Below are 98,675 nucleotides of genomic sequence, written 5' to 3' on the forward strand. Positions count from 1 at the left end.
CCCCGATTATCTCATGTCGATACTGCTTGGTTAAGTCCGACAGGCTGCTAGCAGAAGAAACCAAGTTGATCAGCCAACTTAGCGAACAGGTTTTGGATCAGGCTTGCCGGGATGTCGGCCAATGGATCCGATCAGGCCACCAGGATCTCCGCCTGGCCGTCAACCTCTCCCCTATTGAAGTAGAGCACCCCCGGTTTGTAGAAACCCTAATGGAGCGGGTTAACGCCAACCAGTTCCCTCCCGGCAACCTGGAAATCGAAATCACCGAAAATGTGATCATGAATGACCTGGAACAGATCAGCCAAAAGCTTCGGGAACTGGCCGATATGAACGTTCGTATCGCCATTGATGACTTTGGCACGGGTTACTCGTCACTCAACTACTTGCACAGACTCCCCATTCACACTCTGAAAGTAGATCAATCTTTTGTTCAAGCCATTCGCGGTGGTGTCGATGATGCCTGCATTGTTAACGCCATTGTGGCCATGGCTCATGGCCTAAAACTGAAAATCGTCGCCGAGGGCGTGGAAACAGAGAACCAGCTGCAGTACTTACGCACCCTTGGCTGCCAGCAGGTACAAGGCTTCTTCTATGGCCCAGCACAACCCGCCTCAAACATCAACAAACTACTAACCCAAACAACCATTCGTACCGCCCTATCTGGCTGATTTCTTCTTCTCGCTCTCAATATATTGTCCTACACTCCTATTGAAAACCTTGACCCTGTTTGCAAAGCATTGCTTTGCGTTAACTTGTGTATCTGGAAATGCGCATTACTGCACATAATTTCCCTGCGCCGTTCACTAAGCTCGAACTCACAAGACATTGGCCACCGAAACGCCCGCCGCATGTCGTCAGGGCAAAAAGATAATAACGGCGGCAATATCCCAGCGAACAAGAACAGGCAGCAGTCATCATGCGCGACAAGTACCGTTACATCGGCCCCGTATACGATTTCCTCAGCAATCTCTACAGCGGCAAGAACATTCATCGCTGTAAAACCGCCATGCTGGATGTGGAGACTGTAAAACCCGGGGACCGCATTCTCTTTGCCGGTGTAGGCCATGGCCGTGATGCCATACGCGCAGCGGAACTGGGCGCCGACGTGACCGTTGTTGATCTGTCGGAAACCATGTTACGGAAATTTGGTGAAGCCCAAGAAAGCGACGCCCCTAACCTGACCATTGCCCGCATTCACAGTGACATCATGAAAGTAGCGGAGTTCGGCCAGTACGATATGGTTGTCGCCAACTTCTTCCTCAACGTATTTGACGAAACCATGATGGTGCGGGTTCTGGAGCACCTGATTCAACTTGGCAAAGCCGATGCCAACATTGTTGTAGGTGACTTCTGCTACCCAAGCGGCAATGTATTCTCGCGCCTGTTCAAAAAACTGTACTGGTACATGGCGGTATTCACATTCTGGCTGTTCGCCAACAATGCCTTCCACAAAATCTACAACTACCCAGAACACATGCAGCGCCTAGGGCTAGAGGTCACGGAGAAAAAGCACTTCAAACTGCTAAACATGGACTGCTACTGGTCCATTCTCGGCCGCAAACAGGTGTAACCGGCCGTCTGCAAAATAAAAACAACAGCGGAGAGTCATTATGTCGGAACAAACCCTTGTACTCGGCCAGGCCATAGGGCTTGAAAGCACTGCGTTTACATTCGCTGAGCGGGTAGGATACCTGAAGAAGTTTGGCGGCCACTCCCAATCCTTCTCCACGCTACAAGCGGGCATGCAATACTTCGATGTACCTGGCCTCGGCTACGTGGCCTACATGCGTAAGTGGGGCAGCACATTTGTTCTGTCCGACCCGGTGTGTGCCCCAGAAAATTTCGGTGATATTCTTGAGCAGTTCCACAAGCGTTACCCCAATGCCTCTTATGTTCAGGTTTCCAAGCCGGTGGTCGATTTCATGCATTTACGCTTCGGCTTGTATGGAACGCAATTTGGCAGTGAATCCCGCATTGATTTGGGCAAGTGGGCTCTCAGTGGCAAGAAAAAACAAATTTTGCGCACCGCACTGAACCAAGCAGAAAAGTGCGGAATAACGGTGCAAGAACGCTTCAGTGACGACCACACCCGCGAAATCTCGGAAGCATGGATTCGTACCCGAAAATGCAAAAGCAATGAGATTCGCTTTCTGATCCGACCTATGGAGATGGAGTATCGCGAGAACGAACGCCGTTTCTACGCTTACCAGGGCGGCAAGGCCGTGGGGTTTGTCTACTTCGACCCAATTTATCAAAACAACGAAATCATCAGCTACGTACCTAATATTTCCCGCGCCAACGCAAATTTCCGACAGGGTATTTTTTACACCCTGATGGCGCATGCGATGGAGGCGTTCAAAGCTGAGGGCATCCCTTACCTGGATCTGGGCCTTATCCCTCTGTCTCTTGATTCCGCGACAGAACATCAGGAAAGCCCGCTTCTGAAACGCATTCTGCACGGCCTCTACAACAGGGGGAACTTCCTCTACAATTTCAAAGGGTTGGAGTTTACAAAATCACGGTTCCGGGGCAACAACTTCAAAACCTACTGCTGCCATAAGCGTGGCATTCCCGTTCTGGAGTTTCTCGCCATGTTCAAACTGACCCAGGTGTTATGATTTCCCGAGCCAATTCCCAGTGATCGCATGCGGTTGCAGCGCCAGGCCAGTCATAAAACCGGCGATACCCTCCGGTGCGCTCCCTGAGAACAGAGCAGCGACCACTGGCGTGCAGGACATGTCGTGTTCGCCCACATTCACTGATAGGTGCACTTGCGCCAGAAGCCAAGCTACACGACGGGCAATGGCTTCGCCTGAATCCATCCAGAACTTTACGCCTGGTAGGCTCCGCTTTAGGTTGTCCAACAAAAGCGGGTAGTGAGTGCAGCCAAGAACCACAGTATCAACCCCGGCATCACGCAGCTCTACAACCGCAAGATCAAGTTCAGCTTGTGGCACAGGCACGCCGCGAACCAGACCTTCCGCCCACTGCACCAACCCTGGGTGGCCCACACGCTCTACCTGGCAATCGGCGGCAAATTCCCCGACCAGCTGATCTATATAAGGCCGACGCACGGTTGCCGGGGTGGCTAGAAGGCCTATGCAATGGTTTAAGGTTTGTGCAGCCGCCGGCTTCACCGCCGGCACGACACCAACCACAGGCACCTCTGTCATGGCGCGCAAGTGCGGCAGAGCGACGGTGCTGGCAGTATTGCAGGCAATGACAATAGCGTCACACGGGTATTGTTCAAGCGCCCGGGCAATCAGGGAGCAACAGCGCTCAATCACCACAGATTCAGGCTGGTCCCCGTAAGGGAAAGCCGCATTATCGGCTAGGTACACCATCGACACATGCGGCATGGCTTCATGAACACAGGCCGCCACACTCAGGCCGCCCACGCCAGAATCAAAAATCAGAATTCGGGAAGCCCCGGCTTCGCTCAAAACCCGATACCTCCGCCGGAAATTGCCCTCTCCATATCACGTATCAGGCGCCCAGAAATGGTTGTATCCGGCGGTACTGGAGGTCGGCTGCCGGGCAAAAACCAACCAGCATCCGCCAGTTCATCCTGTTGAAGAACCAACTCACCCCCGGCATAGTCTGCGAAGAACCCAGCCATCAACTGGTGCGGAAATGGCCAAGGCTGGGATGCCTGATACCGGATATTGGTCACATCCAGACCGGTTTCCTCTTTCACCTCGCGAACCACTGCTGCTTCCAAGCTCTCGCCTGGCTCAACAAACCCCGCGATCAGGCTATAAAAATGGCGTTTTGCGTGGGATGATTTTGCCAACAGGTAGCGACCCTCTTTTCGGATAACCACAATCACACAGGGCGCAAGCCGCGGGTACCACGGAATACTGCAGCGGCTGCACCATTTTGCTCTATCCCGTGGGTGAAATCCGGTTCCACCCCCGCATCGGCCACAATATTTATGGTCCTGAAACCACTGCCACACTTGGAAACCGGTACTGAGCATTGCCGCCGGTGCGTCGCTGATCATCATCAGCGCATCCCTCAGGGGGACAACGTCCTGGCCTGCAACCAAAGATTCTGGCATTTCCGTCACGAAAACCGGGCGACCATCGACACTTCCCAGGGAGACAAAACCGCCAGAGCCTGCATCGCCAAGGATGCTTTTCAGCGGCTGTAACCAGCTATTATCCGGTCTAAGAACACCAGAACCCGACAGCGCCAACACGAGATCGCTCTGCTCGGGTGCCTTGGTCGTCCAACCGGGGCTCCAATGAATCGTTGATGTCGCCATGTGCCATCGCACCTTAGTGATAAACGGACCAAACAGGAATGTAACATAGAGCGATGGCCATCAAGAACGCTGCCGTGGCTTCCCGGCTCCTACTCAACCAAGTAAACTTGGCGCCTGTTTTTCATCAGAGCGACATTTTATGCGTCTTTACCAGGGTATTCGGAGCCTGATTCTGACACTTTTCCGGAAAATTCTGTTTTTGTGGGTCAGGACAGACGTCAGCGGGAACAGCGTTGAGGTTCTGGGCCTGTCGCCCGACAAGCCGGTTTGTTACGTACTGCAGTACAGTTCGCTGTCTAGCCGCTTGGTACTTGAACAGGAAGTGATACGAGCACAATTACCCGGCGCCACGACATCGCTCCCGGTAAAAAACGGCCCTGCACACTCATTCTTTTTCCTTTATCGGCGTACCGGCGGTATGTTCCGCAGACGCCAAACGCCGGTTCCCACTTCTGAATTCCAGGCACTGGTGCATTACGGCCTAGAGTATCCCGAACAGGATGTCCAAATTGTTCCCGTTTCCCTGTTCTGGGGCCGTTCCCCAGATAAAGAAAAATCCTTAGTAAAACTACTTTTATCAGACACTTGGGCTGTCGCCGGCCGCCTTCAAAAGCTATTAATTATTCTAGTGCATGGCCGTAACACCTACGTGCAGTTCAACAAGCCTCTTTCTCTGAAGCACGTGATTGAAGAGTATCGCCACAATGAAGAGCGAGCCAACCGCAAGGTTGCACGTATTTTGCGCACCCACTTCCGCAAAGTCCGGCAGGCCGTGCTGGGCCCTGATCTGTCTCATCGCCGAACCCTGGTCTCAGGCCTGCTACGAACCCAAGCGGTAAAAGAGGCTATCCGGGAAACCGCAGCCAAGGAAGACATAGCGCCAGAGAAAGTGCGCGCCAGAGCCTATAAATACGCCGATGAAATTGCTGCCAGCATGTCTATTGTCGCCATCCGTATCTTTGAAGTGGCACTCGCCTGGCTGTGGAACCGCCTCTACAAAGGCATTGCCGTTAACAACATTCAGGTAGTAAAAGAGACGGCGCAGGACAACGCTGTGGTGTATGTACCCTGTCACCGCTCCCATGTTGACTACCTGCTGCTATCTTACGTGCTCTACAAAAACGGCCTGGTGCCCCCACACATCGCTGCTGGCATCAACCTGAACATGCCGATTCTAGGGCCTATCCTGCGCCGGGGCGGGGCTTTTTTCATGCGCCGTAGCTTCCGGGATAACCCGCTATATGCCACGGTTTTCAATGAATACATGCACGTTATGTTTTCTCGCGGCTATTCGGTGGAGTATTTTGTTGAGGGCGGCCGTAGCCGCACCGGGCGAATGCTACAGCCGCGCCCAGGCATGCTCGCTATGACGGTGCGCAGCTTCTTGCGAGATAGTCGCAAGCCGATCGTGTTTATCCCGGTGTATATCGGGTATGAAAAAGTCATGGAAGGACGCTCTTACCTCGGCGAGTTAAGAGGCAAGAAGAAGCAGAAAGAAAGCGTGTTCGGGCTTGCCAAAACCGCCCGTAAACTCAGCAGTTCCTTTGGCCGGGTGGCACTTAACTTTGGCGATGCCATACCTCTATCCGACGTACTAGACGATGTCCACGGCAGTTGGCGTGATGAGGCTTACAGTTCAGAGTATCGCCCCGCTTGGTTGAAGGAGGCGGTTTCCGAACTGTCACTGCGGGTCGCCTCGAATATCAACGCGTCTGTTGCCGTTAACCCCATTGGTATGATCGCAACGGTTCTGCTTGGCACCGAGAGGCTGGCCATGGATGAGGGTCAGCTTATCCGCCTTGCGGACCAATATGCAGATCTCCTGAGAGCATTTCCCTATGCAGAAACCGTGACCCTGCCCGAAGGCAATGGCACAGACTGGGTTACCTACTGCGAGTCCATGGGCCTGATCTCGCGCCAGCCCCAAAAGCTGGGAGATATTATCGGGTTGGAAGGCACCAATGCTACCCTGATGACCTACTACCGGAACAACATCCAGCATCTTTTCGCCCTGCCTGCACTGGTGGCTAGCCTATTCGAGAACAAGAGTTCCCTCGCCCGGGCAAGGATTGTTGATCTCGCAAGCGTAGCCTACCCCTATATTCAGTCGGAACTGTTTTTGAAGTATCAACCTGACGAAGCAAAAGCCGCCATCAACCATTGGATTGATGTGCTGATAGATCAAGGCCTGCTCATTGCCTTGGACAACGAGCGAATTGCCCGCCCGGAAGCAGGCACAGAAGCCATGCTTCGCCTGAGAGTGCTGTCACGGTTCATCATTCAAACCGTGGAGCGTTACCACATCACTTTGGGCATATTGCGCAAGTATGGCTCGGGCAAGATCACTGCTGCGGAACTGGAAGAGCAAAGCACACTATTAGCGGAGCGCATGTCGATATTGTTCGGCCTGAATGCTCCCGAATTTTTTGATAAAACGCTATTCCGAAACTTCATCGCCAACATGCAAAAAAACGGTGTTATCACTACCGATGACAAGGGCCTGCTCTGCTATGGCGAGGGTCTGGATGAGGTGGCCGACGATGCGCGATTGGTACTAAGTGTGGAGAAACGCCAAGCCATTCAGCAAGTGACTATGCTGGGCATCTAGACTCTCAGAAGGGTAGCGCCTTCGAGATAGCATCTAACGCGGCGGCAATGCGCGGATGGGGTAGATATCGTAGCGACTGCTTTTGCCCTCTATCCGCGTGCCTGGCTCTGGCCCGTGAATCGCAGGCGCTTTGCGGGGTCGTTTTACCGCGACCCGATACCTGGCTGCTGCTAAGGCAGCTGCAAGTAGCTCCTCCGAGTCGTCGTCATCCCCGACGATGGTTCTGAAAACCTGCATTTCTTTCTTTACCAATGCAGATTTGTCGCTGTGGGGGAACATAGGGTCGAGATACACCACGTCAGCGACGTGGCTCCCCTCCTGCGCATTAGCCAGCCAGTCGATACTGCTGCCTGCTTGCAGCGTCATACGAGCAACAACGGGGGCACAGTCCACATTCAACGCAGCCCGGGCCAACCCATCTGCAAGCAATGCATGAATCACAGGGTTACGCTCGAACAGACTTACTCGGCATCCAAGGCCGGCAAGTACAAAGGCGTCCTGTCCCAGCCCCGCGGTTGCATCTACCACATGCAAGCCGGCTTTGGTTTTCTGTAAACCTACAGCCCGTGCCACAAGCTGCCCCGTACCACCGCCATGCTCACGGCGGTACCCCATCTTACCGGTCACAAACTCCGCCCTTACCGGCCCCGGAGCGCCCTTTCCTGTTACTTGAACGCCTAGTCCATCCTCATCCAAAAACAACAACGCGCTGGCATGCCGTACATCTTTCGGGCGGACAATCCCCAAGTAAGGCAAGGAAAGATCTGAACTTAACGCCTGAGCCTGATGCTCATCACCAAACGGGCTTCTGGCAACGGCCAGTGGAATAAGTTCATTTGGGGAGGGAGTGTTCGAAGCTTTGGAGCGCGACATCAAATTAGCTACGACCGGGCAGTTTTTTCCAGGCAACTTCGTCCCGGATATATACCGGTTGCGCCTGTTCTGCGGGCACCGCAAGGTCATTACTGAACTTTACAGCGGCCAAGCGTGCGACCCAACTTGCTCGGGGAATGAGAGCTTCATCCACTGAGCTGATTTGGTTTGATACCTCATCAGGCATGTCGGCGCGAAAAACCCATCCCTGACCTGCGCCATCCCAATGTGTAACGCCAGCTTCTAAAACAACTCTGGAAGGCGGGCAAACCCGCTCTTCACCTAACAATTCGGGCAGGCCAGAACGATTTCGGAAGCAACCCCAATAGAGCTCGCTCATGCGGGCATCAAAGGCAACCGCAATGCCCTCATCCTCACTCACCTGTAGTGCGTCAATAGCCCCCAGAGCAACCGCTTCCAGAGAGGACACAGGCACAACTGGGAGGCCAAGGCCCCACGCTAGCCCCTGCACCACGCCCGTGGCAATGCGTACGCCGGTAAATGAGCCAGGGCCGCAGGCGAACGCCAGCGCATCAAGATCTTGTGGCTTGAGCCCTTGCTCCGCCAGCAATTCACGAACCATCGGCATTAGCAGGCGAGTGTGCCCCCGCGGGGCAAGCTCGAACTTCTCAATAACGTGACCGTCAGCAAAAAGGGCTGCAGAGCAGCCCTCAGAGGAGGTGTCCAGTGCCAAAAGTTTCACAGGCGTGAATGGCCTCGGTAGAACATCGATGAATTACTTGAGGCTAGCGCGAATCTGATCGCGAATGCTGTCAAGGCTGCCTACGCCTTCTACACGCACATATTCAGGGGCTACTTCCGGCTGTGTTTCAGCCAGGTCCTGATAATAACCAATCAAAGGCGCAGTCTGGTCGTGATAGATTCCCAGGCGCTTACGAACGGTTTCTTCCTTGTCGTCTTCACGCTGCATCAGCGGCTCGCCGGTTTCGTTGTCCTTGCCCTCAGCTTTGGGCGGATCATATTTTACGTGATATATGCGGCCACTGCCTTCATGCACACGACGACCCGAAAGACGGCTGACAATCTCTTCATCATCCACAGCAATCTCGACGACATAGTCGATAACAATACCCTGATCTTTCAGGGCTTCAGCTTGGGGAATGGTACGAGGGAAGCCATCCAGCAAATAGCCGTTTTTACAATCCGGCTGCTTAATCCGCTCTTCAATCAGCGCAATAATGATATCGTCAGACACCAAACCGCCCGTTGCCATCACTTCCTTAACCTGCTTTCCAAGCTCAGACTCGGCCTTCACGGCTGCCCGAAGCATGTCACCAGTGGAAATCTGGGGAATGCTAAAGCGCTCGGTAATGAACTGGGCTTGAGTACCCTTCCCCGCGCCTGGCGCGCCTAACATGATGATTCGCATAACGCTGTGCTCCCGTTTTCGTCATTATAGTTTAAAAAGTTGCGGCAAAAACCTATGTCTTTGCGACAACCTCTTCCCCCATGAAAAGGTGTCAGCCGAATTCGGCGATGGCGCATTATACGAAGTCAGGCACTTCAGAGAAAGTCGACCTCCGTATCATCTTCAGAAAACGGGTATGTCATCGAAACCAGAGGAACGAGCTCAGGTGACCAGTGACGATGCCAGAGCATCTAGCTCCGGTGCAACCTCATCAATCTCAGAGATCAATTCATTCGTAACTTTAGGCTCCAGTTCTAATCCATGCAGCAACGCCGGAATATCATCAGGATTGAACTCATCACCAATACCGCGCTCTTTAAGTAGCGCGTTGGCCAGTTGAACTATCATCACGTAGTTTTCATGCTCACCCTGATAACCCGCTTGCTGATGCACACCTGCTGCTTTGATGACAGGGCCAGGCAGCTCCCATAGCCGATGTAGAATTCCGCCAATGGCGCCATGCCCTACCGCAAGAATTTCTTGTTCTCCGCCCAGCCCAAATACCTGCTGTTCAAGAGACTGCATACTGGTTTCGGGATTGGCTTCCCGTAGCCTGTTTAGTTCTTTGAACTCAGTTGGGAACAGGTGACCCACCAGTAGCAGACCAAAGTTATGCAGCAAACCACACAGGTATGCCAAGCCTTTGTCAACCCCACAACGGGGCGCCAAGCGTTGGCACAGAAAAGCACAATACAGCGAGTGGCGCCAGAAGTTATCCATACCTAGTATGCCGGCTCTGGGCACATCGAACGCCCGAACCGCGGCAATACCGAGCGCAACATGAGCCACACGATCAAAGCCCAACACCCGGGTTACCGCCTCCTGAACAGAGTTGATTTGGCCGGGATAGTTGAACAAGGCCGAACGGGCATAACGCATAACCTGCGCAGTTAGGCTAGGATCAAACTCTATGAGCTCTCCCAGTTCACGGGCTGTAGCCTCGGTGTTGGAAGTCATTTTTAATATACGCAGAGCCAATGCCGGCATGGGCGGTAGCCGGTACAGCTTTTTCAGTTTACTGGCCACTTCCGACAGCGTGAGTGCGTCTCGTGCAACATCATTACCGGGGCCGCGGATCGTAAGATTCCCGTCCCGCGAACCGGACATGGCCATGCGCAAAGAGCGCCCATCCATTGCGACCAGGGAATTGTTTGTGCCGCTAGAAAACAAAACCCGCTCGAGCTGCACAATATCTTCGTCCAGCAACACCGACAAATCATAAGCATTGCCAACGGGGGGCGTAAATCCAGGATCACAGTCGCTGAACAACCGCATGGCTTGCTCCTCAGTGAGAGGCTGCAAGTGGCGGCTCGTCATTTGCCAAAGGGCTTCTGAGTTAAGGGTGCTGTCGTAGCTGTGAACGACCATCACAATGCCACTGATATCAATCAGAAGGGTTGCCTTGATCACATTGTCTCGGGCTTGCCCCAAATCAGACACAGCCGCATCTAGGCTGGAGGCCCGGGCGATCGGTTGCTCTTGGTAAGCTATGCCCTGTTGAATTAAAAACCTTTCCAGTCGAGCTGCGAGAGCCACGAGAATACTCCTGTTATCCATGGCGGGAGCAGCCCTATGCCTCCCCCTACTCCGTTCCCAGCCGCTTTAGCCGGTGTTACGCATGCCCGCGGAAATGCCCGCCATTGTAACTTTCAATGCGCGCTCTACCAGTTCCGGTACCTCGCCCTTGCCTTCGCTTTCACGGTCGCGCCTTAATAGCTCCGCCTGAAGATAATGCAAGGGATCTGTATAGGGATTGCGCACATGCATGGAGTGCGCAAATACGGGTTCACCCTCCAGCAACTCAGTTTGTTCCTTTAGCTCTAGAAGGCGCTGAACACAGCTCTCAAGACGCCTGCCCAAGCTGACTCCAAGCGCTTTGAGTTTATCATCGTCCAACAAGGTCTTTTCGTAATAACTCGCGATGCGCAGATCCGCTTTGGCCAGCACCATTTCAAGCATGTCTACGTAGGTACGAAAAAACGGCCACCCTTGCATCATCTCACGCAATTCGGGCAACCTACCTTCTTTAGCCGCATCTTCAAGCGCCACATCACTACCCAGCCAGCTGGGCAACATCAGACGCATTTGAGTCCAGGCAAAAATCCAGGGAATGGCGCGCAAACTCTCCACACCGCCACTGGCTTTACGCCGTGCAGGCCGGCTGCCCAATGCCAATTTCCCCAGAGCCTGCTCCGGAGTCACCTGGCGGAAATAGGGCACAAAATCCGAGTTCTCCCGAACCACTTCACGATAGGCGTCAAGGGAGCGTTCTGTTAACCAGTCCATGGTTTCACGCCAGCTATCTTCAGGCTCAGGCGGTGGCGCCAGGGTTGCCTCAATCACCGCCGAGGTGTACAGCGTTAGGCTTTGTACCGCCAGCCGGGGCAAGCCAAACTTGAACCGGATCATTTCGCCCTGCTCGGTAATACGGAAGCTGCCGTTCACCGAGCCGGGGGGCTGGGACAAGATCGCACGGTTTGCTGGGCCGCCACCGCGGCCAACAGTGCCGCCTCTGCCGTGAAACAGGGTCAGATGAACACCGTACTGGCTCGCCACCTGAGTAAGCTGTTCTTGTGCCTGATACTGAGCCCAAGCCGCCATAAGCTGGCCGGCATCTTTGGAGGAATCTGAGTAGCCAATCATGACTTCCTGCCGGCCTTGGCAATAGTCCCGGTACCAATCCACCTCGTACAACGCGGCCATACTGGCTGGCGCACCGCGCAGATCGTCCAGGGTTTCAAACAGCGGAACCACCCGCATGGGGAATTTCATGCCCGACTCGCGCAGCAGCAAGATAACGCTGAGCACGTCAGAGGGTTTACTGGCCATTGAAATAACGTACGAGCCCAGAGCTTCTGGCGTTTGCTGTGCGACCACTTCGCAGGTGTCTAGCACCTCACGTACTTGGGCGGAAGGCTCCCAATTTCGCGGTACCAGCGGGCGACGCCCTTGAAGCTCTTGCACCAGAAATGCCTGGCGCTCTTTTTCAGTCCAAGACAGATAATCGCCCAGACCAAGATACTCAACCATCTCGGCAACTGCCTCTGCGTGACGGGTCGCTTCTTGGCGGATGTCCAAACGAATCAACGGAAGGCCGAAGGTGTGGGCACGGCGAATTGTGTCCAGCAATGCACCTTTGGCAATGTGCTCAAGCCCACACTCAACCAACGAGCGATAGCACAGCTCCAGCGGAGCCGTCAGATCTTCGTTCTCGAAGAGGATGTCAGTGGCATTCGCCGTCTCGCCGTTCACGCGGGCCTCAGCCCAGTCCCGGGTATTAATTAACCGATCCCGCAGCTCCGCCAGTACCTGCCGGTATGGCTCCCGGGATTCGCCTGCAAAGCTGCGCAACTCATCATTGGCCTGCCACATAGATAGCTCTGCCCTGAGCGACTGGATATCACGGAGAAACAAGTCCGCGGCCATCCAGCGCCCCAGCAGGAACACCTTATGGGTTACCTTATGGGTGACATTCGGGTTGCCGTCACGGTCGCCGCCCATCCACGAAGCAATACGGACAGGTGATGCCTGTAAAGGCAGCCCTTTCCCTGTGGCGTTCTGAAGAGATGCATCAAGGTCATCAACAAACCGCGGCAGCGCCTGCCAAAGGCTGTTTTCGATGACCGCAAAGCCCCATTTAGCCTCATCCACCGCCGTGGGCCGTTCATGACGGATTTCATCCGTATGCCATGCCTCCTCAACGAGCCGAGATAGCCGCGCTGTAATCGCTTCCCTTTCATCAGGCAGCAGATCACTATGATCCAGGCTAGCAAGGCATTCAGACATTTCATCGTACTTCATGATCAGTGTGCGACGCGCCACTTCCGTAGGGTGCGCAGTCAGCACAAACTCTACACGCAAATCTGCCACACACTGGTGCAGCGCCTCGGCACTGACGCCGCTGTTTTTCAGGCGACCGAATACCTCAGCCAGCGGCTCCACCATAAGATCAGAGTGGTGATCACGCCTGCGGCGAATACCATGGTATTGCTCAGCCAAGTTCGCAAGGTTAAGAAACTGGTTAAACGCTCTGGTGACTGGCAATAGTTCGTCATCGCGCAGCTTGCCGAGAAGGTTGACCAAGCGCTGGCCTGAACCGCTCTCTTGCCGGCGGTCGGATTTGGCTGCAGCCCGGATTTCCTCAATAAGCTCAAAACAGTCCTGGCCTGGATGGCGCTGGATACTCTGGCCCAGCAATTCGCCCAGCATACGGACATTTTCACGGAGATCAGGGTGTAGCTCGGTCACATTGGCGCCCTTATAATTGACGGAGACAAAGTAAACTTACGATACTAAGGATTTACTGGAAAAGTCTATTGGCGTTTGGGGGATAAAGGCCTGTCAGCGCTTTTTTTCCACACCCTTAACGGATTGCCAAATCTCATCGAGCGCTTCGAGTGTTTCCGCATCAAACGAGCGGCCTTCTCGCTCCAGAACCTGCTCGATGGCCCTAAACCGCGCCTCAAACTTGTGGTTGGTGCGTCCAATCGCCTGCTCTGGGTTAACCTTCATGAAGCGCGCCAGGTTCACGCACACGAACAATAAGTCACCCAACTCATCTTCGACAGCGTCGTGATCACCCTGCCCAGATTCGGCAGCCTGCCAGGCCTCCTTCAATTCGTCGATTTCTTCATGGAGTTTGTCGAACACTGGGCCCACGTTGGGCCAATCGAACCCATGTCGTGAGGCTCGCTTCTGCAGTTTTTCCGCCCGAACCATCCCAGGCAGAGCCCGGGCGATACCATCAAGCCGACTGGGCAACGCTGCGGCTGCAGTATCTTCAGCTTGCTTTTTGGCCCGTTCCTCGGCTTTGATGCGCTCCCAACTCTCTTTGATCCAAGCTTCATCTGGCCGGTTATCGGGGTCAATGCGGCTTTCCAGCGTACCCTCGGGAAAAACATGCGGGTGCCGACGTACAAGCTTGCGCACCAGGTTGTCGACCACCGCATCAAAACTGAAACGTCCTTCCTCCGCCCCTATCTGGGAGTAGAAAATCACTTGAAACAGTAAGTCGCCCAATTCATCTTTCAGGTTGCCGTAATCCTCCCGCTCAATGGCATCCGCCACTTCGTGGGCCTCTTCCAGGGTGTGCGGAACAATGCTTCTGAACGTCTGTTTGGTATCCCAGGGGCAGCCAGTCTCTGGGTCTCGTAGCCTGGCCATTAGAACTTTAAGATCATCAATGGAATAGCTCATGCGCGCTTGCGCCTGACGTCGATAATATTAGGAAGGTTACGGATTTGAGCGAGCAACCGCGCCAACTGCTCCAAGCTATTGATTTCCACTGTAACGATCATGGTCGCGGTGTTGTCATCACGGTTTGATAGGGTATTGAGAGACAGAACATCACTTTTTGATGCCGACAGTACCTGTGTAATGTCCCGCAGCAAGCCGGATCTGTCATAGGCTTCAATCTCGATATCCACTGGGTATACAGAGGCCTGCTGGCCGCCCCAGCTCACCTCAATAATCCGGTGAGGCTCAACCTCCTGTAGATTGAGGAACGTAAGGCAGTCTTGGCGGTGAACGGTTACACCCCGGCCAACGGTGATATACCCACCAATGGCATCACCAGGCAACGGTTTGCAGCACTTAGCTACCTGGGTCTTTAGCTTACCTACACCCACAATCTGGATATCCGATTCTGTATCGTAAGGCTGGCGCCGCTGCGCTGTCAGCTTCAGATCCATCTGCTCGGATTTTGGCTCCAGCATCTGCTGGGCTACGTTAGCCACGTGTGCAGGGCGAAGATCACCCGCACCCACAGCGGCAAACATATCGTCGGCGCTGTGATAGTTCACTTTCAACGCCAGCTCACTCAGCCCCACATCGTGCAGTGACAAGCGCCTGAACTCATCTTCGATGATGGCGCGACCATCTGTTACGTTACGCTCGCGATTCTGCTGTTTAAACCAGTGGGTTACCTTAGCCCGAGCCCGGGACGTATGAATGTAACCAAGATTAGGATTCAGCCAATCCCGGCTGGGCGCGGGATTGGTCTTAGAAGTAAGAATGAATACCTGTTCTCCGGTTTTCAATGGGTATGTCAGCGGAACAATCCGGCTATCCACCCGCGCACCACGGCAAGCGTGGCCAATCTCAGTGTGAACCCGGTAGGCGAAATCAACTGGCGTAGCCCCCTGGGCCAAATCGACAACGTGCCCTTCGGGCGTGAAAACATAGACCCGGTCCGATACCACGTCGGATTTGAGGTGATCCGCCAATCCCGACAGATCGCCCAGCTCTTCCTGCCACTCCAGAACCTGCCGAAGCCAGTTGATTTTGGCATCATAGCCGGATGATTTATTGCCTTTGTCTGTACCCTTGTAAAGCCAGTGAGCGCACACACCAAGCTCAGCATCTTCGTGCATATTGTGGGTACGGATTTGGACTTCCATTACCTTGCCATCTGGCCCTATCACCGCCGTATGCAGGGACTGGTAGCCATTCTCTTTAGGGTTGGCAACGTAATCATCAAACTCGTTTGGAATATGGCGCCAGAGCGTATGCACAATTCCAAGAGCGGCATAGCAATCCCGCACTTCCGGAACCAGAACACGCACAGCTCTTATGTCGTATACTTGGGAGAAGTCGATGCCTTTTATACGCATCTTCCGCCAGATGCTGTAGATATGCTTGGCGCGGCCAGCAAGCGCAGCTTCAATTCCGGAGGCTTTCAACTCCCCCTGCAGGGTCGCAATCACACGGCGGATATAGCCTTCCCGGTCGAGGCGTTTTTCGTCCAGAAGTTTGGCGATTTTTTTGTACGCTGTTTCGTGCAGATAGCGGAACGAGAGATCTTCCAGCTCCCACTTGATGTGCCCAATACCCAGGCGATGAGCCAGCGGCGCGTAGATATCGAACACTTCTCGAGCCACTCGCATGCGCTTTTCTTCCGGCGCATTTTTAACCCCACGGATAGCGCAGGTTCGCTCGGCAAGCTTTATCAAGGCAACCCGGACATCATCAACCATGGTGACCAGCATTTTACGGACGTTGTCCAGTTGGCCTTCGCTCTGCCCGAGCACATTGCCTTTGAGAGGGTGATGTATAGAGGAAATGGCCGCCATCTGCTGCACACCATTTATCAGCCCGGCTATTTCATCACCAAATTCCTTGCGGATGACTTCAAGAGCAACCCGCTCCTCACGTACGGCGCGGTATAGGATCGCGGCAACGAGACTGGCCTGATCCAAGCGCAACTCTACCAGCACCTGTGCCATTTCAATGCCAATACGGAAACTGCTGGAGCCAGGTGCCCACAAACGGTCTTCCCGGAAGGCCTGCAAATCGATTTCAGCAGACTTTTCACAGGCCCGACGAAACTGTTCCACATCATCCAGGTGGGTTTGCGAGGCAATCTGCTGAACCCAACCCTCAATATCAAGCTGACCATCGCCGGTCATTGCGTAGTCTTCGCGAACTTTTACCATATCTGTCTTATTATTCCTGGTGATTCAACAGCAATCCCTTGCCGCATATAACATTCAGTGTGAGTCCAGCTCAAACAACGCAATAGACTCCACATGCGTGGTATGGGGGAACATGTCCATCACACCCGCACGTACCAAACGGTACCCGTTACGGGCCATCACGCCAGCGTCTCGGGCCAGAGTGGCAGGATTGCAAGATACGTACACGATGCTACGAGCGCCGAATGCAGTCAGGTATTTACAGATGTCCTCTGCACCGGAACGCGGCGGGTCGATAAGGATTTTATCAAAGCCCTCCTTCGCCCAGCTTTGGCCGGTAAAATCACCGTGCAAATCCGCACCGTGAAATGACACATTCTCAAGCCCGTTCAGTTCCGCATTCTCGCGGCCCCTGACGACCATGGCATCGTCGCCTTCTACACCAACCACTTGGCCGCCTTTGCGTGCAAGCGGCAGGGTAAAGTTGCCCAGCCCACAGAACAAATCCAGAACCCGCTCGCCTGGCTGCACATCCAGCCACTCCACAGCTCTGTTTACCATGGTCTTATTAATATCTGCATTGACTTGGGTAAAGTCCATGGGATGAAACTTCATGGTCAGATCGAACGCATCTAGCCGGTAACTCAGGCGCTCATCATCCCGGCCCGAAGATTCTGGCCAAATACGGTGAACGGTATCGGGGCCTTTGGGCTGCAGGTAGATGTGCAGGTCGTGGGCTTGGCCAAAACCAATAAGCTTTTCCCGATCGCTACTGCTCAGGTCCTCCATGTTTCGGAAAACCATCGCGGCAGTATCGTCGCCGCAGGCAACCTCCACTTGCGGGATACGGGCATAGGCATCCATGCTGTGGAGCAGTTCACGCAGTGGAACAATGCGTTCGCCAATACGTGGGTCCAGCACCACACAACGGTCGATGTCCGTAAGGAAGCTGTTCCGCTTCTCCCTAAAGCCCACCAACACAGATTCCCGCGCCCTAACGTAGCGCACGCCCATACGCGCCTTGCGCCGGTATCCCAATGTGTTATCCGGGCGCAACGGTGCAATCCACTCTTCCGGCTCAATGCCACCAAAGTGCGCAAACTGCTCACGCAAAGTGTTTTCCTTGAAACGAATCTGCGCATCACTGCTCATGTGTTGAAGGCTGCAACCGCCACACAGGTCGGCAAACTCGCAAGGAGGCGCTTGCCGATCGGGGGCCGATTCCAGCACCTCAAGCGTGCGCAACTCATCAAACTTGCTTCGGGTGGAGACCACCTTGGCCATAACTTTTTCACCCGGCAACGCACCATCCACAAATAGGACCTTGCCGTCCTGACGAGCTATGCCGCGGCCATCATGGCTAAGGGTTTCCACATCACAGCGCACGGGTTCCGTAGGAAGTACCTTCCTGCGTCGTCTGCTCATAGTCTGTTCTCTTGCTGTCGTCAGGTTTAGGCGCCGGGGAATACGCCGGTCGATAAATAGCGGTCGCCGCGATCACAAATAATGGCCACGATAATGGCGTTTTCAACCTGCTCTGACAGGCGAAGCGCGGCTGCAATAGAGCCGCCAGATGACACGCCGCAGAACAAACCTTCGCGTTCTGCCAGAGCGCGCATGGTGTCCTCTGCTTCTTGCTGACCAATGTCGACCACCTGATCCACACGAGCCGCATCGTATATGCTGGGCAGGTATGCCTCCGGCCAGCGGCGAATGCCTGGGATGGAGGCGCCCTCTGTGGGCTGTAAGCCTATGATGCTGATATCAGGATTACGTTCCTTTAGGTACCGCGACACACCCATAATGGTGCCGGTGGTACCCATGGAACTGACAAAATGGGTGACCCGCCCTTCGGTCTGCTCCCAGATCTCAGGGCCAGTGGTGCGATAGTGGGAAAGCGGGTTGTCTTGGTTACTGAACTGATCAAGCACCTTGCCCTTGCCATCAGCATCCATCTGCAGAGCCATATCCCGTGCCACTTCCATGCCCTCTTCGCCGCTCACGGTAATGATTTCTGCACCATAGGCTCTCATGGATGCTCTGCGCTCTTCGCTCATGTTGGCCGGCATAATGAGGATCATACGGTAGCCTTTGATAGCCGCGGCCATGGCCAATGCAATGCCGGTATTGCCACTGGTTGCCTCAATCAGCGTATCGCCCGGTTTGATTTCACCGCGACGTTCGGCTTCTTGAATCATCCCCATGGCCGGTCGATCTTTTACCGAGCCGGCGGGATTATTACCCTCAAGCTTGGCCAAAATCACATTGCTGGTATCGCCAGGAAGACGCTGCAACCGAACCAGAGGCGTATGCCCGACATAATCTTCAATGGTGGGAAAATGCATATGAGAACCCTGTGGTACACTTTTGGGTTGGCATGATACGCCTTATAGCCCCAGTCGCCCAATACGGCTTCTCGCTAAAACCATGACTGAAGGCTATATAAATAGTGTACTTCTCGGTTCAGCCGGCACTGATAGCAAACTATCTGTGCCCGGATGACCTACTATTACAAGGACGTAACCCGCATCGGCAAGCGGCGTTAAGTTATTTTTCGGGAATCTCGTATGCGACGTTGGGGCATTCGGAAAAAAGTGCTGGTGGTAACTCTGGTTCCCACTCTTCTCACAACTCTGATCCTGGGGCTGTTCTTCACCTACAGCTGGGTTACCAATATTGAGAGCCTGCTGAAGGATCGCGGCGAATCGCTTTCTCGCCAGCTTGCTGCCGGCTCAGAATACGGTTTATTCACGGCGAATCGCAGTTTGCTAAGCAGCCTCTCTACCGCCCTGCTGGAAGAACAGGATGTGCGCTCAATTACATTCTTCGATAGAGACCGCAGCCGCATGCTGCATACTGGCCCCGGCGGCTCCGACAACCTAGACAGCAAAAAGTTGGCTAGTGAACGTGCGAGCCGTATTGCCAGAACAACCAGCACCCGATTTGTCACCCCGGTTTTTCTTCAGGATCTGATGGTCCAATCCATGCTCGACCCGGACGCCAGGCAATCTGCGTTGCAGCACCGCGAGCCTTTAGGTTGGGTGGCTGTGGAGATGTCCCATACCCGCACCGAAAAAGAGACATACAAAGCACTGTTAATCTCTCTGCTGCTGGTACTTGGCGGGGTTGTTTTCAGCCTTCTGTTTGCGCTCCGGTTGAGCCGAGCCTTCACGGGGCCGGTGTTCGAGTTGAACGAAGCCGTGGCAAAACTCAAAGAAGGTAAGCTTGATACCCGCATCCATACAGGTGCAGGCCCAGAGTTCGAACAGCTTGAGTCCGGCCTCAACGCTATGGCCGAGGAACTGAGCAAGGCCCAGGCAGAAATGCAGCAAAATATTGATCAGGCAACCGAAGACTTGCGAGAGACGCTGGAGACCATCGAAATCCAGAACATCGAGCTGGATTTCGCGCGCAAAGAGGCCCTAGAGGCGAGCCGCATCAAATCTGAATTTCTGGCAAACATGTCCCACGAAATCCGAACACCGCTCAACGGCATCATCGGCTTTACCGAACTATTGCTCAAAAGCCCCCTGCCTCGGCAACAAAGGGATCACCTGAGCACCATTCGCAAGTCGTCGGAAATTCTGCTCACCATCATCAACGATATTCTGGATTTCTCGAAGATTGAAGCCGGCAAGTTGATCCTCGATCGAGTTCCGTTCCAGCTCAGAGAGATTGTGGAAGAAGTGATGGTTATGCTGGCCCCCGCCGCTCACAGCAAAAACCTGGACCTTGTACCTCTAGTGTACAACGACGTACCAGATAACATTATGGGCGATCCTCTGCGAGTTAAGCAGGTGATTACCAACCTAGTCAACAATGCCATCAAGTTTACCCAGACCGGCGAAGTGGTGCTTCGCGCAAGCCTTGAGGAGGAAGACAAAGAAAACAACCGCGTAACCCTACGCCTAAGCATTACCGATTCTGGCGTAGGACTGTCCCGCGCCCAACAACAGTCTCTCTTTAATGCGTTCAGCCAAGCCGATGCCTCAACAGCGCGGCAATATGGCGGCACAGGACTTGGCCTAGCCATTTCCAAGCGTCTGGTAGAAGAGATGGGGGGTAAAATTGGCTTGCAGAGTGAGCTAGGAAAAGGCTCTACGTTCTGGTTTACCCTAACCTCTGAGCTTTCCTCTAGCGGAGAGTCGATTGCACCCAGAGACGCCCTGCGGGGTGAACGAGTTATTTACTTGGAGCACCAGAAAACCTGCGGCCTTGCGATTGAACATGTTTTGCGTGATTGGGGCATGATCGTCGATCGCGCTACATCACCTGTCGCCATGCAGGAGAAAATTGAGGAGGCTCAGAAGAGCCAGTCGGGCTATGCCGCAGCCATTATCGGGATTACCCGGCACTTGCTTAACTCTAGCCAGTACTGCGGTTTGGTACGGACCCTGGAGATTGAACGTGACTGCCGCACACTGATACTTACCCCGACGCTGGAAATTCACGACACGCCCTTGTCGGGCTTGGCCAGCGGCCACCTCACCAAGCCGGTCTGTCGTGAGCCGCTCTATGACGAACTGCTGCTTCTGGTACACGGCATCAATACCTCCGGACAGGGCATTCAACGCCAGGATCATGGGGTGCGCCTGCCAGCTCCCGTAAACGCACCCAGGGTGCTGGCTGTGGACGATAACGACGCCAATCTGAAACTGGTCATGACCCTACTGCAGGACTACCAAATAGATGCCGAAGGCGCATCCAGTGGTTTCGAAGCCCTAAGCAAGGCTCGACAAAAATCTTTTGACCTTGTGTTCATGGATCTTCAAATGCCGGGCATGGACGGCGTGGAAACCACAGCCCGCCTTCGTGAAATGGACAACAGCAACCATAAAACAGCGATCATCGCGCTCACCGCACACGCCCTGGCCGATGAACAGGAACGCCTGGTTCGGCAAGGGTTTGATGGCTATTTGCCCAAGCCCATCAGTAGCGCGCAGCTGGCAGAAACTATACTCGAATGCACCGGCTACCAGTGCCAGCGAGCCGGCCAAACGGGCAGAATTTCTGTGCCAGAAGTTCGGGACACGAGACGTGCCTTGCGCCCTTCCACCCGAAAAATGCAGCGAGACTGTGTGAGCGTGAATGAGAGCATCCAGTTGGCTGCCGGCAAGGCGGATCTGGCTGAAGAATTGTTCAGCATGCTGCTTGAGCAACTTTCTACAGACTTCAGTACCATTGAACGGTTCTGGGACGGGGACGATCTGGAGAGCCTGCTGGAATGCGTGCACAAACTGCATGGAGCAACTCGTTACTGCGGGGTTCCGGAGCTGCGCTCTGCCGCACATCGCTTAGAAACGGCTCTCAAATGCTCATCACCGGACACGGAGCTACAGAAAAACCAGCTAATCTCAGCCATTGAGAGACTACAGATCTGGAGTGATCAGACCGACTGGCAGCAGATGTTCCGGCAGCACCATCAGCGAGCCAAAACCCACTGATGGCGAACTCTTACTAGAACAGATCAAGCCCGGCCGCGGGCCCTGTCAAGAATGGCGCCCATATCCCGGACTGCCTCTTTTAAGCCACAGAATACGGCTCGGGCAATAATAGCGTGGCCAATGTTGAGCTCATTGATACCAGGAATCGCCGCTATGCGCTCCGTGTTGTGGTAGTTCAGGCCATGGCCTGCATTCACAATCAGCCCTTTTTTACGGGCGTAATTCACCGCGTCAGCCAAGGCGTTAAACGCCACCTCTACAGCTTCGGCACCCACGGCCTCGGCATACTCTCCGGTATGCAGCTCGATAACCGGAGCACCGCAGCGCACAGCAGCATCAATCTGAGCGCGATCCGGATCAATAAAGAGAGAAACCTCCGCGCCTAACTTGGCAAGACGCTCACAAGCATTCGCCACACGCGCTTCCTGGCCTTCAACATCGAGACCGCCCTCGGTGGTTAGCTCTTCTCGCTTTTCAGGAACCAGGCACACACACTCAGGCTTAACCTTTTCGGCAAACTCCAACATGGCGTCCGTGACCGCCATCTCAAGATTCATTTTGGTCTGCAGCACTTCCTTGAGCAGCAACACATCACGATCCTGGATATGGCGCCGATCTTCTCTGGGGTGAATCGTAATGCCGTCCGCACCGGCTTCCTCCGCCACTATCGCTGCCTGTACCGGATCGGGATAACGGGTTCCCCGGGCCTCACGTAGAGTTGCAATATGATCAATATTGATGCCAAGCAATACTCTAGGATTCATGTCGTTCTCCCCTTTGGTGAGTGAAAAGATTTCGACTGTTCAATGGACGCCCCTGCAACAGGTAATCTGTGAGTACGCGCATAACCCGTTTAGCCACCCGGCGGCTTGCGATGGTTTCGAAATCGCCGCCGGCAAGGGCCAAAAGCGTATGTCCGGGCAGATTCCGCAACCGCACACCGACAGAAACCGCGGTGACAATTCCCTGTTCGGGGTCGTAGCAATAGGTCTGATTAGCACAGACAGGCTGATCGATATCCGTCGCCAAATCCCAAGCAAAATCGTAACCCAAGGCTGCCGCGAACGCCTGCTCAAACTTCCGTAGTACCGGTTCTACATCTGACGTTTTTGCAAGTAGAGCAAGGGTTTCAATATAAGCGGCAAACAGTGTGGGATGAGGATCTGCTTGGGGCAATACCCGCTGCACCAGCTCATTCAAATACAAGCCACTGTACAGGGACACAGTGCGACGCAGCGCAGGACCATCGCGCACATCTACCTGGGTCAGGGTTTTCAAGTCGCCGCGCCCCACCCAGTCCAACAGCAATGGCTGAAAAGGCTGAAGCTGCGCCTTCAGCGCGCTTTTACTACCGCTGGCACCGCGGGCCACCACAGATAGGCGACCGTGATTCAAGGTAAACAGATCCACCAAAAGACTGGTTTCCCGCCAAGGCCGGCGGTGAATCACATAAGCGGGCTCTTGTTCCTGCGCTCCTTTTCTCATAGTGCCTCAGGGGGCATAGCGGCCTCAGCGGTCGTGCATACCCAGACTTTTCAGAGCGCGCTCGCTATCTGCCCAGCCCCGCTTTACCTTCACCCATAGCCGCAACATGATCTTGCTGTCGAACAGGCGCTCCATATCGAGCCGGGCTTCCTGGCCAATGCGCCGCATCCGTTCGCCCTTATCACCGATCATGATCTTTTTCTGCCCTTCACGCTCCACCAAAATCAACGCAGAAATATGCAGTGTCTTGCCGTCGCGTTTAAACTCCTCAATTTCTACAGCCACGGAGTATGGCAACTCGTCACCAAGCTGACGGGTGATTTTCTCACGAACGATTTCCGAAGCCATGAAACGCTCGCTTCGGTCAGTTATCTGGTCATCCGGGTAGAAATGTATGCTCTCGGGCAAGAACCGCCCCACCGATTCTTCCAGCGGCTTCAGGTTGGTTTCCTGCAGCGCCGACATAGGAATCATTTCAGCAAAATCCCGTTTTCTGGAAAGCATGTCGAGGTGTGGCAGCAGCTTTTCCCGGCTCTCAATCCGGTCAACCTTATTTACCGCCAGAATAACCGGGCATTTAAGGCCACGCAGCTTTTCCAGAACCATTTCGTCCGCGGTGGTCCAAGCAAGTTGGTCCACCACAAATATCACCACATCCACGTCAATAAGCGCCGAAGTCGCCGCTTTGTTCATATACCGGTTCAGGGCCCTGGGCTCTTCTTCGTGCATACCCGGCGTATCCACATATATCGCCTGCACCAAATCCATGGTCTTGATGCCCAGTACCTGGTGGCGTGTGGTTTGCGGCTTACGGGAAGTAATGCTCAGTTTCTGCCCGAGAATATGGTTCAACAGGGTGGATTTGCCCACGTTTGGGCGGCCAACAATAGCTACAAAACCGCAGCGGCTATCTGGATTTTCTGGGCGAGTAATATCATTCATCAGGGTGTCTCCACGCCGAGTTGTTTCAGCGCGCTACGGGCAGCCTCCTGCTCCGCTACGCGACGGCTGCTGCCTACGCCACTGGTTTTTCGATCAAGCGATGGCAACACACAGGACACATGAAATGTCTGGTTATGCGCTTCTCCATCCACAGAAATAACATCATATCTGGGCAATGGGAACTGCCGCGATTGCAGATACTCCTGCAAACGGGTTTTGGGATCTTTTTGGGTATCCTGAAGGTCGAGCTGCTCTAACCGATGCTCGAACCAACGCAACACTTGCTCCCGACAGGTATAAAAATCACTGTCGAGATAGATAGCACCGATAACAGACTCTACCGCATCAGCAAGAATGGACTCGCGACGAAAACCACCGCTTTTTAGTTCGCCAGAACCCAGCCGCATATAGCTTCCCAGCTCAAATTCGCGACCAATCTCGGCCAGGGTTACACCCTTTACCATTCGGGCCCGCAAGCGGCTCAAGTGCCCTTCCCGAGCTTTATCGAAACTCAGAAACAGGGACTCGGCAATAACCATGTTAACGATGGAATCCCCGAGAAACTCCAACCGCTCATTGTTCTGGTTGCCATAACTGCGGTGGGTAAGCGCCAACATGAGGCGCTCGGGCGAATTGAATTGATAACCAATTCGCCGCTGTAACTGATCCAGGTCCGGTTGTGAACTCACTTGCCCTTCATCTCATATCGGTGCTGAAAGTGAACCACAGTATCCAAATTTCGGAAAAGGTTATTACGGACTTCGTAGTCCACATTGATCACTACAAGCTCACCGTCTTTCTCAACTGAAATATCCTTAGCATTAAACCCACGGATATTATTAACACTTAGGCTTTTGTTGATCAGTGTACGAACCCGCGCCGGCCCCATTTGCGACAAACCCTCTTTGCCATCCAGGCTCTCTAATGCCTCTTGAATGGTAAGGTCATCCATATAGGCTGGTCCTACTTTAATAACCAACGTTAGCAGGCTGCCAAAAAACAGCACCATGATTAGGATAACAAGCGCAGAGGCACCGCCCTGTCGATTCATGGCGGAGAGATTATTTTTCTTCATTACAACTGAACTCCAAAATAGTCAGAATTACTCAATACCGCCAACACGCTTGAAGGATGGCAAACTGGTGAAGGACGCCCAGTGCATCCAGATTGCAAATGCCTTGCCCACTATCAACTCATCGGGAACCGTGCCCCAATAACGGCTGTCGTTACTGTTGTCGCGGTTATCACCCATCATGAAGTACTCGCCTTCAGGGATTCTCCACTCGCCCTCGCCGGGGGCACCCGAGCGTCCCATGGTGTGGAAAATATCGTGCTCGGCCGTGCCCAAGTCTTCCCTACGCACTTCCACCGGCGGCAGACGTACAACAAACTCACTCTCAATCAACTGGTCGTTGATAAAAAGCTGCTTGTTGCGATAGCGCACAGTATCTCCGGGCAGGCCAACCACTCGTTTGATGTAATTGGTTTCGCGATCTACGGGATAACGAAATACCATCACATCGCCCCGTTCAGGATCGCCAACATCCAAAACCTTTGTTCCGACAACCGGTAGGCGCAGACCATAGGCATACTTGTTGACCAGAATAAAATCACCGACTTCTAACGTTGGCAGCATGGAGCCTGATGGAATCTGGAAAGGCTCCACCAAAAACGACCGGAGTATCAGCACAATCGCCAGAACCGGAAAAAATGACCGGCTGAGATCGACCAGATAAGGCTCTTTGGGCCCGTCTGCTTCATCCACAACGTCCACGGAGGACGCCGCAAGGCGACGCTTACGGAAAAATAGTATGTCTGCCAGCCAGATCAGTCCAGACGCGAAGGTCAGAACCACCAGAACCAGTGGAAAATCAATATCCATCAAGGTGCCTTTTAATTATCGACTTTCAATACGGCAAGGAACGCTTCTTGAGGCACCTCAACATTACCCAGTTGCTTCATGCGTTTTTTGCCTTCCTTCTGCTTCTGGAGCAGCTTTTTCTTCCGACTGACATCGCCGCCGTAACATTTTGCGGTGACGTTCTTGCGCAGTGCTTTTACACTAACCCTCGACACAATCTGGTTGCCAATGGCGGCCTGGATTGCGATATCAAACATTTGCCTGGGAATCAGCTCTTTCATTTTCTCAATAAGCTGACGCCCCTTGTAGTGGGACTGATCCTTGTGGACGATCAGCGCCAGGGCATCCACGCGCTCCCCGTTTATAAGCACATCCAAACGCACAAGGTTTGCCGGCTGAAAACGAACAAAGTGATAATCCAGTGAGGCGAACCCCCGGCTGGCAGACTTGATGCGATCAAAGAAATCCAACACCACTTCTGCCATCGGCAGCTCGTAAGTCAGCTGCACTTGGTTGGTCGTAAAGTGCATGTGTTTCTGAACCCCACGCTTCTCTTCACACAGGGCGATCACGTTACCCAGGTGCTCTTGGGGTACCAGAATGTTCGCTTCGACAATAGGCTCGCGCATTTCGTCAATCGAGCCAATATCAGGCAACTTTGAGGGGCTGTCTACCGACAGTGTCTCGCCCCGGTTATTCAGCACTTCGTATATAACCGTGGGCGCGGTGGTGATCAGATTAATATCGTATTCACGCTCCAGCCGCTCCTGAATGATCTCCATGTGCAGCATGCCCAAGAAACCACAGCGAAAACCAAAGCCGAGCGCATCGGAGCTTTCAGGTTCGTAAAACAGAGAGGCGTCGTTCAGGGTGAGCTTATCCAGTGCGTCTCGAAAATCGTTATAGTCGTCCGCACTTACCGGGAACAACCCGGCATAGACCTGCGGCTGAACCTTCTTGAACCCCGGCAACATAGGCGTATCTGCGGCAAACTTTTGATGCACAATGGTGTCACCCACAGGTGCGCCGTGTATGTCTTTGATACCCGCAACAACAAAACCTACGTCACCGGCTTCCAATATGTCGGTATCATGAGGTTTGGGGTTAAAAATCCCCACTTTGTCCGCATTCCACGCTTTGCCCGTAGATTTTATAACAATCTTTTCGCCTTTTTTCATAACACCCTGGGTAACTCGAACAAGGGAAACCACACCCAGATAGTTATCGAACCAGGAATCGATGATCAGCGCCTGCAGCGGGGCAGCTCGATCACCCTGGGGTGGCGGGATGTTCTGAATAAGGTCTTCCAGAACGTCCTCAACACCCATGCCGCTCTTGGCGGAGCAACGTACGGCGTTCGAGGCGTCGATGCCGATGATATCTTCTATTTCTGCGGCGACCCGCTCTGGCTCTGCCTGAGGCAAGTCCATCTTGTTCAGAACCGGAACAACTTCCAGACCCTGTTCAATGGCGGTGTAACAGTTAGCAACAGACTGGGCCTCCACGCCTTGGCCGGCATCTACAACCAGCAGCGCACCTTCACAGGCGTACAAAGAACGGGATACTTCATAGGAGAAATCCACGTGGCCTGGCGTGTCGATGAAGTTCAGTTTGTATTCATGGCCGTCCCGCGCGGTGTAATTCAACGTGACGCTCTGGGCCTTAATGGTGATGCCCCGCTCTCGCTCCAAATCCATGGAGTCCAACACCTGTTCGGCCATCTCCCGTTTGGTCAGACCTCCGCAAACCTGGATAAAACGGTCTGCAATGGTGGATTTGCCATGGTCAATGTGGGCGATTATGGAGAAATTACGGATTCGGCTCAGTTCAGTCACAGACAATGAATACTCATAAAAAAACGAAGGATTGAACCCGGAGAGGCCACTATCAGGACCCGGGGCCGGCGTGATTTTACCGGTTACCGGCCGCCATTGCTATGATCAGGAAATAAGCGGTCGCTCATACTGCCGGATCAGGAAACCAATCAGCGCGTCTTCATCCAGCGGGTAGCTGAACAGATTGCCCTGGCACTGGGTACACCCGGCCGATTTCAGGAAACTCAACTGCTGCGGTGTTTCTACACCTTCAGCCACAACCGTAAGGTGGAGCTTTTGCGCCAATGCAATAACCGCAGACGCCACATCCGTTGCACTGACATTGTACGGAATATCGCGAATAAAGCGGTGATCAATTTTTATTACATCTAGGGGAAGCTGCTGCAATGCAACAAGAGAACAGGAGCCAGCGCCAAAATCGTCCAGAATCAGGCAAACACCAAGATCATTGAGCGACACAAGAAGCTCGCGCAACATGCGAGGGTCTTCGTTCAACAACTCCACGGGCATTTCCAGTTCCAGCTTTTCAGGGGAGACACCGGTTTCGGTAATCACCTGCCGGACCATATCAAGAAAACGGGAATCTGTGACCTGCCGAACCGACAGATTTACCGCCATCTTTAGAGCTTCAAACCCTGCCCTCTCCAGCGCCTGCACCTGAATACAGGCTTGACGCAACGCCATTTCGCCCAAACGCACAATCAGCCCGGTTTCTTCCGCCAGACCAATGAACTGTTGCGCCGATACCAGACCCTTTTCCGGGTGATGCCAGCGCAGGAAAGCTTCCACGCCAATCACCCGCTCACTGATCAAATCTATCTTGGGCTGATAATGCAAAACGAAACGGTCACCTTCCAGAGCACTCGCCAACTCCTCTTGCTGCAGCAGCCGGCGCGCAGCTTTGATATTCATGGCGGGAGTAAAGAACTGATAAGTATTCCGGCCCATTTCTTTGGCCCGATACATAGCCAAATCTGCAAACTTCATCAGGGCGCCAGGATCTTCACTGTCGTGGGGAATCATGGTTATACCGATACTGACGGTAATGCCTACCTCATGGTCGCTCAAACGAACCCTCTGACAGAGCCTGCGCAGGATTGTTTCCGCAACCTTGGCGGCCGCACCTGTGCCACTGATTTGAGAGAGCAGCACAACAAACTCATCGCCGCCAAGCCTGGCCACAGAATCTTCTTCACGCACACAACCTTCAAGCCACTGCGCCACTTGGCGCAGAAGCTCGTCGCCGGCGTCATGGCCAAGGGTATCGTTAATACGCTTGAAGCCATCCAGATCCAGGAACATCAAAGCAGCAGGCTCACCGCTTCTGCGGCTCCGACGCACCACATTGTTCAGGCGATCACGGAACAGCTGGCGGTTAGCGAGCCCGGTAAGAGGATCGTAAAAGGCCAACCGATGCAATTCAGACTGGGCGGCTTTCAGCTGTGTCAGGTCTCGCAGGCTAAGGACCACACCGTTCACGCCAGGTACCGTCAACATGTCGGTATAGGTGCCTTCCATATCACGCCAGTTACTTGCAGCGTCGCAAATGCGCGCCCGGATAACCGGCATCTGCTTGCCCGGCGCTTGAACAGCGTCATCAAACCCTTGCTTCAATTGGGGCCAATCGTCTTCGTGTACCAGGCTATCCAGTGCAAGCGCCTGCACTTCGTCTGGGTTAAATCCGAGAATGTCAAAACTGGACGGACTGGCATAAAGAGGTGTGCCTGCTTCGTCCATAACCAGAGTTACGTTGGCGGCCCCTTCGGTAATGGCGCGATAACGTCCTTCGCTAATCTGTGCCATAAGGCGCGAACGAATCAGTACCAGCGCTATAATAAACAGTAGCAGGCTTATGGCAGCACCACTGCCAAGTACAATCGATGGACGCGGATCTGACGCCAGATAGTCGAAGGCAGGAGTGGATCGGGTTTGCAACTGCCAGTCCCGCCCGCCGTGGCTTACGGTCTGGCTCATTTCGAAGCTGAACTCATTGTCCAGTGAGCCGAGGTTGGAGCCGTACATCAGGTTTTCGCGGGCAACCACGCCATCATCGTAAATACGGACATCAAGAAACGGTGAAATCAGACCAATAATGCCGTCAAGAAGGTTGTTCATACGAAACGCACTGAACACAAAACCAGCCAACATCATGCGGCGCTCAGCCCGTATTTCCGGCACCTCCCCACCCTGATATACCGGGTAATACATCAGGAAGCTGGCCTGCCCTTCCGCCAGTTCTTCCTGCACCAAAACCACTTTGGCTGTTACCGTCGGAATGGCATCATCCCGCGATCGCTCCATGGCTTTGCGATGAACCGGGTCACTGAACGCATCGTAACCTAAGGCTTTTCTGTTGCTTTCTGTTCCTGGTTCAAGGTACACCATGGGATAGTAAAAAGGCCCTACTCCCAGCGGGTTAACCAGATATTTGTACACACCCTCTGCGCGCACCGACGCAATGTGATCGGCCATCTCCCGCACTTCAATACGTTCAACGTACCCTATACCCTGTATACCCGGGTAATAGCGGTTGATATCCACCTTATGAACGTATTCACGCCACTGTTCACGGGAAACCTCGCCGGCGACGGCAAAAAGTCCGGCACTGCCTGCCAGAACCTGCTCGTAGTTGAGCAAACGTTCCTCAATAGCCGTTTTCAATTGCAGGGACTGAGTACGAAACCGGGCTTCGGTGCGATCATCTACCAACCGGATTGAAAACTGCCAAGACAATACCGTTACAGCAATAGCCACAACCAGAAGCAGCCAAGCGAGCCAGCCATTGCGAAGTTTCAAAAGTTGCAGGAGGGGGAGATCCTTTCTGTTCATAATCTGACCTGGTCCATTCCGTGGCCGCACTTATTATTGTCGCAGGGAAGTATAACAAAAACCTCCAGACCTGTCGTTTGTAACATCAGACATGGAGGTTTTTTTGCAATAATATGACGACTGTTCAGACTTGGTCTATCAGGGCTTCATCACCAGATAGATAGCTCTGCCCTGGCGCACTACGCGAACAGAGACGGCCCGCCCTTCTGGCAGTGCCTTGACCGCCATCTGGAAGTCGTCAACCGACGTCACTGTTTTTCTGTTGATTTCAGTGATCACATCTCGGGCCCGAACACCGGCATTATAAGCTGCCCCTCTGTTTACAGCTGTCACAACAACGCCGCCGGACACGCCAATAGAATCAGCCAAGTCCGATGGCAATGGTTCAACAGTCAGCCCTAAAGGTGAGGCGGATGCATCACCTTCAGAAGGAGCTGCTTGCTGAGCACCATTCTCATCCGGCAGTTGGCCAATTTCCACATCCAGCGTGATTTCTTTGCCCCCACGAAGAACGGTAAGGCGAGCCGTTTCACCCACGGGAGTACGACCCACCAAAGGCGGCAAGTCTGAAGACAGCTGAACATCGTCGCCATCATACTTAAGCACTATGTCACCAGCCTCCAAGCCACCTCCTTGGGCGGGAGAACCATTCAAAACTTCTGCAATCAAGGCGCCCCTTGGGCGCTTGAGGCCGAAGGATTCTGCCAGATCACGATTCACTTCTTGAATCAGAACACCTAGCCAGCCACGGGAAACTGCACCTTTGTCCCGGATCTGACGAAACACGCTCATGGCATCGTCAATGGGAATGGCAAAAGAAACCCCCATGAAACCGCCGGAGCGGGTGTAAATTTGCGAGTTAATACCGATCACCTCGCCGTCAAGATTGAACAGCGGGCCACCAGAGTTACCCGGGTTAATGGCCACGTCGGTCTGGATAAACGGAACGTAGTTCTCGGTTGGAAGCGAACGGCCTAGCGCACTGACAATGCCGGCTGTAACCGTGTAATCAAAACCAAACGGCGAACCGATCGCAAACACCCACTCACCCACTTTCAGGTCTTTTGACCGCCCTGTTTTCACAACGGGCAGATCATCTCCGTTCTCGATTTTCAAAACAGCCATATCTGAACGGGGGTCTGTACCAACCAGTGTTGCCGGCAGCTCACGGCGATCATTGAGCCTTACGATAATTTCATCGGCACCTTCAACCACATGGTTATTGGTCAGCACATAGCCATCAGCAGACACAATAAACCCCGATCCCATGGAGCGGCTTGGCTGAGGCTCGCTCGGTGCACGACCAAAGGGTGACTGAGGGCTGCGAAAGAATTCCTGGAAGAACTCTGGCAACTGCTCGAGTTGCCGCTCATCAAAGGGCAAACCGTGAAAACGCTTATTCCCGGCAGCCGGCGTACTAGCTGTACTGGTGGTACTTATGTTAACGACCGCGCCAGCATTTTCCTCAACCAGCCCGGTAAAATCTGGCAATCCATTCGCGAGACCCGCTTGGCTCCACGCCATCAGCAAGATAGCGATCAGCGCCAGCATCAAAGACCCCTGCGCCTTCTGAGCATATGGCGCCGGGGAAAACCGGCTAACTGCATTTGTGGCTTTTAGCATGTCAGAATCCCCTGTATGTCATGTGAGCGAGTCGGAATGAGCAACCATTCCAGCCGGGATACGGTTTACCCGGAGCAATCTGGGTTCATAGCTGCCGGCGTTCCGGCGCTGTATTTGCCGGCTTATCAGAAAGCCGGAGGCAAGACCGGCCGCAGCGCCAAGCATAGCCGCAAAATCACTGCCCGCGAACAGATAATGCCCGATCATACTGGCCATCACCATGAGCAATAACGGAAGAGCATACACCAGCAATGAAGCGACCAGGAGTGCGCTTTCATCAATGCCAAGGGTCACCTCTTCGCCAACACAGGCGTTCACGGAATTAAAGACACGAACCTGATTGGCTCGACCACCAGTTGCCGCAGCCAGCACCTTCTGACCGCAGCCATTGCGCGCAGAACAACTTTGACAAGCGTTGGCGCGAATGGTCTGAACCCAAGCATGCTCGCCCGTAACGGCAACGACTTTGCCAGACTCCGTAATCATTAATCTCTCGCACCAAAAGCAAAGGCCTCATCAATCCGCACGGATTCGGCAACTTGACGGGCGGAAGTAGGTGGTAACTCGCCCACAACGGTCACCAAGAATGCTCTGTCTCCGTTCTGCAACTGACGCATATAGATGGTTGTTGCACCTACGCGGGAAGCACCGGTGGGCATGTGCACTGAGCCAGTGGGCTCGACAAACACAGAGAATGCCGCCAGCCCATCTGAAAATGCAACGGCCTGTCCTCTCCGGGAACTGGGCGCTGCGGCAGGTTCAAAACCGTCTGGGCGCCAATCAAGATGCCAGCCATGCATACGCGCTGTGCTTGAAAATTCGTCCTGAACACCTGCGTCATTCAAAGTGCGGGAAATTTCACGGCCTTCAGAGCGGATTTCGAACTCGCTGTCCGCAATATCCTCGGTAATCTCAAGATTGGTGAACTGAAAATGCTCCAGCACTTCACCACTAGCTGCTCGCACGTGGCTTTTCACCAACAGCCCAGTGGACTTTTCCAGCCACAAACGATGACTGTATCTATGTCGATCTTTGGCCGTCAGGGCAACAGTCACCACATCATAACCGGCAACACGGCCCTCACCCTTCAGCTCAGCACTGTACCAGCGGCTTACGGGAATCAGTTGGCTCGTAAATGCCTCCGCAAACGGCCCAGAAGGAATGATTTGCTCCAGCTGTACCTTGCCCTGTTCGGGGAGCACGCAGACCACATTCATATCTCGCCGCACAATTTCGCCACTGCCGCCATCCTGCAAAACCAGCCGTTCCTCCACGATACCCTTGTGAAAACGATGGGCAATCTGCATGGAATGTACGTTGGATCCCCTAGCGTATACGAACACACCGCGATAAGACGTCATATTCAAGGCCGGCCCCAACCGTTCAAGCCAGTAGGCTGCTGTTTTTTCTTCGGCCACCCCATATGTCGGCATGGCCAAAGCCAATACAAGCGCAAGGAACCTGGGCAGCGATAAGCTCAGATTGGAAGAACGGGCTTTGCTCATGGTCACCTTTATGACTCTCAATCAGTAGCCGCCGCTGGCACTTACAAGGCGGGCATAGCCCACCGAGCCTTGCCCGGCACCTACACTGTTATGCTGAGCGTGCTCTAGCAGATAGCGGTTCATGTATTCCCACTGCTGTTTATCAAGCCCCTGCAGGGCTACTTCCCGAACTGGCGCGGCCTCACCAGAATACATCGTATCGGCTGGCTCTGTTGCGGAGGCAGACGCCAGTTCATCCGTGGAAATCTCGCCGGATTCCCACCCGGCCCCGGCACCAAACCCTACAAGCAAAGCGGTCGCAATCATGGCAACAGCTGGCCAACGCCAAGGCTGCGGCGCCTCACGATCCGCGGCAACACTGGGCGCTCGCAACTGAGTGCGGCCATCCAGTCTTTCGCGCACGGCTGTACTCACATCCACGCCGTCCGCCGGGGAATGGCCTCCGTGCATCAGATCGTGAATTCCCTGCCATCGCTGCCACTGATCACGAACGTGGCCTTGATTCTCATGGGATAACAAGCGCCGAACTGACAGTTCGTCGGCTTCATCGTCCATCATGGCAGACAGTGTTTCTCGGAGACGATCATCCATAGGATGCACCTTCAATTACGTCACAGAATGGTTTAGCAAGGGGCCCAAGCGCCGATCAACGGCATCCCGGGCCCGAAAAATACGCGAGCGTACAGTCCCAATGGGACACTCCAGAATCCGCGCAATGTCTTCATAGCTGAGGCCGTCGTACTCTCGCAGTAGGAATGCTGACCGTAGCTCTTCTGGCAAAGCGGCTATCGCGTTACTAAGTTCATTTTGTAGCTGTTCGCGTTGGAGCAAACGTTCGGGCGAGGCAATATCCCGCAACCGTCTACCATCATCATAATTTTCTGCTTCAGCCGAATCAGCACTTCCCTGAGGTCTGCGACTGCGGGATTCAAGATAGTTCTTGGCGGTATTTACGGCGATGCGGTACAACCAGGTATAAAAGGCACTGTCACCACGGAAACGCTCAATAGCCCGGTAAGCTTTAATGAACGTTTCCTGAGTAAGATCCATCACCTCCTGACTGTCATAAATATACCGACTGATAATAGAGGCCACCCTCGACTGGTACTTTACAACCAACAAATCAAAGGCTGCACGATCACCGTTCCGGACTTTGCGAACAAGTTGCAGGTCGGTCTGGCGGTCTGGCTGCTCAGTTTGCTTTTGGTCATTAGGGGCCATGGGCGCTGCGCCGGTATCTATGCCGGTATTCTCCGGTTTTATGGCCAATTTTCCGGCCGATACGAGTTTCTGAGGATTCATACTCACTATCCGGCGCCCGTTTAGAGAAAGGACGACCCAGCCTATAAGGCAAGATCATCCGTTAGGCCAAATAGACAGCAAGCGTAAAGTTTAGTTCAATACACGTCTACATTATGGCCCGCGATAACGACCCGATGCCACAGTCCTATGAATACGATGTTCTCATTATCGGCAGCGGTGCTGCCGGTCTAACTGTTGCGCTTAATCTTCCGCAGCATTTGAAGGTGTGCGTGGTTAGCAAAGCCGACATCAGCAGCGGCGCCACACTCTGGGCTCAGGGCGGCATTGCTGCTGTTCTGGACGATCAGGATTCCACCGAAAACCATGTGCAAGACACACTTGTTGCAGGCGGAGGCCTGTGCAATGAAGAGGCCGTACGATTTACCGTAGAACACAGTAAAAAGAGCATTGAATGGCTCATTGAAACCGGCGTGAACTTTACTCGAGACACGGACGCACAGCTCCACCTTACTCGCGAGGGCGGTCACAGCCACCGGCGCATTATTCATGCCGCGGATGCCACCGGGCATGCCGTCTCTACAACATTGACAGCTCAAGCACTGGCGCGACCAAACATCGAACTTAGATCCAGCCGCGTTGCCGTAGATTTGATCACCAACCGCAAGCTGGCACTACCAGGCAACCGCTGTGTTGGCGCCTATATATTGAACCTTGATGACAACCACGTGGAGCTATTCCGGGCGCGCTTCACGGTGATTGCAACCGGTGGCGCCTCCAAAGCGTACCGTTACACCACAAACCCAGACGGCGCCTCCGGAGATGGCATTGCCATGGCATGGCGTGCCGGCTGCCGGGTTGCCAATATGGAGTTCAATCAGTTTCACCCTACTTGCCTGTACCACCCTCACGCCAAGTCATTCCTTATTACCGAGGCGGTGCGAGGTGAAGGTGGGTTACTAAAACTGCCTGACGGCTCCCGCTTCATGGATCGCTTTGACGACCGCGGAGAACTGGCACCACGGGACATAGTCGCCCGCGCCATCGACCACGAAATGAAACGACTGGGCGCAGATCACCTATTGCTGGATATCAGCCATAAACCGGCAGACTTTATTCGGCATCATTTCCCAACCATTTACGAAAAGTGCCTCGAATTTGGCATCGACATTACCCGGGAGCCCATCCCGGTGGTGCCCGCAGCGCACTATACCTGCGGTGGCATTGTCACCGATGAGCGAGCGCGAACCGACATCAACCAACTCTATGTGGTAGGCGAAGCCGGCTTTACTGGGCTTCATGGCGCCAACCGCATGGCGAGCAACTCACTACTGGAGTGCTTGGTTTATGGCCGCGCCGCCGCTGCTGACATTACACGCCGAGAGGCAGATATCCCGCCCCCTCCAGATGCACCCGCATGGGATGAAAGCCAGGTACGCGATTCCGACGAAGATGTTGTTATTTCCCACAACTGGGACGAATTACGCCACTTTATGTGGGATTATGTGGGTATTGTGCGCACAACCAAGCGCCTGCAGCGGGCCAAGCATCGAGTGGATTTGCTCTCAGGGGAAATTGGCGAGTTTTACAACAATTATCGGGTAACCAATGATCTGTTGGAGCTGAGAAACCTGGTAACTGTATCTGATCTGATTATCTGCTCAGCACTGCAGCGCAAGGAAAGCCGTGGCCTGCACTACACGCTGGATTATCCGGGACTCCTACACGAGCCTCGTGATACCGTGCTGATCCCCACAACCTACAGAACTCCTTCTCCGTAAAGAGAACAGCTAAGCAACCAAGAGAGCCACTATGCAAGACCCCAAAGCCCCCGCGGACAATTCAGACTTCAACCGCCTCTGGTGGCATAGCCGCCGTGGCATGCTGGAGCTGGATGTGTTGCTGATTCCGTTTTTGGAAGAAGCCTACCGGGATCTGGATAAGGAAGATCAGGCGCGCTATGAAAAACTTCTGACCTGTGAGGACACCGATATATTTGAATGGTTCATGCAGCGTAGCCGCCCAGACAATGCGGATCTCCAGCGTATCGTCGACATCATCCTCGCCCGTGTCCAGCCAGATTGATCTCACGCTATCTCGCTGTGGTGTAGCAGGTTGTCTGGCTGCTGCACCATGGTTGATCGCCAGCGCCTTCATACTTATTGCTGGCGCCTCTGGCAAACACTGGATGTACGCGCTGGCACCGCTCACCTTGGCAGGCGCCATCTTCCAGTACCGACTGAATGGGCTGCTGGCCGGGCCGTCGGCCGTTCTGGGGCTGCATCAGGATCAGAACACCCTCTACGCACGCTTAGGTAACGGGCAAATTCTGGCCGTGAATGCCTGTCCTGCGAGCCGCATCAGTTCAAAGCTTGTGCTCTTGAAACTGCAGCCAATCGCCTCCAGATCTGCTTCATATCCGGTTGTGTTATTCTCCGGCACACGGATTGCCGGTAACGTATCCGAAGATCAGTTTCGTCGCCTGAGAATGTGGCTCAGACTGGGCCGCGCTCAGCAAACATTTGAATAGTATTTTGCCCGGAGTTCTCCCATGACTGGTACAGACACACCTGTTTCAGCCACGCCTGTTTACACATCAGCCGAGTGCCCAGCGCCGGCTTCGGGCCGCATTCTGTTAACCAATCGCGTTCTGGTTCGCATCGCAGGCTCTGGTACCGACAAGTTCCTTCAGGGCCAGTTAAGCCAAAATCTTGATGACGTGAAAGCAGGTACATCACCCCGCGCCGCAGGTGCAACCCCAAAAGGCCGAGCCTACTGCCTAACGCGACTGGTTCGAGATGGTGACGACGTACTGCTGGACCTGCCCTCCGAGCTGGCAGAGCCAATTATGGCTCACCTACGCAAATACATGATGCTGTTTCGTGGCACATCCATGACGGCCGAAACCGACGGACACATCATCGGCCTGCTGGGCAACGATGCAGCCTCAAGCCTCGCCGGAGGTCATTTGGACAGCCTGGCATCCCCAGGAGACACTCTGGCACTGGATTGCGGATTCCTGATCCGCACAGAGAATACAGGTGAAGGACTGCCGCGCTTTGAGTTGTGGCAACCCACCGCAAATGATCCGGAACTGAACAGCATTCCAGAGAGGACTCTTGCCGATTGGCAGGCCTCTGAAATTGCGGCAGGCGTCCCCATGCTGAGCACCGCAACCAGCGAATCCTACGTGCCGCAAATGCTGAACTGGCAACATTTGGGCGGCGTGCATTTCAAAAAAGGCTGTTACACCGGCCAGGAAGTGATCGCGCGGATGCACTTTCTCGGGCAGCTCAAAAAAAGCTTGTTCCGTTTCCGCATGGCAAAAGTTAACTCCTTGCCCACACCGGGAACGTCCATCATGGCGGGCGAACGCTCAATAGGTGAGGTGGTTAATTCCGTCGGTTTTAACAACGGTTCCTGCGAAGTACTTGTGGTTATCCGGCACGACGCCGCCGAGGGAAAGCTGGTTGCAGATGGTTTCCCAGAGGCCGTGCTACAGCCCCAACCTCTGCCTTACACCGTTACCGAACGAGAAGGCAGCGCACCAAAGGATACATAAGTTGACAGGCAAACCCGCCAGAGTTTGCTATAAAGAGAACTCACCATTCTGAACTTTGGGGCGCCCGCTCACTACCATAACGGGCACCCAAACTGACAAGCGGATCCTTACCAAACCATGTCGAATATTGCTGAAACCATTAAGGCGGACATTACAACCGCGATCGAAAACGACAAGCTGGTGCTCCCTACCCTGCCCGAAGCCGCGCTTCAGGTGCGCGACATCGCCGAGTCGGAAGACTCCGCCATCGGTGACTTGGTCAAGGTTATCAGCAACGACACAGCTCTCTCTGCCCGTATCATTCGCGTCTGCAACAGCCCGCTCTTCAGGGGCAACCGCGCGATAGAGAACCTGAATATGGCTGTAAGCCGGCTTGGCATGGCCTATACCAGCAGCCTAGCCATGGGCCTGGCCATGCAGCAGATGTTTCAGGCAACCTCAGACATGATCGACAAGCGCCTACGCGCAACATGGCAAGCCAGCACCGAAGTAGCTGGCGTTTGTCACGTCCTGGCTCAGCACTACACAAAATTAAAGCCAGATCAGGCCACGCTGGCTGGCTTGGTACACCTGATCGGCGTACTGCCCATTTTGCGCTATGTGGAAGACGAAGACGTACAGATTAGTGGCAATGAACTGGATAGCATCATAGAAGACCTGCACCCAAAAATTGGTGCAACCATTCTTAAAAAGTGGGACTTCCCGAACGACCTGCAAACGGTTCCGCTGGAATTCGCCAACTTCCACAGGGAAGTACCCGCAGCAGACTATGCAGACTTGGTGATGATCGCCAACCTTCAGCTGGTTGCCGGCTCTGAGCACCGTTGGACTGAGATGGACTGGTCTGGCATTTCAGCATTCGGTCGCCTCGGCATCGACCCAAATACTGACATGAGCGAAGAAGAAGATCTTAACGCCCAGATGGAAGCGGCGATGGCACTGCTTCAGTAATTAACGCTGAGATCTGTTTTGGAGGGCAGCTCCCAGTTTACGGGTGCCGGTCCTTGCTCCCGGAGCCATTCATTGGCTCGGGAGAAATGTTTGCAACCAAAGAACCCGCGATACGCACTGAGCGGTGACGGATGCGGCCCCTCCAGCACCAGGTGCCGGTCGCGATCGATGTGCCGCCCCTTCTTTTTGGCGTAATTTCCCCAAAACATAAACACCACACCTTCACACTCCCGATTCACGGTTTCAATGACCCTGTCCGTAAACGTTTCCCAACCCCTGCCTTGATGCGCACCTGCCCGGCCCTGAGCCACGGTAAGCACACTGTTTAGCAGCAGTACGCCCTGCTCAGCCCAAGGCTGCAAGCAGCCGTGATCAGGCGGCGCAATGCCCAGATCACTCTCGATTTCCTTGAATATATTAACGAGCGAAGGTGGCGGGGGAACATCTGGCCTGACTGAAAAGGACAGGCCGTGGGCCTGGCCGGGGCCGTGATAGGGGTCCTGCCCAAGAATCACAACCCGCACCCGGTCCAGGGGCGTGCTGTTAAGGGCATTGAAACAATGGGAGCTCGCTGGGAAGAGAGCCCTCCCAGCGTCTTCTTCAGCCTTTAGAAATTCCGCCAGCGCCAGCATATAAGGTTTGCGGAATTCATCGGCGAGGCGCTCTTTCCAGCCCTGGCCGGGTCTGAGATGACTCTCCAGTACCTCAACCGGGTGCATAGTTACCCTTTACCTTCTGCGCTTTCGCCTTTTGCACTCTCAGCTTTGTGCTCTGGCCGCATAGCGGGAAACAGAATCACATCACGGATCGACGGCGAATCAGTTAGCAGCATGGCCAAACGGTCAATACCAATACCCTCACCTGCCGTAGGCGGTAAGCCATACTCAAGCGCTGTCACATAGTCTTCGTCGTAGAACATAGCTTCGTCGTCGCCAGCGTCTTTCTCAGCAACTTGAGCCTGGAAACGCTCTGCTTGGTCTTCCGCGTCGTTAAGCTCGGAGAACCCATTAGCAATCTCACGGCCACCCACAAAGAACTCAAAGCGCTCGGTCACAAACGGATTGCTATCCTTGCAGCGCGCCAGCGGCGAGACCTCTTTCGGGTACTCGGTAATGAACGTTGGCTGCATCAAACGATGCTCGGCCGTCGCCTCAAAAATCTCGATCTGCACCCTGCCCAGACCCCAACCGTCTTTGACGTGAATGCCCAGGTCTTTTGCAACCTGCCGTGCTGATTCATCGTCGGCCAACTGCTCTGCAGTCACGTCCGGAGCGTGGCGCAGGATGGCCTCCACAACGGTCAGGCGTTCAAAGGACTTACCGAAGTCGTACTCGATGCGCTCTTCAGTGCCGTCGGCCAGGGCGCGCGTGTTCACGACCGTGGTGCTACCCAATACCCGCTCCGCGATAACGCGCAACATGTCCTCGGTAAGATCCATCAGGTCGTTGTAATCAGCATACGCCTGATAAAATTCCACCATGGTAAATTCCGGGTTATGACGGGTAGAAAGCCCCTCGTTCCGGAAGTTACGGTTAATCTCAAAAACCCGCTCAAAGCCACCCACAACCAACCGTTTCAGGAAAAGCTCCGGTGCAATACGCAGGTACATGTCCATGCCCAGCGCATTGTGATGGGTAACGAACGGCCGCGCCGTCGCGCCACCAGGAATCACCTGCAGCATGGGCGTTTCAACTTCAATAAATTCCCGATCTGCAAAAAACTGGCGCATGGTGGTAATGATTTTCGATCGGGCATGGAATACACGCCGGCTGTCTTCATTCACCATCAAATCCACGTACCGTTGGCGATAACGGGCTTCGGTATCCGTCAAGCCTTTGTGCTTCTCAGGCAGCGGACGCAGTGACTTGGTAAGCAACACATACTCATCCATGGTCACGTAAAGGTCGCCCTTGCCAGATTTGCACAAGGTACCCCGTACACCAACAATATCCCCCAGATCCCAATGCTTGGTGTCTTTCTGCACATCTTTGGTGGCGTAGATCTGAATGCGGCCCGTCATGTCCTGAACCACTTTGAATGCCTTACGGTCCAACATCATGCGGCCTGCAATGGCCGCCTTAATGCCCATAGACTCCAGCTCTTCCTTGCTATACTCACCGTATTTAGCCTGCAATTCAGCGGCGGTGGCATCGCGGCGAAAATCATTAGGGAAAGGATTGCCGTTCTCACGCAGTTCGGCCAGCTTGGCGCGACGCTCAGCAATCAGCTTGTTGTCCTCTGGCGGTGCATTCTTGGTGTGTTCAGTCATGTTGGCTCACTAGAAAATCGGGGGTGTTCGGATTGGCTTGGCAATGACGCTGACTACAGCGCCATTTTCAGGCTGGCTTCAATAAACTTGTCGATATCACCATCCAACACCGATTGGGTGCTACTGGTTTCAACTTTGGTACGCAAATCCTTAATACGGCCATCATCCAGTACGTAGGAGCGAATCTGGCTGCCCCAACCAATATCGGATTTTGCGTCTTCAGCTTTTTGTTTCTCAGCGTTGCGTTCTTGCATCTCACGCTCATACAGCTTGGCTTTTAACTGCTTCATAGCCTGATCTTTGTTCTGATGCTGGCTTCGGCCGGCCTGGCAAGCCACAACAATGCCTGTTGGGTTGTGGGTCAAACGCACCGCAGATTCTGTCCGGTTAACGTGCTGACCACCGGCGCCAGAGGCACGGTAAACATCCACCCGCAGGTCCGCCGGGTTAATCTCAATTACAAAACTGTCGTCCACTTCCGGCGAAACAAACACCGAAGAAAAAGACGTATGACGACGATTGCCAGAATCAAACGGCGACTTGCGAACCAGGCGATGAACACCTGTTTCTGTACGCGACCAACCGAACGCATACTCGCCCTGAATGTGGATGGTGGCACTCTTCACGCCAGCCACATCACCTTCTTGCAACTCCACAATTTCAGCCTTAAAACCACGACGCTCAGCCCAACGCAGATACATGCGCAACAGCATATTCGCCCAATCCTGAGCTTCGGTGCCACCCGAGCCGGCCTGAATTTCCAGGTAGGCGCTATTGGCGTCCATCTCACCGGAAAACATACGGCGGAACTCAAGCTTCTCAAGCTCTGCATCCAACGCCTCAAGATCCGACTCGATCTCGGTGGCTGTGTCTGGATCATCTTCCTCAACAGCCATTTCCAGCAGACCTTCTGCATCAGACAAGCCGGCTGTGAGGTTGTCGATGGTGCTAACAATCAAATCAAGATCCGCACGCTCTTTGCCTAGCGCCTGTGCGCGATCGGGATCATCCCACACCGTGGGCATCTCCATCTCACGCTCTACTTCTACCAGCCGTTCACTTCGCTGATCATAGTCAAAGATACCCCCTGAGCGTTTCTGTACGCTCACGAAGCTCTTTAATCTTCGTCACAATGGGATTAATTTCCATGGAAACCTTACTCGCGTTGAAAAATGGTGAGTAAATCTGTGGCGGGATTCTACCGGATTTTTGACTGCAAATCAGCCGTTGCTCTGGTGTAAGCACTGATCAGGACTGGCCCAGACTTTGGAGTAAGCCTGCCCTGCTGATTTATCTATGTGGTTCAATCGGTCACGGGGCGGGTGTTCTTTTCTGCCGGAAAAAGATGTCTGAGCGCAGCGAGTTATTTTTCCAGAAGAAAAGAACACCCGCTCCGGGACCAGCCTCCCAAGCCCAAACAGAGCCAACTAAGAAAGCGGCTCCAAATAATCCACCAAAAGCTGCAGATTAGTCCGCCCACGAAACGTATTCGCGTCCGGCTTATACACTACCCGAGCCCCAGTACGCGTGTAATCAGGAACCTCCGGCCCAGTATTAAACGCTATACCGTCGATAATGCCGCTGCCATCAACCGGCTGCAAAACCAACTTTAAATGGTTTTCGCCCACAATACGCTGACTAACCACCCGAAACTCGCCATCAAACAAAGGCTCCGGGAAATGCTGCCCCCAAGGACCAGCGCGCTTCAACAAAGCCGCCGTTTCCAGTGACAACTCATCAGAACTCAACGGCCCATCCGTGGTGATCGCAGCTTCGAGATCGGCAGCAGTCAAGGTATCCCTCACCGCTCGATCAAAAGCTTCAACAAAGGTATCAAAATCGCTATGAGCCAAAGACATGCCCGCCGCCATAGCGTGACCACCGAACTTCTTCATCACACCTGGGTTGCGAGCATCCACAACGGCCAGCACATCGCGAATATGAAGCCCGGGAATGGAGCGCGCGGAGCCTTTTACGTCCACACCATTTTCATCAGGGGCAAACGCAATGGTCGGCCTATTGGTCTGTTCCCGAATACGAGCCGCAAGAATGCCGATAACACCCTGATGCCAATCCTGATCGAACAGTGCCAGGCCCCATGGCAAACCTTCGAGATCCAGCGACATGGAAGCCAGAAGATCTTGGGCTTGGGCCTTCATGTCTTTCTCAATAGTGCGCCGTTCACGGTTAAAAGTGTCTAGTTCCCGGGCGAGCCGCCTTGCTTCATCAGGGCTATCTGCCAGCAGGCAGGCAATGCCGACGCTCATGTCATCCAGTCTGCCCGCTGCGTTAAGCCGTGGGCCGATTACAAATCCGAGATCGGTGGAGCTGATATTTGCGTGTTCTCGGCCGGCCACTTCCAGCAATGCGAGGATTCCTGGGCGGGCTTCGCCTTGGCGAATACGGCGCAGACCCTGCTCAACAAAAATGCGGTTGTTGTGATCCAGAGGTACGACATCTGCCACTGTGCCTAGCGCTACCAAATCCAATAGGTTACCCAGATTAGGTTCAGGCTGCGGCAGCCGGCCAGCCTCTCGGAGCTTCTTGCGCAGTGCTGTGAGCACGTAGAACATCACGCCCACGCCCGCGGCATTTTTACTGAGAAAAGCACAGCCGGGCTGGTTAGGGTTCACTATGGCCTCGGCATCTGGCAACACCTCGCCTGCCAAGTGGTGGTCAGTGACCACAACTTTGATACCCAGATCACGAGCCGCCTTAACGCCTTCAACGGCTGAGATTCCGTTGTCCACCGTCACCAAAAGATCCGGCAATTCGTTTTCTTGCTGCAAACGTTCGATGATGCCAGGGGTCAGCCCATAACCATCGGCAAAGCGGCTGGGTACTCGGAAATCGATGCTCTGCAAGCCAAGCATTGAAAGCCCGAGCATGGCGACAGCGGTACTGGTGGCACCGTCTGCATCGAAGTCCCCAAGCACCAGCACTCTTTGGTTCTGAGCGATAGCATCCGCGAGCAGTTCGACCGCACGGTCGATACCGCGCAATTCAAAAGGTGAGGCAAGGTGTCTGAGGGTATAACTCAGCTGTTCATCAGAGGTAACGCCGCGGGCGGCGTATAAACGATGGAGCAAGGGAGACAGGTCTTGCCCCCAAGCCGAAACACTGCCTGGCTGAGGGCGACGTAGGATCTTTTTGGGTGTCATACCGAGTCAGGTATTCTTCCAATGTTTTGCAATGAAGGCCTGAACGCCAGTGCGGTCGTTATCAAGCACGGTATAGCTTTCTTCACGCTCGAACAGATCCGCCATATGAGCGGGAAGTTCTGGCTTTACAGTCAGGCCGGATTCACCAATGGCATCCGGAAACTTGGCCGGGTGGGCCGTTCCAACAGTAATCATCGGCACTTGGGCATCTCTGCGACAGACCCGAGCCGCGTGAACGCCGATAGCCGTGTGCGGATCCAGCAGGTATTCATTCTGCTCGTATACTTCGCGAATGGTGTCACAGGTAGCCCTGTCGTCAACCGCCGCACTGTCGAACAGCTTGCGTGCCTGCTTCCAGCGGTAGTCTTCGATGCTTACGGGGCCTTTAGCTGCATTTTCCAGCAGCTGCTTGACCGCCACTCCATCACGTCCGTGAAGATCAAACAGCAAACGCTCAAAGTTGCTGGATACCATAATATCCATGCTCGGCGAGAGCGTGTGCTCAAGGGTGTGTTGCTCGTATTTGTTGCCACTCATGAAGCGATGAAGAATATCGTTCCGGTTGGTGGCGATAACCAGCTGAGATATCGGCAAACCCATTTTCTTCGCCAGGTAGCCAGCAAAGATATCCCCGAAGTTTCCGGTAGGCACAGAAAACGCCATACTGCGGTCTGGGCCACCAAGAGCCAAGGACGCATGAAAGTAATATACAATCTGGGCCATAATCCGGGCCCAGTTGATCGAGTTCACTGCAGCCAGTTTGGTTTTTCCACCCAGGAACGATTGATCACCAAAGCTCTCTTTCACCATGCGCTGGCAATCATCAAAATTACCACGAATGGCCAGGTTGTGGATGTTGTCACCCTTAACCGTAGTCATCTGGCGGCGCTGCACTTCTGAGACTCGCTCATACGGGTGCAGAATGAAGATATCCACATGCTCGCAACGGCGACAGCCTTCAATGGCCGCAGAACCCGTATCGCCGGAGGTTGCGCCCATAATAACGGCGTGCTCTTTGCGCTTTTCGAGCACGTAGTCTAGCAAGCGACCTAGCAACTGCAGCGCAAAATCCTTGAACGCCAACGTTGGCCCTCGGAACAGCTCCATCACCCATTCGTTGGTATCAAGCTGAACCAATGGCGCCACAGCCTTATGGGCAAACACACTGTAGGTGTCATCCAGCATCTGCCGGAAATCAGCCTCAGGAATGGCCTCTTCCACAAATGGGTACATGATATTGAAGGCCAGCTCGGTGTACGGTAGGCCACGCCAGCTTCGAATCTCTTCCAAGCTGAAATGCGGAAGCGATTCCGGCACATATAGACCACCATCAGGGGCCAGCCCTGTGAGCAGAACGTCTTCAAAACCCAGTGCAGGGGCTTCTCCCCGAGTACTGATATATCTCACGTGCGTACCTGTCTGTTATGGTTTTCTCAGTTAAAGTTTTCGGCGCGGATACGAATAACTTTGCCATCAATATCCGAGAGAGATTCCATCTCTTCGATAGCCCGATTGATCTGCCGCTCCTGTACGGTATGAGTCAAGATAATCACCGGAATACGGCCATCCTTCAGCTCGGATTCCTTCTGCATAATCGACTCAATATTGATACCGTGCTCACTCAGAATCGATGCAATTTTAGCCAGCACACCCGGGCGATCCAGCGCGGTAATGCGCAGGTAATAAGCAGACTGAACCTCTTCCATCGAAAGCACGCCCAGATCTTCCATGGCTTCTGGAGCAAACCCGAGATACGGCACCCGCAATGCACCTTCACTTGCCACAACGCGAGCCACATCAACAATATCTGCAATTACCGCAGAAGCTGTCGCTTCATCACCAGCGCCAGGGCCGTAATACATTGTTTGGCCGACTGCATCGCCTTCCATAAGAACAGCGTTAAGCACGCCATCAACCTGAGCAATCAGATGGCTTTTGGGGACGAGAGTTGGGTGCACCCGAAGCTCAATGCCCTCATCCCGACGACGGGCAATACCCAGATGCTTTATACGGTAACCAAGCTGCTCCGCATGGGCGATGTCGTAAGGAGTAATCGATGAAATCCCTTCGGTAAATGCTTTTTCAAACTGCAGCGGAACGCCGAAGCCGGCTGACGCCAGAATGGTCAGCTTGTGAGCCGCGTCGATACCCTCTACATCAAAGGTAGGGTCTGCTTCTGCGTAACCAAGATCCTGAGCTTCTTTAAGCACCTCAGCAAAGGCACGACCTGCGCGCATTTCCGTAAGAATATAGTTACCAGTGCCGTTGATGATGCCGGCAATCCAGTCGATGCGGTTTGCTGCCATGCCTTCACGAATGGCCTTCATAACGGGAATCCCGCCAGCCACGCCTGCTTCATAGGCAACCACAACGTTGGCTTTTTCAGCCGCTTCAAAAATCTCGTTGCCATGAACGGCGATCAGCGCTTTGTTGGCCGTGACTACGTGTTTGCCATTCTTGATGGCTGCCAGCACAAGCTCCCGCGCAGTGTCATAACCACCGATTAGCTCAACAACAACGTCGACAGCAGGATCATTAACCACGTCGAAAATCTCGGTGCTGAATGTCACATCGCCAAGATCCAGATCATCACGGTTGCGACGGCTGGCAACCCGAGTAATTCGAATATTACAGCCTGCACGGCCCGCAATAAGCGCGGCGTTGCGCGTCAATACATTGAATGTACCGCCGCCAACGGTTCCCAGTCCGCAGATTCCGACACTGACGTCTTTCAAGCTCTCACCTCTGATCCCGAAGGGGTGCTGATAAATTGTAGTTTTGCAGCATTGCGATGCTGCGACACTGAAAGGCCGCATAGTATACCGGTTCAGGGCCCGCTGAATAAGCCCTGAACCAAAAGCTTGTCACATATCCGAGCCACCCGGAGTGCGCCCAGGTTTATCCCCGATTCAAAGCAGGCCCAACCCTTCGGCCAAATTCTTCGCTGGCACATAACCACGCACAATGTTGCCGTCCTCCAAAACGATGGCAGGCGTACCCGTAACACCTACACGTGTACCTAACTGCGACTGCTTCAACACCGGGTTATCGCAAGTGGCAGCCTTAACCGTCTTACCGGCCTTAGCTGAATCCATCGCGGACTGCTGATCCTCGGCACACCAGACAGAAACATACTTCACAAAAGACGGCTGCCCGGGGTTGGAGCGCGGAAAAGCATAGTAATTCACGGTAATACCGTAATCGTTAAGTTGCGACACCTCATCATGGAGCTTGCGGCAATATGGGCAGTTGATATCGGTGAACACACTAATCACCGCCTTCTCATTGCTTGCTTTGTAGCTGATAACCCCCTCATCACCGTAGCTGTCCATAGTGCTTCGCCGCTCGCCAGCTTTGGCGGCTTCTGTCACGTTGGCGATGCCACTGGGGGTAATCTTCAACAAATCACCGGTTAGCAAATACTGACCATCCGAGGTGGTGTAGATAGTGTCACCGTTATTGCTCTGAACCTCATAAAGCCCCTTTGCCTGCGATTCACGCACAGACGTTATCTTCAACCCAGGCACAGAACTGGAAAGCCGCTCTGTAATGCTGTCTTCAACATCACCGGCAACGCTGAAGGGCGAGCCCAGAACACTTGCAGCCATTACGGCCACCATAAAAAAACGTTTTACATTCATTCTGGCAAACACACCTTTTCAGTTAGGTAGTTATTGGGCCCGCGAAGTCACTCACACCAGCCATGAAACGAGCTATTTCATCAAAACCATGCGACACCTGCTCGCCACAAAAGTTCAAAGCGACACCTTACCTAAAAATCTCGAACTCAACCACGGGGATGATGCGTTTGATGCAATGCCTGTAAGCGTTGTCGCGCAACATGGGTGTAGATCTGCGTAGTAGAAAGGTCCGAGTGGCCCAGCAACATCTGAACCACGCGCAGATCTGCACCATGGTTTAGCAGATGGGTTGCGAAGGCATGCCGCAGCGTATGAGGTGACAGGTGCTTGCGAATACCTATACGTGTAGCGTAATGACGAACACGGTACCAGAACGCCTGCCGCGTCATGGCTGCGGCCCGATTGCCAGGAAATAGTGCATCGCAGGCTTGCCCCTTAAGCAACTCAAGGCGCCCCTCTTTCATGTATTGGAGCAACCAATCTATCGCCTCTTCTCCTAAGGGAACCAGGCGCTCTTTATCGCCTTTACCCGTCACCCGTATAACACCCTGGCGCAGATTCACCTGATCAACACGCAAACCTGTAAGCTCAGACACCCTCAATCCACAGCCATAGAGAATCTCCAACATAGCCTTATCCCGCTGCTCAATCGGCAAACCGGGATCCGGCTCAGCCAGAAGCGCATCGACCTCATCTTCTGTTAACGAATCTGGCAGCCGCCTGGGTAACTTGGGGCTGTCTATCCGCAATGTAGGGTCTTCAGCGATCAACCTCTCCCGAAGCAAATACCGAAAGAAACGGCGGATACCCGAGAGGCGACGGGCCGCCGTAGAGGTTTTAATACCCTGTGCAAGCCCGCCGGCCATCCACGCCAGCAAATCTGCTCGCCGGGTTTCAATTAATAGCGGCTCCCCCGGCTGATTTTCCAGCCACACAGCCAATCGCTGCAAATCGCTGCTGTACGCTTGACGGGTTTTTTCACCCAAACCATCTTCAAGCCAGACCGCATCAACAAACCGGACGATTACTGCCTCATCCTCTGGTCTCACACCACTGCCCCCTGACAACCTTTATTAGCCATGCAGCATTCTGGCTCGCCAGTAACGAAAAAGGCAGCCCTAAGGCTGCCTTTTTCACTGCAAGGTTGCTCAGCAAATAGCTGATCAGCCCAGCTTTTCCTTGATACGTGCTGCCTTACCAGAAAGCTCGCGCAAGTAGTAAAGCTTGGCCTGACGTACATCACCACGACGCTTCACAGCAATGCTGTCGATCAGCTTGGAGAAAGTCTGGAAAGTACGCTCAACGCCTACGCCGTAGGATATTTTCCGTACGGTGAAAGACGAGTTCATGCCACGGTTACGCTTGCCAATGACAACGCCTTCAAACGCCTGCAAACGCTCACGAGTGCCTTCAGTTACACGAACCTGAATAACCACGGTGTCACCCGGCGCAAACGCGGGAATTTCCTTGGTCATCTGTTCTGTTTCAAGTTGACTGATGATGTTGTTCTTGCCGCTCATCGTAATGCTCCTGATACTCAATCTTTTAATGCCCTGATGATTCAGAGGCACACGGTTCGTTTAAAATCTCACCCAGCAGCTCACGCTCTTCGTCCGTAAGCACCCGCTTTTTCAGCAGGTCGGGGCGTCGCTCCTGGGTTCGCCTCAGCGACTGCTTTAGCCGCCAACGCCGGATCTGACCATGGTGACCGCCCAACAAAATATCCGGCACCGCCTGACCTTCGTAAACTTCGGGCCGAGTGTAGTGCGGACAATCCAGCAAACCGTCAGCAAAAGAATCTTGCTCTGCTGACTGCGCATGACCCAGCGCTCCGGGGATGAGGCGTGTAACCGCATCAATCACAGCCATAGCTGCCACTTCGCCACCAGAGAGAACAAAATCTCCCAGTGATATTTCCCGGTCGACTTCTGCCGCTATCAAGCGTTCATCAACGCCCTCATAACGACCCGCTATCAGAATCAAACGTTCTTCTGCAGCGAGCGACTCAACAACAGCCTGATTCAGTGTCTCACCCTGAGGTGAAAGATAAACCACGCAAGCTTTTCCTGGCGCCGCCTCCTGTGCTGCATGGATGGCGTCCCTAAGCGGCTGAATCTTCATCAGCATCCCGGGGCCACCCCCATAGGGACGGTCATCGACGGTACGGTGACGATCGTGGGTAAAGTCGCGAGGGTTCCAGCTATCGAAGGCCAGAAGACCATCGCGCACCGCCCTACTCGTTATCCCGTAATCTGTTACCGCCTGGAACATATCTGGAAACAGGCTGACCGCGCCAATCCACATCCGTCAGAACTCCGGATCCCAGTCTACGACCAGTTTGCGCTCCGCCAGATTAATCTCCCTAACAACTTGGTCAGGGCGATAAGGAATCAAGCGTTCACGCTGATCTATGGAGTCCGGCGTTGCATGCACCACCAGGACATCATTGGAACCGGTTTCTATCAGGTGGTCTACACGACCGAAGCACTCACCTTCAACCGTGAACACATCAAGTCCCTGCAACTGACGCCAGTAAAACTCCCCTTCAGGGAGCTCAGGCATCTCAGCCGTCGGAACCTTGACTTCAGCGCCACAATACGTGCGCGCCAGATCACGATCGCTAATACCTTTTAGCCTGACGACGATCGCCTGCCCTTGGCGGCGACCTTCCTCAAGCTTGACAGGAATACGCTTACCATCCAGATCTAAAACCCAGTTGGTATAGTCAAGTATCCCTTCTTTGGGGTCGGTGAAGGAAAAAACCTTTAGCCACCCTTTCACCCCAAATACCGAGGTAATCCGACCGATCACAGTTTCCTGCGAATTCTGCGTCATACAAAAACCCCGGTGGTCAGTAAAACTTACTCAGCTGTCTTGAGCAGCTGCGCAACGCGATCGCTCGCCTGCGCACCCTGGCCAACCCAGTAATTTACACGCTCGCGATCAACACGCAGGCGCTCTTCTTGACCCCGTGCAACCGGGTTAAAGAAGCCAACACGCTCGATGAAGCTGCCATCACGCGAGTTGCGGCTGTCAGTGACTGTTAGATGATAGAACGGGCGCTTCTTAGAGCCGCCGCGAGCCAAACGGATTGTTACCATTTAACCAATATCCTGTTCTGTTATACGAACTTTGTACGTTTCACGCCGACCACAATGGTAGTTAACGCGAAGACCCATACTCGAAAGGGGCGCTATTCTATGCTAAATACGCGCCAAAGAAAACAGGAAAACCCACTGATTCCAGGTTTTCCATGTAAGGCTTTTTACATACGGCCCATGGGCGGCATTCCGCCGCCACCGCCCGGCGGCATCATACCACCAAGACCGCGCATCATATTCGCCATTCCGCCCTTTTTGCCAAACTTTTTCATCATCTTCTGCATTTGCTTATGTTGTTTAAGCAGTCGATTCACATCTTGTATCTGGGTTCCGGAGCCGGTGGCAATGCGACGCTTGCGGGAGTTATTGATGACATCCGGGTGACGACGCTCTTTCGAGGTCATCGAACAGATGATCGCCTCCAGTTGGCCCATGGACTTATCGTTGACCTGCTGCTGCGCAACTTGCGCCATCTGCCCCATGCCCGGCAGCTTATCCATCAAACCACCGATACCGCCCATACTCTTCATCTGCTGAAGCTGGTCACGGAAATCTTCCAAATCAAAGCTTTTACCCTTTTTAATTTTCTTGGTGAGCTTCTGGGCCTTTTTCTGATCCAGCTTGCGCTCTGCATCCTCTATTAGGGAGAGCACATCGCCCATACCAAGAATCCGGGACGCAACCCTGTCCGGATGAAATGGTTCCAGGGCATCAGATTTCTCACCAACCCCCAAAAACTTTATAGGCTTGCCTGTAATGTGCCTTACGGACAGCGCGGCACCACCACGGGCATCACCGTCTGTCTTAGTCAGCACCACACCGGTCAACGGCAACGCGTCGTTAAACGCCTTGGCGGTATTCGCGGCGTCTTGCCCCGTCATGGCATCGACAACGAAGAGGGTTTCGACCGGGTTAACGGCCTTATGCAAACGGCCAATCTCGCCCATCATCTGCTCATCAACGTGCAGTCGACCGGCAGTATCGAGAATCACAACGTCTATGTGTTTCTTGCGGGCGGCAGCAAGAGCGCCTTCGGCAATGGCGACCGGGTCTTGATCAGCAGAGCTGGGGAAAAACTCAGCCCCTACTTCGCCGGCCAAGGTTTCCAACTGCTTGATGGCAGCTGGCCGGTAGATGTCGGCACTCACCACCATAACGGACTTTTTCTGACGCTCTTTTAGAAAGCGCGACAGTTTCGCAACTGTCGTAGTTTTACCGGCGCCCTGAAGGCCCGCCATCATAATGACTGCAGGAGGCTGAACGGCAAGATTAAGGGTTTCGTTCCCCTCACCCATCACCCGCTCAAGCTCCTGCTGAACGACCTTTACGAAAACCTGGCCGGGGGAAAGACTACGCTGGACTTCCTGCCCGATAGCCCGCTGACGAACACCTTCAACAAAGTCCTTTACTACCGGCAGGGCGACATCGGCCTCCAGCAGCGCCATGCGCACTTCGCGAAGCGTGTCCTTTATATTGTCGTCGGTAAGCCGCGCCTGACCGGAAATCTTGCGCAGGCTACCGGAAAGTCGGTCTTGGAGGTTCTCAAACATGTTGCTCTTCCGTACCCCGGATAAATTGAGTGCACAAACCTCAGAGCCAGCTTTGGCTCCTTGATTCCTGTTGCATAATCGCGACATTATAACCAGACTATCGTTCTGAAACGACCAACCCGGTCAAATCGACAGCCACGCCTGCCGATCTCCAGCCAGCACAGCGGTTAATAAGGAAGTCATGGGAACGCTGATTCTCGCGGTCACCTCTCTTTTTCTGTATAGCGTCGGTACCGCTCTGCAGGCGCTCCACTTTCGTGGGCGCGTACACAGCAACATTGCTATCACCACCCTTATTGGCATGCTGGCGCTTGCCGCTCACGGGCTTTTGATTACCCAAACCATACACCACGATGGCGGCGTCGACTTCGGATTCTTCAAAAGCTCAGTGCTAATTTCCTGGCTGATCGTATTTCTTTTGCTAGGATTGAACCTCAAAAAACCGGTTCAAAGCCTTTTTCTGGGTGTTTACCCACTGGCAGCTTTCACCATCGTCATGGCGCTGATCACACATACGCCGTCGCGCGTCGTCTCTGATGAAAGCTACGGCGTACTTTCTCATATCGCACTATCGATAACAGCCTACAGCCTGTTTTCCTTGGCGGCTATACAAGCGACACTGCTTTATTTCCAAAACCGCCAACTTAAACAAAACTACAACAGTGCTCTGGTACGCAACCTGCCACCACTTCAAACCATGGAATCCCTGCTTTTCGAAATGGTCTGGGCCGGCGTCGTTATGCTGATTCTCGCCATTGTGACCGGCGCGCTCTTCATAGAAAACCTGTTCGCCCAAAACCTGGCCCATAAAACCGTATTCTCCCTGCTTTCGTTGCTGGTATTCGTTGCGCTGCTTATAGGGCGCTACACGAAAGGCTGGCGCGGCATGACTGCAAGCCGCTGGACACTGGCCGGCTGCGCCCTTCTTATGGTGGCCTTTTACGGCAGCAAGTTCGCCCTTGAGCTTGTATTCCAAAAAGGCGGCTAATTCGACGCACACAACGTCTTGACACCAAGCACGATCACAACCTATTTTCGCTACTTGCCAGCAACATAAGGAAACTCTTAGTTTGGACGGTACATCGCTTACTGCGCTGTCGATTATTCTCGCTGGACTGATCATGCTATCGGCGTTTTTTTCCAGCTCTGAAACCGGGATGATGTCACTCAACCGGTATCGCCTCAAGCATATGGCGAAAACTGGCCACAAAGGCGCAAAACGCGCGCAGAGACTGCTGCAGCGCACCGACCAACTGATCGGCATCATTCTGATTGGCAACAACTTCGTCAACATTCTGGCGTCGTCTATTGCCACTGTCATCGCTATTCGCATATGGGGTGACGCAGGCATTGCCATTGCCACACTGCTGCTAACCATCGTTATCCTGATTTTTGCCGAAGTCACTCCTAAAACCTTGGCCGCCCTATTCCCGGAGAAAATCGCATTCCCGGCAAGCTACGTACTTGGGCCGTTACTGAAGATTCTCTACCCGATTGTGTGGGCGGTAAATCTATTTACCGGAGCCATTCTCAGGGTATTGAGAATTTCCGCGAACGATGCAGCCAGTGACCACCTCAGCCGGGAAGAACTCCGAACTCTAGTGAACGAAGCGGGCGCCCTGATCCCAGCAAAACACAAAGACATGCTCGTTAGCATTCTGGATCTGGAGAAGGTAACAGTAAATGACATTATGGTGCCGCGTAACGAAGTCTCCGGCATTGATCTCGAAGACGATATCGACACCATTTTACGGCAACTAAGAAACAGCCAGCACACACGGTTACCGGTATTCAAAGGAGATATCAACGATATTCAGGGCATTCTTCACCTTCGCAGCGCAACCAAGCTTCTGCAACAGGAAGAAATCAACAAAGCCATGATTATGCAACTTTGCCAGGAGCCATACTTTGTTCCCGAAAGCACACCCCTGAACACGCAGCTCATCAACTTCCAAAAGGAAAAGCGCCGGTTCGGCATTGTTGTAGACGAGTATGGAGACGTACTAGGGCTAGCGACCCTGGAGGACATTCTCGAAGAGATTGTTGGCGAGTTCACAACCGATTACGCGGCCACCAGCCCCGACATCATCCCCCAGGACAACGGCACGTTTATTGTTGATGGCACAGCGGCTGTACGCACCATCAACAAAACTCTGGGCTGGAACCTACCCACAGACGGCCCTAAAACCCTCAACGGCTTGATCACGGAAACCCTTGAGAACATCCCCGACACCAACGTTTGCCTGAAGGTAGACGGCCATAGAGTTGAAGTACTCCAGATCAAAGACAATGTTGTGAAGGCCGCAATTGTGCACCCCAAAAAGCGCAAGAAACGAACACTCTCCATCTCCTAACACCGCAATTTCTGCATTCCGCTATAGACGAATCAGTTATAGCGGCGGCCCTCCTTGGAAGATCAAATTTCAACCAGCACCTTGACGCATATCAATCCTCTGCCAACATTAAAGGTGAACCCGAAACAACAATAATAGGTAGGAGTTTGTCCATGAGTCTGACACATACCTTTGGCCTTCTGACCAATCCTGACCAAGCATGGGAAGCCATCCGAAGGGAATCCGAATCCGTTACCCGCCTCTACACAGGACACGTACTACTTCTGGCACTGATACCTGCTCTGGCAGGCTTTATCGGAACCTCACAGATTGGCTGGCAAATTGGCGATGGCCCGGTCACACGCTTGTCGGTTAGCAGCGCAATGAGCCTATCCGTGCTGTTTTACGCAGCCATGCTGGCCGGTATATTCATACTCGGTAAATTCATTGACTTCTTTGCTGCAACTTACGATGCGGTCGACCGGACGCCCCGGGGCGTTACCATGGCCGCCTACACTGCCACCCCAATTTTTCTTATCGGTGTTATCGCTGTATACCCCAACATCTGGGTGAATATGGCGGCCGGGTTAGTCGCCATCGCCTACGCGGTATACCTGCTTTATGAGGGGTTGCCCATTCTGATGAAGATTCCCGAAGATCGTGGATTCATGTTTGCCACTGCCGTACTTACGGTCGGGCTGGTCATGTTTGTTGCCCTACTTGCCATCAGCGTAGTGATATGGAGCATGGGCATAGGTCCGATATATGTTAGTTAAAGATTAGGATCGGGCCTTTGTGCCAAAAAACGGCAAAGGGTGTTCCAAAGGAACACCCTTTATTTTTGAGATTAGCACCCAGGTTAGGTTTTAGTCGTATTAACGAAGCCAAAAATGCGGTAAATTCGGTCTATAATCAAAAAACAGGCAGTTAATCTCGGTCATGTACCCGGTTGAGCCGTAAACAGGAGTCGGCCATGAATAAGCAGTCCGGCATACACTATCTCCGTGAGCATAGGGAAATGGGCAGCAGCCAACCGACTCCAGTGGAGGTGACCCGCATCCGTGACACAGTTGTCGCTGGACTGGGGGACCTGCTTCAAGGCGCTTTCGATGCCGTTGATGATTCACTATTCGAACTGGCCAACAACGCCCGCAGCAACAACGAACAGAATCGCTATTTTGAAGCCATGCGGGAAATCCGCATCAAGCGCAAAGGTGTAGAGCGCCATTTTCAAAATACGGTTGCGCAGTTTTTTGCCAACCCCCCCCATACAGGTCAGCAGCATGAAGATTCTCTGGGGCAACAAGCAAATGCAGACAATCTAGCGCTCGTTGGCAATGATGATCTGGAAGAGCAAGTTGCTCTGAACGCCATGATCACCAAAGCCAAGGCCCATTTCCAAGGGCCTCTTTTGCAGCTTCAGGCTCGCTTCAGCAAGGTCTATGACGGCGCTTCCGACGAAATGCCGGTTAACCCCATGGCGCCAGAACACCTTTGCAGCGCGTTCACCGGAGCTATTCAAGCACTGGAAATTCAGATTCGCGAACGATTGATTCTGCTCAAGCAGTTTGATCGCTACGTTGTATCTAATCTGGGCATGCTACTGGATGAAGCAAACAGAATCCTCATTCAGGCGGGCGTTATCCCCAACTTCCGTTATCACGGCAAAACTGGCCAGCAACACGATAGCCCGGAAGGTCAAGCAACCGGCGAAAGCTCGGAAGGCTCCGCTGCATCTGGTAAAAATCAACAGGATAGCGGCGGCAATGCCGTATTCGATCAGATTCATCAGCTACTGGCGCGCCAAAGGGCCAATGCAGGCATACCGTCACGGCCGCATGATCCAAACATTCGGGTCATTGGGGGCAATGAACTGGTAAGTTTGCTGACCTCACTATCCTTAAATGCTCAAATTGGTGCTGAACACAACCTCAGCGAAGGCGAACCGCTTACCATTGACCTTCGTGATGCCGTTCAACAGATTTTGGCTCAAGCCAATCCCCGCGACGGCAAAAAACCAGCACTCAAAGAAATGGACGAAGATTTAATCAATCTCGTCTCCATGCTGTTTGAGTTCATTCTTGATGACTACAACCTGTCTGCCCCGATACAAGTCTTGATCAGCCGGTTGCAGATACCGATTCTGAAAGTTGTCATCAAAGATAAAAGCTTTTTCAGCAAGACCACGCATCCCGCACGCAAACTGCTCAACGCCCTTGCTCGGGCTGGCATTGGCTGGAGCAACAGCGACGAGAAAGCCCGAGATAAGCTGTACGAGATGATTCACGGCATTGTGCAGAGAATCCTCGGCGAGTTCGACGGCGACGTCACCCTGTTTGAAACATTGAACGATGAGTTTGAAGAGTTTCTTGCCCGGGAGAACCGCAAAGCATCTCTGGTAGAACAGCGTACCCGTGAATCTGAACGTGGCCGCATAAAATCCCAAAAAGCTCAAGAACTGGTCGATAGAATCATACAGGAGCGAGTGGCCCGCTATCGGCTTCCAGAGCCCGCATATAACATTCTGGTCAATGGCTGGTGCCGGGTCATGTTTTTGGCTTATCTGCGGGACGATGTTGAGCATCGCTGGCAGGAAAGCGTAAAAGTTGTTGACGACCTAGTCTGGTGCCTTCACCCGCACCAGGAAGATTCCGAAAGGGATCAGTGGGTTCGCGTTGTGCCCGGTCTGCTCAAATCACTACGTGCAGGACTGGAAGAAGTTTCGTACAACGCCTCAAAGCTTGACGACACCATGAGCCAGCTTAAGCATGAGCTAGCCAATGCCTTCCGAGCCAGCTCCAGCATGGAGATGACGGCGGAACCACCAGCTCAGGATGAAGACCTGAATGAAGCCCGGAACCGAGCTGAGCTTCAACCTGAAGACGCTGCCATTGCCGAATTCATGGCGCAGATTGACAGCATTGAGATAGGTAACTGGGTTGAGTTCCGGCTGGTGAACGGCGCAAGCTTCCGATGCAAACTTTCCGCGATCATTGAAGAAGCAGACTGCTTTGTTTTTGTGAACCGCATGGGCCTGAAAGTCATCGAAAAGACCCGAGTAGATCTAGCCCACGAAATGCGACGCGGGCGAATGACACTGCTTGAGCAAGGGGCATTCATTGACCGGGCACTGGATGCCGTAGTCGGCTCCCTGCGCGGCAAAACGGCCTGAGCTGGTTTGGGCTCGCGGTTATTCTGCGAGCCCAAACCAGCACAACGATCATCCGGTAACAATGGAGCAATCTGAAATCAATGCTGGAGCATGGCAGCAACAACAGCCTTCCCGCGACGTACCGGATCGCCCTCGCCATATCAACTGCCTTCTTGATTCATATACTGCTGTTGTCTGGCATTCCTTCTACTGTTCAGCCCCCCCCCTGCCAAGCACCGCCAGCACTTAAACCTTGAGCTGACTGGTGCAAAGAGCAGCCCCAATACGCCAACTGGCCAAGCATCCAACCCGAACACAAAAAGCGCTAACCGCAATCAACCATTTAAAATAGCTCCAGCCAGCAAAAGCTCGCCAGCCCCGATAACCAAGAAAAAAGCGGATCAGAATAGCCCAACAATGCCTTCACGCCCTTCCAGCTCGCCGTCAAAATCAGGATCCCGTACGCAGGTTTCGGGAAAGGAAAACTCTGAAGAACTCACCAGAATTACCCAATCACCCACCGAACAGGACCCCTACCTGGTTAAACTGGCTATGCATCTGGCCACCCGGCTAGAAACACTGCGCATACCGGCCATCAAAGAACTTGCAGGTCCGAGCACCATGGGGTTGGAGCTTCAGTTACTGGAGAACGGCGCACTTACTAGGGCGAGAGTGATCACATCGACAGGTATTGAGCAGATAGATAGCGCCACCTACCGGACAGCACTCTCAGCCAGCCCCTACCCAAAGCCGCCTGATCAGGGCGGCAAAAACCGCTTCGAAGTACAACTGGTGTTTGCTCCGTCGCGGCTTTAACCGGCAGGGAAAGCAGAATCAAGCTTCAGCTTGCTTGGCCGCCTCTTTTACCAGCTTGGCCAACTCGCCGTTTTCGGACATTTCCATAATAATGTCACAACCACCGACCAGCTCACCGCTCACGTAAAGCTGCGGATACGTCGGCCAGCTTGAGTAAACCTTCAGACCTTCACGCAATTCCTGATTATCAAGAATGTTCACGAATGCAAAACGCTCACCACACGCCATTAAGGCCTGTGACGTTTTAGAGGAGAAGCCGCACTGAGGAGCCTGGGGCGATCCCTTCATATACAGGATAATAGGGTTTTCTGAGAGCTGGGTTTTAATGGTTTCGTTAATGTCCATGAACATTCACCTCTGGTTAAAAAGGAACAGCTTGCTTGCGCTGTTGTACCTATCTTTACTGACTCTCATTGTACACGCCGGGCGAGCTTCTCAACAAACCCCACAATTTGACCCAAGGCAAGCCCCGCGCCCGCAGCATTGTCTTCAACGGCGCGAAGGGCTAGACTTGACGCCCCCATTTTTTCACCAGTATTTATACTCATCCTGGGCTTCATTAAGGTAAGGGCCATCCCATGGCAGCAAGGCATTTTCTAACACTGAATGACATGACCACGACCGAGCTGGAAAATCTGGTGGATCATGGCACCAAGCTCCGGAACGAATGGCGCCAAGGTAAGGTTCGGGACTCATTGAAAAATCGTGTATTGGCGATGATTTTTGAAAAGTCCTCAACCCGCACCCGGGTCTCTTTCGAAGCCGGTATGACCCAGTTAGGCGGCTCTGCCATGTTCCTTTCCCCACGGGACACGCAGCTTGGCCGCGGGGAGCCAATAGAAGATTCCGCCATTGTGATCTCCAGTATGGTAGATGCAGTAATGATCCGTACCTTTGCCCATGAAACGGTTGAAACGTTTGCAAAGGCTTCACGGGCACCGGTTATCAACGCCCTGACGGATGAGTTCCACCCCTGCCAACTACTGGCCGATATGCAAACCTATCGTGAACATCGCGGTAGCATACGTGGTGCTACAGTGGCCTGGATCGGAGATGGCAACAACATGTGCCATTCTTATATCAATGCTGCCAAGCAGTTCGATTTTCACCTGAACATAGCAACGCCCGAGGGCTACGAGCCAGACCCAGAACTGGTAAAAGCTCATAGTTCCCGCGTAACCCTGACACAAGAGCCGGCAGAGGCTGCCCGCAATGCAAACTTGTTGGTAACCGACGTTTGGGCCTCTATGGGCCAGGAAGACGAGCAGAAAGCCCGGGAGAAGGCCTTCAGCAACTTTCAGATCAACCCTGCGCTAATGGATATTGCAGCTAAAGATGCACTACTCATGCATTGCCTGCCCGCTCACCGGGGCGAGGAAATCTCAGCAAACATGATAGAACACCCAAGCTCCGTAATTTGGGACGAGGCTGAAAACCGACTCCATGCCCAAAAAGCTCTGCTGGAATTCCTGATTCTGAACCGCTTGGACTAAGCTTTATGAGCTCCCCTGAAACGACCACTGACAACTGGCTGCTTGAAGTAAATAACCTGACCTGTGGCTATGGCGGAGTTGACGTTGTAAAAGATGTCAGCTTCGCACTCAGCCACGGGGATATTGGCTGCCTGCTGGGGCCTAGTGGTTGCGGGAAGAGCACAATTTTGAGGGCGTTGGCGGGGTTTCTTCCCCTGACCGGAGGTCAGATCAGCCTCCAGTCCCAGCAGATCAGCCTACCTGGCCGCACACTCTCCCCTGAAAAGCGGCGCATAGGCATGGTTTTTCAAGACTACGCCCTGTTTCCCCATCTGAGCATTGCAGACAACGTTGGCTTTGGATTACGCGGGCTGAACAAAACCGAGAAGCGCAGCAAAGTCATGGAACTTCTGCACGTGGTTCACCTGCAGGATCTGGCGGACAACTACCCGCACGAACTCTCGGGTGGCCAACAACAGCGAGTTGCACTGGCGAGAGCCCTGGCCCCAGAGCCAACGCTAATTCTGCTCGATGAGCCTTTTTCCAACCTGGATGCCGATCTGCGCCGCCGGCTCAGCCTAGACGTTCGCGACATTCTGAAAACTCTCGGCATCAGCGCCATTCTGGTGACTCACGATCAGCAAGAAGCCTTTGCCATGTGCGATCAGGTGGCGGTGCTTCAGAGCGGAAAAATCCAGCAGTGGGATGTGCCTTACAACCTGTACCACGAACCTGCGAACCGCTTTGTGGCGAGTTTTGTTGGGCAAGGGGGGTTTGTGCCGGGTCAGGCAAAAGGGCCAGATATTATCGAATCCGAACTGGGCGTCATTCACGGAAACCGGGCTTATAACTGGGCCCCCGGCACCCTGGTAGACGTACTCATACGCCCGGACGATATTGTCTATGATGCAGATTCAGACCTGCGCCCGAAGGTCGTTGAGAAAACCTTTGCAGGTACCTCCACGCTTTACCGCTTCCGCTGTTCTGAAGATACAGAATTTGAGGCGCTATTTCGCAGCCATCTGGATTTCCACTTAGGTGAGACGGTTCCCGTAAGGGTCGAAGCCGACCACCTTATTGCCTTTGAGCGTAACAACTGAAAAGCCAATGCAAAGGCTCATCAGTTGTTACAGACTCGTTCAATAGCGTCCAGCCACCCTGCATAAAGCGACTCACGCAGCGCTGGGCGCATGCCCGCGTGAAACTGCCGCTCGCACTCCCAAAGCCCTGAAATCTGTTCCAAGCTGTCGTAAACACCGGTTTGTAAGCCGGCAAGATAAGCTGCGCCCAGGGCCGTGGTTTCGGTAATCCGGGGGCGATCAACGGTCACGTTCAGAATGTCTGCCAAAAACTGCATTAGCCAGTCGTTGACCACCATGCCGCCGTCTACGCGAAGTGACGCCAGAGCCGCCCCATCATTCTGGATTGCCCGCACCAAATCCTTGGTCTGATAACACACCGACTGCAGCCCGGCAGTCACAATCTCGCCGATCCCCGTGTCCCGCGTTAACCCCATAATGGCGCCACGGGCATGGGGATCCCAGTGAGGCGCGCCCAGCCCAGTAAACGCCGGCACCAGATACACCGGGTTATCCACGCCAACGGTTTCGGCATGGGCGGCAGACTCGTTGGCATGCTCAATTAGCTTCAAACCGTCACGTAACCACTGCATGGCCGCGCCTGCGACAAAAATACTGCCTTCCACGGCATAACAGGGTTTGCCATTAAGGCGGTACGCCACGGTCGTAAGCAGGCGATTCTCTGATCGCACGGCTTTGTCGCCGGTATTAACCATCAAAAAACAGCCAGTACCGTAGGTGCTCTTGGCCATACCTGGATCAAAGCACGCCTGGCCAATAAGGGCCGCCTGTTGGTCACCTGCAATACCTGCCACCATAACCGGCGTACCAAGCCAACAAGGCTCAGTTAAGCCGTAGTCAGCGGCACTGTCGAGAACATCGGGCAACAAAGACTTTGGAACACGGAACAGCGACAACAACTCATCGTCCCAATCCTGCTGGTGAATATTGAACAGCGCGGTTCTGGAGGCATTGGTGGCATCGGTAAAATGTGAACGGCCGCCAGTCAGGTTCCACAGAAGCCAGCTATCTACCGTACCAAACGCTAGCTCACCTGATTCTGCCCGGGCTCGGGCGCCCTCTACGTTATCGAGTATCCAGGCGATCTTGGTGGCGGAGAAGTAAGGATCAATCAGCAGGCCCGTACGCTCGACAACAATACCTTCATGACCATCGGTTTTCAGCTTGGTGCACAGGGAGGCTGTGCGCCTGTCTTGCCAAACAATTGCGCGATGGATTGGCTTGCCCGAGGCTCGCTCCCAGATAACTGTGGTTTCACGCTGATTAGTAATGCCGATCCCTGCCAGCTCTGAAGCCTCAATGGCGGCTTTCTCAAGAGCACTGCGGCAAACCGCCAAGGTGCTCTCCCAGATTTCAATGGCATCATGTTCAACCCAACCATCACTAGGAAAGTACTGACGAAACTCCCGCTGATCTGTGGCAACGCTGGCGCCGCCCTGGTCGAAAACAATGGCTCGGGAACTGGTGGTTCCCTGGTCAATGGCAAGCAGATATCGGGTCATCATGAATCCTGGAGTCCGGTCGTTTACCGGATTCTACCAGCAGGTTCTCCGGAAGAAGAACATTGGGACAGGCGAGGACGAAAATACGGAGGAAAAATGCAGAAATATTCAAAAAATAAAGAAAAAAAAGGGCCGGAAACCCGACCCTCAAATGACGAATGAAACAAGGAAAGTTCGTAAGAACCACAACCTAAAAAGTCATCCTTACGTGTTTAATTATCGGCGCCGACAGCGAGATGTTCAGTAGTGCTTGTGTAGTCGCTTTGTTACATCAGGTGAGGAGCTGAGAGTTGCTTCACACCCTCTCAAAAATCCGGCTCGAGCGGTTTCTTGCGTGGCCAGACCAAGCTGAAGCGTGCGCCACCAAGGCTATCACTACGACTCACAAACGCCTGCCCGTTATGCCAATACAGAATGCGTCGTACGATAGACAGGCCAAGCCCATAGCCCCCCGAGGTGCGAGTGCGGCTGTCGTCAAGCCGGGAAAACGCAGTGAACACCTTTTCCCATTCGTCTTCCGGAATGCCTGGGCCATCGTCCTCTACATCAACACGGCAATGGTCTTCATCAATTTGACAACGAACAAGCACCTGGCCGGCCGCATAGCGACCCGCATTCCCTACAAGATTCTGGATAGCCCGGTGAATATAACGTGGCTCCACATCGGCCAGTGCCAATCGCTCAGTGGCCTCGTCGATTTTACCCTCAATACTCAGCGCCGGCCGAACAAGCTGCTGCTCGCCAACAACCTGTCTCACTATGTCGGTGACAGATGCTTCCTCAAGGGAAAAGACGGGGCCACCCTGCTCTAGGCGCGCATAGGTAAGGATCTCGTCAATCAGCTCGTCCAACTCCTGAATATCACCATCAATACCATCAAGCTGTCTCTGCAGGGCTTCCTGGCCCTGGCAGTCCTCAATCATCTGGACACCAAAGCGAATACGGGCAACCGGCGTTCTCAATTCGTGGGAAACGGCATGAATCATTTCACGCTGAACGTTCACCAGACGCTGTATGTGTTCGGCCATTCCATTAAACGCTGCTGCCAACCGAGAAACAATGGTGCCTTCACCAGCCTCTACACGGGCGCTCATTTCCCCCCGGGCAATACGCACAGCAACGGACTCCACGGTACGCAGATTGCTATCCAACCCACGAAGCACAAGAATCAACGATAGAGCCAAAATACTCCCAGACACCAGCAGCAACAACAGAATGACCGGCCATGCCCAGGGAGTAAACGGCGCGGGTAGAACCACTTGAACCAGCTCACCGGCTGACAACTGAACAAGTACGCGTCCTTCCCCGTTGTCGAGATAAAAAGCAGAGCCACGACTGTAAACCCGCTCCAAAACCTCATCATTCGGCAGCGTAGCAAGGTCCTGAACCCTCAGAAAACCGACATTCAAGCCGCGGGTCAGCTGCTCAATCGCTTGCTCTCGCCCTTCCAAACTGGCAGCGTCTAGATGCTCGCGCAGAATCTGTGCGGAAACAACGGCAATATCCCGGTAGGGTTGAGATAGCCTCAGCTGTATAGCTTCGCCGTGAAAACCGGTGACCAGAAACCGGTAGCCCAGACTGCCCTCATCCGCCACCACTTGACCATAGCCCAAGCGCTCCTGAATGACTGGGGAAAGCGACAGCTCGCCGGCACTTGCAACGTTGAAATCGTACTGGGGGGACAGCCAATGATACCGCTGTTGCGGTGAAGGCGTGTGTTCAAGCCAACGCATCAACGGCTCAGAGAAGCGCTCATGCCAAAATTGTAAGCGTACAGAATTGATACCAACAAACAGAACAACACAAAGCAGAATCACCAGCCCTGTGAGGCCGGCGAGGCGGGCGTATAGCTTGAGGAAAAACTTCAGGGGCATGTCGACGAACCCGGGCAGGGAAACGCCGGCCAAAAAATCTGTGCCGGCGCCAAAGACTGAATTGTCAGGCTTCCTTCACAAACAGATAGCCTTTACTTCGAACTGTCTTGATCCTGCGGGGATGAACCGGATCGTCGCCGATTTTAGGGCGAATCCGAGAGACCCGAACATCAATGGATCTATCCTGACCGTCGTACTCTATGCCCCGCAAAGCGGTAAAAATCTCTTCCCGGCTTAGCACCCGACCGGCATTGCTTGCCAAAAGCCAAAGCAAGTCAAATTCAGCGCTGGTCAGGTCGATACTTTGCTCGCTCAACCAGGCTTCACGCATAGAGCGATCTACCACCAGGTCATTGAACTGCAGGCGCGTTGGTTCTTCGCCGCTTGCTTCATCCGCACCATTTTGCGCACTTTCCGTGACGCGCCTCAGCATGGCGCGAATACGGGCCAAGAGCACACGGGGCTTAACGGGCTTGCTGATGTAATCATCCGCTCCCATTTCAAGACCAAGCACCTGATCCAGATCATCAGTGCGTGCAGTAAGCATAATGATGGGGCCGGAATAAAATGGTCGTACACGGCGACAAATGGAAAGACCATCCTCCCCGGGCAACATCAAGTCTAATACGACAAGATCCGGCTGCTCGTTGCGGATTCGATCTACGGCTGGGCTTCCATGGGTTTCGATAGACACGGCTAAGCCGTTGCTCTCGAGGTATTCACGGGTCAGCTCGGCCAGCCGCTCATCATCTTCGACAATAAGAATTCGCCAACTTTCGTTTGTCTGTTCCACGCGGTCCATCTCTGATTTTATTTTTCCGGATTCAGTTTTCGCCTGTATCCGACGATACAGACAACGTAATGTAACAGCAATTATACATGTTATTCAGAAATGTACATGGAACTGCCAAGCCGTTACACCTAGTCACAAACACTGAACTCTAGTACCTAGACCTCCACAACGCCAACTCACTTAAGATAGCGGCTGGCCCTGATCGAGCTCTTCAGCTGTTGCTTCACGGCGTTCAATGATTTCCAGATCAAAATACAGAGTAAAGCCCGCCAACGGGTGGTTAGCATCTATTCTGATCAGATTTCCATCAATACCCATCACCTGAACAATCTGGGCGTTGTCGCCATTATTAGTCTGAAACTTCATGCCAACCTGCAGGTTTTCCACGCCTTCGAACATTGAGCGGGGAACCTTTCGAACCAGATCTGCCCTGTGTTCGCCGTAGGCCATGGTGGGTGGCACGGTCACTTCCAGGCAATCGCCGGCATTGCGATCTTTTACCGCTTCTTGAATGCCTTTGATGACTTCAGAGCTGCCATATAAAAAGTGTAGAGGTTCACTGCCCTCTGAAGTATCAACCAACTCGCCGATTTTGTTCTTCAGCACGTAGTGAACCGTAAAAACGTCAGGTCTTTCTTGGGAAGCTTCCATCAGGTTTTCGAGTTTCCTGTATCTGGTGGATTTTCTGTCAATTGCAGGCCATGAATCACGAGGCGCTGATCCAATTTTTCTCGCAGCCCTGAAGGCTGACTCAGGCCCATTCGTTGCAACAACTCTGTATACCGCCCCTGTTCATCTTTAGCCCGAATAGCCTGCAAAAGGATCGACACCTTACCACGGAGGGTCGCGGTTTCTGTCTTGAGCTTGTTCAAGGCCTTGCCCAGCACCAGCTCCTGATCTGTAAAATCTCGCCCAAAGGGAAATGCCGGGAACCAGTCTTCACCGCCCGCCTCTGAAAATGCCTTGGCAATATTCGCTGGCGTGTTGTTCAGCCAACTGGCTGGCAACCGGAACGCCGTATCTACCTTGCCCGCTTTCTGTGCCTGGCTTAGAAGCCCCTGCTGAAAACGCGAGTCTGCGATACGGATCAGGCGCAGGTATACCTGCTCATCTGGCTGGCCGCGTAGATCGGCAATTCCGTACTCGGTAATCACCACGTCCCGCAGGTGACGGGGTATGGTGCAATGGCCGTAATTGAACACAATGTTCGACACCACAGTGCCTTGGGTTTCCCGGGCGCTGCGCAAGGCAATAATGGATCGGGCATCAGGCAGCTCATGGGCCATGGAAACGAAATTGTACTGACCACCCACACCACTAATTACCCGGCCATCCTCTAGCCCATCAGACACAGCTTCGCCACTGAGGGTGTGCATCATCGCGGTATTAATAAACCGGCTGTGTATCCGCTGGGCCGCCTTAAGCCGCTGATTGCCAAAGCGATGGTCATAAAGATGGTTAATGAAGCTGACACTGGTCATGCAGATGCGATCACGATCTGCATCAGACAGCTCCCGCAGTGACTGGTAGAACTTCTGGGGGCCCAGATAAAAGCCACCATGCATGGCCACACCACCGGCAAGACGATCTCCCAGCACGAAGGTTGTCATCGCATCCCTCGCCTCTGGATCATCCAGATCGGCAGTTAGTGAATGCTCTCCGACCAGCAGCCGGCCACCCTTGAACTCCACTATATCCCGCAGAATTCCATGCTGCTGCAGCCAAACAACATCCCGAGCCCGCATGGGGGATTCAACAAGCCCTTCCCGGCGCAGTACATCCAGCGTAGCCAACGAAACTTGCTCATCAATTTCGCCATTATTGATCAGTGTTTGAAGGTCGGCATGATCATGCACCTCGCGCCGAAGAATACCGGCTTCCATGAGGTACAGAAAGCCGTCGACCATCATTTCACTGCAACCGTACAGGCCTTTCTCAAACGGCCCAGTCCCACCTTCTGTTCCCGCTAAGGGAAAGCGCTCTGCAACCTGCAAGTGATCAAACACTGCCTGCCAAGCGTCGTTATTTTTATGGCGAAAAATAGCGCTATGCACAAGCGCAGCACCAAGGGAACCTATGCCCACCTGCAGCGTACCGCCGTCTTTCAGTAAGGTACTGGCAAAAAAACCAATCAGGTGATCTGCAGGGCTGATAGCCATCTGGGGGGCAGAAAACAACGGGTATTCGGAGCCCTGATGCTCAAATACCATATCAAAATCGTCTTCAGCCACCGCAGCATCGCGACCAAACCAAGGCAACTGGCGATTGATTTCGCCCACGATGGCTACTGGTGTTCCTGCCGCCTCCCGCTCTCGCAACAGCGGCAATAGATCAAGGCTCAAATCCGGGTTACAGCTAAGACTTACCATGCCCGGCGAACCGTGCAGTTCCCCCGGAGAGACCATCTGCGCCACCACATTAACCCCTAAGCTCATCAGATCACGAACGGCATGGGTATAATTGGTAGATACATAATTCTGCTGCTGGCCGCGATTGCTGAGGTAGCTGCCAGCCTTGAAAAAGAACTCCGACACTTGAACATTCGGGGGCAGCCGGTGCTTCGCGACATCACGGGCATATTGCAGATCTGGAATATCACCATATAAACGCTCCGCAAACGGCTCCATAAAGCGCCGCTCCAAAGAAGATCCCCCTGTTGGGGCCAGCAGTGAAAGCGCCGTAAAGATATGCAGATTTATTTCTGGGTCGTCCTTTGCTCGCTGATACAAAGCGTTTACCAAGCGAACTGGCTTACCCAACCCCAAAGGCAAACCCAGTGTGATCGTCTTACCAACCCGGCGGATTACTTCATCCACGCAACGCTCTGTGTCACTTAAACGCTGCCTTCCATTTACCGCCATATAAGGATCCTCATTGATCAATCAGCATGTAACACCCATGGGGGGGATCATCACACGGCGCATGCACACAGACAATGCACCAGATCATGAATCCGACGTTAAACAGCGGTAGCCAGAGAATAGGGAGAGAAGAAGGGGGGGCGTCAGGTAATATTCAAGTAAAACGGGATAAAGGCCAAAAGGCGAACTGAGTTTTGCAAGCTAGACGATCAGAAGTTCCACTTCAAGTTTAAGCAGGCACCCTCATTCAACAACGCAATGCCATGGTCTGCCTGAGCAGGCTGAGAAGCGTAATGCTTGCCGGTGTTACCTGTGCGCACCAGAGACAGGCTCAACAACCGCGAACCGATTTCGGTAACGGCATAGGTGTTGTCTTCATCAAAATCGCCAGATCTTTGCTGCTGCAGCTGATAAACATCTTCGGTGGTCGTGATTTCGCTCTGCCCATCAAACGCGCGCTCAGACGCTTCAGCGCGAACCACAAACGCAGCAACGTTGAGAACAAGTAGAGCGACAAAGATGCGAATAATCATGATACTTACGAAGACCTTCTTAACCGGAAGTGAAGTTTACTTATACCCTAGGCTAAAGTCTAACCCCTGACTGGCAAAAAGATGTGAATTTGCACACGATTGCTCCGTTTTTTTGTCACGGAATGGCTCGTTTTTTGTCAAGGAATGATCCTCAATATTGCAGAATGTAACCGCCACCCTCGTCAGAATTAGCCAATTCCCTTTGGCTCAATATCTTAGGTCAACTGTGGCTAGCGCACTCCGTTAAGGACAGGGGTAGGTAAATTCCTGGTGAATCGCCTCAATGGCTTCCAGAACATCCGAGCTAAGATTCACCCGGAGCGACCCCAGATTTTCCCGGAGCTGTTCCATAGTGGTGGCACCAACAATATTGCTAGTCACAAAGCTACGGGTATTCACATAAGCCAGAGCCATCTCAACCGGAGACAAACCGTTTTGCCGGGCAAGCTCCACGTATGCTCGAGTCGCATCCATGCCTCTCTCACTGGTATAGCGGCTAAACCGCTCATACAACGTTAAGCGTGCCTTTTCGGGCCATTTACCGTCCAGGTACTTGCCCGACAGCATGCCGAAGGCCAGAGGCGAATAGGCCAGCAAGCCCACTTGTTCCCGATGAGCTATTTCTGCCATGCCCACCTCAAAAGACCGGTTTAGCAAACTGTATGGATTCTGAATACTGGCAATCCGCGGCCAGCCATTATTTCCGGCCAAGCGCAGGTATTCCATCGTGCCCCAGGGGGTCTCATTGGAAATCCCTACATGGCGAATTTTTCCAACTTTAACCAACTCATTCAGTGCGTCTAGTGTTTCCTCAATCGGCGTGTACTGCTCTTTTGGATCCGGCTGATAACCAAGCGCACCGAAAAAGTTGGTGCTACGGTCCGGCCAATGCACTTGGTACAGATCGATATAATCGGTCTGCAGGCGTTTCAAGCTGGCATCACAGGCTTCAATAATATGATCGCGGGTCAGGCGTGGGCCATTGCGCAAATAGCTCAACCCATTTCCCGGCCCCGCGACTTTTGAGGTAATCACTAGATCGTCACGGCGGCCGCATTTCGCCAACCAGTTGCCCAGATATGTCTCGGTTAGGCCCTGAGTTTCCGCCCGCGGTGGCACCGGGTACATTTCTGCCGCATCAATAAAATTCACACCTTCAGAGGTGGCGTAATCCAGCTGTTCAAAAGCTTCCTGCTCGGTGTTCTGCTCACCCCAGGTCATGGTTCCCAGGCATATCAAGCTGACATCAATGTCTGTATTGCCGAGCTTTCGGGTTTGCATAGTGTCTCCGCTTCAAGTTGTTGAACAAGTAAAGAGAATGTCATTGGAATGTCGCATCACTGTCACTCTTAGTTTCCATAGTAAAGGCATGTTAAAAAAAGCATGGGAAACATCGTGATCGAAACCAGCCAGGCCAGCCCGCGAAAGCAACACATTACCATCGTTTCCGAAACGTTTCCGCCGGAGATCAATGGGGTTGCCAACACATTGAAGCACCTTTGCCAGGGGCTAATGCAGCGCGGACACCACGTGACTGTTGTACGCCCAACGCAACGTCACGAGCAAAAAGGTTTGATGCCGAGCGTAGGCGATGCGCTGTTTGCCAGCGAGTATGTTGCAACAGGCCTACCCCTGCCCGGATATGCGGATCTGCGTTTTGGCATAGCCCGCAGCAGCGAACTCCGGCGACTCTGGCAAACGAACCGTCCGGATGCAATCTATGTAGCCACCCAAGGGCCTTTAGGCATAGCCGCTGTCTCTGCAGCACGAAAGATGAGGCTTCCTGTTTGCTCCGGTTTTCACACCAACTTTCACCAATACAGCCGGTACTACGGCGTTGGGGCTTTGGAAAAGCTGCTTCGCGCTTATGGCCGCTGGTTCCACAACCGCACAGCAATCACACTGGTCCCCACAAAAAAAATGCAGGAAATCACCGCGGACATGGGCATAACGCCAACCGGTCTTTGGAGTCGCGGGGTAGATTGCAGCCGCTTTTCACCACGCCAGCGGGATGAGTCTCTGCGTGCGCGCTGGGGACTCAAAGAAAACGATCGTGCGGTCGTTTATGTGGGGCGGCTAGCAGCAGAAAAGAACCTTCGAATGGCAGTGGCATGTTACGAGCGCATCCGCACACTGCACCCCAAGGCTAAATTTGTGCTGGTGGGGGATGGCCCCCTGCGAAAACAGTTAGCTGAAAAACATCCGGACTATATTCTTTGCGGTACCCAAAGCGGCCCTGATCTCGCCCGCCATTATGCATCCGGCGACCTATTCCTGTTCCCCAGTAAAACCGACACATTTGGGAACGTTGTGCTTGAAGCAATGGCCAGCGGCCTCGCAGTCGTTGCTTACGACGATGCCGCCGCCCGCGAACATATTCGCCATGAGGAAAACGGCATAAAGGCTCCACTGACGCAGGATGATCGGTTTATAAGCGGGGCTCTCCGATTGGCAAATCAACCAACCCTGCTCAACCGTATTCGCACACAAGCCCGGCTGGATGCGCTCAAACTGAGCTGGGATTCGCGGATCGAACAATTCGAAAAACTCGTATTAAACCAAAACCCAAAGGCTCGATACTATGCCAGACACAAGCAAAGCATCCCGCTTCTTTGAGCTGGCGGATCAGCGTGAATACGCCTTCTGCCAGTGCATTAACCAAATCGTTAGATTCCGGCTAGCGATGCGTTATTTTCAGCTGGTTAGCCGGCTGGGCGATGGATGGTTCTGGTACGCTTTGATCTTGGCGATCCCCGTCATCGAGCCCAAGACTGGTGCAGGTTTGGCGCTGCTAATGGCTCTAACAGGGCTGACCTGCACCCTGACCTACAAGCTTCTTAAACGCTGGCTGATACGCGAGCGACCGTTTATATCGTTTCCATCAATCAATTGCGGCACGCCACCGTTAGACCGTTACAGCTTCCCATCGGGACACACCCTTCACGCCGCCTGCTTTCAGGCTATGCTGTTCATGACGACACCTAAACTGGCACTGGCCGCTGCTCCATTTACCTTGAGCGTGGCTGCCTCCCGAATAGTACTGGGCCTGCACTACCCCTCCGACGTTGTAGCTGGCGCCTTCATAGGAGGGCTGATGGGTTACCTGTCAGCACTGTGCTTTTTCAACGACTTTCTCCCCTTGTTTCCTGGCTGATCTCAGTCGAACAACCGTAGCTGGGTAACGGGCGCATCATCACTACGAAAACGTACACCCAGGCCCAGCAGGCGAACAGGCCGCTCGCGATTGGTTACCAGCTCCGTAAGCAATGGCAGGAAATCAACAAACCCCGGCTCTTTTATATTTTCCCGCACACGCTCCAGTGTATGGGTAGAAAAATCGCTATAGCGTATTTTGATAAACAGTTTGTGGATGGGCTTCTCTCGCGCCTTGCGAGTTAGCCGTAGGTTGAGATCCGCCGCCAGCGATGCCAGCACGGTTTCGCAAGCGGCTGTATCTGGCAAGTCCTGAGAGAAGGTGCGCTCTACACTCACAGATTTAGCAATTCTAGACACCACTACCGACCGTTCATCCCGGCCATGGGCCATCTCGTACAATCGATAACCCTGCTTACCAAAACGCTCGATCAGCACATCAACGCCCAGCGCCTGTATGTCTCCGCATGTTTGAACGCCAAGCGCATGTAGTTTTCCGGCAGTTACCTGCCCTACTCCAAACAGTTTCTCCACTTTAAGCTCGCGAACAAAGTCATCCACATCGTCGGGCTTTACCACAAACAATCCGTCGGGCTTTTTCCAATCACTGGCAATTTTGGCAAGAAATTTATTGGGGGCGACGCCAGCAGAAATGGTAATGCCCACCTCTTTTTCTACCCGCTCTCGCAGGTAGCGGGCCATTAGAGTGGCACTACCCCGATGGTCGGTAATCTCAGATACATCCAGAAAGGCTTCATCCAGAGACAGAGGTTCAACCAGATCAGTCAATTCCCTGAGGATGCTCATTACCTTTTGTGAGGCCACTCGGTAACGGGCCATATCCGGCGGCACGGTAACCAGGCCGGGGCATAGGCGTCGGGCTTCGCCCCCTGGCATAGCTGAGCGCACACCAAAAGCCCGGGCTTTATAGTTGCAGGTTGTCACCACACCACGGCCGCCCTCACCGCCTACCGCCAATGGAACATCACGCAATGTTGGGTCATCACGCATCTCAACGGCCGCATAAAAGCAGTCACAATCCACGTGGATGATCTTGCGTTGAGGCATAATCATTGAGCTCGCGTCGGGTTTCTGTACATTTATACAGCCTTGTATCTTAAAGTAAGATGCTGAGAATGTCAGGAATCTCCATGACAACCACCGAACACCATGATGAGGTCCCATGTCGAACCCCATTCCAGTCTCTGAACGCACTGAAATCGAAGCCGCGGCTTTTCGTCGCCTGGTTAAGCATTTGGGTGACAACCCCGACGTTCAGAACATAGATCTGATGAATCTTGCCGGGTTCTGCCGAAACTGTCTTTCCAAATGGTATCGGGCGGAAGCCATCGAGCGGGGCCACGAACTCTCAGACCCTGCGGCCCGGGAAGAAATTTACGGCATGCCATACGAAGAATGGAAAGCCCTACACCAGACAGGTCCGAAACAGGATCACAAGTAATGAACGTAAACGAAGCAGTACGCATCCACTTAGCTTCGCTGGATGGTGGCCATGCAGATTTTGACGACACCATGGCGTTGATCAAACGGCACTTTGACTACAACCCCGCCGGCTTTCACAACGGGCCGGTATTCAATGCCGCCGAGGAAAACGCCGGATCATGCCGAATATTCGGCCTAGGCCTTTACTGCAGCCTAAATGAGGCCGACACGCTGAAACTGTTTGCCCAACATTACCAGCAGGTGCTGAACGATCCCGCCGGGGAAAATCACAGCAATATTCGCCAGTTCATCAGCACAGGCTGGTCTGGCATACGTTTTGAAGACACGCCGTTGCGCCCGCGCCGCACCCCATTCGAGCCAGACACCAGGGAAGAGACCCACTCATGAGCGACACCGCCACTTCCGGGGTACAACAAGTGTTTCAGCTAAAAAGTGCCAGCGTATCCATGACCGCGCTGGAACTCTACTATTTCGATAGCGACGAATTTGAAGAAACACTGAAAGACAAAATAAGCCAGGCACCTGGCTTTTTTCGCGACATCCCCCTCATTATCAGCCTGGAAAAGTACGAAGGCCTCAACAGTGAACTGGATTTCTTCAAAATTATCGGCACTTGTCGGCACAATAAAATTCACGTTGTCGGCGTTCGCGGCGGCAATGACGACCAGCGACGCCTCGCCCGGGGCGCTGCCTTGGCTCTGATGCCTGGAGGCGGTCAACGAGATCGGGCTCACGAAGCCCAGGCCACCGTCGAAAAAACAGAATCGCCTGCTGCACCGGCACCACAAGCAGCTCCGGAGGCGGCCCCGGCCAAAATCATCAATCAGCCAGTAAGGTCAGGCCAACAAATCCATGCTCCAGAGGGCGACCTGATTATTCTGGCACCGGTTCAGGCAGGTGCGGAAGTACTGGCTGCAGGCAACATTCATGTTTACGGCCCACTGCGCGGCCGAGCGCTTGCGGGCATTCATGGGGCCGAATCTGCAAGAATTTTCTGCCAATCCCTTGAGGCAGAGCTTGTGTCCATCGCTGGACACTATAAAATCTCCGAAGATCTTCAGGACAATGGCTGGAAAAGCGCTGTGCAGATTCAGCTCAGGGACGAACTGTTGGTGGTAGCGCCACTGGACAAGGCCTGACACTGGAATCGAACAAAATAATTTGACCGGGCTATATCCGGCAGACACGACGAATCCATCGAGACACAGGAAATAGACCTTGGCTAGAATTATTGTCATTACCTCAGGAAAGGGCGGCGTTGGCAAAACAACCACCAGCGCCTCTATCAGCACCGGGCTTGCCAAACGCGGCTATAAAACCGTGGTGGTAGATTTTGACGTGGGCCTGCGCAACCTCGATCTGATCATGAACTGCGAACGCCGTGTGGTGTATGACTTTGTAAACGTCATACAGGGCGAGGCATCGCTGAATCAGGCTCTGATCCGTGACAAGCGGGTTGATACGCTTTATATCCTCCCGGCCTCCCAAACCCGAGAAAAAGAAGCCCTCACCAAAGAAGGCGTTGAGAAAGTTATCAACGAGCTGTCTGAAACCTTCGACTACATCATCTGTGACTCCCCCGCTGGTATCGAGCATGGTGCGCAGATGGCGCTGCATTACGCAGATGAAGCCATTGTGGTGACCAACCCAGAGGTTTCCTCCGTACGGGATTCCGATCGAATTCTCGGCATACTGCAAAGTAAATCTCGCCGCGCAGAAATGGGCCAGGATCCAGTTAAGGAACACCTGCTGGTGACTCGGTACAACCCGGAGCGGGTTGAGCGTGGCGAAATGCTTTCGGTAGCGGATGTCGAAGAAATTCTTGCTGTTCCACTGCTGGGCATTATTCCGGAAAGCCAGATTGTGCTCAACGCGTCGAACCAGGGTTTGCCCGTTATTCTCGAAGCAGAAAGCGATGCAGGCCAGGCTTACGACGACGCAGTTGCGCGCCTTCTTGGCGAGGAGCGGGAACACCGCTTCATGGCGGCCCAGAAGAAGGGCTTTTTCTCACGGATGTTTAAGGGAGGCTGACGGATGAGTTTCCTCGATTATTTCAAAAGCAAGAAACCAGGTTCTTCCGCCAACGTGGCGAAAGAGCGTCTGCAAATTATCGTGGCCCACGAGCGCGGCCAGCGTGATCAGCCAGATTATCTGCCGCAAATGCAGCAGGAGCTATTGGCGGTTATCCGCAAATACGTGCAAATCAGTGACGACATGGTTCAGGTAGAGGTGGACCGCAACGACAGTTGCTCCGTTCTGGAACTGAACGTCACCCTGCCCGAACGCTAGAACCAGCTCTGGCTAACAAAATGCCTGCCCGTGTATGCGAGCAGGCATTTTTCATTACCATCTCGCGAAATGATCCTCCACCAACCCCTGCAAACCCTGAATGGCAATTTTTGCGCCGCTTTCATCCGTTATGGTTCCGTTGTATGTGCCTACGTACTGCCTGAAGTTGGACGCCAGTATCCCCGCATTGAGTTTTTCTTTACGCGCCGCGGCCGGCACAAAGTGCAGATCAACCCGGCCATCTTCCGTGGTTACGTGCCAGTCACTGCCAGCAAGGTATCGATCAAAACGAAAGCGAGCCGCTCCAAGCTTCTGACACCGACCATCCAGCCACAGAGCGTTTTCTGTCATCCCTGTTTCATTAACGCCCGCCGCTAGGTTAAGCCCAATCGGCCGGCCATCCTGCAGTTGCCCGGCTATGCTTGCCCAGTTCCAGGCGGTTTCACGGCGCATAAAACCGCAACTCCAATCGACGGCGCCGCGGGTGGCTTCATCACAGCGCCAGATGCGATGATCCCAGAGAATCTCACCCTCCACAGCCAATCCTGCGGACTTCCGAGTGAATACCCAGCCGCTATAGCCTGCAGGGCAAACCAGCCGTAGAGGATCATTATCTTCTTTCAGTGTCAGTTTTATGCGAATACCTCCAGGTGCAGATACAGAGACTGTTCTACCGCCATCAAAAGGCAAGATGCGCATAGAAACATCCCCCTTATTGAACGAGGCCGAGCCGTGTTCTGGGTATGGCTCAATCCGGGTACCCAAAGCCAGAGGGCTCATAAAGCTGTGCTCAAACATTTGCCCAGATGCGAAGTCGTAGAGGTAGAAAAAACCACTTCCGAGTAACTTTAAATCCACCAAGGCCATGCCGAATACCCACCCAGGGCCGGTGACGCTCACAAACTGGAACTGGTTAAACCGCCAGCGCCTGGCCAGTTTGGAGCGCGGCCGGTCCATCACCGTTCGCAGGTCGTAATCCAGGTAGTTTATTTCATCTACTGGCTGGTTCAGCACTCCGGGCGTGATGTGCCCCTTTGCATTAATCAGTTTTTTTATGGTCATGGTCTTCGTCAAATCAGGCCAATTTAACGAACTGCTCCACCGGGCGGCTACCTGGTTCACAATCCCCTGTTTCTGGAGCCAAAATGCCCAACATCTCATGTTAGACTCAGCCCACTATCACCAAGGAAGTGTAGCTTATGAGAAAGCCCGGAGCCCATGGTTTTAAAGGCTGGGCCTCAGTCATCAGCGGTGTAATTTGCGCTTTGCTGGTTTCTGTAATGGCGGCAGCCACCGCCCGTGCTGCGTTGCCCGCTGAAGACAGCGAGGCATGGATCCTACGGGAAGAATCAGGCGAAATCCGCATTTATACAATGGATCAGAACGACTCCAGCTTTCAGGTGTTCAAAGCGGAAGCTCTGCTTGATGCCCCCATCGAAGCGGTTATGGCAGTTATGGTGAACCCAACTTCCTGTATGGAGTGGGTGCTCAATTGCTCCGAATCCTACGGAGTGGGGAAAGGCAACTTTAATGACCGCCACGCCTACTCCGTAAACGACATGCCTTGGCCGGTAACAGATCGAGATTATGTTCTGCACATCCGAACACAAGGCGATGAGGCTTCCGAACAGATCACCATGAAAATGAGCGCCATCTCGGGCAAGCGAGCAGAAAACAGCAACCGCGTTAGAGTTGATCGCTCAGACACCCTGTACCGCTTTATTCCCGAAGACAACAAAACCCGAATGATATGGCTACAACACACAGACCCCAATGGCTCCCTGCCCGGCTGGCTGGTTAATACACTTCTGGTTGATATACCAATGAGCTCCATAGAGGAGCTGGAGAGGGTATCGGGCATGGAGCGTTATCAAGGCTTTCGCCTGTTATACAACCAAGATGGTCAACTGATTGACGTCATAAAACCGACCGACACCTGAGAGTGAAAGGTGACTGGCAGAGCGTGAAACGCTAAGCTCTGGAGAAAGGACTCCACAAGGTAGAAAACACCTAATGACCGTGTGCGCATACGAGATAATGACGCCTAGCATCAAGGCGGTACCGCAATCCTGGACGATGGATCGTCTGGCCAGGTTTCTAACCGACAACGAAATTACCGGCAGTCCTGTGACCGACGAATCCGGCGAGATTGTCGGCATTGCTACCCTCAAAGACATCACCGAATTTCGCTGGAACGCCAACCGCTCCAATACCACCAGACAACTCACAGCAGATGAGCAGCAGGAAGCCCGGCGTTTGCGCATGGTGATGTTTGAAGAAATGGGAAAAGTGCCGGTAGAGGTTCGGGATATTATGACACCCATCGTATTATCGGTTGACGAAACCACACCGGTGCGCGACATTGCCAATATAATGATGAGCGAACACCTACACCGAATTTTTGTCACTCGGGAGTCAAAGATTACCGGTATTGTAACCACTTACGACATGCTAAAAATCATCTCGGATGAGGAGCTTACGAAACGCTGCGCCCGTAACAACTGATCCATCACAAAGGTAGCGCCTCTTATGCCCAGAACATCAGAAAGAGCAGCGGAAATAGCACCGCACGCTCGAAGAAAAATGTACGTCCTCGATACCAACGTCCTGATTCACGACCCCAATGCCCTGCTCAACTTTGAAGAACACGATGTCATCATTCCAATGACCGTGCTTGAAGAGCTCGACGGCCTAAAATCCGGCAAACAAAGTGTGGCGGCAGATTGTCGCCAGGCGATCCGCACCATTGATAGGCTGCTTGGCGATGCCAGCCCGAAGGACATAGAAAAAGGCGTACCCATCGTACGAGCCACGATGGCAAAGCCTCTGGGCACCCTTTCTATTTTAATGAGCGCCGAGCACACCGGCAATCATTCGTTGCCGGAGCACCTGAACGACAATAAGATCATTAATTCCCTGGCCGCACTGCAGGAACGGGACACTTCACGGAATATCATTCTGGTAAGCAAAGACATCAACATGCGGCTTAAAGCCCGTGGTTTTGGTGTTGAGGCCCAGGACTACCACAACGACCAACTGCTTGACGACATTGATCTGCTGCCCAAGGGCTATCACGAATTCCCAAATTCTTTCTGGGATACCATTGCCAAAGTGGAAACTGTGCAGCGAGAAGGGGCAACTGAGCATATTCTTAAGCGCGAAGGCGCGCTCAAAAAGCTTCATATCAACGAGTTTGTGCTTGATGAGCAGGGATTTGTAGGCAGGGCCACCGACATCACCGATACCCAAGTGGTTATCAGGGATCTGAGCCAGCACGATCTGATGAACGAGGAGGTCTGGGGGCTAGTACCTCGAGATATCTACCAGGCCATGGCTATGAACCTACTGCTTGATCCAGACGTGCATCTGGTTAACCTCACCGGGTCGGCGGGTTCTGGTAAAACCATTCTGGCACTGGCGGCCTGCATAGAGATGACCGTTGCCAGCAAGCTCTACAAGCGGATTATTGCAACCCGCTCAACCCAAGGGTTGGACGAAGACATCGGCTTTTTGCCTGGCACTGAGGCGGAGAAAATGGAGCCCTGGCTGGGCGCCATCGTGGACAACCTGGAAGCACTGCACGAAGATGACGAAAACATGACCGCCAGTGTGGATTACATTCTCAGCAAGGTGCCACTGCACTTCAAATCCATGAACTACATTCGGGGTCGTAGCTTTCAGCATAGCCTGATTATTATTGATGAAACCCAGAACCTAACCCCGCACCAAATTAAAACCATCATCACCCGTGCCGGCAATGGCTCCAAGGTGATCTGTCTGGGCAACCTGGCACAGATTGACACCCCCTACCTGAGCGCTCTCAGTTCCGGCCTGACCTACATGACAGAACGCTTCAAAAGCTTCAGCCACGGTGGCCACATCCACTTACAAGGTGTACCGCGTTCACTGTTAGCGGAGTTTGCAGAAGCCAATCTCTGATACAGACCTACAAAAAACCGAGCGGAGGCTCGGTTTTTTGTAGGTTCTATAAGTTAGACACGATAGCGACTAACTTGGTCTGACATGTCTTTCGCCAGCCCTTTAAGGCGCTGCGTTGCAGCTCCTGCACGGCGCGTTCCCTGAGCAGTCTGCTCTGTGATCGCAACAATCTCATGAACATTCTGGTTAATGGTTTCAGAGACGCTAGTCTGCTCTTCCGCCGCGCTGGCAATCTGGGTATTCATATCATTTATGGTGCCAACCGCTTGGTTAATCCGCTGCAAGGCTTTGTCCACCTGACGGGTTTCTGCAATGGTAGCCTCACTGCGCTCACTGATCGAGCCAATTAGCTTCACCGCGTTGTCGGCCCCCGTTTGCAATCGCTCTATGGTTTCCTGTATTTCCTGAGTGCTCTTTTGAGTTCGGCTGGCCAGCGTGCGAACCTCATCCGCGACCACCGCAAATCCTCGGCCAGCCTCCCCAGCACGAGCTGCTTCAATGGCCGCATTGAGTGCCAGCAGGTTGGTCTGATCGGCAATCTCGCGTATTACTTCTAAGACTGTGTCGATCTGACGGGAGTCTGCACCCAGTTTTTCAATTACCTTAACGCCTTGCTCAACCTGCTCAGACAGACCACCGATCACTTCGATAGTCTGGTGCACCAAGCCCTGCGCATCGCACACCTGAACATTGGCGTGATCGGCCGCATCAGAGGCCTCACTGGCGTTATTGGCCACTTCTTGCGCTGCAGCCGTCATCTCGTTCATGGCGGTCGCCACTTGGTCACTTTCAGATTTCTGTCGCTCTACGCCTTGCTCTGTCTCTCCCATCACCTGATTCAGCTCCTCAGACGCTTCGTTCAGCGTGCGGGTGGATGAGAGAACCTGCTCCACCAATCCGTGTACCTGATCAGCGAAGCTGTTGAAGGCCGTCGCTAGTTGGCCCAGCTCGTCCTTGCCGCTTATCTCTAATCGACGGGTCAGGTCTCCATCGCCACTGGCGATATCGTTCATGGCAGACACGGCTGATTTTAGCGGCCGGATTATGCTGCGTACGACAATCAGGGCTAAAAACACGATGATAGCCAACGCGATCAGTGAGGTGGTTATTGAACCAATGACGGCACTACCTAAAGAGTCGCCCACTTTCTTGTCCATGGCAGCGACTTGCTTATCCAGGCCATCCACCCAGAACCCCGTACCTATCATGATGTCCCAATTCGGAATCATCACTGCATAGCCAAGTTTCGGCGCGACGTCACCTGTGTTCTCGTTCCTCCACTCATAGGAAACATAGCCACCGCCGCCACGAGCCACCTTTACCAGTTCGCGGATCAGGTAAGTTCCATTGGGGTCTTTAGTGTCCCAGAGGGTCTGGCCTTCCAGCGCCGGATTTGCGCCATGCATAACGGTAAGGCCACGGGTGTCAGTGGCGAAGATATAACCCAGACTGCCGGAATCGTCGAAGCGCAATTGCCGCAGAATTTCCCATGCCTGCTCACGAACCTGAGGGTCGTTTGCTGAGCCTGGCTGGTTGTACAGGTGGGTAATCGAGGAGAGTGCCAACTCAATATAGTTTCTCAGCTCCTGGCGCTTACTCGACTCCATATCCGAGTAAAACCCTGCCAGCGCTTCGTCGCCCATGCCTTTGGCTTGGTTAAGATTATAGGTAGTTAGAAACACGGTAAGCAGGATCACAGGCACAAGTGCCAGCAACAGCACTCTTGTCTGAATGGTCAGGTTTTTCATATCAGGTAGGTCTTCTATCTATTACAGAGGATGGACGGAAGCATTCGCCCGCAGCAAAGAAACGCGATAATACAGAGTAACCCCGTGAATTATCATTAAGGGTCATGCGTATTTTGTATACAGAATGTAACCGAGCTCAGTCCTTAAACTGAGCCTTATCCAGACCGTGCTTTTTCATCTTGTCGTAGAGGGTTTTTCGGGCAACACCCAACTGCACCATGGTGTCCTTGATGCTGCCTTGACAAGCATTGAGAGCACTGGTCAGCACCGAATGCTCAAAGCTGTCCATCATTTCCGTGAGGGTTCGCCGGCCACTCACATCAGCCTTGGCCGCCGGTTCACTTTCATTCAGCGCAGCCGGACCAAGCAGCACATAGCGCTCAGCAAGGTTACGCAATTCACGAACATTTCCGGGCCAGCTGTGATGCATCAACCGTGCAGCTTGGCTGGCATCCAGTGGAATGCTCTCCCTGTCGTAACGTGCAGCGGCAATCAGTACAAAGTGGTGAAACAGCATGGGTATATCTTCTTTGCGCTCGCGCAAGGGCGGAATATCCACTTTCACCACGTTCAGCCGGTAATACAGATCAGCGCGAAAACTGCCTTCATTGCTGAGCGCTTTGAGATCCGATTTGGTGGCCGCAATAATGCGCACATCCACATCCTGCACATGATTACTGCCCAGGCGCTCCACTTTTTGCTCTTCAAGTACCCGAAGCAGCTTGATCTGCAACGGCATGGGCATGCTTTCCACTTCATCCAGAAACAAAGTGCCACGGTGAGCATGCTCAATTTTACCGATGCGGCGCTTGTCTGCCCCGGTAAACGCCCCCGCCTCGTGGCCAAAAAGCTCGCTCTCAATGAGGTTTTCCGGCACGGCGCCGCAATTGATCGCCACAAAGTTGTGGGCACCCCGTGGACTGTTCTCGTGGATATAACGGGCCAGCGCATCCTTGCCAGAACCCGTCTCGCCGAATAACAACGTATTGGCAGATATATCCAAAATCGGCGTGATGGTATCCATCACTTTCTGCATGCTTGGGGTGTCGCCAAGAATCCTTGGGCCAGGCCGCGCTAAATGGCGCAGTTGGGCCTTAAGTCGACGGTTTTCCAAGGCAAGATGCCGTTTCTCCAGCGCGTGCCGAAGCAGCTCAATCAACTCATCGTGATTGAAAGGTTTTTCAATAAAGTCGTAAGCGCCCTGCTGCATAGCAGACACCGCCGTGCTGATGTCGCCTTGACCGGTCAGGATGATAACGGGGATGGTTTTATCCATAGCCTGAATTGCACTCAGCATCTCAAGCCCATCCATTCCCGGCATGTTGTAATCACACAGCACCACGCCGTTGTATTCTGGCGTAATGGCACAAAGGCCCGATTCTGCATCAGAAAAACAACTCACAGGCAGGTCTTCAAGGGTGAGCGCTTGAGCAATGGCCTGGCGAATGTGGGGCTCGTCATCTACAAAGATTACCGAGGGTTCTGTCATTCCGTGGCCTCCCGTTTTGTTAGGGTAAATTCAAATTCCGCACCCGGCACATCCATACGATTGCGCCCGGTAAGCCGGCCACCCAGGGCATCGGCAATCTGCCTTGAGATAGACAACCCTAACCCAAGCCCTTGTTTAACGGATTTGGTGGTAAAAAAAGGTTCAAAAATCTGTTCTGAATTTGCCGGAAGCCCAGAGCCATTATCTCGCACAAAACAGCGCCAAATCTCGCCCTGCTCTTCCACATCTATGGTGATTTTTGGCTGCTCTTGGTTTTCCACAGCCTGCACGGCGTTAGCAAGCAGATTTACCATCACCTGCTCAATGCGGATCAGGTCGCCGTGGCACCAAACCGGCTGTTCAGGACGTCTCCATCGGATATCGATATCCGCACTGCTTTTTTGTGCCGCAATGATTTTCAGGGATGCATCCACTGACAGGCGAAAATCTACGATGGTTGGGGGGCCTTCGGACTTTCGGGCAAACACCTTAAATTGGCGAGTAAGCTCCGCCATTTTGTCGCACAAAAGCACTATTTCGCTAAGGTTTGCGTCCACCATATCGGCGGCGCCCTTTTCCAGGAAACGGCGGCTGTTTCTGGCGTAGGTCTGAATGGCTGTAAGGGGTTGGCTCATTTCATGGTTAAGGCCCGCAGACATCTGCCCCAACACCGCCAGCTTAGCCGCCTGAATCAGCTCTTGTTGAGTCTCGCGCAATTCGACCTGAGTACGCTCACGCTCTCGTATTTCGTCCAGCAATTTGCGATTGGAGCGCTCCAGGTCTGCCGTTCGTTCGGTAACGCTGAGCTCTAGTTGCTCCCCTCTCAGAGCCAATTCCGCTTCGCGACGGTAGCGCTCCCGCAAGTAGAGCCAGGCCAGCAGAGCGCCAAAGAATATCGCAATACCGCCTGCCACAAATCCAAGCCGTGTCCAGACCACCGAGCGGGTGCTCACCATAACTTGTAGCGTCCAATCCAGCCTAGGTAAGGGTGTGCGAACACTCAAATACTCACGGCCTCCACCATTCTCCCGTATGCGCAAGGTTCCAGATGAGCCCGACAAACCTGGCGGCTTACCAAGGTATTTTAGAGACACGGGCTTTAAATTCCTATCGGGATAACGTTGTCGCGATGCCTCACCCGGCGCTTTTTCGGCATCGCCGGTGAAATCCCGATACAGCCAATCTGGCTTACTGGCCAAAAAGCTCACACCAGCTTCATCCAGCACCACCATTTCAGCCTCACGAACAGAGGCTGGCCTGTGCCACTGGGATTCCAGCTCGTGCACCAGCACTTTCACCGCCACCACACCCAGCAACTGCCCTTGCCCATCACGCACCGGGTGAGAAAAGTACAACCCGCGCACCCGGGAGGTAGAACCCAAAGCAAAATAAATGGCGGAGCCGCCCTTATCCATGGCGTTATAGAAGTAAGGCCGAAAACTGAAATTTCGCCCCACAAAACTACCCGTCTGCTGGTAGTTGTTGGCGGCAATAGTCAGGCCGGTTGTGTCCATCAGATAAACATCAGAGCTGCCAACAATGGTGGCCATGCGCTGCATTTTTTCATTGGCCTGATGAATGATTGCGGGGTTATCTGGAGAGCTCAGAGCGGCCGCAAGCAAAGGATGCTCCGCCATCAGTTCGGGAATAGGCAGATACCGGTTTAGCTCGTTGCCCACAAGCTGCCGATAACGGAAAGATTCCTCAAGGCTGTCCTGTTCAACCTGCCGGTAGCCAACCCAGCCACCCAGCATCCAGGACACCGTGAGGGTGAACAAAAATACAACAAAAGCGCCTATCCGGTAGGACATATCCCGGTTCTCGCAACACCGTTAAAGGACGCCAGAGTATCCCCCGGCCCCTTGAAGGACAAGGGCCGGGGGACAAAGGCCGGCAATTGCCGGAAAGCTCAGGCAGCAGCCAGGCGGCTCTTACGCTGGCGCTGCATCAGGAATACAATTACCGCAAGCGCGATACCTGCCAGGTCGGATACAAAGCCGCCTTCAATCATCAACAACGCTGCGCCAATCAGCAGCAAACGAGCCAGCCAAGAGGCTGTCACATTGCCAAACCAGCCCAACACACCGCCAGAGAGCATGTACACACCAAACAGTGCGGTAACCAATGCCCGGGCAATATCAAACCACCCTGCTTCCATCAACAGCGCACCGTTGTAGAAGAACATGAAGGGTACGATGAACGCCGCAATACCAATCCGGAACGAAGCTACCGAGGTTTCCATCGCGTTGGCACCGGAAATACCGGCGGCCGCATAGGAAGCCAGCGCGACCGGCGGCGTAATAGCAGACACCACCGCAAAATAGAACACAAAGAAGTGGGCCGTCAGCGGCTCAATTCCGAGCTGTACCAGGCCAGGCGCAACCACTGAGGCGGCAACCGCATAAGCAGCCGTTGTTGGCATGCCCATACCCAGAAGGATAGAGATAAACATAGCGAAGATCAGCGCGAGCAGCTGGCTGGTTGCAGCCACATCGAGTAGCAGTACCGAGAAGCGGGCACCCACACCAGTCAGGGAGATAACACCCACGATAACGCCCGCAGCCGCACACACCACAATAATCTGTATGGCCATGTATGAGGCAATTTCCAGCGCCTTCAAAACCTCGCGAATGCCCATCTTGTTTGGCGAAAACCAACTGACAACTGCTGCAGAAATCATGGCCAAAGTACCGGCGCGTATAACTGAATAGCCCATAAACAACGCCACAATCAAAATAATGATCGGTATAAACAGATAGCACTGCTTCACCATGGTACGTAGCTTTGGCAGCTCGTCTTCGCGCATGCCGCGCATGCCGGTTTTTGCCGCTTCAAAATCGACCATAAAGTACACAGAGGCAAAATACAGTATCGCAGGGATAATGGCGGCAATGGCGATTTCGGTATAAGGAATACCGGTAATCTCAGCCATGATGAAGGCACCGGCCCCCATAATCGGAGGCATAATCTGGCCACCGGTAGACGCGGCCGCTTCCACCGCACCAGCAGATTTTTTGCTGTAACCCACTTTTTTCATCAGCGGGATAGTCAGCGAACCGGTAGATACCACGTTACCGGCACTGGTGCCGTTGATCATACCCATTAGGCCTGAGGCGAAAATGGAGACCTTGGCCGGGCCACCACGCGAGCGCCCAGCAGCGGCAAACGCGAAGTTTACAAAGTAGTCGCCCACTTTGGATAACTGCAAAAACGCCGCAAAAATAATGAACAGGATAATGTATGTGGACGACACCGCGGTGGTGGGCCCAAGAATGCCCGCGTCGGTATATACCTGGCTAAAAAAGCGTTTTACCGACAGCCCAGGGTAACCAAGGAAGCCCGGCAAATAGGGGCCAGCAAACACATACACCAGAAAGATCAGCCCAATAACCACCAGAGCCAAACCGGCCACCCGGCGAGTAAGCTCCATAATCAACGCGGTGCCCGCAACCGCAGCAAACGAAATACCGACCGGTGCAAACGAGGTGCCCGTAGACATGCGCATGGAGGTGTTATAAGCCACAAGAAAATACGCGGCAACGGCAATTGAACACACAATCAGAACCAGATCCGGCACACTGAAGCGCGAGCGTTCGCGCTGGTGGAACCAGCTCACCACAATACCCACACCCGTTGCCGCCAGCAGCGGCCAACCAAAGTGCCAGGTTTCCAGCTCTACAGGAATCCGCATGGCGCCGTTCTGAACCAACTGCCAGAACGAAAATGTTTGATACAGCGTGTAAAAGGCCGGAATGAGCGCCGCCGCCCCAATCCAGGTTGTCCATCTATGGCGCGCCGAGCCTTCTTCAGTAGACACAAACCGTGCACCCGCAAACAGAACAAACCCCAGAACCAATGCCCCGGCAATGTGCACAATTCGGAACGACCAGGTTTCCATCGGCGCGATGTTCAGGGAGTAGAGGTGAAACGCGGAGTAAGCAATCGCCAGCAACGTCACAAACTTCAACATGCTGCCTTCAAAAAGCCTGCGATTTGCCTCTACGGGCTCTTCGTCCACGTTATGGGCAAGCACGTGATCTTCGCCCACCTCCACATCGGAAAAGTCTTTTGGGTGTCGTTCGAGTGTCATTGGGTGTCCTGCCAGCAAATCGGAGCCGGCAAGGTGCCAGCGATTGTACAGGGGGCCTTGCGGCCCCCTTCTTTGCGCCGTTCAGATCAACAGCTTATTTGATCTTACTTTCTTCGATGGTATAGCCGTTTTCATTGAACCAGCGAGCTGCACCTGGGTGCCAAGGCAGAACCTTGTTCTTGCTGTAGTTCTCTGGAACAGAGTTACGGGCTGCCTTGTGGATAGACACCATTCTGTCGTTCTGTTCCATAGTCAGCTTGGTGATTTCATACACAAAGCTTTCGGGCATGTCGCAGTTCACCATGGCAAAGTTCCACATGGACACTACACGCGAAGGCTCATTCAACGACTGATAAGTAGCAGCCGGAATGGTGAATTCAGATACCGGGAAGCTATCCGTTACCTTTTTTGCTTCCGCATCGGTCATGCCAATGATGTTTACATCGGTTTGAACTTCGAGCTGGCTTACCGCCGGAATAGGAATGCCTGCGGCAAAGGCCACAACATCAATCAAACCATCCTGAAGCTGGCCGCCCAGGTCAGACCAGCTGCCGTTACGGCGCTCAAAGTCCACACCCAGGGTTTCCATCATGCGCGGGAAATAAGTATCAGAAGTTGAGCCAGCTGGGCCGAAACCGATGGTGGCGCCATCTGGAATATCAGAAATAGACTTGATGCCAGAACTGCTCAGCGCCGTCACCGAAAAAGGCGTCTCGTACATGGGGAACATGGCGCACACGTTGTCCATCTTCATGCCTGGGGCTATCGGGCTGTTGCCATCCATAGATTCCTGAGCTGGGCCCATGGTGGTTAAACCGAACTTAAGGTCACCGGTGTGTACCAGTGCCATGTTCTGCATGGGGCCGCCCGTAATTTCAGCACCGCCAGAAACACCCAGGCTTTCTGCAACAAAGTTAGCCCAACCAGAACCATAGGCGAAGTATGTACCGCCCTGACTGGCCGTTCCAACAGTAAAGTTATCCGGCCATCCCGCCTTATCTTGGGCAACAACTGGATTGGCAACAGCAAAAGTAGAGGCGAATGCCACCGCCATAATGGCTTGGGTCTTCATAGAGAATGCTCCCTGATTCATTTTGTTTATTGGGTGCTCGACGGAGCCCGGAGGGGCTTCGATGGAAAAGGAAAAGCAAGGAATAGGCCACTTCAAAAAAGAGCCTACAAAACAGTAAGTTTCAGGAAATTAAAAAAATTACGCTGAAATTTGGGTACGTTCTCACCCATTAATGGTGGATTATGGGTTAAATCCCACCACAACTTCTTCCTGCCATTTATCCTTGGCCCCAACGGGCCTGCTCCCCGCGCTATAGCCCGTTTTAGAGCGACCGCTCTTTCGTATTCTAAATACTTTCCTTCACCACTTGGCCCGCTTTTAATCGTCCTTAGCGATAAAGCCTGGCTATTCGGGCTTTTATTACCGGTTTGATATTTAGTCTTCAAACCATTAACCTGCGCTCATTGAACACTCATTCAATAAATTGAACATTCATTCAAATCTGAGCGTGACTCGAGGACGGCATGGCAAGACTAGGGGTGGAGTCAATTCGGCGTCAGCAGCTGATCGACGCAACACTGGAGGTGATCGAAGCACATGGTTTTCAGGGCGCCACGATTGGCAAAATCGCAGGCGCCTCGGAGCTGTCGGTTGGCATTGTCAGCCACTACTTCGGCGGTAAGCAGGGCTTACTCGAGGCAACCATGCGGTATCTGTTGTCATCCCTTCAGAAAGACGTGACAACGCTGATGGCAGGGCGCCCCAATGCCCCCCGTGAGCGCCTGATGGCCATTGTGGATGCCAATTTTTCTGGCGCTCAAATCAATGCCCAGTCGGCCAAAACCTGGTTGGCATTCTGGACCCAAGCCATGCACAGCCCAGATCTGATGCGGCTGCAGCGAGTTAATGAGCGTCGTTTACTGTCCAATTTGGTGTTCTATCTGCGTCAACTGATGCCAGTCGAACAGTCACGTGCAACGGCGCAAACCATCGCCGCCCTGATCGACGGTTTCTGGCTGCGTGCAGCTATGAGTGAAGGCCGTATTGAACCAGACCAAGCGATTGCCTTGTGCAAAACCTACATCGACCAAGCCATTCACGCGAATAACGGAGCCCATTAATGACGCTGCCCATCTACCAATCGTTCATCAACGGCCAACCTCTGGCAAACCAGAGCGGTGAGCGGTTCGACGTTGTGAATCCGGCCACCGGCCAGGTGATCTATCAAGTTGAACAGGCCGATGAATCGATTATGCAGGCAGCCGTTGCCAGCGCCCAAGAAGGCTTTAAGGCGTGGTCGGCCATGACGGGCCTGGAGCGCGGCCGCATCCTCAACCGCGCCGCCGCCATGCTGCGAGAGCAAAACGATGCACTGGCTGAGATTGAGGTGCTGGATACCGGTAAACCCTGGCAGGAAGCCAGCGTGGTAGATGTTGTGACCGGTGCCGATGCGGTTGAGTATTGTGGCGGCCAGGCGTCCAGTATTGTGGGCGAAAGCCAGCAAATCGGGCCGGATTTTTTCTATACCCGCAGGGAACCCCTGGGTGTGTGTGCCGGCATCGGCGCCTGGAACTACCCACTGCAAATTGCCTGCTGGAAATCAGCACCGGCCTTAGCATGCGGCAATAGCATGATATTCAAGCCGTCTGAAGAAACCCCGCTGGGCGCCGTCAAACTTGCAGAAATCTACCTCGCCGCAGGCGTGCCCGCAGGCGTGTTTAACGTGGTTCAGGGTGACTACCGGGTGGGCCAAATGCTGACCTCAGACCCCGCCATCGCCAAGGTGTCTTTTACCGGCGAAGCAAAAACCGGCCGCACCGTAATGGCCGACTCTGCACGCACACTCAAGTCCGTCACCATGGAGCTCGGGGGTAAGTCGCCACTAATTATCTTTGATGATACCAACCTGGAACAGGCTGTATCGGCCGCGATGCTGGGCAACTTCTACACCCAGGGAGAGATCTGCACCAATGGCACCCGAGTGTTTGTTCAACGCAAGATTTATGACGCCTTTTTGGCCGAGTTAGTAGAGCGCACCGAGAACAACATCATCGCGGGTGATCCGGAAAACCCAAACACCAACTTCGGTGCCCTGATCAGCGCTGGTCACCGAGACCTGGTTATGAAGTATATCAACAGTGCTAAAACCGACGGCGCGCGCTTGCTGACCGGCGGCGCCGAATTGCAGCCCGCAGGTTTTGAGAACGGCTACTTTGTGGCGCCCACCGTGTTCGCCGATTGCACCGACGACATGACCATTGTGCGTGAAGAAATCTTTGGCCCAGTGATGGCAGTACTGCCTTTCGATACCGAAGACGAAGTCGTCCAGCGCGCCAACAACACAGAGTACGGCCTGGCCGCAGGCATATTCACCGCAGACATCACCCGTGCTCACCGCGTGATTCACTATCTGCAAGCGGGCATCTGCTGGATCAACAGCTTTGGTGCCTCACCCGCCGAAATGCCGGTGGGCGGCTATAAGCTCTCGGGACTTGGCCGCGAGAACGGCCGCGAAGGACTCGCACAATATACCCAAACCAAATCGGTTTATGTGGGCATGGCTCCGATTGAGGCGCCGTTCTGATAACGCCATTCAACCCATCGCCGCTGCGGATTGTTCGCTTGCGTCCGTGTGAAGGAGACAGTTTTGCAGTTTGATCATGAATTTGACTATGTAATTGTAGGTACCGGCTCAGCAGGCTGCGTATTGGCGAATCGTTTGAGCGAAAGCGAGCAAGACCAGGTGCTGGTACTGGAAGCGGGGCGCCGGGATGACACCTGGAAAATCCACATGCCAGCGGCGCTGATGTTCAACCTGATGGACGACAAGTACAACTGGTATTACCACACTGAGCCGCAGTCGTTTTTGAATAACCGAAAACTGTACTGGCCTCGCGGCAAGGTTTGGGGCGGTGGTTCCACCCTGAACGCCATGGTTTATATTCGTGGCCACGCCTACGACTATGATCGCTGGCACGACGAGGGCGCGACTGGCTGGCGCTACCAGGATGTACTGCCCTACTTTCAAAAAGCAGAGAGCCGGGAGCAAGGCGCAGACGACTATCGCGGCGGCGATGGCCCACTCAATGTGCACACCGGCGACGAGCCGAATCCCTTGTTTGGTGCCTTTCTGGAGGCAAGCCAGCAAGTGGGATACCCCTACACCAAAGATATGAATGGCTTTCAGCAGGAAGGCGTTGGTGAGATGGACATGACCATCCGCAACGGCAAACGCTGGAGTGCGGCCCAGGCCTATCTTCGGCCAGTACTGAAACGCCCCAACCTGACCACTGAAACCGGCGCCATGACCACGCGCATCTTGTTTGATGGCAACACGGCCGTCGGCGTTGAGTATATTCAGAATGGCAAAACCGTTCGGGTCGCGGCCCGCAAAGAAGTCATTGTCAGCGGCGGTGCCATCAACTCACCGCAACTATTAATGCTGTCTGGCATTGGCGCTGCGGCCGAACTTGCCGAACACAATATTCCCGTAGTGGCGGACCGCCCTGGGGTTGGCAAGAACCTGCAGGATCACCTGGAAATATACGTTCAGCACAAATCCACCCAACCGGTCACCCTCTACAAATACACCACCCAACCCGGCAAGACGCTCGCGGGCATGAAATGGTTTTTGAATAATAACTGGGGCGCCTGTCGCACCGCGCACTTGGAAGCCGGCGGTTTTATCCGCTCAGAGGCAGGTGTGCAGCACCCGGATATTCAGTTTCATTTCCTGCCATCCCAAGTGCTGGATCACGGCCGTAAAGACGCTGAGTGCCATGGTTTTCAGGTTCACGTTGGCCCCATGCGACCCACCAGTCGCGGCTACCTGAAGCTGAAGTCTGCCAAACCGGGCGACCACCCAATCATTCAGCCCAACCTGCTCAGCACCGAACGGGACCGCTGGGAAATGCGGGAAAGCATCAAATTAACCCGGGAAATATTCGCCCAATCAGCGTTCGATCCGTTCCGGGGCGAAGAACTACGCCCAGGCACCAAAGCCACCTCCGACGAAGATATTGATGCCTTCGTTCGTGAATACGCAGACAGCGCCTACCACCCTTCTTGCACCTGCAAGATGGGTGCAACGGATGACCCCATGGCCGTGGTAGACGAACAGGCCCGGGTTTACGGCGTTCAGAATTTACGCGTGGTGGATGCTTCCATCATGCCAAGCCTGGTGAGCGGAAACCTGAACGCGCCCACCATTATGCTGGCTGAAAAATGCGCAGACCACATCCGTGGTCTTGCTCCGCTGCCACCTTCATCTGCCCCCGTGTGGGAGCACCCTGACTGGAAGAACGCACAACGCTAACGCTGTGACCGATAACCGAGAAAGGAGAACAACGAATGAAAAAGCTTATTCTGGCCTGTGCTGGCCTTGCGATCAGTGGCGCCGCAGTGGCTGCCCCGAACACCGAATGTAAAACCGTTCGTTTTGCCGATGTTGGCTGGACCGACATCACCGCCACCACTGCGCTGGCCTTCGAAGTACTGGAAGGCATGGGCTACAAGCCAAAAGCGAAAGTACTGTCGGTGCCCGTTACCTATCGGTCGCTCCAAAACAAAGACATCGACGTATTCCTGGGCAACTGGATGCCAACCATGGAAGGCGACGTGCGCCCATACTTGGAAAGCGGCGATGTTGAAACCGTGATCACCAACCTGGAAGGCGCCAAATACACCCTGGCAGTACCTCAGTATGTTTACGACGCAGGTGTAACCAGTTTTGCCGACATTGCCAAGCACGCCGACAAATTTGATGGTCGGATTTATGGCATCGAGCCAGGCAACGATGGCAACCGCTTGATTCATGACATGGTCGATCAAAACGCGTTTGGCCTTGGCGATTTCCGAGTTGTAGAGTCCAGCGAAGCTGGCATGCTTTCTCAGGTTGGCCGCGCGACTCGTCGTAATGAGTGGGTAGTCTTCCTAGCGTGGGAACCACACCCAATGAACGCCAACCACGATTTGGCGTATCTCGACGGCGGCGATGATTTCTTTGGCCCCAACTACGGTGGCGCAACCGTGCACACCAACGTGCGCAAAAACTACCTGAGCGAATGCCCGAACGTAGGCACGCTGCTTACCAACATGACGTTCTCGCTAACCATGGAAAACGAAGTGATGGGCGCCATCCTGAACGACGGCGAAGAGCCACGAGACGCTGCCCACACCTGGCTGGCCAATAATCCATCGGTACTGGATAGCTGGCTTGAGGGTGTCCTAACACTGAACGGCGATGCAGCCCTGCCTGCGGTTAAGGCATCCCTGAAGTAATACCAAAACAGTGCTGAAAGTCGTACCGAAAACAGCACCTTGCAAGCGCTCTGAGCTGATCAGTTCAGAGCGCTTGTTTATGGATACGAACACCTCCCATTTTCAGTGCCGGCCGAGGCTGGCACCCAAAAAGACTGAACGCCATGAGCTGGATAACTGAGCATCAACTGCCTTTCGGCGACTTCATGGAAGACGTTGTTGATTTTCTAGTCATCAATTTCAGCGGCTTTTTTGACGCCGTTTCCGAAACCCTGAAAAGCATGATCCACGGCCTGACCGATGGCCTGTTATGGGTACCGCCCGGCATCCTGGTATTGGTTTTAACTGTGGCGGCACATCTTCGTCATCGCCGTTGGGGATTGACCGCCTTTACCGCCTTCAGCTTTCTGCTGATCTGGAACATTGGTTACTGGGAAGACACCATGGCGACACTGTCGCTGGTGTTGTACGCCACCATGCTGTGTGTGGCGATTGGCATTCCCCTGGGCATTTATTCTGCCCATAGCAGCTGGCTATACAAGTTTCTGCAGCCGGTGCTGGACCTCATGCAAACCATCCCACCCTTTGTTTATCTGATCCCAACACTGACACTGTTCGGCCTGGGCGTGGTTCCCGGCGTGATCTCCACCGTGATCTTCGCCATCGCAGCCCCTGTGCGGCTGACTCACCTGGGCATTTCCCAAGTACCAAAAGAACTGGTTGAGGCGGGCAAGTCCTTTGGCTGCACCAATCGGCAGCTGCTGTTCAAAGTTGAGCTGCCCGCCGCCATGAGCTCCATCGGGGCCGGCATTACCCAGTGCATCATGCTATCCCTCTCGATGGTTGTTATCGCCGCCTTGGTGGGCGCCGATGGCCTAGGTGTGCCTGTGGTCAGGGCCTTGAATACTGTCGATATCGGCAAAGGCTTTGAGGCCGGTTTGGCGATTGTATTGTTGGCTATCTGGATGGATCGATTCTTCCGCCAAAGTGATGCTAAGGAGACGTCATCATGATCGAATTTGAGAATGTTAACGTCGTATTTGGCAAACAACCCAAGCGCGCACTACCCCTGATTGAACAGGGCCTGGACCGGGCCGAGATCCGTGACCAGACCGGATTAGTGGTTGGTGTTCAGGACGCCAGCCTGAGTGTTAAGAAGGGCGAAATCTGCGTGCTAATGGGGCTGTCTGGCTCCGGCAAATCAAGCCTGCTGCGTTGTGTTAACGGCTTGAACGATGTCACCAGTGGCTCCATTCGCATCCAGCACGACGGCGAAATGGTGGATTTCACCCAAGCCGGCGAAAAAGTGCAGCGAGATATCCGCACTCGGCGCATCTCCATGGTGTTCCAGAACTTCGCCTTGATGCCTTGGCTAACGGTGGAAGACAACGTCGCTTTTGGTTTGGAACTGCAAGGCCTAGGCAAAGCCGAGCGCCGCAAAAAGGTTGCGCGTCAGCTAGAGCTGGTTGGCCTCGACGGTTGGGCCAAATCCCGGCCCGGCGAGCTATCTGGCGGCATGCGCCAGCGGGTAGGCTTGGCCCGGGCATTGGCAACCGAATCAGAAATCCTGCTGATGGATGAGCCCTTCTCTGCCCTTGATCCGCTGATTCGTCACCAACTGCAAGACGAACTGCTAACCCTGCAGGAAGAACTTCAGAAAACCATTGTGTTCGTTAGCCACGATCTGGACGAAGCACTGAAACTGGGTTCGCACATCGCGATCATGAAAGACGGCCAAATCGTTCAGCATGGCAAGCCAGAAGCCATCGTGCTGGAACCGGCAAACGATTACGTTAAAAGCTTTGTTGCCAGCACCAATCCGCTCAACGTACTGGCTGCGCGCTCCCTGGCTCTCCCCATCGGGCAAATACAGGAGGATGCCAGCGGTAATCGTTGCATCAACAAACGCTACGACACCTGGCTACACACACCCGATGTGGCAGAAAAAGCCGTGGTTACCAGCGGTGGCCAAACCTTCCAGACCCAACCCTGGGAAGAAGGCCAAGACATCGAAAGCCTGGCCAAGCAGCCCACCCGCATCGCACCAGAAACCCCATTGCGGGATGCCGTGGAGATTCGGTATTTCACCGGCCATAGCCTGCTGGTGGTAGAGAACGGCCAAATCACCGGCGCCATCGGCGACCGGGAGCTATACCACGCCATGCTAGGCAAACATTTGGACGACAGCTAAGGCGGCAACAACGGCACGCCAATAGCCACAAAAACACTAATCGTAAAAGGATTTGAGTATGAACATCCGTAAAGCCACAGCCGTAGCAGGGTTGGTAACGTCCTCCCTCGTGTTGGCCGCGTGTGCACCCATGCAGTCCGCACCGCAAGCACCGGAAAAAGCCAAAAACGTCATCATGATCATCGGCGATGGCATGGGGCCACAACAAATTGGCCTGCTATTAGCGTACGCCAAGCAGGCGCCAAACTCGGTGATCACCGACGGCAATACCGCCTTTGATCGGATCGCCGCCAACGGCCGCATGGGCCTTTCCATGACCCACGCCAACAACAATCTGGTGGTAGATTCCGCCGCCTCCGCTACGCAACTGGCAACCGGCCAGTCCGCCGGCGCCGAGATGATTGGCGCGGATAAAGACGGCAACAGCGCCGAAAGCATTCTGGAAAAAGCCAAAAAAATGGGCAAGTCTACCGGCCTTGTTTCCGACACCCGCATTACCCACGCAACCCCGGCAGGCTTTGCGGCACACCAGAGCCACCGAAGCCTGGAAAATGAAATTGCTATAGATCTGCTGAACAACGATGTGGACGTAATGTTGTCGGGCGGCTTGCGCTACTGGATTCCCGAATCCGCAAACAACGAGCAATCAGCGGCGCGCCAGGAACTGGAAGCCCTGTCTGAAGGTAGCGTACGCATCAAATCCAAGCGTAAAGACAACCGCAATCTGATCACCGAAGCGCAGCAGAAGAACTACGATCTGGCGTTCAACCGCTCGCAGATGGCAAAAGCCGACGGCAAAATTCTCGGCTTGTTTGCTTACTCGGCGTTGCCAAACGGCATCACCGAAACCCAAACCAAGAACGACCCTGCCCGCACCATACCAACACTGAAAGAAATGTCGGAAAAAGCCATTGGCTCGCTGTCAAAAAACGACGAAGGCTTCTTCCTGATGATCGAAGCCGGGCAAATCGACTGGGCCGGGCATTACAACGACACCGGCACCATGCTGCACGAAATGCTGCGCATGAACGAAACGCTCAATTACGTGCTGGATTGGGCCGAAGGCCGTGACGACACCTTAATTGTAGTGACCGCCGATCACGAAACCGGTGGTTTTGGCTTCAGCTACTCCGCCAACGACCTGCCCCACGGGCGCGATCTACCGGGCGATGTGTTCAAAGAGCAACAATTCCAACCCGGCTTTAACTTCGGCGACGTTGCGACCCTAGACACACTGTACGAGCAGAAGTCTTCCTACGGCGATATCTTCTACAGCCAGTTCGACGCATTGGAAGCAGACCAGCAAACACCTGCCAACCTGGCGCGCATCGTGAACGCCGAAACCGGCTTTGACATCACCGAAGCCCAAGCCGCGCGCGTGCTTGCAACCGAAGACAACCCCTTTTACACCGAAGGCCATGCATACTTGAGCACCAAAACCGTTCCGAAAATGGACGTTAACGGCGCTTTCTTCGCCTACCAAACTGACGACAACCGCCAGAACCTACTAGCCCGCGAAGTGGCCGAACAGCAAAACGTGGTTTGGGCCACCGGCACCCACACCAATACCCCGGTACTGGTATTTACCCAAGGCCCGGGAGAAACCACCGCACCCTTCAGTAAAGTGCTGCACCACACAGAAGTAGGTCAGCAAGCTATTGAAGCACTAGCAGACTAATTCCCGCCTGATGACCACACCGGCCCCGACCCGTATCGGGGGCCGGCCTACCTTTCTTACCTCCCCTTCGATTTCCATAACGATATTTCTACACAGTACGATTGACTGCACAGAATAGAGAGGTCACGCGATTACATGGTGAGGGCTGGGAAAGTGGGCTAAGCTGTTGTTTAATTTAAATCTAGGCGGGACTCCACTACGCTGTGAAGGTGATGTTATCGAGAACGCACTTTTTGCCAATGTCGCGGAACGCGGTCTAGTTACTGTTAGCTGGTGTGGCTTTGCACCTTTCGGGTGGTCTGGTGCTGGTGGCCTTGGCC

87 protein-coding genes are annotated in these 98,675 nt (G+C 53.7%); 34 read left to right on the top strand and 53 right to left on the bottom strand.

Annotated elements, in window-relative coordinates; translation table 11 throughout:
• From ACTH3S_RS01010 to ACTH3S_RS01020, 3 genes are all read left to right on the top strand, one after another.
• Positions 1-668, top strand: a 668-nt coding sequence (locus ACTH3S_RS01010) for an EAL domain-containing protein (protein WP_441807154.1), incomplete at its 5' end; no start/stop codon positions are given.
• 248 nt (positions 669-916) lie between these two features.
• Complete coding sequence (locus tag ACTH3S_RS01015) at positions 917-1,570, top strand: class I SAM-dependent methyltransferase (protein ID WP_441807155.1); 654 nt, start codon at positions 917-919, stop codon at positions 1,568-1,570.
• A 40-nt stretch (positions 1,571-1,610) separates the two neighbouring features.
• A complete protein-coding gene (locus ACTH3S_RS01020) occupies positions 1,611-2,618 on the top strand; it encodes a DUF2156 domain-containing protein (RefSeq protein WP_441807156.1) in 1,008 nt (335 codons plus the stop codon).
• Here the strand turns inward: ACTH3S_RS01020 and murI are convergent.
• The gene (gene murI / locus ACTH3S_RS01025) at positions 2,613-3,443 is read right to left on the bottom strand and encodes a glutamate racemase (RefSeq protein WP_441807157.1); all 831 of its coding nucleotides are present in this window, start codon (positions 3,441-3,443) and stop codon (positions 2,613-2,615) included. The genes ACTH3S_RS01020 and murI overlap by 6 nt on opposite strands.
• A complete protein-coding gene (gene nudC, locus ACTH3S_RS01030) occupies positions 3,440-4,267 on the bottom strand; it encodes an NAD(+) diphosphatase (protein WP_441807158.1) in 828 nt (275 codons plus the stop codon). The genes murI and nudC overlap by 4 nt, the downstream gene beginning before the upstream one ends.
• Before the next feature lie 139 nt (positions 4,268-4,406).
• On the opposite strand from nudC, the gene plsB reads away from it, so the two are divergent.
• The gene (gene plsB / locus ACTH3S_RS01035) at positions 4,407-6,875 is read left to right on the top strand and encodes a glycerol-3-phosphate 1-O-acyltransferase PlsB (protein WP_441807159.1); all 2,469 of its coding nucleotides are present in this window, start codon (positions 4,407-4,409) and stop codon (positions 6,873-6,875) included.
• Positions 6,876-6,908: 33 nt separating this feature from the next.
• On the opposite strand, the gene ACTH3S_RS01040 is transcribed toward plsB, so the two are convergent.
• From ACTH3S_RS01040 to cysM, 9 genes are all read right to left on the bottom strand, one after another.
• Positions 6,909-7,748 carry a class I SAM-dependent methyltransferase gene (locus tag ACTH3S_RS01040; protein WP_441807160.1) on the bottom strand — a complete coding sequence of 280 codons (840 nt, stop codon included), beginning with the start codon at positions 7,746-7,748 and terminating at the stop codon, positions 6,909-6,911.
• Positions 7,749-7,752: 4 nt separating this feature from the next.
• Positions 7,753-8,451: a tRNA (adenosine(37)-N6)-threonylcarbamoyltransferase complex dimerization subunit type 1 TsaB gene (gene tsaB, locus ACTH3S_RS01045; protein WP_441807161.1), complete on the bottom strand. Its 699-nt coding sequence runs from the start codon at positions 8,449-8,451 to the stop codon at positions 7,753-7,755.
• Between the two features lie 33 nt (positions 8,452-8,484).
• Entirely contained in the window at positions 8,485-9,138 is a 654-nt protein-coding gene (adk, locus tag ACTH3S_RS01050; RefSeq protein WP_441807162.1) for an adenylate kinase, read from the bottom strand.
• Positions 9,139-9,339: 201 nt separating this feature from the next.
• Positions 9,340-10,713 carry an HDOD domain-containing protein gene (locus tag ACTH3S_RS01055; protein WP_441807163.1) on the bottom strand — a complete coding sequence of 458 codons (1,374 nt, stop codon included), beginning with the start codon at positions 10,711-10,713 and terminating at the stop codon, positions 9,340-9,342.
• 66 nt (positions 10,714-10,779) lie between these two features.
• Positions 10,780-13,425: a phosphoenolpyruvate carboxylase gene (ppc, locus tag ACTH3S_RS01060; protein WP_441807164.1), complete on the bottom strand. Its 2,646-nt coding sequence runs from the start codon at positions 13,423-13,425 to the stop codon at positions 10,780-10,782.
• Positions 13,426-13,518: 93 nt separating this feature from the next.
• The gene (gene mazG, locus ACTH3S_RS01065; RefSeq protein WP_441807165.1) at positions 13,519-14,373 is read right to left on the bottom strand and encodes a nucleoside triphosphate pyrophosphohydrolase; all 855 of its coding nucleotides are present in this window, start codon (positions 14,371-14,373) and stop codon (positions 13,519-13,521) included.
• Positions 14,370-16,610, bottom strand: coding sequence for a GTP diphosphokinase (gene relA, locus ACTH3S_RS01070; protein WP_441807166.1), 2,241 nt, complete (start codon positions 16,608-16,610; stop codon positions 14,370-14,372). The genes mazG and relA overlap by 4 nt, the downstream gene beginning before the upstream one ends.
• Positions 16,611-16,664: 54 nt before the next feature.
• On the bottom strand, positions 16,665-18,014 hold the full coding sequence (rlmD, locus tag ACTH3S_RS01075; RefSeq protein WP_441807167.1) for a 23S rRNA (uracil(1939)-C(5))-methyltransferase RlmD: 1,350 nt from the start codon (positions 18,012-18,014) through the stop codon (positions 16,665-16,667).
• A gap of 26 nt (positions 18,015-18,040) precedes the next feature.
• The gene (gene cysM, locus ACTH3S_RS01080) at positions 18,041-18,934 is read right to left on the bottom strand and encodes a cysteine synthase CysM (protein ID WP_441807168.1); all 894 of its coding nucleotides are present in this window, start codon (positions 18,932-18,934) and stop codon (positions 18,041-18,043) included.
• A 222-nt stretch (positions 18,935-19,156) separates the two neighbouring features.
• Between cysM and ACTH3S_RS01085 the strand changes: the two genes are divergently transcribed.
• Positions 19,157-22,033, top strand: a complete 2,877-nt coding sequence (locus tag ACTH3S_RS01085; protein ID WP_441807169.1) for an ATP-binding protein — start codon at positions 19,157-19,159, stop codon at positions 22,031-22,033.
• A gap of 23 nt (positions 22,034-22,056) precedes the next feature.
• Here the strand turns inward: ACTH3S_RS01085 and pdxJ are convergent, their stop codons facing one another.
• The 13 genes from pdxJ to rpoE all read right to left on the bottom strand — a co-directional run bounded on the left by pdxJ (position 22,057) and on the right by rpoE (position 35,334).
• Positions 22,057-22,797, bottom strand: coding sequence for a pyridoxine 5'-phosphate synthase (gene pdxJ, locus ACTH3S_RS01090; protein WP_441807170.1), 741 nt, complete (start codon positions 22,795-22,797; stop codon positions 22,057-22,059).
• Positions 22,787-23,518, bottom strand: a complete 732-nt coding sequence (gene recO / locus ACTH3S_RS01095; protein ID WP_441807171.1) for a DNA repair protein RecO — start codon at positions 23,516-23,518, stop codon at positions 22,787-22,789. The genes pdxJ and recO overlap by 11 nt, the downstream gene beginning before the upstream one ends.
• 24 nt (positions 23,519-23,542) lie before the next feature.
• A complete protein-coding gene (era, locus tag ACTH3S_RS01100; RefSeq protein ID WP_441807172.1) occupies positions 23,543-24,460 on the bottom strand; it encodes a GTPase Era in 918 nt (305 codons plus the stop codon).
• A complete protein-coding gene (gene rnc, locus ACTH3S_RS01105; protein ID WP_441807173.1) occupies positions 24,460-25,149 on the bottom strand; it encodes a ribonuclease III in 690 nt (229 codons plus the stop codon). The genes era and rnc overlap by 1 nt, the downstream gene beginning before the upstream one ends.
• Complete coding sequence (locus ACTH3S_RS01110) at positions 25,146-25,535, bottom strand: DUF4845 domain-containing protein (RefSeq protein ID WP_441807174.1); 390 nt, start codon at positions 25,533-25,535, stop codon at positions 25,146-25,148. The genes rnc and ACTH3S_RS01110 overlap by 4 nt, the downstream gene beginning before the upstream one ends.
• A gap of 27 nt (positions 25,536-25,562) precedes the next feature.
• Positions 25,563-26,342 (bottom strand): signal peptidase I, encoded by a 780-nt coding sequence (lepB, locus tag ACTH3S_RS01115; RefSeq protein ID WP_441807175.1) that lies wholly within the window; start codon positions 26,340-26,342, stop codon positions 25,563-25,565.
• An 11-nt stretch (positions 26,343-26,353) separates the two neighbouring features.
• Entirely contained in the window at positions 26,354-28,156 is a 1,803-nt protein-coding gene (lepA, locus tag ACTH3S_RS01120) for a translation elongation factor 4 (RefSeq protein ID WP_441807176.1), read from the bottom strand.
• 105 nt (positions 28,157-28,261) lie between these two features.
• Positions 28,262-30,985 (bottom strand): bifunctional diguanylate cyclase/phosphodiesterase, encoded by a 2,724-nt coding sequence (locus ACTH3S_RS01125; RefSeq protein WP_441807177.1) that lies wholly within the window; start codon positions 30,983-30,985, stop codon positions 28,262-28,264.
• Between the two features lie 138 nt (positions 30,986-31,123).
• Complete coding sequence (locus ACTH3S_RS01130) at positions 31,124-32,536, bottom strand: DegQ family serine endoprotease (protein WP_441807238.1); 1,413 nt, start codon at positions 32,534-32,536, stop codon at positions 31,124-31,126.
• 90 nt (positions 32,537-32,626) lie between these two features.
• Positions 32,627-33,094 (bottom strand): SoxR reducing system RseC family protein, encoded by a 468-nt coding sequence (locus tag ACTH3S_RS01135; protein WP_441807178.1) that lies wholly within the window; start codon positions 33,092-33,094, stop codon positions 32,627-32,629.
• On the bottom strand, positions 33,094-34,113 hold the full coding sequence (locus tag ACTH3S_RS01140) for a MucB/RseB C-terminal domain-containing protein (protein WP_441807179.1): 1,020 nt from the start codon (positions 34,111-34,113) through the stop codon (positions 33,094-33,096). The genes ACTH3S_RS01135 and ACTH3S_RS01140 overlap by 1 nt, the downstream gene beginning before the upstream one ends.
• 21 nt (positions 34,114-34,134) lie before the next feature.
• Complete coding sequence (locus tag ACTH3S_RS01145) at positions 34,135-34,704, bottom strand: sigma-E factor negative regulatory protein (RefSeq protein WP_441807180.1); 570 nt, start codon at positions 34,702-34,704, stop codon at positions 34,135-34,137.
• Positions 34,705-34,719: 15 nt separating this feature from the next.
• The gene (gene rpoE, locus ACTH3S_RS01150) at positions 34,720-35,334 is read right to left on the bottom strand and encodes an RNA polymerase sigma factor RpoE (RefSeq protein WP_441807239.1); all 615 of its coding nucleotides are present in this window, start codon (positions 35,332-35,334) and stop codon (positions 34,720-34,722) included.
• A 215-nt stretch (positions 35,335-35,549) separates the two neighbouring features.
• Here rpoE and nadB point away from each other — a divergent pair, with 215 nt between their 5' ends.
• The 5 genes from nadB to ACTH3S_RS01175 all read left to right on the top strand — a co-directional run bounded on the left by nadB (position 35,550) and on the right by ACTH3S_RS01175 (position 39,886).
• Positions 35,550-37,154 carry an L-aspartate oxidase gene (nadB, locus tag ACTH3S_RS01155; RefSeq protein ID WP_441807181.1) on the top strand — a complete coding sequence of 535 codons (1,605 nt, stop codon included), beginning with the start codon at positions 35,550-35,552 and terminating at the stop codon, positions 37,152-37,154.
• Between the two features lie 31 nt (positions 37,155-37,185).
• Positions 37,186-37,458 carry an FAD assembly factor SdhE gene (locus tag ACTH3S_RS01160; RefSeq protein WP_441807182.1) on the top strand — a complete coding sequence of 91 codons (273 nt, stop codon included), beginning with the start codon at positions 37,186-37,188 and terminating at the stop codon, positions 37,456-37,458.
• On the top strand, positions 37,442-37,903 hold the full coding sequence (locus tag ACTH3S_RS01165; RefSeq protein ID WP_441807183.1) for a hypothetical protein: 462 nt from the start codon (positions 37,442-37,444) through the stop codon (positions 37,901-37,903). Before ACTH3S_RS01160 ends, ACTH3S_RS01165 begins: the two co-directional genes overlap by 17 nt.
• Positions 37,904-37,924: 21 nt before the next feature.
• Complete coding sequence (gene ygfZ / locus ACTH3S_RS01170; RefSeq protein ID WP_441807184.1) at positions 37,925-38,935, top strand: CAF17-like 4Fe-4S cluster assembly/insertion protein YgfZ; 1,011 nt, start codon at positions 37,925-37,927, stop codon at positions 38,933-38,935.
• 117 nt (positions 38,936-39,052) lie between these two features.
• Complete coding sequence (locus ACTH3S_RS01175) at positions 39,053-39,886, top strand: HDOD domain-containing protein (RefSeq protein ID WP_441807185.1); 834 nt, start codon at positions 39,053-39,055, stop codon at positions 39,884-39,886.
• Here ACTH3S_RS01175 and ung read toward each other — a convergent pair.
• The 13 genes from ung to ffh all read right to left on the bottom strand — a co-directional run bounded on the left by ung (position 39,880) and on the right by ffh (position 53,608).
• Positions 39,880-40,605 (bottom strand): uracil-DNA glycosylase, encoded by a 726-nt coding sequence (ung, locus tag ACTH3S_RS01180; RefSeq protein ID WP_441807186.1) that lies wholly within the window; start codon positions 40,603-40,605, stop codon positions 39,880-39,882. The two genes, ACTH3S_RS01175 and ung, sit on opposite strands and share 7 nt — an antisense overlap.
• A gap of 2 nt (positions 40,606-40,607) precedes the next feature.
• Positions 40,608-42,155: a lysine--tRNA ligase gene (gene lysS / locus ACTH3S_RS01185; protein ID WP_441807187.1), complete on the bottom strand. Its 1,548-nt coding sequence runs from the start codon at positions 42,153-42,155 to the stop codon at positions 40,608-40,610.
• 53 nt (positions 42,156-42,208) lie between these two features.
• Positions 42,209-43,304, bottom strand: a protein-coding gene (prfB, locus tag ACTH3S_RS01190; protein ID WP_441807188.1) for a peptide chain release factor 2 whose coding sequence is annotated in 2 segments (ribosomal slippage) — positions 42,209-43,231 and positions 43,233-43,304 — 1,095 coding nt in all. Because the reading frame shifts where the segments join, the coding sequence is not laid out codon by codon here.
• Positions 43,305-43,582: 278 nt separating this feature from the next.
• Positions 43,583-45,316 (bottom strand): single-stranded-DNA-specific exonuclease RecJ, encoded by a 1,734-nt coding sequence (gene recJ, locus ACTH3S_RS01195; protein ID WP_441807189.1) that lies wholly within the window; start codon positions 45,314-45,316, stop codon positions 43,583-43,585.
• A gap of 6 nt (positions 45,317-45,322) precedes the next feature.
• Positions 45,323-46,723: a threonine synthase gene (gene thrC, locus ACTH3S_RS01200; RefSeq protein ID WP_441807190.1), complete on the bottom strand. Its 1,401-nt coding sequence runs from the start codon at positions 46,721-46,723 to the stop codon at positions 45,323-45,325.
• Between the two features lie 26 nt (positions 46,724-46,749).
• Positions 46,750-48,051: a homoserine dehydrogenase gene (locus ACTH3S_RS01205; RefSeq protein WP_441807191.1), complete on the bottom strand. Its 1,302-nt coding sequence runs from the start codon at positions 48,049-48,051 to the stop codon at positions 46,750-46,752.
• Positions 48,052-48,225: 174 nt separating this feature from the next.
• Entirely contained in the window at positions 48,226-48,957 is a 732-nt protein-coding gene (locus ACTH3S_RS01210) for a thioredoxin fold domain-containing protein (RefSeq protein WP_441807192.1), read from the bottom strand.
• A 146-nt stretch (positions 48,958-49,103) separates the two neighbouring features.
• Positions 49,104-50,006, bottom strand: coding sequence for a site-specific tyrosine recombinase XerD (gene xerD / locus ACTH3S_RS01215; RefSeq protein WP_441807193.1), 903 nt, complete (start codon positions 50,004-50,006; stop codon positions 49,104-49,106).
• A 114-nt stretch (positions 50,007-50,120) separates the two neighbouring features.
• Positions 50,121-50,477, bottom strand: a complete 357-nt coding sequence (gene rplS / locus ACTH3S_RS01220) for a 50S ribosomal protein L19 (protein ID WP_441807194.1) — start codon at positions 50,475-50,477, stop codon at positions 50,121-50,123.
• Positions 50,478-50,502: 25 nt separating this feature from the next.
• On the bottom strand, positions 50,503-51,261 hold the full coding sequence (trmD, locus tag ACTH3S_RS01225; protein WP_441807195.1) for a tRNA (guanosine(37)-N1)-methyltransferase TrmD: 759 nt from the start codon (positions 51,259-51,261) through the stop codon (positions 50,503-50,505).
• 3 nt (positions 51,262-51,264) lie between these two features.
• Complete coding sequence (rimM, locus tag ACTH3S_RS01230) at positions 51,265-51,792, bottom strand: ribosome maturation factor RimM (RefSeq protein WP_441807196.1); 528 nt, start codon at positions 51,790-51,792, stop codon at positions 51,265-51,267.
• Positions 51,793-51,818: 26 nt separating this feature from the next.
• Positions 51,819-52,058, bottom strand: coding sequence for a 30S ribosomal protein S16 (gene rpsP / locus ACTH3S_RS01235; protein ID WP_441807197.1), 240 nt, complete (start codon positions 52,056-52,058; stop codon positions 51,819-51,821).
• A 164-nt stretch (positions 52,059-52,222) separates the two neighbouring features.
• Positions 52,223-53,608: a signal recognition particle protein gene (gene ffh / locus ACTH3S_RS01240; RefSeq protein ID WP_441807198.1), complete on the bottom strand. Its 1,386-nt coding sequence runs from the start codon at positions 53,606-53,608 to the stop codon at positions 52,223-52,225.
• A gap of 181 nt (positions 53,609-53,789) precedes the next feature.
• Between ffh and ACTH3S_RS01245 the strand changes: the two genes are divergently transcribed.
• From ACTH3S_RS01245 to ACTH3S_RS01265, 5 genes are all read left to right on the top strand, one after another.
• Positions 53,790-54,596: a cytochrome C assembly family protein gene (locus ACTH3S_RS01245; RefSeq protein WP_441807199.1), complete on the top strand. Its 807-nt coding sequence runs from the start codon at positions 53,790-53,792 to the stop codon at positions 54,594-54,596.
• 82 nt (positions 54,597-54,678) lie between these two features.
• The gene (locus ACTH3S_RS01250) at positions 54,679-55,962 is read left to right on the top strand and encodes an HlyC/CorC family transporter (RefSeq protein WP_441807200.1); all 1,284 of its coding nucleotides are present in this window, start codon (positions 54,679-54,681) and stop codon (positions 55,960-55,962) included.
• Between the two features lie 152 nt (positions 55,963-56,114).
• Positions 56,115-56,717, top strand: a complete 603-nt coding sequence (locus ACTH3S_RS01255; RefSeq protein ID WP_441807201.1) for a Yip1 family protein — start codon at positions 56,115-56,117, stop codon at positions 56,715-56,717.
• A 197-nt stretch (positions 56,718-56,914) separates the two neighbouring features.
• Positions 56,915-59,113 (top strand): DUF1631 domain-containing protein, encoded by a 2,199-nt coding sequence (locus ACTH3S_RS01260; protein ID WP_441807202.1) that lies wholly within the window; start codon positions 56,915-56,917, stop codon positions 59,111-59,113.
• A 531-nt stretch (positions 59,114-59,644) separates the two neighbouring features.
• Positions 59,645-59,908 carry an energy transducer TonB family protein gene (locus ACTH3S_RS01265; protein WP_441807203.1) on the top strand — a complete coding sequence of 88 codons (264 nt, stop codon included), beginning with the start codon at positions 59,645-59,647 and terminating at the stop codon, positions 59,906-59,908.
• Between the two features lie 18 nt (positions 59,909-59,926).
• Here the strand turns inward: ACTH3S_RS01265 and grxD are convergent, their stop codons facing one another.
• Positions 59,927-60,253 (bottom strand): Grx4 family monothiol glutaredoxin, encoded by a 327-nt coding sequence (gene grxD / locus ACTH3S_RS01270; protein WP_441807204.1) that lies wholly within the window; start codon positions 60,251-60,253, stop codon positions 59,927-59,929.
• Positions 60,254-60,318: 65 nt separating this feature from the next.
• Positions 60,319-60,456 (bottom strand): hypothetical protein, encoded by a 138-nt coding sequence (locus ACTH3S_RS01275; protein WP_441807205.1) that lies wholly within the window; start codon positions 60,454-60,456, stop codon positions 60,319-60,321.
• A 30-nt stretch (positions 60,457-60,486) separates the two neighbouring features.
• Between ACTH3S_RS01275 and argF the strand changes: the two genes are divergently transcribed.
• Together argF and ACTH3S_RS01285 are read left to right on the top strand one after the other, a co-directional pair.
• Positions 60,487-61,401: an ornithine carbamoyltransferase gene (argF, locus tag ACTH3S_RS01280; RefSeq protein WP_441807206.1), complete on the top strand. Its 915-nt coding sequence runs from the start codon at positions 60,487-60,489 to the stop codon at positions 61,399-61,401.
• Positions 61,402-61,406: 5 nt separating this feature from the next.
• The gene (locus ACTH3S_RS01285; RefSeq protein ID WP_441807207.1) at positions 61,407-62,480 is read left to right on the top strand and encodes an ABC transporter ATP-binding protein; all 1,074 of its coding nucleotides are present in this window, start codon (positions 61,407-61,409) and stop codon (positions 62,478-62,480) included.
• Positions 62,481-62,500: 20 nt separating this feature from the next.
• Here ACTH3S_RS01285 and glpK read toward each other — a convergent pair whose 3' ends face one another.
• The 7 genes from glpK to ACTH3S_RS01320 form a co-directional block, all read right to left on the bottom strand.
• Positions 62,501-63,982, bottom strand: a complete 1,482-nt coding sequence (glpK, locus tag ACTH3S_RS01290; RefSeq protein WP_441807208.1) for a glycerol kinase GlpK — start codon at positions 63,980-63,982, stop codon at positions 62,501-62,503.
• A gap of 305 nt (positions 63,983-64,287) precedes the next feature.
• Positions 64,288-65,856, bottom strand: coding sequence for an ATP-binding protein (locus ACTH3S_RS01295; RefSeq protein WP_441807209.1), 1,569 nt, complete (start codon positions 65,854-65,856; stop codon positions 64,288-64,290).
• A 64-nt stretch (positions 65,857-65,920) separates the two neighbouring features.
• Positions 65,921-66,658: a response regulator gene (locus ACTH3S_RS01300; protein WP_441807210.1), complete on the bottom strand. Its 738-nt coding sequence runs from the start codon at positions 66,656-66,658 to the stop codon at positions 65,921-65,923.
• A 171-nt stretch (positions 66,659-66,829) separates the two neighbouring features.
• A complete protein-coding gene (locus ACTH3S_RS01305) occupies positions 66,830-67,300 on the bottom strand; it encodes an FKBP-type peptidyl-prolyl cis-trans isomerase (RefSeq protein WP_441807211.1) in 471 nt (156 codons plus the stop codon).
• Positions 67,300-69,510, bottom strand: coding sequence for an acetyl-CoA hydrolase/transferase C-terminal domain-containing protein (locus ACTH3S_RS01310; protein WP_441807212.1), 2,211 nt, complete (start codon positions 69,508-69,510; stop codon positions 67,300-67,302). The genes ACTH3S_RS01305 and ACTH3S_RS01310 overlap by 1 nt, the downstream gene beginning before the upstream one ends.
• Positions 69,511-69,719: 209 nt before the next feature.
• Positions 69,720-70,043 (bottom strand): hypothetical protein, encoded by a 324-nt coding sequence (locus tag ACTH3S_RS01315; protein WP_441807213.1) that lies wholly within the window; start codon positions 70,041-70,043, stop codon positions 69,720-69,722.
• Between the two features lie 243 nt (positions 70,044-70,286).
• Positions 70,287-71,324, bottom strand: a complete 1,038-nt coding sequence (locus tag ACTH3S_RS01320) for an NADP(H)-dependent aldo-keto reductase (RefSeq protein WP_441807214.1) — start codon at positions 71,322-71,324, stop codon at positions 70,287-70,289.
• A gap of 102 nt (positions 71,325-71,426) precedes the next feature.
• Between ACTH3S_RS01320 and ACTH3S_RS01325 the strand changes: the two genes are divergently transcribed.
• Together ACTH3S_RS01325 and ACTH3S_RS01330 are read left to right on the top strand one after the other, a co-directional pair.
• A complete protein-coding gene (locus ACTH3S_RS01325; protein ID WP_441807215.1) occupies positions 71,427-72,659 on the top strand; it encodes a glycosyltransferase family 4 protein in 1,233 nt (410 codons plus the stop codon).
• Positions 72,625-73,197 carry a phosphatase PAP2 family protein gene (locus ACTH3S_RS01330; RefSeq protein ID WP_441807216.1) on the top strand — a complete coding sequence of 191 codons (573 nt, stop codon included), beginning with the start codon at positions 72,625-72,627 and terminating at the stop codon, positions 73,195-73,197. The genes ACTH3S_RS01325 and ACTH3S_RS01330 overlap by 35 nt, the downstream gene beginning before the upstream one ends.
• A gap of 2 nt (positions 73,198-73,199) precedes the next feature.
• Here ACTH3S_RS01330 and dinB read toward each other — a convergent pair whose 3' ends face one another.
• Positions 73,200-74,264: a DNA polymerase IV gene (gene dinB / locus ACTH3S_RS01335; protein WP_441807240.1), complete on the bottom strand. Its 1,065-nt coding sequence runs from the start codon at positions 74,262-74,264 to the stop codon at positions 73,200-73,202.
• A gap of 115 nt (positions 74,265-74,379) precedes the next feature.
• Here dinB and ACTH3S_RS01340 point away from each other — a divergent pair, with 115 nt between their 5' ends.
• From ACTH3S_RS01340 to minE, 5 genes are all read left to right on the top strand, one after another.
• The gene (locus ACTH3S_RS01340) at positions 74,380-74,658 is read left to right on the top strand and encodes a DUF1244 domain-containing protein (RefSeq protein ID WP_441807217.1); all 279 of its coding nucleotides are present in this window, start codon (positions 74,380-74,382) and stop codon (positions 74,656-74,658) included.
• Positions 74,658-75,047 (top strand): HopJ type III effector protein, encoded by a 390-nt coding sequence (locus ACTH3S_RS01345; protein WP_441807218.1) that lies wholly within the window; start codon positions 74,658-74,660, stop codon positions 75,045-75,047. The genes ACTH3S_RS01340 and ACTH3S_RS01345 overlap by 1 nt, the downstream gene beginning before the upstream one ends.
• A complete protein-coding gene (minC, locus tag ACTH3S_RS01350; protein WP_441807219.1) occupies positions 75,044-75,799 on the top strand; it encodes a septum site-determining protein MinC in 756 nt (251 codons plus the stop codon). The genes ACTH3S_RS01345 and minC overlap by 4 nt, the downstream gene beginning before the upstream one ends.
• Positions 75,800-75,878: 79 nt before the next feature.
• On the top strand, positions 75,879-76,691 hold the full coding sequence (gene minD / locus ACTH3S_RS01355) for a septum site-determining protein MinD (RefSeq protein WP_441807220.1): 813 nt from the start codon (positions 75,879-75,881) through the stop codon (positions 76,689-76,691).
• A gap of 3 nt (positions 76,692-76,694) precedes the next feature.
• A complete protein-coding gene (gene minE / locus ACTH3S_RS01360; RefSeq protein ID WP_441807221.1) occupies positions 76,695-76,949 on the top strand; it encodes a cell division topological specificity factor MinE in 255 nt (84 codons plus the stop codon).
• Positions 76,950-77,003: 54 nt separating this feature from the next.
• On the opposite strand, the gene ACTH3S_RS01365 is transcribed toward minE, so the two are convergent.
• A complete protein-coding gene (locus tag ACTH3S_RS01365) occupies positions 77,004-78,011 on the bottom strand; it encodes a DUF2804 domain-containing protein (protein ID WP_441807222.1) in 1,008 nt (335 codons plus the stop codon).
• 137 nt (positions 78,012-78,148) lie between these two features.
• Here ACTH3S_RS01365 and ACTH3S_RS01370 point away from each other — a divergent pair, with 137 nt between their 5' ends.
• The 3 genes from ACTH3S_RS01370 (at position 78,149) to ACTH3S_RS01380 (ending at position 80,888) form a co-directional block, all read left to right on the top strand.
• Entirely contained in the window at positions 78,149-78,889 is a 741-nt protein-coding gene (locus tag ACTH3S_RS01370; RefSeq protein ID WP_441807223.1) for an START domain-containing protein, read from the top strand.
• A gap of 73 nt (positions 78,890-78,962) precedes the next feature.
• Complete coding sequence (locus ACTH3S_RS01375; protein ID WP_441807224.1) at positions 78,963-79,454, top strand: CBS domain-containing protein; 492 nt, start codon at positions 78,963-78,965, stop codon at positions 79,452-79,454.
• A gap of 78 nt (positions 79,455-79,532) precedes the next feature.
• A complete protein-coding gene (locus ACTH3S_RS01380; protein WP_441807225.1) occupies positions 79,533-80,888 on the top strand; it encodes a PhoH family protein in 1,356 nt (451 codons plus the stop codon).
• Positions 80,889-80,941: 53 nt separating this feature from the next.
• Here the strand turns inward: ACTH3S_RS01380 and ACTH3S_RS01385 are convergent, their stop codons facing one another.
• The 5 genes from ACTH3S_RS01385 to ACTH3S_RS01405 all read right to left on the bottom strand — a co-directional run bounded on the left by ACTH3S_RS01385 (position 80,942) and on the right by ACTH3S_RS01405 (position 89,287).
• Positions 80,942-82,636 carry a methyl-accepting chemotaxis protein gene (locus tag ACTH3S_RS01385; protein WP_441807226.1) on the bottom strand — a complete coding sequence of 565 codons (1,695 nt, stop codon included), beginning with the start codon at positions 82,634-82,636 and terminating at the stop codon, positions 80,942-80,944.
• A gap of 136 nt (positions 82,637-82,772) precedes the next feature.
• The gene (locus ACTH3S_RS01390; protein ID WP_441807227.1) at positions 82,773-84,125 is read right to left on the bottom strand and encodes a sigma-54-dependent transcriptional regulator; all 1,353 of its coding nucleotides are present in this window, start codon (positions 84,123-84,125) and stop codon (positions 82,773-82,775) included.
• Positions 84,122-85,936: a sensor histidine kinase gene (locus tag ACTH3S_RS01395; RefSeq protein ID WP_441807228.1), complete on the bottom strand. Its 1,815-nt coding sequence runs from the start codon at positions 85,934-85,936 to the stop codon at positions 84,122-84,124. The genes ACTH3S_RS01390 and ACTH3S_RS01395 overlap by 4 nt, the downstream gene beginning before the upstream one ends.
• 98 nt (positions 85,937-86,034) lie before the next feature.
• Positions 86,035-88,215, bottom strand: coding sequence for a TRAP transporter permease (locus ACTH3S_RS01400; RefSeq protein WP_441807229.1), 2,181 nt, complete (start codon positions 88,213-88,215; stop codon positions 86,035-86,037).
• A 94-nt stretch (positions 88,216-88,309) separates the two neighbouring features.
• Positions 88,310-89,287 carry a TAXI family TRAP transporter solute-binding subunit gene (locus ACTH3S_RS01405; RefSeq protein WP_441807230.1) on the bottom strand — a complete coding sequence of 326 codons (978 nt, stop codon included), beginning with the start codon at positions 89,285-89,287 and terminating at the stop codon, positions 88,310-88,312.
• 464 nt (positions 89,288-89,751) lie between these two features.
• Between ACTH3S_RS01405 and betI the strand changes: the two genes are divergently transcribed.
• The 7 genes from betI to ACTH3S_RS01440 all read left to right on the top strand — a co-directional run bounded on the left by betI (position 89,752) and on the right by ACTH3S_RS01440 (position 98,355).
• A complete protein-coding gene (betI, locus tag ACTH3S_RS01410; protein WP_441807231.1) occupies positions 89,752-90,348 on the top strand; it encodes a transcriptional regulator BetI in 597 nt (198 codons plus the stop codon).
• Entirely contained in the window at positions 90,348-91,811 is a 1,464-nt protein-coding gene (betB, locus tag ACTH3S_RS01415; RefSeq protein WP_441807232.1) for a betaine-aldehyde dehydrogenase, read from the top strand. Before betI ends, betB begins: the two co-directional genes overlap by 1 nt.
• A gap of 63 nt (positions 91,812-91,874) precedes the next feature.
• Positions 91,875-93,542 (top strand): choline dehydrogenase, encoded by a 1,668-nt coding sequence (locus ACTH3S_RS01420; RefSeq protein WP_441807233.1) that lies wholly within the window; start codon positions 91,875-91,877, stop codon positions 93,540-93,542.
• 35 nt (positions 93,543-93,577) lie between these two features.
• A complete protein-coding gene (locus ACTH3S_RS01425) occupies positions 93,578-94,507 on the top strand; it encodes a choline ABC transporter substrate-binding protein (RefSeq protein ID WP_441807234.1) in 930 nt (309 codons plus the stop codon).
• A 143-nt stretch (positions 94,508-94,650) separates the two neighbouring features.
• Entirely contained in the window at positions 94,651-95,499 is an 849-nt protein-coding gene (choW, locus tag ACTH3S_RS01430) for a choline ABC transporter permease subunit (protein ID WP_441807235.1), read from the top strand.
• Positions 95,496-96,677, top strand: a complete 1,182-nt coding sequence (choV, locus tag ACTH3S_RS01435; RefSeq protein ID WP_441807236.1) for a choline ABC transporter ATP-binding protein — start codon at positions 95,496-95,498, stop codon at positions 96,675-96,677. The genes choW and choV overlap by 4 nt, the downstream gene beginning before the upstream one ends.
• Positions 96,678-96,735: 58 nt before the next feature.
• A complete protein-coding gene (locus ACTH3S_RS01440) occupies positions 96,736-98,355 on the top strand; it encodes an alkaline phosphatase (RefSeq protein ID WP_441807237.1) in 1,620 nt (539 codons plus the stop codon).
• Positions 98,356-98,675: the final 320 nt, after the last annotated feature.

Origin of the sequence: Marinobacter sp. (assembly GCF_052094685.1) — a bacterium.
Taxonomy (GTDB): Bacteria; Pseudomonadota; Gammaproteobacteria; order Pseudomonadales; family Oleiphilaceae; genus Marinobacter.

Coding starts and splice junctions, on each gene's coding strand:
- ACTH3S_RS01015 (WP_441807155.1), top strand. CDS start 917: ATGCGCGACAAGTACCGTTACATCGGCCCCGTATACGATTTCCTCAGC.
- ACTH3S_RS01020 (WP_441807156.1), top strand. CDS start 1,611: ATGTCGGAACAAACCCTTGTACTCGGCCAGGCCATAGGGCTTGAAAGC.
- nudC (WP_441807158.1), bottom strand. CDS start 4,267: ATGGCGACATCAACGATTCATTGGAGCCCCGGTTGGACGACCAAGGCA.
- plsB (WP_441807159.1), top strand. CDS start 4,407: ATGCGTCTTTACCAGGGTATTCGGAGCCTGATTCTGACACTTTTCCGG.
- ACTH3S_RS01040 (WP_441807160.1), bottom strand. CDS start 7,748: ATGTCGCGCTCCAAAGCTTCGAACACTCCCTCCCCAAATGAACTTATT.
- adk (WP_441807162.1), bottom strand. CDS start 9,138: ATGCGAATCATCATGTTAGGCGCGCCAGGCGCGGGGAAGGGTACTCAA.
- mazG (WP_441807165.1), bottom strand. CDS start 14,373: ATGAGCTATTCCATTGATGATCTTAAAGTTCTAATGGCCAGGCTACGA.
- relA (WP_441807166.1), bottom strand. CDS start 16,610: ATGGTAAAAGTTCGCGAAGACTACGCAATGACCGGCGATGGTCAGCTT.
- rlmD (WP_441807167.1), bottom strand. CDS start 18,014: ATGAGCAGACGACGCAGGAAGGTACTTCCTACGGAACCCGTGCGCTGT.
- cysM (WP_441807168.1), bottom strand. CDS start 18,934: ATGCATTTTCCCACCATTGAAGATTATGTCGGGCATACGCCTCTGGTT.
- ACTH3S_RS01085 (WP_441807169.1), top strand. CDS start 19,157: ATGCGACGTTGGGGCATTCGGAAAAAAGTGCTGGTGGTAACTCTGGTT.
- pdxJ (WP_441807170.1), bottom strand. CDS start 22,797: ATGAATCCTAGAGTATTGCTTGGCATCAATATTGATCATATTGCAACT.
- recO (WP_441807171.1), bottom strand. CDS start 23,518: ATGAGAAAAGGAGCGCAGGAACAAGAGCCCGCTTATGTGATTCACCGC.
- era (WP_441807172.1), bottom strand. CDS start 24,460: ATGAATGATATTACTCGCCCAGAAAATCCAGATAGCCGCTGCGGTTTT.
- ACTH3S_RS01110 (WP_441807174.1), bottom strand. CDS start 25,535: ATGAAGAAAAATAATCTCTCCGCCATGAATCGACAGGGCGGTGCCTCT.
- lepB (WP_441807175.1), bottom strand. CDS start 26,342: ATGGATATTGATTTTCCACTGGTTCTGGTGGTTCTGACCTTCGCGTCT.
- ACTH3S_RS01125 (WP_441807177.1), bottom strand. CDS start 30,985: ATGAACAGAAAGGATCTCCCCCTCCTGCAACTTTTGAAACTTCGCAAT.
- ACTH3S_RS01130 (WP_441807238.1), bottom strand. CDS start 32,536: ATGCTGGCGCTGATCGCTATCTTGCTGATGGCGTGGAGCCAAGCGGGT.
- ACTH3S_RS01135 (WP_441807178.1), bottom strand. CDS start 33,094: ATGATTACGGAGTCTGGCAAAGTCGTTGCCGTTACGGGCGAGCATGCT.
- ACTH3S_RS01140 (WP_441807179.1), bottom strand. CDS start 34,113: ATGAGCAAAGCCCGTTCTTCCAATCTGAGCTTATCGCTGCCCAGGTTC.
- ACTH3S_RS01145 (WP_441807180.1), bottom strand. CDS start 34,704: ATGGATGATCGTCTCCGAGAAACACTGTCTGCCATGATGGACGATGAA.
- rpoE (WP_441807239.1), bottom strand. CDS start 35,334: ATGGCCCCTAATGACCAAAAGCAAACTGAGCAGCCAGACCGCCAGACC.
- nadB (WP_441807181.1), top strand. CDS start 35,550: ATGCCACAGTCCTATGAATACGATGTTCTCATTATCGGCAGCGGTGCT.
- ACTH3S_RS01160 (WP_441807182.1), top strand. CDS start 37,186: ATGCAAGACCCCAAAGCCCCCGCGGACAATTCAGACTTCAACCGCCTC.
- ygfZ (WP_441807184.1), top strand. CDS start 37,925: ATGACTGGTACAGACACACCTGTTTCAGCCACGCCTGTTTACACATCA.
- ACTH3S_RS01175 (WP_441807185.1), top strand. CDS start 39,053: ATGTCGAATATTGCTGAAACCATTAAGGCGGACATTACAACCGCGATC.
- ung (WP_441807186.1), bottom strand. CDS start 40,605: ATGCACCCGGTTGAGGTACTGGAGAGTCATCTCAGACCCGGCCAGGGC.
- lysS (WP_441807187.1), bottom strand. CDS start 42,155: ATGACTGAACACACCAAGAATGCACCGCCAGAGGACAACAAGCTGATT.
- recJ (WP_441807189.1), bottom strand. CDS start 45,316: ATGACACCCAAAAAGATCCTACGTCGCCCTCAGCCAGGCAGTGTTTCG.
- ACTH3S_RS01210 (WP_441807192.1), bottom strand. CDS start 48,957: ATGAATGTAAAACGTTTTTTTATGGTGGCCGTAATGGCTGCAAGTGTT.
- rplS (WP_441807194.1), bottom strand. CDS start 50,477: ATGAGCGGCAAGAACAACATCATCAGTCAACTTGAAACAGAACAGATG.
- trmD (WP_441807195.1), bottom strand. CDS start 51,261: ATGTGGATTGGCGCGGTCAGCCTGTTTCCAGATATGTTCCAGGCGGTA.
- rimM (WP_441807196.1), bottom strand. CDS start 51,792: ATGACGCAGAATTCGCAGGAAACTGTGATCGGTCGGATTACCTCGGTA.
- rpsP (WP_441807197.1), bottom strand. CDS start 52,058: ATGGTAACAATCCGTTTGGCTCGCGGCGGCTCTAAGAAGCGCCCGTTC.
- ffh (WP_441807198.1), bottom strand. CDS start 53,608: ATGTTTGAGAACCTCCAAGACCGACTTTCCGGTAGCCTGCGCAAGATT.
- ACTH3S_RS01245 (WP_441807199.1), top strand. CDS start 53,790: ATGGGAACGCTGATTCTCGCGGTCACCTCTCTTTTTCTGTATAGCGTC.
- ACTH3S_RS01255 (WP_441807201.1), top strand. CDS start 56,115: ATGAGTCTGACACATACCTTTGGCCTTCTGACCAATCCTGACCAAGCA.
- ACTH3S_RS01260 (WP_441807202.1), top strand. CDS start 56,915: ATGAATAAGCAGTCCGGCATACACTATCTCCGTGAGCATAGGGAAATG.
- ACTH3S_RS01265 (WP_441807203.1), top strand. CDS start 59,645: ATGCATCTGGCCACCCGGCTAGAAACACTGCGCATACCGGCCATCAAA.
- grxD (WP_441807204.1), bottom strand. CDS start 60,253: ATGGACATTAACGAAACCATTAAAACCCAGCTCTCAGAAAACCCTATT.
- ACTH3S_RS01275 (WP_441807205.1), bottom strand. CDS start 60,456: ATGAGTATAAATACTGGTGAAAAAATGGGGGCGTCAAGTCTAGCCCTT.
- argF (WP_441807206.1), top strand. CDS start 60,487: ATGGCAGCAAGGCATTTTCTAACACTGAATGACATGACCACGACCGAG.
- ACTH3S_RS01285 (WP_441807207.1), top strand. CDS start 61,407: ATGAGCTCCCCTGAAACGACCACTGACAACTGGCTGCTTGAAGTAAAT.
- glpK (WP_441807208.1), bottom strand. CDS start 63,982: ATGACCCGATATCTGCTTGCCATTGACCAGGGAACCACCAGTTCCCGA.
- ACTH3S_RS01295 (WP_441807209.1), bottom strand. CDS start 65,856: ATGCCCCTGAAGTTTTTCCTCAAGCTATACGCCCGCCTCGCCGGCCTC.
- ACTH3S_RS01300 (WP_441807210.1), bottom strand. CDS start 66,658: ATGGACCGCGTGGAACAGACAAACGAAAGTTGGCGAATTCTTATTGTC.
- ACTH3S_RS01305 (WP_441807211.1), bottom strand. CDS start 67,300: ATGGAAGCTTCCCAAGAAAGACCTGACGTTTTTACGGTTCACTACGTG.
- ACTH3S_RS01310 (WP_441807212.1), bottom strand. CDS start 69,510: ATGGCGGTAAATGGAAGGCAGCGTTTAAGTGACACAGAGCGTTGCGTG.
- ACTH3S_RS01315 (WP_441807213.1), bottom strand. CDS start 70,043: ATGATTATTCGCATCTTTGTCGCTCTACTTGTTCTCAACGTTGCTGCG.
- ACTH3S_RS01320 (WP_441807214.1), bottom strand. CDS start 71,324: ATGCAAACCCGAAAGCTCGGCAATACAGACATTGATGTCAGCTTGATA.
- ACTH3S_RS01325 (WP_441807215.1), top strand. CDS start 71,427: ATGGGAAACATCGTGATCGAAACCAGCCAGGCCAGCCCGCGAAAGCAA.
- ACTH3S_RS01330 (WP_441807216.1), top strand. CDS start 72,625: ATGCCAGACACAAGCAAAGCATCCCGCTTCTTTGAGCTGGCGGATCAG.
- dinB (WP_441807240.1), bottom strand. CDS start 74,264: ATGCCTCAACGCAAGATCATCCACGTGGATTGTGACTGCTTTTATGCG.
- ACTH3S_RS01340 (WP_441807217.1), top strand. CDS start 74,380: ATGTCGAACCCCATTCCAGTCTCTGAACGCACTGAAATCGAAGCCGCG.
- ACTH3S_RS01345 (WP_441807218.1), top strand. CDS start 74,658: ATGAACGTAAACGAAGCAGTACGCATCCACTTAGCTTCGCTGGATGGT.
- minC (WP_441807219.1), top strand. CDS start 75,044: ATGAGCGACACCGCCACTTCCGGGGTACAACAAGTGTTTCAGCTAAAA.
- minE (WP_441807221.1), top strand. CDS start 76,695: ATGAGTTTCCTCGATTATTTCAAAAGCAAGAAACCAGGTTCTTCCGCC.
- ACTH3S_RS01365 (WP_441807222.1), bottom strand. CDS start 78,011: ATGACCATAAAAAAACTGATTAATGCAAAGGGGCACATCACGCCCGGA.
- ACTH3S_RS01370 (WP_441807223.1), top strand. CDS start 78,149: ATGAGAAAGCCCGGAGCCCATGGTTTTAAAGGCTGGGCCTCAGTCATC.
- ACTH3S_RS01375 (WP_441807224.1), top strand. CDS start 78,963: ATGACCGTGTGCGCATACGAGATAATGACGCCTAGCATCAAGGCGGTA.
- ACTH3S_RS01380 (WP_441807225.1), top strand. CDS start 79,533: ATGTACGTCCTCGATACCAACGTCCTGATTCACGACCCCAATGCCCTG.
- ACTH3S_RS01385 (WP_441807226.1), bottom strand. CDS start 82,636: ATGAAAAACCTGACCATTCAGACAAGAGTGCTGTTGCTGGCACTTGTG.
- ACTH3S_RS01390 (WP_441807227.1), bottom strand. CDS start 84,125: ATGACAGAACCCTCGGTAATCTTTGTAGATGACGAGCCCCACATTCGC.
- ACTH3S_RS01395 (WP_441807228.1), bottom strand. CDS start 85,936: ATGTCCTACCGGATAGGCGCTTTTGTTGTATTTTTGTTCACCCTCACG.
- ACTH3S_RS01400 (WP_441807229.1), bottom strand. CDS start 88,215: ATGACACTCGAACGACACCCAAAAGACTTTTCCGATGTGGAGGTGGGC.
- ACTH3S_RS01405 (WP_441807230.1), bottom strand. CDS start 89,287: ATGAAGACCCAAGCCATTATGGCGGTGGCATTCGCCTCTACTTTTGCT.
- betI (WP_441807231.1), top strand. CDS start 89,752: ATGGCAAGACTAGGGGTGGAGTCAATTCGGCGTCAGCAGCTGATCGAC.
- betB (WP_441807232.1), top strand. CDS start 90,348: ATGACGCTGCCCATCTACCAATCGTTCATCAACGGCCAACCTCTGGCA.
- ACTH3S_RS01425 (WP_441807234.1), top strand. CDS start 93,578: ATGAAAAAGCTTATTCTGGCCTGTGCTGGCCTTGCGATCAGTGGCGCC.
- choW (WP_441807235.1), top strand. CDS start 94,651: ATGAGCTGGATAACTGAGCATCAACTGCCTTTCGGCGACTTCATGGAA.
- choV (WP_441807236.1), top strand. CDS start 95,496: ATGATCGAATTTGAGAATGTTAACGTCGTATTTGGCAAACAACCCAAG.
- ACTH3S_RS01440 (WP_441807237.1), top strand. CDS start 96,736: ATGAACATCCGTAAAGCCACAGCCGTAGCAGGGTTGGTAACGTCCTCC.